This window comes from Psychrobacillus sp. FSL K6-1415 (genome assembly GCF_038003185.1).
In the GTDB taxonomy this organism is placed as follows: domain Bacteria; phylum Bacillota; class Bacilli; order Bacillales_A; family Planococcaceae; genus Psychrobacillus; species Psychrobacillus psychrodurans.
This window is the reverse complement of the sequence record NZ_JBBOOQ010000001.1, coordinates 3113719-3229061: the sequence shown is the minus strand read 5'-3', so window position 1 is coordinate 3229061 and position 115343 is coordinate 3113719. Positions and strand designations below refer to the sequence as shown.

Genomic DNA, 115343 nt, shown 5'->3' with positions numbered 1-115343 from the left:
CCAGATATGGAGCCAGTACGATCATCGCCATCGAGTTCGATATACGGGGATTGTTTTAGTGTGCCAAAAGCATTTCCTAAAGCCTGTATACACCCTTTTTCACCATTATTTAATTCATATAAACAGCCTAAATCTAGATCCACTCCTTTAGATTTACCACCTAGTAAGTTGGAAAAGAACCCAGTAGATTTTGAGTTGACCTGTTGATTCCATTGGAGATTTACTAAGATTTCACCAATATTATTATTGTTGCTCTTAGTGAGATTAATAGATTGTCCTTTTTTCTTAAGTTCTATTTTGTTCAAGTTCACCATTAATATATCACTCCTCTTTTATTCAACTATATGCCTTTTAAGGTTAAGCTAATATAGCAGATTCTTTAGATGGTAAGATTACAGGTTGTTCAATATGAGTTGCTCTCACTCCAAACTTAGGATTAAGAGCCTCCACATGCCCATTTAGTAATAACTTTATAGCATAATAGGGAATATTAATATCTGCAAGGCAGCTAATATGCATTCCTCCACTCATACGGGGATTGATCTCAAGTAGTTTGGGTATTCCACCTTTATATTTGACTTGAATGTTATATACATAAGGAAATTTATATTGTGCAGCCATTTTCTCAGCAATTTCTATTAATTCTCTATTATATTCAATCTCACGGATTCGTCCATTTCCTTTTTTTCGAGGTATAGCAACAAGCAAAGTGCCATCTGCATCAGCTAAACAATCAATACTATACTCATGGCCATCTAAATATTCTATTACCATTAGATCCGAAAAATGCTCCTGCGTTTTTAAAATTTTATAAGCTGTATCATAAGAAATCTTTTGGGTAGAAGTTGTATTGTATATGAATGGAATGGTATCAGCGATATCATCTATAATACGGAAACCACTTGCTCCTTCCCCGACTACTGGCTTAATACATAGTTTCGTATCATCCTTACCCAAATCGGCATAAGCCTGTTGGAAACCTGCAGCATTATTTACTATTCTATAGGAAGGAATAGTCACGATAAAATTCCCTACTTTTTCCTGGTCCTGTAAAGACCGATACATCGCTGCTTTATCGTCTATCATGGCCATTAAATCACCATCTGGGCAAACTAACACTTTCACACCAATTTTATTGAACTTGTCTAAGTGTTTAGAAATGAGTACATTCTCTTTTCGCGGTACAAAAATATGTATCTGATTTTGTAGACAATAGTCAATACAAAACTGAAGATAGTCTTCGCCCGCAATATCTGGTTCAGTACTAAATACATCACAGTAATTAAAATACACAGTATCCGGATTAGGATGTGTACCGTAAATAACAAATTCCTGTTGATCCGGATTATGGCGAATCAGCTCCATATAATGTGACACAGTGGAAAACCATCTATTGAACCAAATATTGAGTACCATTATTATTCTCCTTTACTTTTTAGGAACATAACCAATTAAACTAGTATCAAATTCTCCACCATGTATTTGCATGAACATGGTAGCCATAGAGTGAAGTAATTTCTTACTTTCCTCAAACTCTAATGAAGGACGTAGAAATACGACTTGTAGAGCCTCTGTAGTATTTTCAGTCACAGCAGTTCGAACAGAATCCACAAATGGGCTACCAAAAGGTCCTATGTCATCTTGAAGAGTAAGTATATTGTGTAATTTATTTTCTCTACCATTTAAACCGTTATATACTGTTTCTTTATTGCCAATTGTAAGTGTTACATCACCTTCAATTTTTGCCACATCATAGATTCCCATTGGAATTTCATATTGCAAAGAGAAAAAGTTATTTACATCCACAGCGGAATGCATCGGTGTGATATAATTTTGTTTTGCAATCCTTCTGTACATAGCTTCCATTGAAGGTCTATAACGATTTGGATCAGCACCAAACTTTTTCCAAAGTGCTCTCCATTCTTTTATCCCATCGAAATCAGTTACGACTTTGTCATCTAGTTCAAAGAAAAGTTGCTCCTGAAATAATTGAAGACGTCCTTTAAGCATTTGAGGCGAAGAAGTAACTATAATTTTGGTATAATGAATAATGCCTATTTTAAAGGTAGGTTCTATTTCAACTATTGAATCATCCAGTTTTACTATCATATCAACCATCCTTACACTTATTTTCTTTAGTGTAGCATAAGAAAGGAGAACATTTGTGAATATCATTCAGTTTCAACAAAACCTCATAGATTACGCTGCATCCATTGGAATTGATAAAATTGGATTTACTTCTGTTTCTCCATTTCATGAATTAAAAAATAGATTGATCAGGCAGCAGGAATTAGGGTATGCTTCCGGATTTGAAGAATCTAATATTGAGAAAAGAGTGCATCCTAAGATGTTGCTTGAAGAATCAAGTAGTATCATATCTATAGCAATTGCGTACCCCTCCAAAATGAAGGATGCTCCACAAAGTGTGAAGGGGGCAAGACGAGGAATCTTTGCCCGTGCGTCATGGGGTATAGATTATCATACCGTTTTACGAGAAAAATTAGCACTTTTAGAATTATATATTTTAACTCATATTCCAGATGCAAAACTCCGTTCAATGGTTGATACGGGAGAACTTTCTGATCGGGCTGTAGCGGAAAGAGCAGGTATTGGATGGAGTGCGAAAAACTGCTCTATTATAACTCCTGAGTTTGGTTCCTATGTTTATCTCGGGGAAATGATTACGTCAATTCCTTTTGCTCCGAGTGAACAGATGGAGGAACAATGTGGTGATTGTCGGTTATGCTTAGATGTTTGTCCGACTGGAGCATTAATACAAGGCGGACAACTTAATGCACAGCGCTGTATTGCTTTTATCACTCAAACGAAAACAATGGTTCCAGACGAATTTCGTACGAAAATAGGAAATCGGATATACGGCTGTGATACTTGCCAAACAGTTTGTCCAAAAAACAAAGGGAAAGCTAATCTCCACCAAGAATCGTTTAAACCAGATCCTGAATTAGTAAAGCCTTTACTTTTACCTTTACTTAAAATGACGAATCGAACGTTCAAAGAAACGTACGGTCATATGTCTGGTGCGTGGAGAGGGAAGAATCCGATCCAGCGAAATGCTATAATCGCATTAGCTCATTTTAAAGAGCAAGAAGCTGTTCCAACACTTATAGATTTAATGCAAAATGATGCTAGACCAGTAATTAGAGGTACAGCTGCATGGGCTATAGGTAAAATAAATTCAAAAGAAGGCTTACTTGCCCTCAAAAAAGCTGAACAGCATGAACAAGTTGAAGAAGTTTTAAAAGAGATTCGAAAAGGATTAGAGTACTATACAATTGAGAACTAGGAAGTGGAGTAATTGAGTATTAATGTTGTTTTATATCAACCAGAAATACCAGCTAATACTGGGAATATAGCTAGAACTTGTGCGGGAACAGGTGTTAAATTACATTTAATCCGACCTTTAGGCTTTTCTACAGATGATAAAATGCTAAAAAGAGCCGGACTAGATTATTGGGAACATGTAGACATTACCTATTATGATGGACTAGATGAATTTTTTGCTGCACATCCATCTGGAGAGTATTATTTAATCACTAAATTTGGTGCTAAGCCACACACTACTTTTGACTTTAGTGATTCGGAAAAAGATCACTTTTTTATTTTTGGACGTGAGACAAAAGGTTTGCCACGTGAGTTTATCGACGCACACCCGGATCGTGCTTTACGTATTCCTATGAATGATAATATTCGTTCGCTAAATTTATCGAACACAGCTGCGATACTAATCTACGAGGCATTACGTCAACAGAATTATCCAAATTTACACTAGAAAAGCTCAAGTGCTTATGTTATGGAAGTCAGTCTAAGATCTCGACATCGTGTCGCGACGACTGACTGAACCACATCCTGTGGGCCTCCGACAAGCGTTGGAAGAATGACGGTAAAAGCGTTCTGTGCCTTTATCCGACATTCTGAAACGACTCGAGGGGCGAGGCACTGTAGCTAGACAGATAAAAAAACGGACGATGTCATAAAAGACTCGTCCGTTTTAAATAGATTATTTTTCAGATGCACCTGGTTTGTCGTCGTATCCAGCTTTGAAAATTGCAGCAAGGAACGAAATACAAACACCAAGAATAAGGATTAATTTCATATGGAGTGCCTCCTCTTTAGTATTCTGCACCTAGTATACCCTAAATTGTTTGAAAAAGAAATAATGCGAAAAAATGAAATTTGACAAAAATCGTTCATTTGAATGTTGCAACCTTTCGAATATTCTACTAACATTAAGAAAAGGAGTGATTTTTGGAATGAATGAATTCAAAAATGGTCCAGAGAACGGTTCAATGGCAACTAACATGGAAGAAGTAAAGCAATTAGGAAAACAGATGGATAGAATGAGGGACAATAAAGAGCTAGAAGAAGATAATCGTGTATCTGATCCTGCTCAATCTGAAGTCACTTCTTCCATGAAGAAAAGAGAAAACGACTGATTTATATCAGTCGTTTTCCTCATAAGAAAGGATGAAAAAATTGACTTTAAATATACATTCAACGAAACAATTAGCAAACGGAATTGAGATGCCAAGACTTGGTTTAGGTGTTTATAAAATGACAGAACCAGATATTGCTATTCAAGCAATTACAGCTGCATTGGATTATGGTTATCGTCATATTGATACTGCAAGTTTGTACGCCAACGAAAAAGAAGTAGGAGATGCCATCCGAGCATCAAATGTTCCGCGCAAAGACATATTCATTACAACAAAAGTATGGAACACAGATCAAGGTTACGATCAAACACTCAGAGCATTCGAAAAATCTTTAGAGTTATTAGGAATGGACTACGTAGATTTATATTTAACGCATTGGCCAGTAAAAGAAACTTTTGTAGATACATATCGAGCGATAGAACGTCTATATGATGAAAAGCTAATACGTGCTACTGGAGTAGCGAATCATCATGCACATCATTTAGAGGCAATTGCTGCAAAAGCAAACATTAAACCAATGGTCAACCAAATTGAATGTCATCCGCGACTTACTCAGTTTGATCTACGTGAGTATTGTGAAGAGCAGGGAATAGCGATAACTTCGTGGTCACCACTAGCAAGAGGTCGAATACTAGAAGAGCCAACATTGAAACGGATTAGTACAAAATACAGTAAATCGACTGCTCAAACAATTATTAGATGGCATCTGCAACATGATTTAATCGTTATTCCTAAATCAGAAAATCCATCTAGAATCGCTGAGAATATGGATGTATATGACTTTGAGTTATCCTTCGAGGATATGAAAAATATTGATGCGCTGAATTTAAATGAGCGGACTGGTAAAGATCCAGATAATTTTAGTTTCTAATCCTGTTTTAGTGAACGCTCTCCATGTACGAGACAGAACCTCCTTGAATTAGTAAACTACAGCTCACATATATAGCCTTTGTCCCAATGTATACTCCAAGCAGATTCGACTTTCTCGCTATTCCCACTACTCACAGCAACTAATAAATCAATAATCAACTAGCACGGTAGTTTTTCTTCCCTTTAGAAGGTAAACTATCGTGTTTTTTTATTATTGGAAAATATTACTCTTTAATGAAACCTATTACATATTTTGACGTATTAGTAATATAGTTTAATAAATATTAGATGAGGTCCCTTGATGAATATATTTTTTGAAAAGACTAATAAGAAAAAAAGTAGTACACCATTCATAATACTAAAACTGTTATTGCTAGGCTTGATGATTGCAATGTTAGTAATGGCCATTATAAACGGTATTGATATTTTCTATGTGAAGTTAGTGTTCGTGTTTGTAGGAATTAATTCCATCTTAGAAGGAATAGAAAGTTATCTACAGAAAGAAAGTAAGAAAATTATAGGAAGAGAAATAGTATTAGGGGTTTTGTATATCCTATTCGCAATTATTCTGCATTGATGAACGGCAATTGGTTAGGAATCATTTCTAACAATGATGAAATAAAGCATTAGAAGGTGATAAATATGAAACAGTGGAAAATGTTAAAGTCTGAATATGTTCATAAAAGCCCTTATGGAAATATTAGAAAAGATACATGTGAACTCCCCAATGGGATTGTGATCAATGATTATTTTGTAAATGAATATTCCGATTGGGTGAATGCAGTTGTGCTTTCAAAAGAAAACCAAATGGTGCTTGTCGAACAATATAGACATGCTGGAAATGATAATTACTTTGAAATTCCAGCAGGAAAAAAAGAAAACAATGAGACGGACGAGGAAGGCATTATTAGAGAAATTAAAGAAGACACTGGCTATGTTTCACATCTGAAACCTATTTTGCTAGGTGAATTTATGATAAATCCCGCCACACAAAATAACAAAATTAAAACCTTTCTTTTACAAGATGCAGTTAAACAATATGAACAAGATTTAGATGAAACCGAACAGATAAATATAAAGCTGATTGATTTTGAGTTATTAGGATCTCTAATAAAAACGAATGAGATTAAAACGCAGTTGTTCACTGCTAGTGCTTATTTTATGGCCAAAAACTTTTTGTCCGAAAGCTGATAAGAGTTTGATTTTCAAGTGAAATAACTTTAAGGAGTGATTATTATTTCTAGTTCAACGATATTGATTTTTTGTGTAATTACTGGTGTATGTATCTTTGTCAATATTGTTCTTTGGGTTGTTTATAAGAATGAACCTAAGACTGATAAGGGATTTGCATTTCCTTATTTTCAGTTGAGCTATAGAAGAAGAATGCTTCGCACGCTATGGTCACTTCCAATTTACATCGTATGTTTCTTTATTATATCCCGATATCCATTATGGCCCACTAATATAGTCATTGTATTCTTCAGCATTTGTATTATCGGAGAAGTTATCCAATTTTACTATAACTTCAATAAATGGAACAAATATGAGAGGCATGCATCAAGAGAAGAATTATGATGGATGAACAGGATCGTTTTGAAGTCAGTTTTCGCAATCCCATTGTTCGTATGTGGTTTTATATTGTACTTCCAACAGGGATTATTTCAGCTGTTTTATTTTTAGTTTTACCTAGGGAAACGCATGATGTTATTAGAATTGGGGGTTACATTATATTATGTGGCTTTTTTATTTGGACTTTTATATATAAAAGAAAGGGTAGAAATAACAAGGGGGGTAAATAGAATGATTATGCCTACGCATATTGTAGCTGTTGGGGGAATTGTTGAAAATGAGCAAGGAGAAATTCTTTTAGTAAAAACGCAGCATGGAGGATGGGTCTATCCTGGTGGACAAGTGGAAGTTGGAGAAAATCTAATAGATGCGTTAGTTCGAGAAGTAAAAGAAGAAAGTGGAATTGATATTGAAGTAGGTCACTTAATAGGAACCTATTCAAATACTGGAATCTATAAATGGTATGACGAAGTTACAGATGTGCCTACTAAAGTAATGTTCGATTTTGTAGGTAAGCCTATTGGTGGAGTGTTAAGTACCTCCGAGGAAACTTCTGAGAGTTGTTGGGTTCAGAAGGAGAGAGTACTAGAATTCATAACTGCCCCTGCTGTTAGAGCACGATACGAGGCATATGAAAGCTTTAGTGGCAAGATAAAATATTTGGAGTATGTAACAAATCCTAAGTTTGAAGTGAAGTTGGATAAAAACATTTAAGTAGCTTTGTAAAAAATAATAATTTTTACAAAGTTTGATTAAAGTCATCTCCCCCTTTTAGATTTCCTAGAAGTGAGATGATTTTTTTATTACACAGTAATACAATAGAAAAGACTAAAGGAGAATACCTAGTGTTATTTATATCCATTGAAAAAGCAACCATAGCGGATGCAGAAAAACTTACAGAAATTATGAAAAGAACTTTTGATGAAGAAGTGAAAAAGTGGCTACCAAATCAAGATGATGTAATTGATTATAATATTCAGCCACCTGGATATTCTTCTATTGAAATGACTAAGTATATGATTAGGGAATTGGAGTATTTTAAAGTCTTAAAAGATAAAGAAATTATCGGTGGAGTTATAATAACTATTTCTGGTAGAAGTTTTGGGAGAATTGATCGTATTTATATTGACCCGAACTTACAAGGCAAAGGAATTGGTTCAAGAGTAATAAATTTGGTAGAGGAAAAGTATTATAATATAAGAAATTGGGATCTTGAAACATCAAGTAAGCAAATTAACAATCACTACTTTTATGAAAAAATGGGTTATAGAACAAACTTTGAGTCTGAAGAAGAATATGGTTATCTAAAGACGATAGAGATTTCATCAGAAAGTGAAAACTTAGTTGAAAATAAAAATATTTCGAGTATTCAATACGTGAATTGCGATATGACAAATACGGAGTGTTATGGAGTAAATTTAGAAGGAAGCTCATATAGTAACAGTAATCTAATGAACAGTCATATTAGCAATTGTAATCTTAGTCACTCAAAGTTCCAAAATATTAATCTTAGAAATTCCCTGTATGCCGATTTAAATTTATCCAACAGTGAAATGATATTTGTCACTTTAGGCGGGGTTAATTTCATTGATACAAATCTGGGGGATGAAAATAAGGCAATCTCATTTGAAAGATGTGACCTTGAAGGCAGTAAACTTAGTAACTGTAATCTTAGAAATGTAGAAATACAAAAGTGTGACTTGACTGGTATGAAGATAGATAATATTCCAGTAGAAAAGCTTATTGAAGCTTACTCTAAATTGAATAAAAAATAAACAATAGTATTGTTTTTAGGATTTATGAGTTTCTATTCTTAATGAAGAAGATGGAAACTGGAATTAAGAATATACTTGAAAAAAGCAGATGAGATGTGAAATCCCTCATCTGCTTTATCGTTTGTGCAACATTTTCCGTTATTCTATGCCTATTATCTTTTATCTTCAACAACTAGCACTTCGCCTGTTATTGGATGGTTAAATTGAACTTTAAATGCATGTAGCTCATACATTTTAGTAGGTGTTTTTTTAGCGCCATATAGTTCGTCTCCTACAATTGGATGTCCTAAGTGAGCTAAGTGGACACGGATTTGGTGCGTCCGTCCAGTTTCTAAAATTGCATGTATTTTCGTGAACTGTTCATGCTTTCCTGCAACTTCATAATGAGTGATCGCATTTTGCCCAGATGGTGATACTCTTTTTCGAGTTGGATGGTGACGGTCGTTTCCAATAGCTGCTCGAATAGTACCATGCTGATTTTTTACTTGGCCTTCTACTATTGCTTCATAGGTGCGGACGATTGTTTTATTTTCCAACATTCGATCAAGCATACCTTTGACAAGTGGATTTTTTGCAATGACGATTAATCCCTTAGTGCCTTCATCGATGCGATGTACATGTTCCCCGTAATGATGACCTTTACTGTGTAAATAATTTGTTACAGTGTTCATAAAGGTATGATTTTGACCTTCTTCGTTTGGATGCGTGGATACACCACGTGGTTTAGAGGCAATTAGTAAATACTCATCCTCATACGCCACATACAAAGGGATTTGATCGGAAAGAAGATAGTTAGAGGATTCTCCTTCCCATTTAATGACAAGTACATCCCCTTTTTTGTTCGGAAGTTTCCATTGAAGAAGTTCTTCGTTCTTATTGCTCACGGCCTTTTGCATACGTAGTTCATGTATTAACTTTTTACCTAGCTTCCACTTTTCTTGGAAAAGACTGTCGATCGTTAAACCATCCTCTTGGATAGTATAAGTGAATGTATGAATCATTAATTTTCCCGCTCCTTTAAAAAAAGGGCCTGTCTACTCGACATGACCCTTTTGGTTATTTTAAAACGACTTCATCAAAGAACTCTTGAATCTGTTCATTAGAAATGGCACCTTCTACTCTTACAACCTCTTTGCCATCTTCAAAATAAATCATTGTTGGTGTTGCTTGGATAAGGTAGTCATTCCATCCTTTTTCATATTCAAGTACATTATATTTGACGATTTCAATGTCATTTTTTTCAGCAAGTGGAGATAGACGTGGTGTCATTTCTTGGCAATGTACACATTCTGGGCTGAAGAAATAAGCCGTAACAGGTTCCCCAGTAGCAATCTTTTTCTCCAAGTCTTCTGGTAAAATAATGTTCTGATAGTTTGGGTCATCGATAAGATCGATGGTAGATTGCTTTAAGTTGTCGGTATCGTATGGGTTATTAGCTAACGCATCCTTGTTTTTCTGAGAGTTTAAAACAAAGATTAATACAAAGATTGCAATAATAATACCACCAAAAATAAGTAGTTTCTTCAAGTTATTTTTCCTCCTTGATGTTTCTCCATACAATAACACTTGTAATTGCGATTAAAATAAATGCAACTAGAGCTAAAAATGGAATTGTTATAAAGCCTGCATAGTTTATATATTCCCCTGTACAAGCAACTCTCCCACAAGCTGGTGCCGATTCTTGCATGAAAGTCAGTTTTTGAATGCTATAATGATAGGCAGAAATACATCCACCGATCACAGAGAATACAAGTGAGGTTACTGCGATTTTCGGATTCTTTTGAATGTATGCAACTCCCAATATTAGCACAAGTGGATACATGAGTATACGTTGGTACCAACATAGATCACAGGGTTCGTACCCTCTTATCTCTGAAAAATAGAGGGAACCTAACGTTGCAGTTAAAGCAACGGTCCACATAAATAATAGTAGATTTTCTATTTTTTTTGTCATATGAACTCCTTTAAATTACTTTGAACTCAAATTAAAGTATAAGGCTTCTTTAATTACATGTAAAATATTTTATCTGAAGTGAAAAGAGCTATATAATGAAAGTTACTTAATAAAAGAGGAGCCGATAAAATGACAGAGGAATTTGATTTATCTCAGTTTGAACAAAGCATGATTATAAGACAAATGTCTTTTTCTGATATAGAGTCAATTTTAGAAATTCAGCGTTTATGTTTTCCGGGTATGGATCCATGGAAAGTTGCCCATTTACGTAGTCACTTAACTATTTTCCCAGAAGGGCAGTTAGTTGCTGAGCTAGACGGAAAAGTAATTGGTTCTTGTTCAAGTCTTATTATTAATTTTGATGAGTATGATGACCGCCATTCCTGGTCGGATGTGACAGATGCAGGATATATTACAAACCATAATCCCGAAGGATATAACTTATACGGGATCGAGGTAATGGTACACCCAGAATATAGAAGAATGAAGGTTGGTCAACGTTTATATGAGGGTAGAAAAGATATTGCAAGACAATTCAATTTAAAATCAATAATTATTGGAGGGCGTATTCCAAACTATCATAAATTTGCGGATGAAATGTCACCAAGGGAATACGTGACGTCTGTTTCTCGCCATAAAATATATGATCCAGTTTTAACATTCCAATTAATGAATGGCTTTACATTGATGCGTATTAATCCTAATTATCTACCAGATGACAGAGCATCTGCCAAATATGCGACACTGATGGAGTGGAATAATGTTGATTATATCCCACTTTCGAAACGTCATTTCAAAACGAGCTATCCTGTAAGAATTTGTGCTGTGCAGTATATGATGCGTAAAATTAATTCATTTGAAGAGTTTGCTAACCAATGTGAATATTTTGTTGATGTGGCGTCCGATGCTCAATCTGATTTTGTTGTGTTTCCGGAAATCTTTACTACACAGCTAATGTCTTTCTTGAATGAACCATCACCAAGTCAGGCGGTTCGTAAATTGACGGAGTACACTCCGCAATATATGGAGTTGTTTTCAGATTTATCGATCCGTTACAATATTAATATTATTGCCGGCTCTCACTTTGTGGAAGAAGAAAATGAGGAAATATATAATATCGCTTATTTATTCCACCGAGATGGTGCAATTGATAAGCAATATAAAATCCATATTACACCGAACGAACGCAAATGGTGGGGAATTAGTGCAGGTGACTCCGTTCAAGTATTTGATACGGATTGTGGTAAAATTGCGATTCAAATTTGTTATGATATAGAGTTTCCAGAGCTTGCACGTATAGCAACAGATATGGGTGCGAATATTATTTTCTCACCATTTTGTACAGAGGATCGTCAAGGTTACCTGCGTGTTCGTTATTGTGCACAAGCACGGGCAATTGAAAATCAAATCTATACAGTTATTTCAGGGACAGTTGGAAACTTACCGCAAACAGAAAATATGGATATTCAATATGCACAATCTGCTATTTTCGCACCATCTGACTTTGAATTTGCCCGAGATGGCATCGTAGGGGAAACTGAGCCGAATGTAGAAATGGTTTTAATAGGAGATGTAGATTTAGAAATCTTACGACGTCAACGTCAAGACGGGACGGTCAAACAATTAAAAGATAGACGTCATGATATATATAGTGTCAATTATAAAAAATGATAGAGAGGGGTTAACAAGCGAATGCGATATAGACAACTATTTGACCAATGGAATAACTTCTCAGAGCTAGAGTCAAATTGGAAGGAGGATCTTCAACTCCTAACAAAAGATGAAAGAAAAATGGAAGATGCATTCTACCGCGACTTAGAGTTCGGAACTGGCGGGATGCGAGGGGAGATCGGTGCTGGTACGAATCGTATAAATACGTATACTGTTCGTAAAGCGACCACTGGACTTGCTTCTTATATTAAAGGGGCTGGAGCAGAAGCGATGGAGCGTGGAGTAGTTATTGCATATGATAGTCGTAGGTACTCTCCCGAATTTGCGCTGGAAGCAGCTAATACACTAGCATCTAATGGTATAAAAGCTTATCTATTCAATGAACCTAGAACTACACCCCAGCTTTCATTTTCAGTAAGACATTTACATGCATTCATGGGAATAGTCATTACTGCAAGTCATAATCCTCCTGAATATAATGGGTACAAGGTTTATGGCGAGGATGGAGCACAGTTAAATCTAGAAGACGCCGAAGTAGTTATCCAACACGTAAATGATGCGGGAGATGCAATCCATATCGATCAACGAAATCCAGATAAAAAATTAGTAATTCAGTTAGATGAGATAATGGATCAAGCATATATGGATGCGTTAAAAACAGTTCAGGAAAATGGAGAATTCGCATCATCTTCTGACTTGAAAGTAGTATTCACTCCTTTACATGGAGCATCTGGAAAAACGGTTAAGAGAATATTAAGTGAGGTTGGCTACGAGCATATCTCCTATGTAGAGGAACAAATGGAGCCAAATGGAGATTTCCCAACAGTGGAATCTCCAAATCCAGAAGAGCAAAGTGCTTTTGAATACGCTATTCAATATGGAGAGAAAAATGGTGCTGATATTCTAATAGCAGTCGATCCAGATGGTGATCGCGTAGGTATTGCTGTCAAAACTGCTTCTAAATATGAGCTTTTAACGGGCAATCAAACAGGGGCAATATTAATCGAATATCTCTTGTCACAGCGTAAAGCAAAAGGGAATATACCTGCTAATGGGCGGGTATTTAAAACCATTGTTACTTCTGATTTAGGACGGGTAATAGCCGAATATTACGGCGTTAGTACAGAAGATGTATTAACTGGTTTCAAATTTATCGGTGAAAAGATTAAGAAATATGAAGAGACCAAAGAGTTTGAGTTTTTATTTGGATATGAAGAAAGTTATGGTTATTTGATAAAAAACTTTGCACGTGACAAAGATGCAGTACAAAGTGTGCTTGCGATAATAGAAGCTGCTTCCTATTATAAAAAACAAGGTAAGACTCTACTCGACGTATTATCTCAGTTATATGAAAGACATGGTTTCTATTTGGAAGGACTCAGATCTGTTACGAAAAAAGGAGTAAGTGGAGCGAATTCAATTCAAAACTTACTTGAGCAGGTTCGTGTAAACAGAATTACGGAGGTTGCCGGAATTACTGTTCTTTCCCAAGAGGATTACTTGCACTTAGTTAGAACATTCACAGATGGCCGAGAAACAGAGGAAATATTCCTGCCAAAATCAAACGTTATTAAGTACTTCCTAGCAGACGGCTCATGGGTTTGTGTGAGACCAAGCGGAACAGAGCCAAAAGTTAAATATTATTTCGGAGTGCTTAGTGGGTCAGAAGCAGAAAGTTCCAAAAAACTAAAAGCTTTACAAGATGATTTTTCATTGAAGATGAATCGTTATTTAGAAGAATAATAGAGAAACAGGAAAAGTGAACTTGCTTTTCCTGTTTTTTTTCAAAAGAAAATATATATAAATGTAGAGTGAGCACTGGGTTCATGGGGCTTAAAGAACGAATAATCCTGTGATTTCCGTTTCATGTTTGTAAACTCTGTTGAATTGGTCATTCTAAATCCAACGCTAGATGAAGACAGTAAAAATTCTATGTACTAGAGTCCATTTCAACACTACTTATTTTCAAATAAATTATGAATTAGTAAATAATATTGTATTCAATTATCCGTTTACTTCAAGTGGACATTGTTAATTGGAGCGCAGGGCGGCGACTCCAGTGGGAAAGCGTTAGGTGAAGACCCCGCAGCGGAGCGAGGAGGCTGAGGCAACGCCCACGGAAAGCGTCCGCCCGGAGCGGAAATAGATGGCATTTCTAGATTTCTGTTCTTAAACGTACCGATGCTTTACTTTCCTGTTTTTTTCGGTCAAAAGTATGATATCGAGACCCTACAGTGAATTGTGGATTAGTGATAATATGGAATTAGATGAATTACATACTTGGAGGAGTTTACATGCTATCAAATGAACTCTCGAACATTGAACTACTAAAAGAAATAGCAGAATTATTAAATGAAGAAACTGAAATGGAAAAAATGCTACAAGGTGCCTTGCATAAACTATTAGAAGGTACATTATTTGAAACGGGTTGGATATTTTTTATTGATGAAAAAGGTAAGCAACAACTAATTGCACATGAAAATTTGCCGAATGCATTAAAGCAAAATGACTGTAGACATTTACAGAAAGGTGGATGTTGGTGTGTTTCAAGATTTCAAAATGGGGAGCTAAAAAAGGCATCAAATATTATAGAGTGTAAAAGAATTGTCAACGCAAGAAAAATGAGTAATGAAGATAGTGGCGGTATTACGCATCATGCAACAGTTCCGTTACAATCAGGGCAAGAAAGCTTCGGGCTATTAAATGTAGCGACACCGAATACTATACGGTTCTCAGAGGGAGAACTTGCGTTACTAGAATCTGTAGCCTTTCAAATCGGGTCAGCTATAAAGCGAATCTTCCTTACTAAACAGGAGCAGCAGGTAGCTCTTGTACAGGAGCGTAATAGACTTGCACGAGATTTACATGACTCGGTTAACCAATTGTTATTCTCTGTAACTCTGACTGCTCGCGGAGGAGTAGAAATGACGGAACAGCAGGAAATAAAAGATACCTTTAAAGAAATACAGTATTTAACGCAGGAAGCACTTACAGAGATGCGTGCACTCATATGGCAACTACGTCCAAAAGGATTGGAATCAGGTATTATCGAAGGTCTTAAAGGATACGGAGATATTTTAGGACTTTCATTGACAGTGAAGGTAAAGGGAGTTATTAATCTCCCTGCAATTATTGAAGAAACACTATTTCGAATTGCTCAGGAAGCACTTAATAATGTTCGTAAGCATTCTGGTGTACTTCAAGCAGAACTATATTTAACGGTTACTCCTACGGATGTTTTATTAGTTGTAAAAGATGAAGGGTGTGGTTTCCATATGAAAGAGCCTAAAAAACTACATTCAATCGGTTTACAAAGCATGAAAGATAGAGCAAATTTTGTTGATGGAACGGTGGATTGGGTAACGGAGTGGGAAAAAGGAACAGAAATATTAGTGCGGTTACCTTATTAGGGGGGAATAGTTATGATACGTGTACTAATTGCAGATGACCATCACGTTGTAAGAAGAGGATTAATGTTTTTTCTAAAAACGCAGAAGGATATGGATATTGTAGGCGAGGCTACAAACGGGAAAGAAGCTGTGCAGCTAACAGCAAATTTGAAGCCCGATGTCATATTGATGGATCTAGTCATGCCAGTAATGGACGGAATAGAAGCAACGAAACGCATTAAGGCTACAGACCCAGAGATTCAAATACTAATGCTTACTAGTTTCTCAGATAGAGATCATGTGATACCTGCCTTAAAAGCTGGAGCAGCGGGATATCAGCTAAAGGATATAGAACCAGATGACCTTGCCGATGCAATTCGAAAGCTAATGCGAGGTGAAAATACATTACACCCGGAGGCAACAACGCAGTTAGAAAAGGAGTGGGAGCCAGTTGTACCTAATCCTCACGAGGAGCATCCGTTAACTCCTAGGGAGCAGGATGTATTATCTGAATTGACAAAAGGAAAAAGTAATAGAGAAATAGCATCCTCATTGTTTGTAACCGAAAAAACAGTTAAAACGCATATTTCCAATATATTCGCCAAACTGCATGTTCAGGATCGTACACAAGCCGCCCTTTATGCAGTAAAACATGGTTTAACAGAACCAAGCGGACAGTAAAAAACACGGAGAATCGCAATGAGCATGCGATCCACCGTGTTTTTTTGTTAGTTCGATTCGTTGCGCATACAAACAGAGATACGCACGGAAATAAAACTCACAAATCTTCTTAACCATCACCAAGCGTGTCCATATTTGGTTCAATATGCACTAGGATAACGGAAAATGGCTTTACCTTCATTATACGTTGTTCTATTTCCTCTGTAATACGATGGCTATTCACAACATTTAAATTTGGATCTACTGTTACAGTGAGATCGACAAACATCAAATTTCCATGCATTCTCGCTTTAAAATCCGTTAGTTCATCAACACCCTCGACGAGTCTTACTATTGTAGACAAAGATTCGGCTTCCTCTACATTAAAGCCATCAGATAATGTGTAGGCTGCGTCATGAAAAATGGTATAGGCCGTATAGATAATGATTACCCCGACTAGTAGGGCAGTTATTCCATCTAAAATTGGAAACCCTAAAATAGATCCGACTATACCAATGGTTGCACCGATACTAACTAATGCATCTGATCGATTGTCATAGGCTGCAGCTTTTAAAGCAGCACTGTTTATACGATTTCCTAGCTGTAAATTATATCTATAGACAACATACATAATAATAGCACTAACTAATCCAACAATAGCGGTTAGAAGTGAAGGAGTTTCTTCAATAGGGTTAGCAAGATGTTGAATTGCTTGAATAAGTACTTGGATTCCGATAAAAGCCATGATGAACGCAGCTACAAGCGAAGCAATAGTTTCAGCACGTAAATGTCCATATTGATGATGACTATCGGGTGGTTTTTGAGAAATACGCAGTCCGATTAATATAGCGACAGAGGCAATAATATCTGTAAAATTATTTAGGCCATCTGCTTTTAAGGCCTCTGAAGATCCGATGATACCAATGGTTAGCTTAAGTGTACTCAACAGTAGATAAATACTAATACTTATCCAGGCACCTTTTTCCCCTTCACGTAAGTTTGTATATAGCTCCACAAAGTTTCCTCTTTTCAACAATTATAGACATAGGAAAACGACCCTCAAATGAGAGTCGTTTTATTATGAGCTATAATGATTTTGTTATTCAACTATAGGTTCTAGTTCTTCAACTGGAGGAGCAGATTTAATAATCTCTAAGTATTGAATGTGGTGCCCGTCAACCTCTTTGATCATGAAATCATAGCCTTGTTCTTGAATTTTTTCACCTTTAATTGTTTCGTAGCTTTTCGTCATAAACCAACCACCGATAGTATCAATATCCTCTTCATCGATATCGATACCTAGTAGGTCATTAACATTTTCGATTAACATCTTGGCATCAACAATATAATGATTTTCTTCTAACTTTTGAACTTCTGGAAGTTCATCAGTATCAAATTCATCACGAATATCGCCAACGATTTCCTCGATAATATCTTCTATAGTCACAAGTCCAGAAGTACCACCATATTCATCCATTAAGATTGCCATATGAATTCGTTCACGTTGTATCTTAAGTAATAAATCAGCAATTGGCATATTCTCAATAACTCGGATAATTGGTTGCATATAATCGCTTACGGGTGTTGTTGCATTTGTAGGATCTTTTATATATGCCGTTAATAGATTTTTCATATTAACAAGTCCAATAATATGATCTTTGTCCCCATCAGTTATTGGATATCTTGTATATTGTTCTACACCGATTAGCTGAAATACCTCATCTAACGTAAAATCTTTATCAATAGAAGTTATTTCCGTGCGTGGAACCATAATTTCTTTTGCAATGCGATCATCAAATTCGAAAATTTTATTTACGTATTTGTATTCGGCTTGATTGATCTCTCCGCCTTTAAAGCTATCAGAAAGTATCATACGAAGCTCTTCTTCGGAATGAGCAACCTCAGATTCTGAAACAGCATCTAAACCAAATACTTTAGTTGCTAGAAAACGTGCGGAACCATTCATACCGTGAATAACTGGATACATAAGTTTATCAAAAATGATAAGCGGTTTTGCTACTGCTAATGTAATTTGTTCAGACCTTTGAATGGCAAAAGTCTTTGGTGTTAACTCTCCTACAACTACATGAATATACGTTACAAGAGAGAATGCAATAATAAATGAAAGTAAAGAGGCAACACTCTCTGGGAGCTCAAAATAATTAAATGCCGGATGTAGAATCCGTTCAATTGTCGGTTCTCCAAGCCACCCTAACCCTAAGGCTGTTATGGTGATTCCAAGCTGACAGGCAGATAGATATTCATCCAGATTGGAAACTACTTTTTTGGCATTTATCGCCTTAGTGTTCCCTTCAGCAATAAGCTGATCAATTCTTGTAGTTCTTACTTTTACAATTGCAAACTCACTCGCAACGAAAAATGCAGTGAATGCGATTAAGACAGCAAACGCTGTCAATCGTATGGCTATGTCCAAATAATTACTTTGTCCCTAACCCAAATGAGGGGTAAGACAAAGTGTACACCTCCTGTTTTCTAAAAAATAGTTTATACGTTTAATAATAAAATATAAAAAAAGAAATTACAAATCTTTCTACTTTATATTGAGATATTCTGTTAACAAAATTTACAAAAACTTAATATATATCATCTCATATATATTAGATAATAGAGATTAATATATTGAGGAGGTTCAGATGAAAAACAGATATTTAGAAATACTTAAGGCGTCAACAAAACTTGGTTTAACATCATTCGGAGGACCAGCTGCTCATATAGGATATTTTCGGGACGAGTACGTCGATAAAAGAAAATGGTTAGATGACAAATTGTATGCGGATATCGTTGCTTTGTGCCAGTTTTTACCGGGACCAGCCTCCTCTCAAGTAGGAATCTCTATTGGATTGATAAGAGGCGGATTACTGGGAGGCATTATTTCATGGATTGGATTTACTATGCCATCAGTAATACTATTAATGTTATTTGCTGCATTCATTTCAAGTTCAGGATCATTTGATAGTGGATGGATCCAAGGGTTAAAAATAGTGGCGGTTGCTGTTGTTGCACATGCCTTAATGGGTATGCAAAAATCATTAGCTCCAGATAATATAAGGATTACGATTGCAATAGGATGCGCAATACTCACGTTACTTTTTCCTACTGCAGTTGGACAAATAGCAATTATTCTTATTGCGGGCATTTTTGGTTATTTCTATTTCAAAAATGCTTCAATCGATTCCGCTCCTGAGATGAAGCTAAGCTTTGGGAAAAAGACTGGACTAATTAGTTGGATATTGTTTTTTGTATTGCTTACTTTACTGCCTTTATTAAAGCCATTTGTACAATCTGTATACTATACAATTTTTGATACTTATTACCGAGTTGGATCTATTGTATTTGGTGGTGGTCATGTTGTATTACCGATGCTACAAAGGGAAGTAGATGTGTCTGCGGATATGTTCCTTACTGGATATGGAGCAGCGCAAGCTGTACCTGGACCATTATTCACAATCGCTGGTTTTTTAGGACAAATAACTGCTGGTACAGGTGGAGCATTGATCGCAGTTTTTGCGATGTTCCTGCCATCATTTTTATTAGTCATTGGCACATTGCCATTTTGGTCAATTATTCGTTCTAAAAAAGGGATTCAAGCCGCTTTAAAGGGAGTTAATGCAGCTGTTGTAGGTATTCTTCTTGCAGCACTTTATGATCCGGTATTCACGAGCGCTGTGAATAGTCCTATTGATTTTGTTATTGTTTTAATTACTTTTACACTTTTAGTTGTGTTTAAATTAGCACCATACAAAGTGGTTCTCATAAGTGTTGTGTTAGGTGCAATTGTTCATTCATTATAAAAATTCGAAAAGTATTGACAATTAAATTTTCGGTATGCTACTGTTAATATACACAAAAAAATGGAAATGGAGGTATGACAAAATGATTCGTTTAAAAAATAGCGTTGTTGACTTAATAATTTTTTCATACCTACCATTAGACCGGAAATGATTTAATAGCAGACTTTTACGTATTGTATTGTCTATTATTAAGCGCATTACCTCTATATGGGTAATGCGCTTTTTTATGTCTTTTTACTTCCAATTTTTGGTGAAAAAATATGAAAAGGAGTGTTGAATATGAATATTCAACGGACAAAGCAAATTTTATTAAAGGAATCTCTTGAAGGTGGATAGCTATTAAGTAATGTGTAGAAAGAAGAAAAGAGGGGTTATACAATGTTTTCTGTTTTATTTAAATTGAAATGGTTTTTTAAAGATCATTGGAAGCGTTATACAGTAGCAGTTAGTTTGTTAATAATTGCTAGTGCATTTGAGGTTTTGCCACCTTGGTTAGTTGGTGAGGCGATCGATGCAATTACTATGGGAGAAATGACAAAAGAATCCTTAATGCAATATGTACTCTATTTTGTTGGAATAATTATTATAGGTTATGGACTTAACTTTGTTTGGCAATATCAATTATTTGGTGGTTCGATCACAATTGAGCGTATATTACGTTCAAAGTTAAATTTAAAATTTTTGAATATGACTCCTACTTTTTATGAAAAAAATCGTACGGGTGATTTAATGGCCCGTGCAACAAATGATTTGAATGCAGTAGCAACCACTGCAGGATTTGGGATTATGACATTAATTGATTCGACCATGTATATGGCTGCACTTATTCTTGCAATGGGCTTTCTAATTTCATGGAAACTTACTATTTTTGCAATATTACCAATACCTATTTTAGCTTTTATAATGCAATACCTTGGTAAGATTATTCACGAAAAATATATGGTTGCACAGGATGCGTTTGGGGATTTAAATGACCGTGTATTAGAATCGGTTGCTGGGGTTCGAGTAATTCGTGCTTATGTCCAAGAAAGAGCAGATGAACAGAACTTTGCTAATATGAGTGAAGAAGTTTATGAGAAAAATATGATTGTAGAACGAATTGATGCACTCTTTGGACCAATTACTAAAGTGGGAACTGGTATTAGTTATGTAGTTGCCCTAGGATATGGTGCTTATCTAGTATCAAAAGGTGAAATGACTGTTGGGAATTTAATCACTTTTAACGTGTACTTAGGAATGGCAATTTGGCCGATGTTTGCAATTGGTGAGTTAATCAATGTAATGCAACGTGGAAATGCATCGCTGGATCGTGTGCAAGAAACATTAAACTACGATCAAGACGTAAAAGACCCTATTTCACCAGTTCAGTTAAATAGTGTGGAATCAATTGGGTTTACGGATGTTGGATTCCAATACCCGTTGTCCCAGGTAAAAAACCTTCAAAACATTCGAGTGAAGCTACAGAAAGGTCAAACACTCGGGATTGTAGGCAAAACTGGTTCCGGTAAAACTACTTTTATGAAGCAGTTATTAAAGGAATATCCAATTGGAGCGGGGCAGCTAACAATAGGAGAAACTGCTATTTCAGCGCAAACGAAAGATCAGGTTCTCGAATGGATAGGATATGTTCCACAGGATCATGTTTTGTTTTCTAGAACGATTCGTCAAAACATTCTTTTTGGTAAAGAGGATGCGACGGAAGATGAGTTAGAAGAAGCGATTCGTCTAGCACATTTCCAAAAGGATCTAATGAATTTACCGATGGGCTTAGAAACGTTAGTGGGAGAAAAAGGTGTATCCTTATCTGGTGGACAAAAACAACGTGTATCCATTGCTCGTGCCCTTATTAAAAATCCAGAAATTTTACTGTTAGATGATTCTCTATCAGCAGTAGATGCAAAGACGGAAGCTAAAATTATCGAAAATATACAAAATGAACGTAGTGGAAAGACAACAATTATTACGACGCATCGATTATCGGGAATCCAACATGCTGACCATATAATCGTTTTGGATGAAGGTCTTATTGTGGAAGAAGGATCTCATGAAGAACTTCTGACACAAAATGGTTGGTACAAAGAGCAATACGATCGTCAACAGCTAGAGGGGGTGTCGTCATGAGTACAGGAAAACGACTCTACCATTATGCGTTATTTTACAAAAAGCCAATTATTCTCGGTATACTCTTTTTAACTATTGCGGTCTTTGCTGATTTAACAGGTCCATTTATAGCTAAGAAAATTATCGATGATCATATTACTGAAGGAGCTATTAATCTTCAGCCTATATTAATGTTACTGGCAGTCTATTTTGGTTTAGCAATTGTAACAGCGGTTTTTAGATATTTTATGTTTATCAATTTACAGATTGGTGCAAATCGAGTTGTTCAGAAGCTCCGAAATGATGTTTTCGGGCATATTCAAACGTTGCCAATACAGTATTTTGACAACTTGCCTGCTGGAAAAGTTGTAGCACGTGTAACAAACGATACAGAAGCAATTCGTAATTTATATGTGCAAGTATTATCTCAATTTGCGACTAGTATTATTTCTATTGCAGGGGTTTATGTTGCTCTGTTCATCTTAAATGTACAAATGGCTTTAATGGCACTATTCGTAGTTCCAATTGTGTATATTTGGATGATCGCTTATCGAAAGTATGCATCTAAATATAATCATGTAGTTCGTACAAAGATTGCCGATTTAAATGCTATGTTGAATGAATCTATTCAAGGGATGTCTATTATCCAAGCATTTAAACGAGAGAAGCAAATGGAACGTGAATTTGAGGAGATGAATGAAGAACATTATAGATATCAGAAAAAGTTACTTACTTTAGACTCAGCAACTTCATTTAACTTAGTAAGTGTACTCCGTACGATTATGTTTGTTATGTTCATCTGGTATTTCGGAAGCTTATCTATGGAGCCGAATGCAATCATTTCAGCTGGTATGCTTTATGCATTCGTAGATTATACGACTCGATTATTTAATCCGATTACAGGGATTGTTAACCAATTCGCTCAGTTAGAAAGATCATTGGTTGCTGGAACACGTGTGTTCCAATTACTTGATGAAACAGGGGAAGAAGTAAAAGATGAACGTATGAAACGATATGAAGGAAATGTGGAGTTTCAAAATGTTTCTTTTGCATATAAAGCAGATGAATATGTCTTGAAAAATTTGAACTTTGTTGCGAATAAAGGCGAAACTGTAGCGCTTGTTGGTCATACAGGATCAGGTAAAAGTTCTATTATGAACTTGTTGTTCCGCTTCTATGATCCTTCAAAAGGGAGAATTTTAATAGATGGTACAGATATAACAACATTACCAAGACAAACAATTCGAGATCATATGGGTATAGTTTTACAGGACCCTTATTTGTTTTCAGGAACGATAGAGTCAAATGTCAGCTTAAGTGATCCGCGTATTACTCGAGAGACGGTTGAGGCCGCTTTAGAGGCTGTCGGAGGAGAACGGGTTTTGAAAAATCTAGAAAAAGGCTTGGATGAACCCGTTATAGAAAAGGGGAGCACGTTATCTTCTGGTCAACGTCAGCTCGTTTCCTTCGCTAGAGCCCTTGCATTTGATCCGGCTATTTTAATTTTGGATGAAGCGACATCTAATATTGATACGGAAACGGAAGAAATTATTCAACATGCAATGGATGTATTGAAAAAAGGAAGAACTACTTTTATCATCGCTCATCGACTTTCTACTATTAAGAATGCTGATCGCATTTTAGTACTAGACCGTGGAGAAATTGTTGAAAGTGGATCTCACGACGAGTTAATACAGCTACAAGGTCGCTATGAACAAATGTATAAATTACAAGCAGGAATATCTCAGCATGTATAACACATGCGGGGATATTCCCTTTTTTGTTTAATTGGTTATCCACCAGAGAAACCAAGCCATGCGCCCAAGCGAACTGTTTATAAGTCCGGGCCAACAATTATATATTGAAATTTTCTAACGATAATCGTATATTTAGTGTATCGAAATAAAAAAGAAGAGGTAAAATATGATGGATTGGTTTGCAGGTTGGAAAAAAAGCATCACATCATTCAATAGAAACATCAAAATGTTCATGCTTGCAAATTTACTCATTCAAGTAGGAATGGGTGTATTTTTAGTTATGTACAATTTATATATAAAGGAACTTGGGTTTCCCGAAACATTGAACGGTAAAATTATCTCTATGACATCTCTTGCTTCGGCAATAATGTTAATCCCTGCTGGATATCTAAGTGACCGACTAGGTAGAAAAGGAATTATTATTACAGGTGCTATAGTTGCTGCTGGTACCTTATTCTACAGAAGTTTAGTTACGGGGGAACAATCACTAATTTATGCTGCATTTTTTACTGGTTTGTTTATGGCATTAGTGCAAGTGTCTGGTGTTCCTTTTCTCGCTGAAAACTCGAAAGCCAGTGAACGAATGCATCTTTTTAGTATTCATTTTTCATTAATGACCATAGCAAGTGTTGTTGGTAGTCTCGGTGGGGGAGTGTTAGCAGATGCACTTCATATAATTGGTAATATTTCTACTGTAGATTCTATTATGTACGTACTAATTATTGGAGCAATTATTTTTACGATTGGAATAGTTCCATTATTTCAGTTGAAACCAATACAAATAGAGATAGATTCGGATGAACATACAGAAGAATCCGGTGGAAATACTCCAAGTGGTTTTAGAAAAAATCTAAAGATTATTGTGTTATTTGGAGTTGCGAATCTATTAATTGGAACAGGTTCCGGTCTTGTTATCCCTTACTTGAACTTGTACTTTTCTAACCGATTCGATGCATCGAACACATATATTGGACTAATCTTGTCGTTAGGGTCTGCGATGGCTGCAGTTGCGATGCTACTTGGGCCAGCCCTTGTAAAGAAGGTTGGGAAAGTAAAGGCATTAGTGATTTTCCAGCTACTCTCGATACCATTTTTGTTTATCACGGGTTATACCAATTCTTTAATCATTGCTTCTATTGCCTTTTTAATGCGCCAGGCCCTCATGAATGCTGGTAATCCTATTCAAAGTGCAATTGCAATGGACTTAGTACAGGACAATTATAAGGGGCTTGCCAATTCAGTAAATCAAATGGTTTTTAATGTGGGATGGGCAAGTACTGGGGCTATATCAACGGGACTTGTCATGACATTTGGCTTTTACTGGGGATATGCTTATACATTTACGATTACAGGGATTCTTTATATTATTGCATCTACCTATTTTTATATTTTATTTGGGCGAAAAAGTACCCTGGGTAAGAAACAAACATGAAAAAAGAAACATTCACGTTTGTTCTGATAAACGTGAATGTTTCTTACACGAGGACACCTCAGTCATACACATGAAAAAGCATTAGTTCATGTATCATTTTTTTCACTGTTTCTTCATCTGCTGGTGTTTCACCGAGCCATTTAATCGTTCCATCCGGTTCATATTCTGCGGCGTATCTTTGTTGTTTATAAAAAAAAGATACAGACCAACCTGGAAGTTGTTTGTTTTCATAGAGTGGTTTAAAGCTAAAGTGTTGTAGCAAGGATATCAACCTTTCATGTGAGTGAATTTGTTCGCATACACTAATATAAATGATTAGTGAAGGAGCATCGAATTGTTTAATGAACAGTTAAGGCAGGCCATACTTAATGAATATCAAGATTATCATTTTTATCGTTCTATGTATAAATTGACTGATGATCCGTATTTTCAAGGTTTTATCGAACATATTTATGAGGATGAAAAAAGTCATTACGAAATGTTCCAACAACTCTATTATATGCTGACCGGTACATTTGTACAAAACTTTCCGGAACCTGTTTTATGTACAGATTTGAATGATTGCTTAAAAAATGCGATTAAAGATGAATTAGAAGCAGCGGAGCTTTATAAGGAGATGGTCTTGCAAATACCAATTCAACAAGCCTATGCACCCTTATTTGTTGCGATGCATGACGAGACCGAACATGCAATACGTCTGACTACCTTGCTGCATTTATTGTAAATTCTTTTAGTGTTTGCCTATCCTCTGCTATAATAATCTAGAAGCTAGAGGAAAAAGGTGAAATTGATGGATTTTTTATGGACAATCACATTCATGGCGATAGTTGGAGCAGCTATTGGATCAGTAACTAATCACTTTGCTATTAAGATGTTATTCAGACCGCATGAGGCAAAATATATAGGCTCGTGGCGCATCCCATTCACACCTGGTCTGATCCCTAAAAGACGTGATGAGCTTGCAAAACAACTGGGTAATACTGTTATCCAGCATTTATTAACGCCTGATATCTTTAAAAAAAAATATTTTAACGAAGAAATGAAAAATAAAGCAGCTCATTTCTTAACGGAGCAACTGAACGATAAAATCTTTCAATCGGACAAAACGATAAATGATTGGTTGAAACTTGCTGGACTAGAAAGCGTGCCTACTATTGTAAAGAGTAAAATAGAAGAACAGGTGGACGTGCAATTTAGTCAATTAAAAACTAGATTTGAAAAAGAAACAATACGTCAGCTTGCACCAATTGATTGGCAGCAAAAAGCGGATACTAAAGTTGGGGAAATCGTTTCGTACATTCTACTTAAAGGTGAAGGTTTCTTTGAATCGGATGAAGGTAAGCAAACAGTAAAAAATCTTATTGATGATTTTCTGTCTACAAAAGGGACATTAGGTAATATGATTCAAATGTTCATGGGTGAATCTTCATCACTTGCTGGAAAAGTTCAACCGGAAATATTAAAATTCCTAAGAGCGCCAGGAACGAAAAATATGCTAGAAAAAATAGTAAGAAGTGAATGGGAGAAATTAAAGGATCGCCCACTTAATGAAATGATGGAAGGCTTTGACTTTGAGCCTATTGTTAAAAATGTTAAAGTATATTTGACAGAGCAGTTGGCAATCGAAGAAAGATTGAATTATAGTTTCATTCATTACTTCCCAGGAGTAACTGGATGGACCGAGTCATATCTTATTCCGAAAGTGACGACATTTGCATTCCAGGAAGCAGAAACAAAGCTAGAAGAAGTCTTGCGTAAAATGAAATTAGAAGATATGGTAAAAGAGCAAGTAGATACTTTCCCAGTATCTCGACTAGAAGAAATTGTTCTTGGTATTTCAAAGAGAGAGTTCAAAATGATTACCATTTTAGGTGGTGTTCTTGGTGGACTTATCGGTATTATTCAAGGACTAATTGTATTCTTTACTACTTAAACTAAAGGAGCTTACTAACATGATTAACATTTATGATGACATTAACAAATTAGAAAAAACTCTACGCCAAACAGATGAATTTTCCAATGTACAGACTGCAGTAGAATCTGTAAAAGCGGATGAAGAGGCTCTAGCTTTATTCCAAAGTTTCCGTAAGGTTCAATTGTCATTACAAGAGAAGCAAATGAATGGAGAAGAAATTTCCGGAGAAGAGATTGAGTATGCACAAAAAACAGCTCAGCTCGCGCAAGGAAACGAAAAAATATTCCACATGCTTCAAGCAGAAATGGCTCTAAGTCAACTAATTGAAGAAGTAAATCGTGTTTTGATCAAGCCTGTTCAAGAACTTTATGAAGGCATCTAAGAAATAAACGAAAGAACTTTTCCTATTACAGGAGAGGTTCTTTTTTGTTTTTTAATAAAGTATATTCAAAAGTACGTGTACACTAAGTTGTTGATAATTAATGATACCGCTATTATTTTCACTTCAGTCGGATACTTTCCGCGGGCGTTGCCTCAGCCTTCTCGCTACGCTGCGGGGCTTCGTCTAACGCTAATCACGCTGGAGTCGCCGACTTCCGCTACAATCAATCAATTAATATCCTGCCTTTGTGATGAACACCTGAATGCAAGATTAGCTAAAGATACTTTTCATTGCAGTCGACCTACTAATTAGAAAAAGACCTTTAGTAGCTCAATTCTACACATTTAGGCTTTGAATTAGTAAATTACTATGGTAATTTTATCCTTTCCTCAAGTAAATCGCTATCTAGCAGAAGTAACTGGGGAAGAAGCACAAGTTAACTACAGAGTAAAGCAAGTAAAAATAGTAGAAGAGCAAGTAACCGCCATGCCAACGCAAGTAAATAGTTTTTGCTTTTTCAGCAGGACTTAAAAGTTTAATGGCGAATTTAATAGAAGAATGAATGACTATTCACTTACAAAGGGGAATGTATATGTATAATACTTTATTGTTAGAAAAAGAAGGCCGTATTGCGACTTTAACAATGAATCGTCCAGAAGCAATGAATTCGATGAATGGAGTGATGATGAGAGAGTTGGCAGAAAGCCTAGAATCTCTTCAATCAGACACATCTGTTCAAGTACTAGTTATTAAAGGAGAGGGGCGCGCATTTTCTGCAGGTGGAGACATTAAAGCGATGCTAGATAAAGAGAATCCTTTTGATATTGATGAAGCGATGACTTACCTCACTCGGATTGCTAAAACTTTATATATGTTACCACAGATTACTATTGCATCTGTACACGGGGCAGCAGCGGGATTAGGATTTAGTATGGTATTAGGCTGCGATATTATCATTGCGGAAGAAAACAGCAAGCTTGCTATGAACTTTATCGGAATTGGGCTAGTTCCGGATGGGGGTGGTCATTTCTTTCTAAAAGAAAGAGTGGGTATCCCAAAAGCAAAACAGCTTATGTGGAGCGGAAAGCTTTTCACTGGAATAGAAGCACAAAAAATCGGACTTGTGGATGAAGTTGCTTCAGATGGTTTAGGATCTGCAACTGCAGCTTCCTATGCACAAAAGCTAATTCAGTCACCAATTGCTGCCATGATTGCATCAAAAGAAATTTTACACGCAACAAAATTAAAAGAACTACAATCCGTTCTAGAAAGAGAAGCTGTTGCACAATCAGCAATGCGAAAAACGGAAGATCATCAAGAAGGTATTCAGGCTTTTGTTGAAAAGCGAAAGCCAGAGTTTAAAGGTAAATAAGTAAACAAAAGTGAGAAGGTCATTAAATTGATCTTCTTTTTTTGTTAAATTTGAAATTTATCTGAACTTTGTGTCGTCTGAAGGTGTAGTTATAGGTTATGAAGGAAAAAGGATTGAATTGGAAGTCTGCTATACCCTCTACTCTAATTATTAAAAACTGAGTGTAAAAAACGTTTTTTAAATATTCTTAATATATAATTTACTATGTTATAATTTTCTTAGTAATACAAGGAGGTTTACGTCCAATGGTAAAAAATAAGATGAGGAAATCTTAAATTATTTTATTAATTTTAGAATAAGCATGTAGATTTTCTCTTTCATAGAATTATATCTAGAATAGAGGAGAAAGAACATGTTAAATAAATTCAGTGATACTATTTATTATTTACCTAATAAAGATGATAATGAAAGACCAACATTAGGGCTTGTATGTGGTGACCAATATAGTTTAATAATAGATTCGGGTAATTCTACCCAACATGCTAAAGACTTTTTACGAGAAATCGAAAAGCTAAATGTACCACCAATTAAATATATGGTCATTACCCATGCACATTGGGATCATATCTTGGGCATGAATGAATTTGATGCAATTGTTATAACTAATAGCCTAACAAGCGAGAAGATAAAAGAATGGAATAGTTATTCTTATGACGATATTTCACTTCAAAACAATGTGAATAATAACCAAATTAGTACTATGTGTATGAAAATCATACAAACTGACATGCCGAACAGAGACAACTGTATGTTAAAATCTCCTGAGATAGTCTTTGAAAATACACTAACTATTGATTTGGGTAATAAAGTTTGTATAATTGAAAAAATCAACAGTACTCATACAGATGACTCCACCATTATTTATATTCCTAATGAAAAGTTTATCTTTTTAGGTGATTGTGCATATGGTACAACTACAAATTCTCTATTTCATTACAAGCAATCTATGTTATTAAGTATGATTAAAGACATTCAAAAATATGATGCTGAAATGTTCCTCCTTGGTCACGAATCTATTTGCGATTTAAAGGAAATGAACATCTACTGGGAAGAGTTATCAGCATCTAGTGAAGCTGTTAAATCGCCTTCTCTAGAAAATGCTTTAGAATTCTTTAGGGTAGAAAACAATAGGGAGCCAAATGAGAATGAATTGTTTTTCATAAAAGCATTTGTGAATGATCATGTGATTCAAAAATAATAATTCTATAGAACTTATAGAACCATAAAATGAAAACAAAAGCCACCTCATTTAAATCCAATGAGGTGGCTTTTTTTAGATGTTTGAAAATATGAATATGATGATCATTTTTATACATGAAATAATACTAGTTTTCCAGAGCTATTTACAAGGCGATGTGTTTTATTGGCAAATCCTTTTTCTTCAATAATTGCTTCCCCTTTTTGTTTTGCTTCATCATCATTTTCGTACTCCCAAGTTTCTTCTATAATTAGTTCACCTGTTGGTTCAAACGCAGTAAATTTGTATGGTTTCATGACCAAAACACCCCTTTATTATTCTACTATATATTATACACAAAAGATTATGAAAATAAAATGTAAAGTAAGCTTGACAATATAAAATGGAGTAAAGTATACTTTACGTAAAGTTAACTTTACAGAGAAGGAGGATGAAATTGAAAAACTACGTTCGAGATAAACGGATGTCATTTGGAATGACACAGGATGAACTCTCAGAGAAACTTGATGTGTCTAGACAAACAATCATATCTTTAGAAAAAGGAAAATATAATCCTTCTATTAATTTGGCATTTAAGCTATCTAAACTTTTCAAATGTACGATCGAGGATATATTTATTTATGAGGAGGATGAAAAGGATGTATGAAGAATTTGATTTGTTTACATTTTTGATTGGTTTGCCACTAGGAATTATTATTACGGGTATTGTTTTTATGATCAATCGGAAAATTGGAAAGAAAAAGAGATGGTTTGATGAACGATACAATAGAATTCATGGAAGAGCGCGGTCCTATTCGTGGATAGCGACGACTATTGCAATCCTAGTTGTGTGGATGATTGTTATAGTAATGGAAGGTCCTGGATTGACCTTTTTCCTACTAACAGGCCTATGGGTAGTTCATATGGTTTCCTATTCAATTGGAGCAATTATTGCTAATCAAGAAAACTAAATAAGGAGGAATATAAAATGCAAAATACGAAAGTTGCACTAATTGTTTCATTATGCGCTTTAATTGTAATTCCAGGATTGTTTTTGATTGTTTCGTTGATTACAGGCCAATGGAAGTTTTTACTATTTAGTGTTCCTCCTGCTCTGTTTGCCGGATTAACTGGACTAAACTTAACTATACGGCAAATAAAAATAGAACGTAAAAGTGTATAATGATAAAGTAGGGGACTGTATACATTTAGTTGTATACAGTCTTTTCTTTATGATAAAATAGGAACAAATATTCTATTTTTGAATGGAGGGTACTTGATGGCAAGAATACGATTTCTACATGTGGCAGATTTACATTTGGATAGCCCTTTTAAAGGTATTTCCTCTATCGCTAAGAACAGATGGAAAGATATACGAGAAAGTACTTTCCAAGCATTTCAAAACATCATTAAATATGCGATTGAAAGTAAGCCAGATTTTGTTTTAATAGTCGGTGATATTTATGATGGAGAAAACCGTAGTCTTCGTGCGCAGCATTTATTTCAAAAAGGAATGGAAGCATTGGAAGCAGATAATATTCCAGTGTTTATCTGCTATGGAAACCATGATCATTTAAGTGGTAATTGGGCTCGTTTTCAATTGCCGTCAAATGTATATGTATTCGATGAGAAAGTTGAAACCAGAACTCTACAGTTAACTGATGGATTAGTACATATCACAGGGTTTAGCTATAAAGAGCGTCATATTCAGGAACCTATGCATAGCTTCTATCCTGTTGCAAAACCAGGTGAGATTCATATAGGGATGCTCCATGGTAGTGTAGAAGGTAATAATGAGCATGATGTATATGCGCCGTTTAGAAAAAATGATTTGCTAGAGAAAGGCTATCATTATTGGGCGCTAGGTCATATCCATAAGCGCCAACTTATCCATTCAGAACCACCAATTGTTTATCCTGGAAATACCCAAAGCAGGCATCGAAATGAAAAAGGAGTGAAAGGATTTTACGATGTGTCAATGCTAAACAATCAGGCAGATCTTCAATTTATTCCTTCATCTGCTTTCATTTATGAAGAGCTTTCTATTGATTGTAGCGACATGATCCACGCTAATGAATTGATCGAATTTATTCAAAATGAGTTGATAAGGTATAGTCAAATACATGGCTCTGCGATTATAGAGCTTACTTTAAATGGGATAACAGAGGATACGATTGAACTACTACAGTCAACTAATATTGCCGACTGGCTATCATTGATACAAGAGAGCCTAGAACTTGCTAACATCTTTTTAATAGTAAAGGATTTACACATAACTTCTCCAATTGAGCAGAGCACGGAATCAGCAATGCTGCTATCTGCTCTTAGTAATTGGGATACATCTGAATGGAAGCTAGCTTTAAAAGAACTTTATCAGCATACAAAAGGAAGCCGTTATCTACAGCCAATCGATCATAACTTTATCGAGGAAGTTCTAAAAGAAGCCGATTTAATAGTTTCCAAGGCTATTACAAGGGGGAATAACAATTGAAACTTGTAAAACTTCATATATATGGCTTTGGAAAACATGAGAATGTAGAAGTTGATCTGAACAATGGCATAAACGTGTTTTTTGGTGAGAATGAAGCAGGAAAGACTACCATCCAACAATTCATCTTGCATATATTTTTTGGATTTCCACAAAGGAATGCACAGTTACTTCGATATGAGCCGAAAAGTAATGCGTCCTATGGAGGTAAAATTCAAATCATAGATGATCACGGACAACCTGTAACTATTGAGAGAGTAAAGGGCAAAGCGAGTGGAGACGTTACTGTATATTATTCAGATGGTAGTCGGGGAGGAGAAAAGGAACTAGGTAGTATTCTGCACTCGTATTCCCGCACAGATTTTGAAGCTATATTCTCTTTTTCCTTACTCCAGCTACAAGGCTTTGAGAAGATGACAGAAGAAGAGTTAACGAGAACGTTGTTATCATCTGGAACGACAGGAATCGATACCTTAACTATCGTCGAGAATCAGTTTTTAAAAGATATGGGCGAGCTATTTAAGCCATCAGGTAGAAAGCCTCATATCAATCAGAAAATTGAAGAGCTTCGTGAATTAGAAACAACCTACAAGCATCAGTTAGAGGAAGTAGAAAAATATGAACCTTCTATTAAACGTCTTAACGAACTTGATACAATTATTGAGGAACTAAATCAACAAGAGTTAGAGATTTCTAAGCAGTTACAAAGATATTTGGAATGGAAACAACTGAAACCATTGAAAGAAAAAGAAACCAAATTAAACCGCGAGCTAGAATTAGTAAAGCATCAGTTTTTTCCCTCAGACGGCATCCGTAGATTTGAGTTAATAAAAGATAAATTGACTCAAAACCATATAGATATGGAGCAGTTGAAAAAAGAGTTGGATACTTTAACAATCCAGGAGGCTAACTTATCCACTCAGCAATTAGAGGAATTACTGTCCTTTCTAAATCGAGAAGCAGAATGGCATCAGCTTCGTTCCAAAAGAATACAAATAGAAGAAGAACAAAGTAAAACATTACAAAACCAAATGCAACAGCTAGCTTTGGTAGGAGTTGACTGGGAAAAAAGCTTATCACATATAGTACAAGCAGATGTTTCAATCCAACAAGAGGACAAACTAGTTACGATTCTTCAAACAGAAAAAAACTTGGAGCTCGAGCTACAGCAGGAAAAACGATTATTACAAATGAAGGAACAGGATCTTCTACAACAACAGCAAAGAGCAACAGAGTCAAAAAGAGTAAATAAAACTTCTTCGAACAAAACAGCTAATAGAATAATGTTAGGCATTATTGCTGCCATTTTCTTAATCGGGATAGTTATAGGGGTTACACAATCGAATTGGATGGTTGCTCTTACTGCAATTATTATTAGTGGAATTGTATATGTAGGCTTCAGCTTGATGATGAATTCGTTAAAACAACCAAATGATGTACAAACGTATGCCGAGTTATTAAAAAAGGAGCAGGAATCTTTACAGCAAGCCATTTCTACGTTAAAGCAAAAGGTTAATGAAATAGAACACAAGAAGCTGGATGTAACACAAAAAGTATCCGTTTTTTTAACTAGTTATCATATTAATGAACAATTATCACCAAGTCTATTGCCTGAACTTTTTAAGCGTCTACGGATGATTCAGGAGCAACAAATGCAACTAGACCAAATGGAAACAAAGCTCTATGAAGTACGTTTACAATTACAGGACCTGTACGAACAAGCACAGAGAAAAATCCATACTAAACTAGTTGAAGATATGCTATTTCACCAATTAAGAGAATCCTATTTAGAAGAAAAGAAAAAATCAGAAGACCAGGACTATAAAGAGAAAAAGATAACAGAACTCGAAAAGAGGCAGCAGGAGTTATTTTTCCAACAGCAATCATTTACCGAACAAATCCACACTTTGTATAATGAGGCTAATGCAGAAACCGAAAGCGATTATTATATGGCATATTCTATTTATGAACAAAAAGTAGAGCTAGAAAAGGAATTACATCATATTCACTTGCAGTTAGCTGGAAAACAAATAAATCTAGATGAATTTGAAAATGGATTTGAGGACGAGTGTAAGGGGAGATTACTTCATCTTCAGCAAAAAAGAAATGTCTACAATGATGAAAAAGCTACTTTATCCTATCAAACGAAGAAATTATTAGAAGATGAAGAGCAGAGTGAACAATTACAATTAATAGAACAGAAAAAAGCAGAACTACATGAACTTGTGAAAAAATGGGCTGCTCAAAAAGTAGTCGTTGAATCGATTAAACAAATGATGAGGCAGTTAAAAGAAGAGCGACTCCCAGAAGTATTAGAAAATGCACAGTATTATTTTCAACTGCTTACAAACAAATCGTATGAACAATTGATCCTATCACCAGAAGAAAGCTTTGAAGTCGTTAAAACTTCTGGACAGCGATTTAAAATTGCAGAGCTAAGCCAAGCGACAAAAGAGCAAGCGTATATATCCTTACGTGTTGCACTAGCAGTCTCTTTACAAAGTAAAGCACCCTTTCCAATAATAATGGATGATCCATTTGTACATTTCGATCGTGTCAGACTTCAACAAGTGGTACAATTAATGGCAGAGTTACAAAAAGAACACCAACTATTGTATTTTACATGTCATGACAATATGCAGTTTGTATGGGAAGATGCATTAGTCATACAAGTAGCGACATTATTACCCAGAAAGGTAGGGATTGTGAAATGAAAGGCATTACACAATTACGAGTAGGCGATCCAGTTGATCATTACTTACTTATCAAACAATCAACAAAAGGTGTAACAACCGTTGGGAAACCGTTTATGTCACTAATATTACAAGATAAGAGCGGAGATATTGAAGCAAAACTTTGGGATACGAACGACGAGCATGAAAAACTTTATGGTGCTAGTCAAATTGTTCGTGTTGGCGGGGAAATACAGGATTACCGTGGAAAGTTCCAATTGCGTGTAAAAAGTATTCGACCGGTAAAATCAGAAGAGCCCATTGCGATAAATGATTTAGTACCATCCTCTGAAAAACCAAAAGAAGAATTGATGGAGGAGCTTTTACAATACTTCTTTGAGATGAAAAATCCATTGATTCAACGTATTACAAGACATCTTATGAAAAAACATCAGACAGAGTTTATGACATTTCCAGCAGCGACAAAAAACCATCATGATTATGCTTCTGGACTAATCGATCATGTAGTATCTATGTTAAAGCTAGGTAAAGCATTGTGTGATCTATATCCAACGTTAAATAAAGACCTTCTATACGCTGGAATCATCTTACATGATATTGGTAAGGTCATAGAGCTCTCCGGCCCTGTAGCAACGACGTACACAATTGAAGGGAATTTACTTGGACATATTACGATTATGGTCAACGAAATTTCTAAAGCAGCAGAAGAGTTAGAAATAGAAGGAGAAGAAGTAATGTTGTTACAACATATGGTTCTCTCTCACCACGGTAAAGAAGAGTGGGGAAGTCCAAAACGTCCTGCACTTCGAGAAGCTGAAATGCTGCATTATATAGATAATATTGATGCAAAGATGAATATGCTTAATCGTGCATTAGATAAAACAAACCCTGGTGAATTCTCTGAGCGTTTATTTCCACTTGAAAACCGTTCCTTTTATAAGCCTACATTTGAATAAGAGTAAAAAGCGTAAAGGTATAACTGCCTTTGCGCTTTTCCTTTTTGTATGAAACTCAGGAAATAAAAAAAGTTGGTCATGACCGAAGTCACGACCAACTATTATGCTTGTCTTAATTATTTTTCATCTTCAGTTGCATCTGTTTTAGCTTCCGCATCTTTTGCAGGTGCTTCTGTGTCAGCTGCTGCTAAAAACTCATCTAATGCTGTTTTTAAATCTTTGTCTTTAATATCGATTTTAGCATCTTTCATCATTTTAGCTACTTTTGGCAACAGTGTAGTTTGGTCTGCTTTTTCTAGCTTTAATTCTTTTTCAATTTGTGCTTTTTTATCTTCATATGATTCTTCGATTGTACGTTTATCAGTTACTTCAATGATATGGTAACCAAAGCTGGATTTAATAGGTTCACTGATGACGTTTTTCTCTAAAGCAAATGCTCCCTTTAAGAAATCCTCATCCATTGGAGATGCTTTTGTAATCCAACCAAGATCTCCACCAGTCGTTTGAGCTGGCTCTTCAATGGAGTATTCCTTTGCAACTTCTGCAAAGTCTTTACCTGAGTCAATTTCAGCTTTAACTTTTTTAGCTGTTTCTTCGTCTTTCACTACAACGTGACGAACGTTAATTTCATCTTTGGTATTTTCATATTGAGCTTTAATTTCGTCTTCTTCTACTTTAACATCTTCTATTAAAGCTTTTTCTTGCAATAGGTTTAGTTCTAAGTATTTTTTGTATGAGTCTTCTGTATAGCCCTGTTGAGCGATCATCGCTTCAAAGTTTTCACCTAACTGTTTTTTATCAGCTTCTAATTGAGTGTTTACTTCATCTTTAGTAACTTCGTACTTATCTGCAAGTACTTTTTCAATCATTAGCAATTGGAACGCTTGATCACCGATAGATGATTTCATTTCCTCATACAAGTCATTCTGTGTAATATCTCCAACTTTTGATGTTGCAATTACTTCACTTTTGTCCGCTGAATCCTCGCTACAAGCTCCTAAAGCAAGAACAGATGCTGCAAGTGTTAATGTTAATACAGTTTTTTTCATGAAATTTTCTCTCCTAACTTCTTTGTGTTGCCAGTTGTTACTATAACATAAACGATATAAAAACAAAAATAGTTCCCGTTCATTTGCCTACCGATTATTAAAATTACCGCATAGGATACATGGAAAAGGAGGTGTTTTAAATGAGCGGACAATATAACGGTGGCGGATATAGCGGTGGATCTGGTTTTGCTTTGATCGTTGTTTTATTCATTTTATTGATCATTGTAGGTGCAGCGTTTATCTACTAATTTGACAAGTGAAACTAAGATCGCCTAAAAATCGATCTTGGTTTCGCTTAATTGGTAGTGTGAAAAAAAGAAATGACCCTAAATCATGCATATGATTTGGGTCCACTTTTTTTCTCTTAAACTGTATAAACTAGCTCAACATAAAAGGAAACAAGAAGAATCGTGATCAAAATATTGATCGTGCGAAAAATCTTCGGATGTTTCTCTTCCGGAATTTCTTTTGACATTACTAAAGCATATGTCATTCGGTTAATTTGTAGCAAATAAAATGCTGAGAATAGAACTAACGTGAATATAATCATGTCTAGACTCCCTTCATATACTAACTAAGCATAACAAACAATGAGGGGGATATACAAGTGTTACATATTGTTAATAGTTTGGTTCCGCTATTAAAATTTCGTACCCAGCATCTGTTTCTTCGATTAAAGCGCGCTTTGGTGATTTACTTAAATTTTTCGCATAAATTAGATCAATTAAGCAAATTCCACAATGATAAGCAAATAAAATAGTGAAATAGTGTGCAAAAATGGGAATTGTTAAAGCTCCGATAATAAGTAAGACATTAACAAATATAAATGGCGCCATTAAAATAAAAAGAAATCTACTCTTACAAATTGGTTCTATAATCCGTAAATGTAAAGTAGGGAAATATCTAAATTGTTTAATAACGATGAATTTTATTTTATCCCGATGACGAAACATTGGGATAAAGTGAAATAATTTATGAATTGGATAGAGTCCTAAAAATGCTATCACAAATATCCAAAAGTAATCATCTGATTTATGAGTGTTATTAATAATTCCTAATAAGGCATATGCAAATGAAAAAACTATTATAACTACTAAAGAGGATAGTATAAACAATCTCTCCAAACCATATTGTTTTCTCACATTAATTGTTTTCCAGCAGTGCAAGGTATGCAACTCCTATATATATAAATTTGATTTAGATACATAAGATAATCCTTTTTATACTAAAAAGCAACCTCTTTATTTGTAAATATTTATTAAACGCTTTCAAACCATAGATTATTCGCTTTTGGAACTGAATGTATCCTCGATATTTTTTAAAGATCTTTCGAAGATATCCATGAAATCATCCCCGTAAATATTGCGAATAACTGCAGTTACATCCATGAAATCAGGAAATTTCCCATATAGTTCTTTTATAGGCAGGGATCCTTCCAACACAGCATGCTGTGTCACATGGTAATTTTCGTACATCTCTTCTAAAAGTATTTTTCCTTTTTTTGTAACGTCTACATACGTATTACGTTTATCTGTATCTCTTTTAGAAAAAGAAAGTAGACCGCGTTCTTCCAATTTTTTTGAAAAGTTAAAAGCAGTCGAGACATGCATTACTCCAAACTTTGCTATATCTGAAATAGTTGCACCTTGTAGGTGATATGATATCCATAAAATATGATGCTCATTAATATTTAAGTCATAAGGTTTTATCCATGTTTGCCAATCTTTTTCTACTGCTTTCCAAAGTGCTTTAGATAGTTGAGCTATTCGCTGACTATACAGCATTGCTTCTTTCATCGTATAAAATTGATCTGCCATGTAAACCCTGCTTTCTGTATTTAATTCTTTCAAACATTATAGCAAGAAAGTATGTTAGTGAATACCAGTTTAAATAATATTATTATATTTATAATAAAAAGTACTATTAGTCACATTGAAAGTAGTTTAAAATTTCGCTATCAAGAAAAAAGAGGACATACCACTATTTGAAATTTTGAAGTATATCCTCTTTTATAAATTTCGCTTTCCATAAACCTAATGATCTATTTGTATTGGAGAATAGAATATATACAAAAAAAAGGGATGCTAGTTGGTTGTGACGGACGTCACAACCAACCAGCATCCCTAAAAATTTACTCGTTAATCGTATTAACAATAAGCCTGTCCAAAGCCCATAAAAAACGATAGAAACAGGTTTAGACCATCAGACCGCTTGCGAATTTCGTATTAAACAGTTGCTTCTTGTTTCTTTGGTAACTTTTTTTCTAGTTCTGCCATTGCTTCTTGAATAGATGAAATTTCTGCTTGAAGCTGCGTTTGTAAAGGTGCAGTTTCATTTTTCCATTGAGCAATACTAGATTTAAGGTCTTCAATTGTACTTGGAATTACTTCTTTTGAAGAATTCGTAAGGTTGTTTATCGAATTTTTCACACTTGCTAGTTGAAGCTTTATGTCTGAGAGCTTGTCCCGAAAATCGTTGGAGGAAGCCTTAAAGGAAGATCGAACTTCCATACCTGATTTTGGAGTGGTCATAAGTACAGTAGAAGCCCCAACTAGTAGACCAGTTGCAAGACCGTAAAATAATGGTGCTAGTTTCATAAAATTCACTCCTTTGCTTATATGTATTATTCCTTACCTTGTAATAATTAAAACATATTATTTTAGACAAAAAAAGCTTTCCTTCGAAAAGGAAAGCAGATAGTTTTTTATTTAAGCAGTAAGCGCAGTGTCAAAATTAGTCCGTTTAATCAAACTTCCAATAATCGGATAGATGATAAAGAATGCTATCGCATTGATAGCAATAGCCGGAAGTACTACAATAACGAATAATTCTTGGAAAATAGCACCTGCACCAAAAACAAAAATGGCAGTTGATAGGAAAACCGTACCAGATATTAGTGTTCCAATTCCTGTAAGGATTACTCCGACTGCTACCTTATTGGCTAATTTGTTTAATATTAATACAAGTCCTAGAAAAACAAATGCAGTTACAGCTTTATCTATGATATTTGGAACGAAACCTCCTGGAAAAGTAGAAAACAGTCCTGAAATAACTCCTGTTGTAATACCAAGCAAGAAAGTACTTTTTACATTAGGGAATAATAGTATCCCTATAAACATCATCGTAAGCATAAAATCTGGTTTCATCCCACCATTAATTCCTGGGATAATAATGTAAAGAACTGCTCCAACACCTACTAAAAGGGCCATTAAAACTAAATTCTTCGTATTCATTTTCTCATCTCTCCTCAGCTATTCTAAGCTCTGTTTTTTGTTTTCTTCTAACGTATCCTCATGATCGTTAGCAAGAAACTTATTTATGATTGTACGTTCTCTGGATCATAAAAGCAAGAACTACTTCTTCAATTTTTCATACAATTCTGCTGCTAAATTTTGAATGATCTCAGGGGTAAATGTTTTCTCTTTCGTAATCCAAGTTGGACGGAAGCCATCGGTTTGATCGTAGCGTGGGATAAAGTGTAAATGGAAATGGAATACGCTTTGCCCTGCAGGGGCACCGTTGTTGTTTAATAGGTTCATGCCTACTGGCCCGAAGCTTTCTTTAAGTACGCTCGCAATTTTTGGGACAACCTTGAATAAGTTGCTGGCTTCTTCTTCGGATAAATCATAGATATTTTCTTTGTGATTTTTAGGAATAATTAGCGTGTGACCCTTTGTTAGCGGCATTATATCCATAAAAGCATAAACATGGTCGTCTTCATAGATTTTTGCACTTGGGATAGAACCATCGATTATTTTACAAAAAATACATTCACTCATCATATACCCTCCAAATTCATCGTTATGAAAAGTTTAACATATAATAGGACAGGCTGTTGGATCATAGAAGATTTTTTGAAATTATTTTGGTAAACTTATAAATAAGAAGTGAGGTGCTAGAAATGACTGTATTAGAGGTCAAAGATGTAACAGGGGGCTATACTAGAAAGCCTGTTTTACATGATTTAAACTTTTCGATTGAAAAGGGAGAACTAGTAGGATTAATCGGGTTGAATGGTGCAGGTAAAAGTACGACCATCAAACATATTATCGGTACAATGAACGCGTTGAAGGGTGAGATACTTCTAAATGGTAAAACATTAAAAGAGGATCCAGCACAATACCGTACATCCTTTTCCTATATTCCCGAAACACCAGTCCTATATGATGAGTTGACCTTAAAGGAACATCTGGAACTAACAGCTATGGCATACAATTTAGATGAATCTGTTTTTGAAGCGAGAAAAGAGGCTCTTTTAAAAGAATTTCGTATGGAAAAAAGGTTGAATTGGTTTCCAGCTCACTTTTCTAAAGGAATGAGACAAAAGGTGATGATAATGTGTGCGTTCCTTGTGAATCCAGCGTTATTCATTATCGATGAACCATTTGTAGGGCTCGATCCTTTAGGTATCCAATCATTACTGGATCAAATGAAGTCAAGAAAAGATGAGGGAGCATCGGTATTAATGTCCACTCATATATTAACTACTGCGGAAAGATACTGCGATCGTATTCTTCTATTGCATAACGGGAAAATTCGTGCACAAGGGACAATGGATGATCTACGGGCGGCATTTCAAATGCCTGATGCGACACTGGATGATCTTTATATCGAAATGACGAAGGAACAGCAAAATGAACAATTTGCGTGAAGTATGGAGTAAACGTTTTTTATTTTATATAAATGAACTGCAAAAATACTTGAAGTATATTATTTCTGGGCATATTGCAATTGTTATTGTATTCGTAATAGGTGCTGCAGGGTATACGTATAGTGAATGGTTAAATACAGCTCCAAAGGATTTTCCCGCCTTTTTAGTTGTTTCCTTCATAGTCAGTATTTTAATAGCGTTAAGTACGCCAGTTACGTTGATGAAAAAAGCGGATAGTGTTTACTTTCTTCCATTAGAAATTAAACTAGGCGAATATTTGAAACATGCTCTAACTTGGACTTTCTTTTCTTCTATTGTTGTTCCGTTAGCAGCGTTAGTAGTTTCGATACCATTATTAACAAGAGTAGCGGGTTCCACATCAGGCGAAATTTTGTACTTCTTCGGTGCAATCCTTATATGGAAGTATTGGAGTATACAAACTGAGTTCCAATATCGGTGGGCATCCAATGGAAAAAATGTTTGGGTAGATTATTTCATGCGAATGTTTTTACTCTTTGCAGGATTGTATTTCTTGCTAAGCGGTAGTTATCTATTTTTACTTGCAGTCGTTATTATTCAAGTGCTGTATTTAATAGCTTGGAAGAGGAAAAAAGCAGAAGTGCCATTTCCTTTTGATCATTTCATTGAAGTGGAGCAGGCACGTATGATGCGTTTTTATCGTTTCGCAAATTATTTTACGGATGTTCCGCATATCCAAGGTATGACGAAACGAAGAAAATGGCTTGATATTCTATACAAACTTGCACCTTATGAACAAAAAAATACACAATTTTATTTGGTTTTGCGTACGTTTATCCGTACGAATGATTATTTTTATCTGTGGATTCGTCTTACAGCGCTAGCTATTGTTGGAGCAATTTTCATACCTTTTCCAATAGTTGCGATTATTTTTACTAGTGCACTTTCATTTGCTACAGTAATACAGCTACGTCAGTCTTTATCATCAGGGTACGAGTTCCGTATGGATCTGTTGTTCCCTATCAATGAAGGAGCTCGGACAAAAGCAATTAACCGCTTAATCCGAATTATCCAATTGATTCAGGCTATCCTTGTACTGGTCGTAATCTTAGTACAAGCTGGGGTTATAATGGATTTAATTCTTATTCCGATCATGATGATAATTGTTTCTGAATTGACTTTACGGGTTAGTAAAATATAAGCAATACGTGTTTTGGACTGACTTGCATACTGGAAGACAATAGAGAGGTGGATCGTGACTTTGAATCACGAACCGCCTCTTGTTCTGCTTCTATCAAAATAACCACTATTTTACTTTGAGAATAGTTGGCGAACTCACTGCTAGCTTGACGGATGAGGCAAATAGTAATATGGATCAAGTGAGTGATATTGTTGCCTTGCCGCATATAGATGATAGCGGAGTACAGAAGGGAGTCATTAGTTCTAAGAGAAAAAGTGATGATACTTTAACTCAACTTTTGACAAGTAAGCCAATTCAATATGAAGTGGTCAACAAAGTAGAAGAGGAATTCGATGATAGTGGTTTCCGCGAGCTCGATGGGTACTTTGAAGGTACAAACTTGCATTTGTTGATTATCTAAAACCGAATACAATTGTCAAAAAAGCAGTTATTTATGCTTGACTAAAATGAACCATGCTTTAACAGAGCTTTCTTTTACTGCGATTACTTCCAGTGTGAGCATGGCTAGTGCCGCAAAAAATTTAGAAGGATTTACTTATACCTTTGTCGAATGAAGGAAATTAGTGAGGAACAGGCAAGTAAGGTTATGTTCATGAAGAATGGAAGGATGATTGTATGAAAGTTATAAAATTGATAATGGTACTCGTGACTGTGATGTTGCTTACGGGATGCAGTAAGAAAGAAGACTTTACTGTCATTTCGCAATCTGATGTAGTTGGTAATAGTGATGTGTCTATTAAGGAAGTAAAATACGAAACTGATAAGATGTACACAAATTTTCCAGGTTTTAACGAAGCAGACTTAGAAAATGGCATGTATATGTTTAATACAAGTGATGGTGTCACGTATATATTATTTCATTCAGATGGGGTCCATTACTCTGATATATCGTTTAGTATCGAAGATAAGATTTTGCAAATAAAATACCAATCCGAAGTTGAAGAGGGCTTTGGTACGAATGTTATGTTTTTAGTAAAAAAGAAGGATGAAAATGCTTATGATACGATTGATTTACAAAACAATGGAGGGTCTGACCATTTTAATATGTCCTATTCATAATTGTTGGGTGCTAGGCACTCAAATCAGACACTCAAATAATTCATCTAGTTAAGACTACAACTAACAGTTCATAAAAAGTTTTATGGGAAGATAATATAAATTGTTTATTCGTGAATATTAAGATACTTATGAATAGGTTGGGTTCGATGTAGAACGCTATCATTTCTGAACACAGCTTACTTTGATAACGTGTTAAATAAAAAGGCTATGTTAAACGAAAGGGTTAATTTATCGTAAAATTCTATACCCTACATTTGGTTTAATGATTTTCACCTAAACTGGATATTTATGTTAAAATTAGGGTGGGTTTATGAAGAGATTAGCTGAAGGAGCGGTAAATCAGCATTCGTTAAAAAGGAGGGATTTTTTGAAAGATATAGAGTTGGAATATAAGGTAGTTGGTAGTGGGAAGTCTATTCTTATCCTAGAAACAGGGATAGGTGGTTCTTTTTATAATTGGTATCCTTTTATTCAAGAAATCCAAGAAGACTTTACGATTGTTATGTACCATAGGGCTGGATATGGAAATAGTCCAGTTTCAAAAGAACTTCGAACAACTAAAAATATTGCTGAAGAACTTTATGAACTTATAGATAGAATAGGTATCACTGAAAAATTTGTTCTAATTGGTCATTCTTTTGGAGGCTTATGTGTACAGCAGTTCTCAAAAATGTACTCTCACAAAATAAAGGGAGTGATCCTTATAGATTCTACATCATATAATTTTAACAAGTTATACAATCTTGATATACCTGTAATGAATTCCTTAATTTCAATAGATAAGATGGTAGAAAATAATATGGAGAACTCTAACAAATCAAAAGAGGAACTGAATATTAAATTCAAGAATATGATTGTTGAGTACGAAAATACTTTACCTTATAGCGAAGCAAAAGATTATGAGGAATTGATAACAAATCCCCTCTTCTTCAAGACAATTGCCAAAGAATTTGAAAACTGGGGAATTAGTAGCGAAAATATATTAGAACTGGGTGATTTTCCTAACATTCCACTAATAGTAATCACAAGAGATAAAGCAGTATCAGTAAAGGCTTTTGTTGAACATGACATACCTGTGGAAGAAGCAATTTTATATGAAGATACTTGGCGTGAGTTGCAGATAGAATTATCTCATTCGTCTAAGAAAGGCGAGTTAGTTATTGCTGAAGGAAGTGATCATGACATTCACATAGACAGACCTGATATTATAATTCAGTGTTTAAAAAGATTTTTATAACAATGAACTTCGTTCACTTTATTTTGTTGTTAACTTTTTAATAAAGCACTTCGTTAGTTAAATAAAGACCACAACAAAATTTTATTTTATATATTCAAATATTCTAATGTCTACCTCATCTATACATCCAACCTGTTCCTTTAAATTTTCACTCCAAGCAACCTTATCGTACCTAATAATGAGAATCTTCACAATTATAATTATAATGTTTCTATCAAAGTAATCTTCTCGCTAGGTTATGAAGAGAGAAGAAAAGTATTTTCCCTATGTTCCATAAAAAATCCTTATTCAATTAAACTGTTGCGTTAGTTCAATAAGAAAAAAAGGCTTTACTCCTTCTTGAAGTAAAGCACACCGTTAGTTTAAGAAGAAAAATTTTTGATTCGATTCAATAATCAATAGAATTTGCTATTTCAACTAAGTTTTCGGGAGTAACTTTATCTAAAACTTGCTTATTGATGCTTAGCATATACTGCCAATTTTCACTTTCAAAAACAAGCACGTTAAAGCCTGAAATAGTCATATAAGTGGCTTTATTCCCATTATTTAATTCAAAGGTTTTTAACACAGACTTCTCTCGTTTAGGAATACCGTACTTAATAGGTCGAACATCAATTTTATAATGATTTTCAGATGATAAATCACTGATAAATTCTACTTCAAATGAGTCATTGGTGTCGCCCTCTAAATCATTAAATCTCCCGAAATGATGAGTGAAGCTTATCGGGGGAACTCTAAGTGGCAGCTTTAGTCTTTGTTTAAAATGTTGTTCAAAATCCTTAGATGCTTCTTCCACAGTCTTATATCCGATTTCAGGATATATTACTTCATAAGGATTGGGCTTATTGTTTGCAGTTGCAAAGACGGTCAATAAAAATAACAAACAAAATGAAAGTAGGAATAGGGAAATAGTTCTGGTCATTTTTCTTCACCTCAATGTATCATTAGGTGTATTGTTTCCAGATTAATGAAAATTATTTAATTGACATTTCTTATTGAAGTAAAGGACCTGTTACCTATCACACAAACTGGGGCTGTGGGTAAAAATTACACTGACCATTTTTTAAGCATGGCATTTGGCTTCTTTGACAATGAACTATTTAATGATTATGCTGAAGCGGTCGCACTTGGTGTATCGTAAGATGATTATCTTGGAGATTTCTTTGACCATACAGATTTAGATTACCTCCATGGAGGTTGTATCTTTATTCCTGTTTTTGGCTTTAGGAAATTTCTTATCAAGTGATATTCCTTATGAATCACCGCTTTATATTTTTTGTACTATCATAGTTATTTTGCTTTCAATTTTAATCTCCACTCTATTTTATATAGCAGACTTATTAAAGGAAAAAAGTTATACTGTTACATAGAATTTTTTTATTGATGTACAGAGCAATTAGTGTAAAAGTCGAAAGTACCAGGTTCGTATTGAAATCCGAATTGTTTGGAAACCTGACATTTACACGCAAGAGAGGGAGCTTTAATTAGCTTCCTCTTCTTGTGTGGATTGATAAGTGGAGATATACGGTGCGCTTGTGAATAGATTTTGCTTATCCGCAACCATACTAAAGTCTAGGTTGACTGATTTTTCCCATACTTCGTAGCTGCTTGGTCCAGACCATTCCGACAAAATGATATATGTATCGGATTTGATAGGTTTAAGAACTCTAAGAGCGATAAACCCAGGGTCATTTTGAGCGGTTGGACTTAAATTTGTATATTTATATTCAAATATGGATTTCCCTTCGTCTGAAAGGGGTATATTGTGAAGGACGAAGTAACCTTTATGAGAGAACTGACCAGCAGACTCTAGAATTTCGTATTTTCTTGGCACTTGAAAAATGGTCTTGCTAGATGTTTCGTGGATAAGGACGGAGTTACCAGTCCCATGTAATAAGAAGAGCTCTTCTTTCTGGTATTTCTTTTTTATGGATTGCATAAACTCCGGTGTACCGGATGTCATATATAAATTCATTTGGATACCTCCCCTTTTCTTTTTACTATATCATTCCCATAATAGCTCTTTAAGAAACATATTACCTACCTAACTACACTGAAACAGGACAATTTTATGACAAATACACTATATGGCTATACTTTAGAAATAAGAACGTCTATAGTTGAAACGTATAGAAAATAGTACGTTTATATAATGAGAGGCAGGTTCCTTTAATGACTAAATTTAACGATACACTCCTTCGCGCAGCACGAGGAGAGCAAGTAGATCACACGCCAGTTTGGTTTATGAGGCAAGCTGGAAGATCACAACCTGAATATAGAAAAATAAAAGAAAAATACTCTTTAGAACAAATTACGCATGAACCTGAATTATGTGCTTATGTTACACGTTTACCAGTAGAAAATTATAACGTTGATGCAGCAATTCTGTATAAAGATATAGTAACACCGCTTGTTGGAATAGGCGTTGATGTAAAGATTAAAAATGGAGTTGGGCCAGTAATTTCAAATCCGATTCGTACAGTTCAAGATGTAGCAAATCTAGGTGATTTATCACCCGAAGATGATGTGCCATTTGTTTTGGATACGATAAAATTATTGACGACAGAGCAGCTGAATGTTCCATTAATCGGATTTGCAGGGGCACCATTCACTCTTGCTAGCTATATGATTGAGGGGGGACCTTCTAAAAGCTACAACAAAACGAAAGCATTCATGGTTTCTGAACCACAGGCTTGGTTTGCACTGATGGACAAGCTTGCTGATATGATTATCGTATACATCAAAGCGCAGGTTAAAGCTGGTGCGAAGGCTATTCAAATATTTGATTCGTGGGTTGGAGCGTTAAATGTAGCGGATTACCGTATTTTCATCAAACCAGTAATGACACGTATTTTCACGGAGCTTCGTGAAACAGGCGTTCCGCTTATTACATTCGGTGTTGGAGCTAGCCACTTAGCAATGGAATGGCATGATCTTCCTGTTGATGTGGTTGGGATTGACTGGCGTTTATCAATAGAAGAAGCTCGTGCAAAAGGATTAACGAAGCCGTTGATGGGGAACTTAGATCCATCCTATCTTATTGGTGATTGGGCAGAGATTGAGAAGCGTGCGAAAATTATCGTTGAGCAGGGTGTGGCACAGCCGGGGCATATCTTTAACCTTGGTCATGGTGTGTTCCCAGAGGTAGATCCCGATACACTAAAACGTTTAACTTCATTTGTACATGACTATAGTAAAGAACTAATAGCAGCAAAATCAAACTAAATTTTTATGAGGTGAATATGATGAAAAAAACAATGGGATTATTAGTTATGGCTTACGGAACCCCATATTCAGAAGCGGATATTGAACGATATTATACACATATCAGACATGGTCGTAAACCAAGTGATGAGCAGCTAGCCGATTTAACTGGTCGTTACGAAGCAATAGGTGGGATTTCACCGCTTGCTAAAATTACTGAAAGCCAAGCAAGAGGATTATGCGACCGTTTAAATGAATTACAAGATGAAATTGAATTCAAGTTATATATAGGTTTAAAGCATATCGAACCTTTCTTAGAAGATGCAGTTGCAGAAATGCATAAAGATGGTATTACAGAAGCGGTATCTATGGTATTAGCACCACACTTCTCTACTTTCTCTATTAAATCATATAATGGTCGTATTAAAGAAGAAGCAGAAAAGCTTGGTAACCTAAAAATAACTTCTATCGAAAGCTGGTACGATGAACCGAAATTCATTCAATACTGGAGTGATAAAGTAAGTGCAGCATTCGCAGAAATGACAGAGGAGCAACGCGAAAAAGCATGCTTAATCGTGTCTGCACACTCACTTCCAGAAAAGATTAAAGAGCTAGGTGATCCATATCCAGACCAATTGCAAGAAACAGCTGACTTAATTGCTGGGGCAGCAGGTGTGAAAAACTACGCAGTGGGCTGGCAAAGTGCTGGACAAACTCCAGAGCCTTGGATTGGTCCAGACGTACAAGATTTAACTCGTGAATTACACGAAGAAAAAGGATATACAACATTTGTTTATACTCCAGTAGGATTCGTAGCAGAGCATTTAGAGGTTCTTTACGATAATGACTATGAATGTAAAGTAGTATGTGATGATATCGGAGCGACATATGTACGTCCTGAAATGCCAAATGCGCAGGCACAATTCATCGACGCTATGGCTGATGTTGTTTTGAAACACTTAAAATAATATAATAAAGTCAATTTCATATTGAAGTAATTAGTAGTAAAATCCGAGCACAGTTGATTTCCGCTTCAGGCGGACGTTTCCGTGGATACGGCTTCAATCTCCTCGTCACTGCGTTCCTGCGGGGCTTTCAGCTCGTACTGCTCCCACTGGAGTCGCCGCCTTGCGCTTCAATCAACGAGATCCACCTTAAATAAACGGGTAATATTAAAAAAAATTGTACTTTATGATGAAATAAGTAATCATTAAATAAATTGACTCAATACTAGTTAGGTTAAATGTCTTAAACATCTTTCGGTGTTTAGGACATTTTTTTAATAATCTTGTGGCAAATGCTGTCAGTCGTACCCCTGGAACTGTAAGAAAAAGATTAAGAAGCTTTTTTTTCTGATAACTAGCGAAAAAACACTTTCATATTCGTAAAGAAAGTTTAGGAAGGACAATTTTGGGATCTCTAGCACTACTCTATAGAATAGATGTTATCTAATTTTATGTCTGATACTCTGTTACTAATTCTAACTATAGAGTACTACTCTTACAATGATTGAAGAGAAAGGTGGCGACTCCAGCGGGAAATGCGTTAGGTGAAGACCCGCAGCGAAGCGAGGAGGCTGAGGCAACGCCCGCGGAAAGCGTCCACCTGAAAACGGAAATCAGCACGCACTTACGTTTGTCTAGTGAAGCTATATTCGCTTTGTCAAACTCTAACTCAGTTTGGTGAAACTCAAAAAATTGAAATCTATTTCAAACTTTTTTCACATGTTCTAGTTATAATGGAAGAAATGGGGGTGGATAGGTGAAGAAGTTATATATACTTTTGTTACTTTGCATTATTGGAGGTTGTTCAGAGGCAAGCTTTCCAGCCATCCCCTCAGATACTGATTTTGTCGCTAGCTTGAATACTCTAGGTGGAAGCATTGATTTTATATCCAAAGAGGCTGAAATACTGGAAACTTGGGAGCTAGAGGAGGCTTATACTGGTTTTACATTAGTGACAGATGATTTACTTCTAGTTTATGGATATGGCGTTGAGAAAGCAGCGCTAATTGAATTGTCTACAGGTAAACAGATTGCTTCGATTACTGTAGGTGAGGGTACTACCTACGCGTATGTATATGAAGAAAAAATTTATATAGCAAATGGCCAGAGTAATACAGTTTCTCTCTACAATACCAAAGGAAAAAAACTACAGACTAGTTTCACTGGTAATTATCCAATGGCGATGATTTCTGATGGAAGTAATATTTTTGTTGTTAACTTTAAAGATGAGTTTCTATCTGTACTGACTATGGATTTGGAGCAAGTGGATGAATGGATGATTCCGACCTCTTCTCATGGCCTTTTTTTACAGGACAATGAGCTTTGGCTAGGTGGTCATGGTGCAGGAAGTAGTCCCAATCGCACCATTAAGAGGATTAACATAAAAACCGGTGAGCTTATTGGCGAAATTGAAGCTCCATTAATGCCTATCAATATGGCAAGAGCACCAAATAGGCACATTTTCAGTGTAAGTCATGGAAGTAGCATGGTATATGAAATATCAGAAACCGGTGAAGTTCTAAACTCCATGAAAGTTGGAGCAAACCCGTTTTGGATAAGTTCATTTGGAGATAATATGGTGCTTGCTGGCTATGATGATCATCAATTATATTTTATCCAATCTAATGAAATTATAAAGGAAATACAGGTCGGGAAAGGCCCATTCCAATTAATAGTAAGGGAGGTTAAATGATGCCGACAATATTAGTCGTAGATGATGAACGGGAAATGCGTAAGCTAGTTGAACTTCATCTACATGAAGCTGGTCATCATGTACTCCATGCAGATAATGGCGAAGTCGCAATAGAAATAGTGCAAACCTCTCAAGTGGATCTAATACTCCTAGATGTGATGATGCCGGGCATGAGTGGCTTTGAAGTTTGTAAGGAGATACGTATATTTTCCTCCGTACCGATTATCTTTCTAACAGCATTAGATGCTAAAACAGACTTAGTCAAAGGGTTGAAGCTTGGAGGGGATGATTATGTCATTAAACCTTTCACTGCTATCGAATTAATGGCTCGTATAAATGCTATATTTCGTAGGGCAGGTATTTATACTAAAACTGATCAATATAAAGCAGGTATTATTGAACATGATCTAATAGGTAGACAAATTTCAGTTAATCATGCAAAAATTCAACTAACATTAAAGGAATACGAACTCCTCTATATTTTTATGAAGCATGAAGGAAAAGTTTTTTCTAGGGAGCAGCTATTAGAACGAATTTGGGGACTAGATTATGAAGGCGGAACTCGTACTGTTGATACACATATTAAGACACTGCGGCTAAAGCTAGGAGAACAAGCAGCTAAATATATTGAGACTGTGTGGGGTATTGGATATCGCTTTGAGGTTTTGGAATGAAAAAGTTATCCGTAAAAATTTGGATGCTACTTCTTTTATTCATAGCAATCACGATAGTGTTCTTAGTAATATTCACTAATTTTCTATATGAGGAGCTTTATGTCGAGGATAAGGAAACTTCGATGGTGGAGATTGCAGAAAACTTGCAAAAAACGTATAAGGGTGGAGCGGTTACAAATGAGTTCATCAAACAGACAGAAGACTTCAATCGTTTTTCTGACGTAGAGGTTTTTACAGTTCGGAATCCTCGGGAACTTAGCGCTTGCTTGCCATTTGATGTAGACTATGAGACCTTAATTGGACATGAGGAACGTGCCCAGCTGATTGAAGGCGAGGCGGTTATTAAGCGAGGCTATGAGAAGAGGTTTAATAGAGAAGTTGTATCCGTTATTTATCCATTAGTTGATGAAAATAGGCTAGAAGGAATTATTTATGTATATGTACCATTAACGAAAATGACCGAAATGGCTTCGAAGGATGTAATTTTTTTATTGATAACAGTATCTTTTCTTCTACTTATAATGGCATGGGCCAGTTTGAAGACATTGCAAAAAGTGCTTGTTCCGTTAGATAAGCTTAAATTAGCAGCCAATGAAATGACAGCAGGAAAATACGAGACGCGAGTTGACATAAAATCCTCTGATGAAATTGGAGAACTCGCCAAAACCTTTAACCTAATGGCAACGTCTATTCAAGAAGAGGACGAGAAAAAAAGAGATTTCTTATCTATTGTCTCTCATGAGCTACGGACTCCTATTAGTTATATAAAAGGGTATGGGGAAGCATTTGAACAGGAGCTCGTTCCAGAGGAAAAGAATAAAGAGATTTACACACTTATTGTGCAAGAGGCAATACGAATGCAGAAACTGACAAATGATTTACTTACTTTAGCACGTTCTGAACAGCATCAAGAAATGGACATAACACCATTAGTATTATCAGAGGTTGTACGCGAGGTATTGCAACTCGTAAAAACATTGGCAGACAAGAAGCAAATCTCTTTTACTGTTACAATAGATGAGGAAACAATTCTAAGAGCAGATGAGCAAATGACTAAACAAATATTGATCAATATTTTAGAAAATGCTATTCATTATTCCCCTGTTTCATCCACCATCGAGATAGGAAATGAAATGACAATGAGCGAAACAACAATTTTTATAAAAGATCAAGGCTGTGGAATTGCACAAGAGCATTTGGCGCATATTACCGAAAGATTTTATCGTGTGAATAAGGCCAGAAGTCGTATAGATGGGGGAACTGGACTTGGCTTATCCATTGCCTCTCAACTTATCGAAATGCAAAAAGGAAAGCTAGTATTCACAAGTCAAGTAGAAAAAGGAACAACTGTTTATATAACATTACCAACTTGGGGGGATTCATTTTTATGAAGAAAACATTAGCAGTTCTTGTATTTGCAACTATGACACTGGTGGGTTGTGGAGATAAAGAAGCAACTGAAGGGGCATCATCAAGTCATAATGAAGGTACATTAGAAGAAGTAGTAGTAGACATTCAAACGGCTAAAACACTATCTGTAGAAGATGTTGTATTATCTGCAAAAGTAAGCCAATCGGATGAAGCAGTAGATGATGCTACTGTTGAATTTGAGGTATGGGAATCAGGTTTGCGTGAGGAAGGTCATATGGTAGAGGGAAATTTAACCGAGGATGGCGTGTATGAAGCGAATTACTCATTTGATCATGATGGAGTCTATTATATGTTTGCCCATACAAATGCAAGGGGACTTCATGTTATGCCGAAGCAGGAACTGATTGTTGGAGAACCGGATATGAGTAAAGTAATTCCGGATGAAAGTGATGATTCAATGAGTCATATGAATCATGAATAAAAGGCTTGCCAAAGAAATAAGATGAGTGTATTATAATGACTAGATGACCGAAATGGTTTTCTAGTCATTTTTTTTATAGGAGTTGAATAAGAATGGATCGTAGGCAGGAAATATTAGAGGCTGCGACAAAATCTTTTTCTCTTTTTGGCTATAAAGCTACTACGATGGAGCAAATAGCTAAAATAGCGAATGTTGGTAAAGGGACAATCTACACTTTTTTTGAAAATAAAGAAGTCCTTTTTCAAGAAATTGTCCTTCGTATTATTACAGAGATGAAACAAGAAGCGACAAAAGTGATTAAAGAAGATGCTTCTTTCCAAGAAAATGCGTATGCAGCCTTGATGAAAATGCTAGAATTCCGGGATACTCATCAATTGTTTGCTAAAATTATTGCGGAAGAACAGGAATGGAGAACGCCAGCGGTAAAGCAGGTGAAGGCGCAAATAGAGCAAGCCATTGTTTCTTTTATCAAACAGAAGATTGATAAGTATATGGATCTAGGAGAAGTTCGCCAGGTAAATAGTGAACTAGTTGCATATTTACTCTTAAAAGGGTATTTGGCGTTTGTTAACGACTGGAATTTAACTCACGAAAAACCTTTAACAGAACAGGAAATTACAGACTTTTTTCAAGACACTATTTTCCAGAGTCTCATTATTTGAGACTAATTTTTTGGAATGAAATGACTGATTGAACGAATTGGTCATACAGTATTAGGAGGAGTATTAATGATTAAATCAGAATGGAAAAGTATATTTACAAATAGGAAGCTACTCATTCCTATAATTGCAGTTTTGTTTATACCTGTAATGTATGCAGGAATGTTCCTATGGGCATTTTGGGATCCCTATGCAAATTTAAGTGATCTACCGGTAGCAGTAGTAAATGCCGATGAGGGTGCTGAGTATAACGATACTAGTTTAACTTTAGGGGATGACCTATCAGAGAAGTTAAAAGAAAGTGGACAGTTCAAGTTTGTTTCAGTTTCAAAGGAAGAAGCAGATAAAGGATTAGTAAATGAGGATTATTATTTATTAATTGAAATTCCAGAAAACTTTTCTCAACATGCAACAACATTATTAGACGAAGAACCTCAAAAAATGGTCATTACGTATAAAGCTAATGAAGGATATAACTTCTTATCCTCTCAAATAGGGGAAACCGCAATGGACCGAATTCGTGCGGAAGTAAATAAGCAAGTTTCAGCAACTTATGCGGAACAATTATTTGATTCTATTACGAAATTAGGTGACGGATTTGCTGAGGCATCGGATGGAGCAGGCGCATTAAAAGATGGAGCAGTAGAAATAAATACTGGCGCATCTGATTTAAAAGGCTACTTAGAACAGTTGGCAAGTAGTACAGTCGAACTTCGAGATGGCACTAGTACAGTTGTGGATGGTATTCAGAAAGCCGCAACTGGTTCAACCGATCTAAATAGTGGTTTATCCACACTTACAGATGGAACAAAACAATTAGCAGACGGTGTCAATCAAACTGCTACAGGTGCAGAACAATTGAACAGTGGGATTCAAACGTATACAAGTGGAGTAGCTAAACTTAATGAAAGCTATCAATTGCTAAGTGAAAAAGAAAAAGAATTAATAAACTCCTTAGCTACATTACAATCAAGTAGTGTAACTATAAATAATAGTGCAAATCAGTTATCCGAAGGTTCTACTCAGGTAACTGCTGGAATTCAAGCATTATCACAACAATTAAATCAATTATCAGCGTCATTACCAGCTGAACAGGCAGCACAACTAACAGAAACGATGAAACAGCTAGAAACTGGTAGTTCTTCAGTATCATCAGGTTTAGAAAAGCTGGCTAATGGTACAGCAGCCCTATCAAAAGGAACTACTCAAGTAAGTAGTGGAGCAGGACAGATTAGTGAGGGCTATAAACAAGCACAGCAGGGAATATCGCAATTGAATAATTCTTCAGGTGCATTAAAAGAAGGTTCAGCAAGCTTAGCAACAGGAACTAGTACTCTAGCTTCTAAGATGAACGAATTAGCAACAGGTGTGCAACAAGCATATGTAGGCTCCAACAATTTAGTAGCTGGTCTAAACGAATTAGCGGCTGGCTCAAGTCAGTTAAAAACAGGTACAGGAACATTAGCAGATAAATCTGGAGAGTTAGCAGATGGTTCATCTAAACTAACAGAAGGAACGGAACAATTAGCAGAAGGAACGGAAACTTTACAATCCAGCTTAATGGATGCTAGTGAGCAATCAAAAGAGGTTTCAGCAAATGATTCAACCTATGACATGGTAGCGTCACCAGTTGACGTGGAAGTTGAAGGAGTGAACGAAGTACCGAACTATGGTACAGGATTTACACCCTACTTCTTATCACTTGGATTATTTGTAGGTGCATTACTTATATCTATTGTATTTCCATTTGTCCAGTCGGCGATTAAGCCTACAGGCGGTGCATCTTGGTTTATGAGTAAGGTATCGGTATTAGGGATAGTTGGGATTATTCAATCTCTAGTAGTTGTAGCTATTGCTTTGTTTGCCTTGAAATTAGAGACACAAAGTGTAGGATTATTTATATTATCAACAATCATTACAAGTTTTACTTATCTAGCAATAGTCCAATTACTTGTAACGGTACTTGGTGATCCAGGTCGCTTTGTTGCAATTGTTATATTAATACTTCAATTGACAACTAGTGCTGGTACGTTCCCATTGGAACTAATACCACAGCCATTGCAAATCTTTAATAAGTTCTTACCGATGACTTATTCAGTGCAAAGCTTTAAAGCTTCCATTTCGACTGGAGACATAAGCAACTTCTGGTCAACTAACGGCGTGTTATTAGGATTTATGTTTGTGTGTCTTGCTCTAACTTTGGGGTATTTCATGCTAGTGTTCAAAAAACGTCACTCTAAAGAAACAGTTGAAGCATAATAATTTGAAGACGCTGGGACAGAACCCAAAAACAGCATTTTTCTCTGTGAGAAAAATGCTGTTTTTTTTGCTGTGCACAAAATTGATTTCCATTCCTGGGACGCTTTCCACGGGCGTGGCCTGAGCCTGTAGTCTCAGGCGTCACGCTATTCCCGTAGGAGTCGCCCTCCATTCCAGAATGGTGTGGAAACCCATTTTGATGGGATTGGGGCTTAGCAGATGTTCTGGGAATGATTGTTTAATATGCGGCATGTCCTAGCATAATGCGACCATTATTAGATGGTCTATTTTTATATCCAAAACATTAAGGTGATCTCAGATAAGAATTGTGAAATGTTACACTTACACGCTGCATTTTAGTTTAAGAAGGAAAAACTAATTATTTTCTAGAACAGCGGTAGTTTTGTTAAAGAAGCTTAATTTTATAGTATCAACTATTAATACCTAGTGATAAAATTAATTAATAGTCTTAATAATATTGATATGGGGGATTAAATGATGTTAGATACTCAAAAAATTAAGGAAATAATTAGGCATCGATATCCATTTCTATTAGTTGATAAGATTTTGGAATTAGAAGAAGGAAAAAGAGCGGTTGGTATAAAAAATGTGACAGCAAAAGAGGAATATTTTAACGGGCATTTTCCCAACTACCCTGTTATGCCAGGTGTATTAATTGTTGAGGCATTAGCTCAAGTAAGTGCAGTTGTGATGTTAACTAAAGAAGGAAACCAAGGTCGATTAGGGTTATTAGTAGGAATAGATAAATGTCGTTTTAAACAGCAAGTAAAACCAGGAGACCAACTTCGTCTTGAGATTGAAATCACTCGATTAAAAGGACCTATTGGAAAAGGCACAGGTATAGCTACGGTTGACGGGACATTAGTTTGCGAAACAGAAATAACATTTGCATTTGGTGATTAAAATCTCGTGCAATATATGGGTAAATTCGTTTTTCTTATTGAATTTACGGTGCAAGTTAGTTGAATAAGGATATTTCCTATTTTAAGCGAATAATAATTTCAAACATCTTAACACGAATACATGTATTGAAAATAACAGGAGCATGGGAGGTATCAGATATGAAAATCAATAGAATAGATCATGTGAGTATAAACGTAAATAATCTTGCAGAGGCTAAAGCTTTTTTTCTTGAGTTAGGACTTGAAGTGCATGCGGAATGGGAATTAGATGGTAAGCAGTTGGATAAAATTGTTGGGCTTAATGATGTTAAAACGGCATGTGTAGGAATGGGGATGCCAGGTGGTCAAACATGGATAGAGCTAGTCAAATTTTGTACGCACTCAGACGAAAAAGACCTTGAGCTACCCTCTGCAAATACACTGGGTATCCGACATATTTGCTTTGCTGTTGAAGATATTGATGCTGTTGTTGCAAAATTGAAAAAGAGGGGTACGGAAATCTTTAGTGAGGTACAGCAATATAAAGAAACTTATAAGTTATGTTACGTTCGTGGTCCAGAGGGGATTATTTTAGAGTTGGCGGAGAAACTAGGATAAATATTCAATGGACTTATAACAATTTATATTTCAAACTTAAAGATCTCTTATTAAATTATCGGATGCTTTACTTCAAGAAGGAGTAAAGCATTTTTCTCTTATTGAACTAATGCGGCAGTTTAGCGGAAGATGAGTAATCCTACAAAACGGTGCACAGAATGTCGGATGAATACATACAATTCCTGCTATTCTATTGATGAAAGGAGGTCGTATAATGGATTCGCTTAAAAACATGAACGATGCAATGAAGTATATTGAGGAAAACCTAACTAATGAAATAGACTTCAAGATGGTGGCTATGCTGGCTCATTGTTCCGAATATCATTTCAAAAGAATGTTTTCTTTCCTTGCAGGAATTACATTGTCAGAATATATTCGCCGTAGACGACTAAGTTTAGCAGCATTTGAGCTAAATATCAGTAACATAAAAATTATAGATATTGCGATTAAATACGGATACAATTCACCGGACTCTTTTACTAGAGCTTTTCAACATTTACACGGTGTAACACCATCTGAAGCAAGAAACAATGGAAAGCAGTTAAAGGCCTATCCACTAATGACCTTTCAATTATCAATTAGAGGAGGAAGAGAAATGAATTATAGGATTGAGCAAAAAGAAGCATTCAACATAGTCGGTATCATGAAAAGAGTTCCTATTATCTTTGAAGGAGAAAACCAGGGAATTACAGAAATGTGGAAGTCTTTGACCATGGAAAAAATAGATCAACTAAAAAAACTCTCTAATGTTGAACCTTTAGGGATGATTCAAGCATCTACAAATTTTTCTGAAGGCCGCATGGAAGAAAAAGGGGAGCTTGATCAGTATATAGGAGTTGCAACTACACAAGAATTCCCCGAACAACTTTCAAAACTAGAAGTTCCTGCTTTAACATGGGTGATATTTGAATCAACAGGACCTTTTCCTAGTACGCTACAAGAAACTTGGGGAAGGATTTATTCCGAGTGGTTTCCGTCTTCCAGTTATCAAGTAACAGTAGGACCTGAGATATTGTCGATTAAAACTAAAGATCTAACTTCACCGTCTGTGAAGAGCGAAATTTGGATTCCAGTTTTGAAAAAATAAATTTAATTAAAGATAAATGAGCTGTTTTGGCAGCTCTTTTATTAATAGATGGGATGATTGTGAAAGTATACACTTAAACTAATGCGGAAGGTTAGTGTAACTCTAAAACAAGCGGTGCAGGTTAGTGAAGAAAATTATAATAACTAAAAAAGGAGATATTGAATGAAGAAAAAGATTAACATAGGTTCATTTATCTTATCAATAATTTGTATTTTATTATTTCTCCTTGTTTCATTTTCAGGTCTGATTGATTATTCCGTTATGGGTACACACCCTTTAACTCTGGTTTTATATATTACATTGCTAACTTTAATTTTAGGAGTATTAGGTTTTTCAGGTATTCATGATTGGAAGGGAATGGCGAGGAGTGTGACTACATTAATTATTACATCAGGGTTATCAGCGTTTTTGACTTTCGTTATTTTTTTTGGAAGTTTATAGATAACTAGGTGCTTTACTTCATGAAGGAGTAAGGCTTTTTTTATTGAACTAAACGGTAGGTTAGTTCAATAACAAATTATATGTTTATTGTATTGAGAATAAAGTACCTTTAACTTGACAATAAAATTACCTAAATTATAATGGATATTACAGACTCCTGAAGTCTTTAATTTTGAGAGAGGATGAAACATATTGCAATCAAATTGAGGAGGGATTTTTTTATGGAAAAGAATTTATTTAAACATCAAGTATGGAAGTATGCTTGGGATAATAATCCAAACAATTCTTTAAGAATTATGCAAAGACTAGGTCAAGGTAATTTTAAACAGAAGAGTTCAAAAAATGGGCGATATCATATGAAATAGATTAATAAATGTAAATAACATTTTTTTTACTTTAATTATAGATATAAAAGATCTTTTATGGTTGTTATAAAAATAGGGAGGTAATAAAATGAATGTATTTGATTGTATCGTTATTGGTGGAGGTCCATCTGGGTTAAGTGCTAGTTTAACTTTAGGTAGGGCTAGGAGAAAAATTGCATTATTTGACGATGGAACGAATAGGAATAGAGTCACACATGAGTCACATGGATTTATTACTCGAGATAGGATAAAGCCGCAAGAGTTCAAAGAAATAGGCTTAAAAGAATTGGAAAGGTATCCATCCATATCATATTTTAAAGCAACAATTACTGAAATAATTAAGGATATAGATAATGATAGATTTATTGTCAAAACACATGATGGTCAGGAATGTGTTACAGAAAAGATTATGTTGGCTACAGGTATTCAAGAGGTATTTTCTTTTCAAAGTGTAAGAGATTATTATGGGAAAAGCCTTTTTAGTTGTCCTTATTGTGATGGTTGGGAGCTAAGGGATAAGCCATTAATTGTAATGGCAGAAAAAGAAGAGCATGCACTGCATATGGCTAAATTAATTTATAACTGGTCGCAGGATTTAGTTGTCTTAACAAATGGAGTTCAACTATCTAAAGATGGAGTTACAGAGTTACAAAAACGCAATATCAAAATTAAATCAGAGCCGATTAAAAACTTAATAGGTAATAATGGTTATCTACAAAAAATTGAATTTGTAACAGGAGAAACGATCTTTAGATCAGGTGGGTTTGTTGTTCCATCTTTTTATCGTCCGAATAAATTTGCTGAGATACTAGAGTGTGAAATTCAAGAAAATGGTACAGTTGTAACAGATGGTGTTGGTAGAACTACACAAAAGAACATTTATATTGCGGGAGAAACTGAAAAATCGGGACCATCCTCATTAATTATTTCTGCTGCCGACGGCAATAAAGCTGCCGTTTCCGTTAATACCGATTTAACTATGGAACGTTTTTGATAAAGTAATAATCTCCTCCCTTTAGTCAAACCGAGTGATTTTTAAAAAATGACATCAAAATACAATGAGTTGGAGATGCACTTTCCAGCTCATTTAAATGTGCATTTTGAATCAACCTTATCTTTAACGTAGACCTTTTATTATTAAAATTAGAGCAATAGAATCTTAAGTATTGCATATTTCATCAATTTATATTATATTAATTGATGTATCAATTATTGACGTGTCAATTAATATAATAAAAAGGAGTAACTACAATATGCTTAAATATCAAAAAACAAATGATTTCAATGAAATTGTATACGGTCGTCGTTCCATTAAGGTATATGACCCCTCGGTTAAAATCAGCCGTGAAGAAATGACCGAAATTATAGCTCAAGCTTCAAAAGCTCCATCTTCTATTAATTTTCAGCCTTGGAGATTTGTAGTCATTGACAGCGAAGAAGGAAAAGCAAAGCTTGCAACACTTGCTAAATTCAACAAGGATAAAGTATTAAGTTCATCTGCGGTGATCGCTGTCTTCGGTGACCGAAATAATTTTGATTATGCCGAAGAGATATTTAGCAAAGCGGTTCAACTTGGATATATGCCTCAAGAAGTTAAAGAAGCACAATTAAATTATTTTAAACCGTTTTATGAAAATATGTCCGATGAGCAAATGAAAGATATAGTTATGCTGGATGCAGGTCTTGTTTCCATGCAACTTATGCTAGTAGCTCGTTCATTCGGGTATGATACGAATCCTATCGGTGGATATGAGAAAGACAAGATTGCTGAAGCATATGGTCTGGACAAAGAACGTTATATACCGATTATGTTAATTTCCATTGGTAAAGCCATTAATGAAGGTTATCAATCATATCGTCTGCCTGTCGATACAACTACGATCTGGAAATAAGATAGAACCTTTTGAATATAAATTGGTGGATAAGTTACCATTTCGAGTTGTACTTTAAAAAATTTTGTATTATATTTTATTGACAGGTCAATAATTGAGGATTCAATAAAGTAGTAGACACTCGTATATGTTGGCCACATAAAACTATTTAGGAGGTCAAATGATGCGTTGTTCACTATCTAATCATGAACAAATCTTACATCTGCTTAAAGGGCTTAATAATCAGATTAGCCCTAAATTTGAACGGTGCACAGGCATTAGCTCTTCACGCTATGAATTGCTACACCAGCTGTATGAAACAGATGAAATCAATCAGTCCACGTTGCAAAAAGCTGTTAATATAGATAGTGCTGCTATCACTCGCCATCTAAAACAACTTGAGGCAAACGGAATGGTCGCTAGACGAAGAAATCCTAACGATAATAGAGTGATATTTGTTCGTCTTACAGAGGAAGGGCGCAAACAAATTGTTGGTTACAAAAAAGAAAAGGTTAATTTCGTAAACCAAATGCTTCATGATTTTAACCAAGAAGAATTGGAAACCCTATCTGACATGCTTAATCGTATGCAAAATAACATAAGTGAATACTAGAATTTTTAACTTCAATTGAATAGGATCTTATCAATTGTAAGTCTTAAGTATAAATAATCTAACATAAAGGATGATAACTATGATTATAATTCATGCACATCTCCAGGTAAAAATGGATCAAGAACAAGCATTCTTGGAAGAAGCCAAAACACTTCTTGCAGCAACAAGAGCTGAAAAAGGTAATATTAGCTACGATTTGATGAAATCTACTGACCAAGATTATCATTATACAATGATTGAACTTTGGGAAGATGTAGAGGCTACTAAAGTCCATAATACGAGTGAACATTTCACAGCTTTCATTCAAAAAGCTCCGTCTTTTATGGCCACACCGATGGACCTAAAAGTATTTGACGGAGAACTTGTACAAGCCTAAATTTTATATTAAATACCAAACACCTCAAGGATTAAATCCTTGGGGTGTTTGTTTTTGTTCATATTTTATATGATAAAAAATCCCACTAGACAGGGGAGAATCTAGTGGGCAGTTCTTTCAATTATTAAAGTGTCGTGCATTTATCACAGTGGTTCCCGTAGCATTCATGTTGTTCTTCTATTGTTTCACCACATGTTGCACATTTCTTAGCGGGCAGGTTACGGAAAAATTCAATTACGTTTTCTAACATAGTTGTTCCACCTCCATCTGTTATATAACTGTTTTAATTGTTTTTATTGTAGTATAACACAGTTCGATTTGTCAACATATTAACTGAACTTTTGATAAAATAATTATAAAGGAGAGATGAACATGTATTTTATTGATAATAAAGGAATTACAGATCCACGTATTAACTTAGCAATTGAGGAGTACGCATTAAACACAATGGACGTTGAAAAGGATTCTTTTCTTCTGTTTTACATAAATCAGCCTTCTATTATTATTGGGAGAAACCAAAATACAATTGAAGAAATAAATACTGATTTTGTAGAGAAAAATGGCATTATCCCAGTACGTAGACTTTCTGGAGGGGGTGCTGTGTACCATGATTTAGGAAACCTGAATTATAGCTTTTTAACAAAGGATGACGGAGAGAGCTTTCGTAACTTTAAAAAGTTCACACAGCCTGTTATAGATGCACTTGCAAAAATGGGTGTAAATGCAGAGTTGTCTGGAAGAAACGATATTTTGGCTGAAGGGAAAAAAATCTCTGGGAATGCTCAATACTCTACTCGTGGACGTATGTTCAGCCATGGAACATTGATGTTCGATACAGAAATAGATGCTGTTGTATCTGCCTTAAAGGTAAGCAAAGAAAAAATTGAATCTAAAGGTATTAAATCAATTCGTAGTCGTGTTACGAATATAATCGAGCTACTAGAAAATCCAATGACAGTCGAAGAATTCCGTTTAGAACTTCTCGCTTCCATTTTTGAAGGGGAAGAAAATATACAATATTGGGAGCTAACAGAGCAGGACTGGGAGAATATCCATAAGCTTTCAGAAGAGCGTTATCAACAATGGGATTGGAACTACGGTAAATCACCTAAATTCAATATGAAGCATTCGCACCGCTTCCCAGTTGGAGGCGTAGATGTTCGTTTAGATGTAAATAAAGGAATGATTGAAGAAGTGAAAATCTTCGGAGATTTCTTCGGTGTAGGTGATATGGCTGAAGTAGAACAGCTTCTAACTGGAAAACCGTACAGCAAAGAAGGAATCGAAGCTGCATTAACAAACATAGACGTCCCTAAATACTTCGGTGGTATTACAAAAGAAGAGCTTGTTCAATTAATTTATTAATAAATGGAAGAGAGTCTGACGTATGTTGGGCTCTTTTTTGATATGATAAAGTAAGAACTGTTTTTGTGGAGGAGGATTATTGTGACAACGCATCGTGTGTTAGTTGTAGAGGATGATCGAAAGATAGCATCTCTACTTGCAGATACTTTAAGGAAATATCATTACGAGGTGCATACTATAGAGGATTTTGAACAAATAGTGGAGGAGTTTACTGCGTTTGATCCTCATATTGTGTTGCTGGATGTAAATTTACCATCGTATGATGGATATTATTGGTGTCGCCAATTGCGCCAATTAACTACTTGCCCGATTATATTCGTTTCTGCTAGATCTGGTGAAATGGATCAAATATTTGCGCTAGAAAATGGTGGAGATGATTTTATCACGAAGCCTTTTCATTATGAAATCGTCCTAGCTAAAATAAGAAGTCATTTGAGAAGAACGTATGGTGAATATGCCGCGAAGCAGGAAGAAAGAGTTATCAAGGTTGGTAGGTTACAGCTTTATATGGAACGAATGGAGTTACATACCGTACATGGTGAAATTCCACTTCAAAAGAAAGAGTGTACGATATTAGAATTATTGCTAAAAAGCCATCCGAAGCTGGTGACTAGGGAGCAACTATTAGAGGAACTTTGGGATGACCAGTCATTCGTTGATGAGAATACATTAAATGTAAATATGACAAGAGTTCGAAAAAAGTTAAGTGACTATAATGTTTTGTCTACAATTGAAACTGTTAGAGGAGCAGGATATAGATTAATCCTGAGCTCGGAGGAGTCATAATATGATTCGATTGTTTATAAAGGAGCATTTAGTTTTTTTAGTTTTTCAGGTTTTATTAGTATTATTTGTAATGCTGCTATATTGGCTGGATGGTTTCCGAAATGTAGATACTGCGGTGTATTCCATTGTTATTACTAGTATATTGACCATGACCTTTTTAGGGACATTATTTGTAAAAAAGTATGCATTCTATAAAAAGATTCTATCTGTGCCTACTAAGATTGAGGTTGTATTGCAACGAGAGGCGCAGTCCCCGGAGATAAAACAAATCGAGAAGTATTTGCAGCATATTTATCGTTTGTATCAAAAGGAAGTACAACTTCTATATGCTAGGCAAAATAGACATTTACAATTTATGAACAGCTGGGTACATCAGATGAAAACACCTATTTCGGTTATAGAGCTGATGACTCAAGGGAATGATCAAGTAGATGCAGCTGGTGTTTCTGAAGAAATGGATCGACTGAAGCGTGGTCTGGATGCAGTTCTGATGAATGCTCGGTTAGATACATTTGAAGAAGATATGCAAATTGAACAAATTGATATAAAACAGCTTGTTATGGAAGTGGTATCTAGTAACAAGCGATTATTTATAGGAAGTCATGTATTTCCGGTTATATCTATTGAAGAAGATTGTACGGTTACTTCAGATTCGAAGTGGTTACGGTTTGTAATAGCTCAATTTTTAACAAATGCGATTAAATATACTTTTGAGGAAAACAAAAAGGTATACTTTGAAACTACCTTTGAACATAATCAGGTCATTTTATCCGTAAGAGATGAAGGAATTGGCATACCTGTCTCAGATATGAAAAGAGTGACAAGAGCTTTTTTCACTGGAGAAAATGGCAGGAAAACTGGTGAATCTACTGGAATGGGATTATATTTGGCACAGGAAATTTGTCATAGATTAGGACATGAGATGAAAATAATATCAACAGTGGGAGAAGGAACGACAGTATCGATTGTATTTGAACAACAAGAAACTTCAGAACGAGGTGAGCTCGATGTCGATATTAACACTGGAAGAAATAACGAAGGTATATGAGGGGAAAGTCGCGCATTTAGCGATAAATCAACTAAGCTTCGAGGTAGAAAAGGGAGAATTCCTTGCAGTTATGGGCCCATCAGGTAGTGGGAAAACAACTCTACTCAATTTGATATCAACAGTCGATAGCCCAACTTCAGGAGATATGACGATTAATGGTTTAGATCCTATGAAATTGAAAAGCAATGATTTGTCATTATTCCGGAGAAGACAGCTTGGCTTTGTTTTTCAGGACTTTAATCTACTTTCAGCATTAACTGTGGAAGAGAATATGGTATTGCCATTAACATTAGATGAACAGCCGATAAACGTGATGAAACAAAAAGTAAATAGTATAGCGGAACAGCTTGATATTACCTCTATTTTAGAAAAAAGACCATTTGAAATTTCCGGGGGACAAGCGCAAAGAACAGCAATTGGACGCGCTTTAATACATGAACCTTCTATTATACTGGCAGATGAGCCAACCGGAAACCTGGATTCAAAAGCTGCAAAAGATGTGTTAGAACTGTTATCTAATGTCAATAAAAGAAGTAATACGACCATTATTATGGTGACACATGATCCAATTGCTGCAAGCTACTGTGATCGTGTTTTGTTTATAAAGGATGGCGAGTATTTTAATGAAATATATAAAGATGACCGAAGACAAACGTTCTTTCAACGTATTTTAAATGTCTTATCTTTACTGGGTGGAAATGTAAATGACCTTTCGACAATTCGCTTATAATAATGTCATTCGAAATGCACGTGTATATGCTGCATTCTTATTGGCGAGTATTTTTTCAGTTTTAGTGTTTTTTGTCTATTCAATGTTAATGTTTCATCCCAATATTGAAGATCAATTTTTACAGAATATCGCTTTTGGCGGAATGTTCATTGCACAGGTTATTTTAATAATATTCACTTTGTCTTTTTTATTTTATTCGATGAGTGCTTTTCTAGAGGCTCGTTCACAGGAATTTGGAGTCCTATTAAATTTAGGGATGGACAAGCGTCAGCTTAATCGGATGATTTTCTTAGAAACGATGATATTAGGGTTTATATCAACAACTGTAGGTATCTTTTTTGGATTTGCTTTTTCTAAGTTTTTCTTTATGGTTATTCGAGAGATGTTTTTACTTGATAATCTACCGTTATATTTGTCATGGAAGCCTTTTACATTGACTATTCTTGTATTTTTATCATTGTATATCATTATTTCCTTTGGTAGCTCAGTATTTATACGTAAAAAGAATATAATTCAGCTTCTAAAGGGATATGGTAAACAAAATGAACAAGAGGCTTATAGTAAGGGAAGGGCAGTATTTGGATTATTGCTGCTTTTCACTGCTTATAGTTTAGTTTTATTATCTCTTTTTCAAATTAAAGTATATATGAGCTTTATCATTATTTTCCTGGCATTGGTTGGCACTTATCTGTTCTATACAGATAGTGTTTTGTATTTGTTAGGAATTATTCGAAAGCGTAAGAATTTGTACTGGCATTCATTTCGATTGATAGCATTTGCAGAAGGTTCTATTAAAATAAGAGAAAATGCTCGAATGTTTTTCATAGTTACGGTTGTTTCGACAATAGCTTTTCTTTCAGTAGGTGTTGTAACTTCGTTTACTTCTTTTACAGCGCAATATAGGGAAATGAATCCAGTCAGTATTTTCTATTCAAGTAATTGGGATAATCCTTTTGAGGAAGAGCATGTGATGAAACTATCTCAGGAGCTTCAAAGGGAGGGGTTGTCTTATGACTTAGTTAAGCTCTCTGTAAAAAAACAAACTTCTTCTAATTTGCGTAGCCAAGTAAATCTTATAAAAGAATCGGAAGTAAATAGTTTAGCGGTTGCATTGAAAATTCCTTTGATCGACCTGCAAAATGGGGAAGCATTGATCATACCGAATAGACGTGAAGACTACGAAGGCTTAAGGATTGAAGACGAGCAAACGGTGCTAGAGGAAAGCAGTGTACCTATTCAGATTAAAGGAATCTATGATCGCTTGATATTCCCATCCATTGCCCTTAAAAATAGATCGTTAATCATTAGTGATGAGGATTACGAACTTATTACTGAGCCTTTATATGGATATGGCTTAAGGGAGTCAAACATAACATTTTATGCTTTTCATGTTTCCGAGTGGCTTCGCACGAAGGATGTCGGCACTGACTTAGACAGAATTATGACTCAAACCATGGGAACTTCAGATATAAATCCCAATGCTTACTATTTCTTTAATCCTGGCTTAAATTATTCTATCATCCGTGCTACATTCTCTTTATTGTTATTTACAGGTTTGCTTGTAGCAGCAGTATTACTGCTTGCAGCTGGGAGTTTTGTGTACTTTAAGCTTTATACAGATTTAGAGCGCGATAAAAAACAATATGATGTACTTCGTAGAATGGGCGTTACGGATCGAGAGTTAGTGAAAATAGTAAATCGCCAGTTAATTCCTCAGTTTTTCCTGCCTTGGGGATTGGCTATGGTGCATAGTACGTTTTCGTTTATGTTTTTACAAGCATTTTGGGTCGACTTAGCAGCAGTTTCCATAGCAATGGAAATGTTACTTGTATTAATAGCATTCACTATTATTCAAGTTTCTTATTTCTTTTTGATTCGTTGGAGATACATTTCCCATATACAATAGTGAAAAGAAGGTTACAGGAGTAGCCTTCTTTTTTGGGTATAAGAACTTTTTAATACGGCAAATGAACTAGTAGTAATTTTCTTCAGCAATTCTTAAAGTATGAAATTAAAGTATTTAGAAATAGAATATTAAATCTGATTAGCGCAAGTAATGTTCATATTCTAGTTTTTCTTGAATTGTCAAAACTTTTCTTATATAATGAATACGGGGATAATGAATGGTGATTCATTCAAAAAAGATGGGAGACGAGAGTATGAGTTTAGTTTCACGTGTTCAACAGATTGCTAGTGAGCATCCGGAGAAGGTTGCCTATCATTTTATGGGGAAAGATACTACATACGCAGAATTCGATCAGTCAGTTGAGCTATTTGCAGGGGCATTAAAGTCAATTGGTGTGGATAAAGGCGATAATATTGGTTTTTTACTAGGGAACTCACCACATTTTTTAATTTCTTTATATGCTACTATGCGAATTGGTGCGACGGCAGTTCCGATTAATCCAATTTATTCGCCAGATGAAATCAGTTACATTGTAAAAAACAGTGATGCTAAGGTAATTATTGCTCTGGATGCATTATTGCCTTTAGTAGAGAAAGCCGCTGGAGTTTTCACTTCGGTTGAAAATTACATTATTTGTGAAACGCAGCCGGCTACTGTTCAAAAACTAGCTGATTTACCAGAAGAATTGAAGACAAAAGTGAAACCGTTTTCAATGATGATTTCTTCATCTATACTGGGTACTTCTGCAGTGGATACAGACCCAGATGATATTGCTGTAATCTTATATACTTCTGGAACTACCGGTCATCCAAAGGGTGCAATGTTAACATACAATAATATTTACTCTAATGCTCGTGATGTTGCAGAATACTTGAAGATTAATACAGAAGATCGTGTAATAACAACTTTACCTGTATTTCATGTGTTTGCACTAACAGTAGTTGTGAATGCGCCATTACTAATGGGGGCAACCCTTCTATTAATTCCAAGATTTACCCCACAAGAAGTGTTTAGTGTTGCAAAAGAGCATCAAGCAACAGTATTTGCAGGTGTTCCAACCATGTATAATTTCTTGTATCAATTCCCGGAAGCCAATGTAGAAGATTTTTCAAGTATTCGCTTAGCAATTTCAGGTGGATCTTCATTACCAGTTGCACTGTTACATAACTTTGAAAACAAGTTCAATGTTCGTGTATCAGAAGGATATGGTTTGTCGGAGGCATCACCGGTAACATGCTTTAACCCAATAGACCGTGATCGTAAGCCAGGTTCAATCGGAACAAATATCGTAAATGTGGAAAATAAAATCGTCAATGAACTTGGAGAAGAAGTTCCAATAGGTGAGGTAGGAGAACTGATCGTTCGCGGACCTAACGTCATGAAGGGTTACTACAAGATGCCGGAAGAAACAGAAAGTGCAATCCGCGATGGCTGGTTATATACTGGAGATCTTGCAAGACAAGACGAGGAAGGCTATTTCTTTATCGTTGACCGAAAAAAGGATATGATTATCGTTGGTGGCTATAATGTATATCCACGTGAAGTAGAGGAAGTGCTATTTACACATCCTAGTATAGTTGAGGCAGCAGTTGTCGGAATTCCTGATCTAAACTTTGGAGAGGAAGTGCTTGCATTTGTTGTCAAAAAAGATCCTACGTTGACAGAACAACAGTTACAAGACTATTGTTCAGAAAAACTAGCAAAATATAAAGTGCCTAAGAGGATTGAATTCTTAGAGGAACTTCCTAAGAATACAACGGGTAAAATCCTACGACGCTCTTTAAAAGCACAAACAGTTTAAAAGATAAATTTATCGCTCCTCATGTAATCTTGAGGAGCTTTTTTTATAGACTTTCATAGAAACTAGAAGGAAAAAGATTTCGAATGTCGAAATAAATAGAGAGAGTAGATTTAAATAGAGGGGGATTTTTAAATGATTAAAAGAAAACTAGAAGCAACCGATTTATTTGCAATACAATCGATAACAAATCCTGTGATTTCACCAAACGGAAAGGAGGCAGTTTTCATTCGTACGGAAATGCACAAAGAGGATAATAAATACTATGCTTATTTATATCACGTAGATATCGAAACGGATGAAATAACACAATGGACCCATTCGAAAGAAAAAGTGTCATCCCCTAAATGGTCAGCAGATGGGAAACAACTAGCATTTCTATCAAATCGTGATAAGAAAAATCAGATTTACATTATGTCAGCTAGAGGTGGAGAAGCAAAACGGCTTACAAAATTTAAAGACGGTGTTTCTAGTTTTATTTGGTCTCCTTGTAGTAAAAAGATTTGGTTCTCTGCTTCCTTTAAAGACGGGGAAAGTTGGACGGACGATGCTGAAAAGGAAGATAAGAAACTACCGGAAGCTTATATTGTTGAAAAAATGAAGTATCATAGTGATGGAGTAGGTTTGTTACCTAAAGATACAAACCGACAAATTGGATCTATCGTTATAGCATCTGGAGAAGTTAAAGCCTTTACAGATGGTACATTTAATCATAGTCTTCAGGCAATTTCTCACGATGGGAAAAAACTAGTAATCGGTGTGAATCGTGATGAAAATCAAGATTTTTCATTCCGTGAGACTATATTATTAATCGACGTTGAAACGAAAAAAGAAACGGTAATTATTGAAGAAAGCGGATATTTTGGAGGAGCAACATTCTCAGCAGATGATCAATATATTGCCTTTGGAGGAATGCTACACACATTTAAAAATGCAACACATGCAGAGGTGTATGTATATGAAGTGAGAACTGGCAAACTTCAAATACTTACTGAAGGTATTGATGCTCCAGTAGGGGATTATGCAGGAGCAGATATCCAACAAGGAGCAAGTGCACCTGATGTTGTTTGGACAGAGCAGAATCACCTCTATTTCCAACTATCCACAATGGGGGATGTACGTTTGTATTTCGCGTCTCTTGAAGGGGAGATTTACCCAGCAACACCGGAAAACGAGCATGTATATGGATACGATATTGCGGGTAATGGAACCTTTGCTCTTGCGACAATAAGTAATGCAATATTTCCCAGGGAATTATTTAAACTAAATTTGGCGACTGGTGAAAGAATTGCTCTCACTAAATTTAACGAAGAGTTGTTAAATGAAGTAGAGCTTGTCGAACCAGAAGCCATTGTGTATAAAGGCCTTAATGATTGGGATGTCCACGGTTGGTTAATGAAACCGACAGGCTACCAGGACGGAAATAAGTATCCACTTATTGTAGAAGTTCATGGTGGACCTCATACGATGTATGCGAATACATTTTTCCATGAGCTACAACTATTAGCGGCGCAAGGATATGGAGTTTTATATGTAAATCCACGTGGAAGTCATTCATATAGTCAACAATTTGTTGACGCTGTTCGCGGAGATTACGGTGGTGGTGACTATGAAGATATCATGGCTGGAGTAGATTATGTGTTGAAGGAAAATGATTGGATTGACAAAGACCGCTTAGGAGTAACAGGTGGGAGCTACGGTGGGTTTATGACAAACTGGATTGTAGGGCATACAAATCGCTTTAAAGCAGCGGTTACGCAACGTTCGATTTCAAATTGGATCAGTTTTTATGGAGTTTCTGATATTGGATACTACTTCACACCATGGCAAATTGGTACCGATATGACGGATATTGATAAACTATGGGATGCGTCTCCACTCAAATACGCAGCTTACGTAGAAACACCTTTATTGATATTGCATAGCGAAAATGACTATCGTTGTCCTATCGAACAAGGGCAACAGCTATATATTACGTTAAAAGCTATGGGGAAAGAGACAAGTTTCGTGCGTTTCCCGCAATCCGATCATAATTTATCTCGAGTAGGACTGCCTAATTTAAGACAAACACGACTTGATCAAATCACGAGCTGGTTTGCCAAATATATTGGTTAACAGAAAAAAGACCCCGTCATTTCGATAAGGAAATGACGGGGTTTTGTTGGATTGGATGATTCCGCCAAATAATTGGTCGAATCCAATATAAATTACTTTTTATGAAATCCTTTTTTATAATAGACAATCACTAATCCGATTATCCATATGGGACCTACTATTAGGGCGATACGTGTATCGGGGAAGTAAGCCATGAGACCAAGTACCAATACTAAAAAAGCTAGTGCTAAATAGGATCCTACTGGATAGAACAAAGCCTTATAGGAAAGCCTTGATACTTCTCCTTTTGTAAGTGTTTTACGGAATTTTAATTGAGATAATAATATAATTCCCCATGTCCAAACGGCTCCGAATGTCGAAATACTCGTTACCCAGATGAATACTTTTTCAGGAACTAAGTAATTTAATACAACCCCAACTAACAATAAAACCGCTGAAAATATAATAGCTTTTGAAGGTACTCCCGATCTGCTGATTTTAGAAAATGAATTAGGAGCTTGTTTCTGCTGAGCCAAATTAAATAACATACGCCCAGTGCTAAAAATACCACTATTACAACTAGATAGTGCAGCTGTAAGGACTACAAAGTTAATAATACCTGCTGCTGGACCGATACCAATTTTCTCGAACATTAAAACGAAAGGACTTCCGTTAGCTCCAATCTCGTTCCATGGGTAAATAGACATTATTACAAACAGTGCCCCAACATAGAACAGTAAAATACGCCAAAACACCGTATCGATTGCTCGTGGTATCACTGTTTTAGGATTTTTTGCTTCTCCAGCAGTTACACCGATCATCTCCACACCTAAATACGCAAACATGACCATCTGTAGGGACATGAATATTCCAGTAACGCCATTTGGAGCAAATCCACCGTTCAACCATAAATTGCTTATGCCAACTGCTATTCCATCATTACCGAGACCAAAAAGAATAACCCCCAACCCTACAAAAATCATTGCTAAGATGGCAATAATTTTAATAAGCGCAAACCAAAACTCAAACTCCCCATAAGCTTTAACGGCTATTAAGTTAATAAGTGTCATAATAACTAATGCGCCTAATGCCCATATCCATGGAGCAGTGTCTGGATACCACATTTGCATATATACTCCTACAGCTGTAATCTCTGCCATACAGGTAACTACCCATAAAAACCAATAATTCCATCCTGTTATGTATCCAGCAAGAGGACCTAAATAATCCTTTGCATACCGACTAAATGAACCCGAAACAGGATTATGAACAGCCATTTCTCCAAGCGCTCGCATGATGATGAAAATAGCCATTCCCCCGACGATATAGGAAATCAGAATAGCTGGTCCTGCAAGTTGTATTGCCGTTGCTGAACCTAAAAATAGCCCAACTCCGATTGCTGCTCCTAATGACATCAAGGTGATATGTCGTTGTTCTAAACCTCGTTGTAATTGATTTCCACCCAAGCTATGTCACTCCTCGTTATTTAATACTGTAAGATAAAACTTTATCACAATAATGTGCATATTGGGAACAGTCTATCATACTGATATTGTGGTAAAATTATGTATACAAAGCATGATAGAATGGAGTTAAATGATGAAAGATGTAACGATTCGTCCTATTATCGAAGGAGAGCTTTTTAGACTATGGGAATTAAGTGCAAAGGAAGAAGCACCTGAGTGGAAAAAATGGGATGCACCTTATTATCCGCATATTCCTACAACATTAGAGAATTTCTTAGAAAAGAAAGATCAATTGATCCAGCAAGATGATATGTGGGGTATTTATGTAAATGGAGAATTAGTCGGTTCACTCTGTTACTACTGGGAGCACGAGGAATCCCTCTGGTTAGAAATGGGGATTGTCATTTATGAAGCCAATTTTTGGAGTGGTGGAATAGGCACAGAGGCACTTCGAATGTGGATTAATCATTTATTTAAAGAATTACCACTTGTTCGTGTTGGTTATACAACTTGGTCTGGTAATGAACGCATGATTAAAGTCGGTGAAAAGTTGGGTATGTCTATGGAAGCAAGACTACGAAAATGTCGTTTCTATAACGGAGTATATTATGACTCTATTCGAATGGGTTTATTAAGAGAAGAATGGGAAGAACGTGTATGACACCATTAGTTGAAATAAAGCAGCTGATGAAAAAGCATTGGGATGCTCAGAAAAAAAGTGAATTATTTTCTGATGTAACTACTACTATCGAACAACCAGAACGTATTGCCTTACTCGGTAAATCTGGGCAAGGTAAGAGTACGCTCCTACGCATTCTAGCAAAATTAGAATCTGTTGATAGTGGAACGATTTACTTCAATGGTCAATTAATGAGTGAAGTAGATAGTAGAATATGGCGAATGAACATATGCTATGTTGCCCAACAAGCTACAATGCTTCCAGGGACCATATTGGATAATTTAATGATCAGCAGTAAAATACATAATCGAACTTTTGAAGAAAGTTACGCAAGACAGTTAATAAAAGCAGTAGGGTTAGATCATTTAGACTGGGAGAAGCATGCAGGAGATTTATCTGGTGGGGAAAAACAGCGTATTGCTTTAGTTCGCTCGTTGCTATTACGACCGAAAATATTACTTCTTGATGAAATTACGGCTTCTCTTGACCAACAGAGTAAGGAATTAGTAGAACAGCTACTATTCAAACTCCATCAAAAAGAGAAGATAGGATTTATTTGGGTGACACATGATACGGAGCAAGCCAAAAATGTTAGTGAACGTATTTGGTATATGGAAGATGGGACACTTGCAAGTGATGTAAAGACGTCTGTGTTTTTAGACGACCAAGCGAGCTCTTCAACACAGGTGAAACTATGAGCCTGCTAGCATTAAGTTTTACTTTACTGTTTGTCATTATTACGATGCTAGTATCGGTTTGGCAAAAGCTTGACTTAGAGAAGGACATTGCAATCGGAACTGTTAGAGCGGCAATACAGTTACTTGCTGTTGGGTATGTTTTGCAGTTTGTATTCCAGTCAGAAAATATTCTATTCATTATCATAATCATTTGCGTCATGATTGTTGTCGCAGCATTTAATGCAGCAAAACGGGCAAAAGGAATGGAAGGAGTGATATGGAGAATTATTCTCTCTATTGCTACGATGGAAATCCTAATGATGGGACTATTACTAAGCTTGCAAATCATAGACGCAACACCACAGTACATCATCCCGCTAAGTGGAATGACTATTGGTAATGCAATGGTTGCGTGTGGATTGTTTCTAACACAACTAAAGCGAGAAACGGAAAGCTCTAAAGGGGAAATTGAAACCTTACTTTCACTCGGTGCAACTAGTCGCCAGGCTGTGCAAGATGTGTTAAAACGCTCCGTCAAATTCAGTATGATTCCGACAATTGATGCGATGAAAACAGTGGGACTTGTCCAATTGCCGGGAATGATGACAGGAATGATTATTGCTGGAGCAGACCCAGTCGAAGCAGTTCGTTATCAAATATTGATTATTTTTGTATTTACTAGTTCCTCAGCCATTACAAGTATGATGCTAAGTGTACTTTGTTATAAAAAATTATTTACAAGAGATCTACAATTGAAGGATTGGAGATAAAAAATAATGAAGCCAATACTAATTGAAGAAGCACCAACTAAAGTAATTGTTAAATATGATTCTATCCCTTTTGAATTACCATTAAATATAAGAGAACAACATCAACAGTTTTGGAATGAGCAAGTAAAGATAAATCCTCATTTTCGTAATGGAGAAGTTTTTACTACTACCGAAATTTTTAAATCTCCTAAGGAATTACAGATCACGGTAGTAAAAACAGACTATAAACACTACTTATATACGATTCGTCACGAAAATACTGATTTTCCGTGTAAAGTAATTTTTACTTGTGCGGCTGTTATAACAAATGACCATTACATTGCATTCGGAAAAATGAACCAACAAACTTCAACACCAGGTCGCTTACAATTTACTGGCGGTGGTTTAGACGAGTCGGATTTAGATGGTTCGTTATTTAATTTGGAGAAAAGTATCGAAAAAGAATTGATTGAAGAAATGGGCATATCAATTAATGAGTCTTATACAAAATCTTTTAGACCAAAATTTATAAAGCGCGGAGGGAAAAATGATTTTTGGGCTATCATATTTGAATTAAAGGTTGATTTAACTGCGGATGAATTACAAGTATTATTAGATAAACATAATAAGAGTATATTAGAAAAAGGTGACTTGCCAGAATTTAACGAGTTTCTGTTAGTTTCATTAGATAAAGAGAGTGTTCATTCCTTTTTACAAAATGATCTTTCTTTAAAAGAGGAATACTTAGAGCCAATTTTGAAGAAATATATTAGTAATTAACTTTTATAAATTGGTGGTAAAGTGAGAGTAAGTAGATTGTATGTAAGAATGAGCAGGAATAGAAAGCGTTTCAAAAAAGCGAAACGAATTCTCGTTTTGCTTTTTGGTTGTTACACTGTTTTGCTTTTTGGTTGTTACACTGTTTTAATTTTTGTGAGCATTGAAATAGCTGTGCCAATAAGCGCACCTATTGTAATACAAATAAATACAAAGAAGAAACTCATTGATGCCCAACCGTCTAACTTAAAAAAGCTTACGACAGCGATTATAAATGATATTCCTATAAGAAGAACACTAGGTATCCAATAATTGTGGTAACTCTTTTTTCGAAGTATTGAAGATAATATGGTAACTATGATGATTTTAACTATAGTTATATAAACAAAGTTTTGCGAATTATATGAAAATTCATTCATTAATGCGGAGTGTTTAGCAATATATATACTAATTAAACTCTTTTTTGTGACTTGATACTTAAGAGGAAATATACCACAATCAAAAAAATCTAATGTAAAATAATCTACTACGACTTGGTGTGCTTTGAAGGATGGAGGGAAATGGAAATAAATGAGTACTAACCAAAAGGCTCTTGAACTATTTGAACAAAATGAATATGAAAAGGCATTAGAACTTTTTCGACAAGCAGTAGAGGAATCAAGAAATATCCAATCATTAAATAATTTAGCTTGGATGTACAGTTACGAAGAAGAAGATGATCAAAAAGCACTTGAATTATTGAAAGAAGTAATAGAAATGAAGCCTGCTTCTTATTTTCCATACAATTTATTAGGGGAAATTAACCTTAGACAAAAACATTGGAAACTCGCATCGGATGCACTTTCAGAGGCAATTTCGATTCAACCATCCAATGAAGCTTATCAGAATTTAGCAGTTGCAAAATATTATTTAAAAGAATTAGAGGAAGCATCTGATTATTTCTTGCGTGTGGCAGGAAATTCGGATGTTGTTATGTTCAATCATATTAAATGTCTAATCGAGCTTGATAAGAAAACGGAAGCAAAAGAAAAACTAGATACTTTTAGTGAAGATGCAGATGACTTTATAGGAGAGGTGGAAGTTGCCGATTTGTATCTTGAGTTAGGCTGTTTTAAAGAAGCAATTCAGTGGTTTGAAAAGGGGTGGGAAGAATACTGGAAGACCCCTAATTGGGTAAGCCGGTTTGTCTACGCTCTATTTAAAACTAATAATAATCTCCGCATCAATGAGGTAATTCAAGAGTCTATTTTACATAAAGCTGAAGAAATCCAATCTGCTCATGAAGAAGAGTGTGATGATAATTGGACAGAAAGCGATAAGGAAACACATATGAAAGAATTACTAGAAGAAAAGAATGAATATGAGAATATGGTTAACCGAATGTCATCTGGATATATTCCCTTAATAGAATTTGATCCTGCAACTACTGGGGCATGTTATTTGTTTGGATGCAAGAGACATAACCACCCTGATTATCAACAATAGGTTAAATAAATCGTTATAGACACAAGTGATGCTTATCACTGCTGATAAAAAATACTTGTATTAAACTAAACACTATAAAAGTATGTCGGGTAAGGCCAGATTTTGCTCGACTAAGTAAGGGGTAGTGTTAAGATGAAAAAATCGCATTTACCAATTGTTTATTCATGTTCTGGGTGTTCCTCTGCAGCACAAACAGCTAACTTAATCGCTATAAAAATGGATCGCGAGAATATTGCAGAAATGTCTTGTATTGCAGGTGTTGGGGGAGATGTTAAGCCGTTAGTTCGGACTGCAAAATCAGGAAGAGAAATAATTGCTATAGATGGCTGTCCACTAGCCTGTTGCAAGCATTCTCTTGCAAGACATGATGTTCAACCGACTCATCATTTTTTACTAAACAACTTTGATGTTCCTAAAAAAATAGGTGCAGACCCAGACCCTAATCTATTTGAAAGTGCATACGCGAAAATATTAGAGCTTAGTCATTAATTTTCACTGCATCATAAGAAGACTAAGAAAAGAAGTAACTATTCAGGAAACAAAGGATAGATACTTCTTTTAATGTTGGGTAAGATCAGGAAGAAATGTATTAATATGAATATTCTATATATATTTAAGCCTATTTATAATATTATAATAAATGAGTCAATTTCATAATTAGTAGGTTTAATTAAGAACAAAAATTATTACTTTATTATTCGATTTAAAAGTTGAACCTACTGACTGATGCGGAAAGAGTAGCCTGTTTCTCTACGGTTTAGCTAGCATCGAGACACGAAAGTGCGTTGGAGATTCCAATGTTGTTCGGATTTCACTTTTTAATATTTATTTCAAATTGACTCAAATAGAGATGGAAATGGGGAGTATAAATGGTTTGGAAAGCAGATATTGAGTTTGTTAGTAAAGATGGTTTTTATATAAGTACAGACAAAAAATACTTGGATATTGATATTATCTATAATTTTTTAAGTCAAGAATCCTATTGGCTAAAAGGAACATCAAAAGAACTAGTAGAAGCATCAATTGACAACTCTATTCTATGCTATGGTGTTTATGATGGCGATCCAACTAAGGGTTCTCCAAAACAAATTGGTTTTGCTCGTGTTGTATCAGATCTTGTGCGATATTCTTGGTTAGGAGATGTCTTTATACTTCCTGAGTATAGGGGGAATGGTCTAAGCAAATGGTTAATGACTATTATTACGGAAAACCCGAAATTGAAAGGCACTAGTTTTCATTTGGCGACAAGAGATGCTCATACACTTTACGAACAATTTGGTTTCAAGTCTGTGGAGAAAAGTGAAGTAAGTATGTCAAGGCCACTTGATTGGGATTCTATTAATGCAATTTACAATAAGGAAATGGTTTAAATCTCTTATGTACAACATGCAAAATCCATTTCTTTCGCAATTGCTGTTTCATCGAGCATGGCATTTGCAACTCCTGTAACATCTCAACCAATGCGTTAGTAATGACCGCAGGAGGGTATAAATTCTTTGATTTTATCAAGGCGGGGATTCCCTTACAAATAGTTATAATCATCATCATGATGATTGCATTTCCAATTTTTTTCCCATTGTAATTCGAAAGGAGTTTCTCTTTAAGAGAGGCTCTTTTTGTTTGGAAATATTCTTCTCCAATCAAGTTGGAGTAATATCCATACCATGATTATTTCTAAACTGCCTTGGGGTTAAACCAGTATATTTTTTAAAAGTTTTTATAAAATAACTTTGATCGTTAAAATTTAGCCAAGTACTTATTTCTGAAATTGAATACTTCGTTAACTCTAATAGTCTTTTCGCTTCATCTATTCGTTGTCGTTGAATATATTCACTTACTGGTATACCAACTTCTTTCTTGAAAAGAGATGATAAATAATTAGGACTTAGACTACATATTTTGGCAAGTTGATCAAGTGTAATGTCCCCATACAGATGCTTATAAATATAGTCTTGGCATGTAGTTATTGTTGCAGAATACTTTTCTACATTCAATTGTCGTACTCGCTTTGTATAATCTATTATAGCTTCTTCCATTAAGTTCAATATCGTCTTTAGGCTTCTTAATTCCTCGATTTGTTGAATATAAAAATCACTTAAGGTAAATGCTGTTTCCTCATTTAAGCCGCCTTCAATAGCAGCCCTGCAGACAAGTGCAACTCCAGTTATCATTAAATTTTTTTCACTTCTCAAGCGATTTCGTTTCGATAATAAACCCAATTCTGCCTCACCAACAATAGAGTAATCAAAGGTATCTTTTAATTTATCTATACGTCCATTTCTAACATAATCAAGCAAAACTCGTTCATATGAAAGATTTGAATGAAAAATGAAATTTCTTCTCCCTTTGGAAAGCTCAAGTTCCAGTTCCTCGGATTCAATTATGATTACGTTTAAAGATTTATTATTTTGAAGAACAATCGTTTCATCTAACATTTTGCGGTAAGCTAAATAATAAACCAAGAGGCTAGCCGTTAGAAGTTTTTTCTTATCAATAATTGGTACGGCTTGATAGTAGTCAATGAGCTTCCCTTTGTTTGTATTTCCTTTGAAAATATCCAAGACTTTGCTGATTTCTTCATCTTCTATTTCTGATTCCAACGTAGGGCCAACAATAATTGACCCTAAAAAAAGATTATTTTCTTTAAGATTGATAAAGAAACAGTTCAGATTTGAATTCGAGAAGAAAATGGGGAAATCATGTGGATCCTCCTCATAACTATATAACCTAATCTGCTCTTTGAATTGCTCATAGTATGGATTGTTACGCAGTTCATTTTTTGAAAGTTCATATTCAAACTCACCAAATTGATTGACATAATAAACAGGGATTTGATGGATGTCATAAATGAGCTGACAAATATATTGTAAATCTTCTTTGAATATTTTCATCTATCTTATATTCTCCTCTCACTTTTTTTACCGTGTGTTTTAATAATATTAAAAAAGTACCATTATACGTAAAATACTACAATATATAATTCTTTACACGCAATAATATAGAGGATGTAAGATATTATAACTAAAGGGGAGCTAAACATGGAATTAACAAACAAGATTGCAGTAGTTACCGGTGCTGGAAGTGGAATTGGAAGAGCAAGCAGTTTGAAGCTTGCTCAAAACGGCGCAACTGTTGTATTAGTAGATTACAATAAGGAAACAGGGGAAGAAACATTAAAATTAATCAAAGAACAGGGCGGAGAGGGAATTTTCTTTCAAGCTGATGTATCTAAAAGTGAAGATGTGCAAAACTATGTAAATAAAGCGTTAGAAGTATATGGACAAATAGATATATTTTTCAATAATGCAGGTGTAATCCAAAGGTTCGCGCCTTTCACTACAGTGGAAGAATCTGAATTTGATCGTATTATGGATATCAATGTAAAAGGGGTCTTTCTAGGACTGAAATACGTGTTAAAAGTTATGGAAGAGCAAGGAAGTGGATCGATTATTAACACGGCTTCTACAGCTGGAATTCGCCCAGAGCATAGTGTAGCTGTATATTCTGCAAGCAAACATGCGGTTATAGGATTAACAAAGGGTGCTGCGTTAGAATATGCAAATAAAGGAATTCGGATTAATGCACTTTGTCCAGGTGGAGTTCAAACAGCTTTAACCGCTAGTGTTGCTGATCAGTTTGCAGAGGGTGGTTACATTCCAGAAGAGATTTCAACTATGAGAATCGGGCGATATGCTGAACCGAATGAACTGGCTGAAATGGTAGCTTTTTTAGCATCAGACAAAGCAAGTTATATGACTGGTTCGGTTGTTCTTGTAGATGGCGGTTTAACATTATAGTCTAGAATTTAAGTGTTTCTCTTTTAGCAATAAGAAATTAGAGACCTATTTCACCTATCAGGAAAAGGGTGAATTTTATTTAGTAAAGTTTCTGCTGGGTACAATATTCATCAAACTGACTACACATGCTGGAAGTTTGTTATTCAAATAATGTAAGGAGTTGCTGCGGCAATTCCTTTTTTTTATTCTTAAGAAAAACACATTTTGTATATAATATTCTTTCTTAATTAACATTTAATACTTTCTTAAGACTTTGTTTTCAGGGAGTTAAGTATTAAAGGATACAATATAATTACGTCGACGAATAATAAGTGTAAATTGATAACAGTAGAAATGCTGGATAATTTGGAGGAATTAAGATGAAAAAGCTATTAATATTACTTATTGCAAGTATAGGCCTACTTGGAGCCTGTCAATCAAAAACAAACGAGAATGAAAATGCTAAAAAAGAGGGAGAAACGCAAAGTAATGAAATTAAAACTGCAGAAGAGGAGAACAAGTCAGAAAATAAGGTAACAAATGGGCAAGAAATGGCTAGTATTCTTAGTGACACAAATTGGCAAGGAACAAAGGTTTATGATAAAAATAATAATGACTTAACAAAAGAAAACACAAACTTCATCGGTCTTGCTAAATATGATTTGAAAACAGGAAGATATGAATTTTTTGATGCTATGACAAGTGAAAGTCGTGGTGATAAAGGAACTTTCTTTATCACTAATGATGGGACGAAGAGAATATTAATATCAGAGTCGATGAATTACCAGGCTGTTGTTGATATAACAGAGTTAAATGAAGATGTTTTTACTTATAAAAGAATGGGCAAAGATGCTAACGGCAGTGACGTAGAGGTATTCGTTGAACATGTTCCTTATAAAGAGAAAGAACTTTCTTTTACTGATTCTGACAAGCAGTTGAACACTACTACTGGAGATATTGTTAAAGACGTTGATGGAGATAAAGTTTTAGGTAGTACACTTTGGAACGGAACAAAGGTATTAGATGAAGAGGGCAATGATGTAACAGAATATAATTTAATTTATATAAGTCTGGCAAAATTCGATGACAAAACAAATAAATATGAATTTTTTAACATTGAAACAGGAAAAAGTCGTGGTGATTATGGCTACTTCGATATTGTACACGAAAATAAAGTTAGAGCTCATGTTTCAGTTGGAGATAATAAGTATGGTGCCACTCTTGAAATTACCGAACTAAATAATAATAAGTTTACGTATAAAAGAATTGGTAAAGACAAAGATGGCAAGGATATAACCGTATTCGTTGAGCATGAATCTTATAAAGGTGACCTTAAACCAACATTTACTATATAGTTAAAGTGGAACGGTGATTTCCGTTCCCTTTTTAGGTTGGCACAGGAAGTTGCCACAAAACTTGAATAATTTTTCCTATCAATACGACTATTTTTACTCTTAGGAGGGATTGCATGTCAATCCGTATGAGAATGTTATTATCCTATACAGCCATGTTAGTTGTAACAATGGGGCTTTTTATAATTAGTGGATTGTTGATGATTTTAGCGATTACAGGGGATATAGGTAGTGTAAAACATTTATTTGCAAATCATTACACGCATAAGCCGATAACAGCACAAGAAGAAAATGTGTTTTTGGACTTAAAATATCTAGCGAAAAAACAACCAAATCAATTATTAAATGAAGGTCCTTTAAAGTTATATGATGAGATGTTAAAAGATGTACCAGCTGGTCTTATTATCCGTAAAGGTGATGAAATGATTTATAAGACAGATACGCTAATCTCGATAACAAGTGCAAATGACCTTCCTTCCTTTGAGCCTTCCAATATAAATGTTAGAGATACGATCAGTTTTGGAAAATATTATTTTTCTTATGTTAAATTTGACTTTTATTATCAAGATAAAGAAGAAGGTAGCATATTTGTCATAAAAAAAGTTAGCCCATATGCAGCATTATCAAAGAATCTATTTCCTATATTAGCTGGTGTTTTACTCCTTTTATTAATTGTAACTAATGGAATACTTAATTACTTGGTTACTAGAAGTATCGCAAAACCTTTAGATTCATTGAAATTTGCGACAGAAGAAATAAGTGAAGGAAATTTAAACTTTAAAATGACTGCAATTACAAAGGATGAAATTGGACAGCTTAGTATGGCTTTTGAAGAAATGCGTCAAAAATTAAAAGAATCAGTAGACATACAGTTGAAATACGAAGAAAACCGTAAGGAACTTATTTCAAATATTTCTCATGATTTGAGAACTCCAATTACGGCCATAAAAGGATATGTAGAGGGAATTAAAGATGGGGTTGCTGATACTCCCGAAAAAATGGACAAATATCTTTCAACGATTTACAGAAGAGCGTCTGATATGGATTCCCTAATTGATGATTTATTTCTTTTTTCAAAGCTTGATCTTAGAAAGATCCAATTTAACTTTGAAGAAATTAATATTGTTCGTTATATCGAGCACTTCATTGAAGAACTAAGCTGGGATCTTGAAGAACAAGGTATTCAAGTACAATTGAATGTTCATTTGGATAATTTTCAAGAGTTGGTGATAGCTGATAGGGAAAAGTTAAGGCGTGTATTAGCCAATATTATTCAAAATTCCATAAAACATATGAAAAATGAAGAAAGGCTTTTACGAATTTCTGTAGCCCATAAAGGTGAAAATATGGAGATTATAATTAGTGATAACGGCAATGGGATTGAACCTACAGCTCTTCCGTATATTTTTGATCGATTTTATCGCGAGGATAGTGCGCGAAATGTTACAACAGGTGGAAGTGGTCTTGGTTTAGCCATTGCAAAACAAATTATTTGTGAGCACGGTGGAGAAATTTGGGCAACGAGTGAATTAGGTAAAGGAACGGACATTTACTTCACACTTAAATATGTCAAAAAAAGAGGTGAACGGATTGAAAAAAATTTTAATTATTGAGGATGACCCTAGCATTGGAGAATTACAAAGAGATTATCTTGTCATTAATGATTATGAGGTTAACCTAGTTGACTCAGGAAAGGTAGGTCTCGAACAAGCGCTTACGGTTGAATATGATTTGATAATTATTGATCTTATGTTACCCCATGTAGATGGTTTTGAAATTTGTAGACAAGTACGGGAAGTAAAGGATATACCGATTTTAATCGTTTCAGCTAAAAAAGAAGATATCGATAAAATTAGAGGTCTCGGTCTTGGGGCAGATGATTATGTGATTAAACCGTTCAGTCCAAGTGAGCTTGTTGCTAGAGTAAAGGCACACTTAGCGCGCTATGACCGTTTAAGTGGTAATAAGCAACAAGATAAACAAGAAATATGTATCAGAGGATTAAGAATTGATGAGACATCACGTAGAGTTTATGTAAATAATAGTGAAGTCAATTTAACCGGTAAAGAATTTGATCTACTAGCATTTCTTGCGAAACGTCCAAATCGTGTTTTTAGTAAGGAAGAACTTTTTGAGTTAATATGGGGACTTGAATTAACGGGAGATACTACGACTGTAACTGTCCATATCCGAAAAATACGAGGAAAAATTGAAATTGACCCTGCAAATCCTCAGTTTATTGAAACTGTATGGGGTGCAGGTTATCGATTTTCTGTGTAAATATGAAAAATACCTTATAGGAAGAGGAGAAAAAGGTGATTTTGAAAAAAGTATTACTTCTATTCATAATTCTATTCTTTTTAATAGGGTGTCAAAACACGAAAGAATCGAATGAAATTGACAATTCTCCAGAGGTAGATGGGGACAAAGTGAATGAACAATTTTTTCAAGCAGCAGAACATGGAAATGTCTCTAAGATTAAGAGTCTATTGGAGTCAGGGATAGATATAAATATTATAGACAATAAGGGTAGAACTGCAGTCATGACTGCAACTTATGCGGACGATCCAGAAACAGTAAAGGTCTTAATCGATTATGGTGCAGATCTAGACATTCAAGATGATATGGAAAACAATCCTTTTTTATATGCGGGAGCAGAGGGCTTCATAGAAATTTTAAGGATGACAATTGACGCGGGTGCTAATCCAAACCTTTTAAATAGATACGGTGGTACAGCACTTATTCCTGCTTCAGAACATGGCTATGTGGAAGTAGTAAGGGAACTTCTAGAGAACACCGATATCGATGTGAATCTTGTTAATAATTTAGGTTGGACTGCCATGATGGAAGCGATTGTTCTAAGCGAAGGTGGTAAGATACACCAGGAAACAATAGAGTTATTAATTGAACATGGTGCAGATGTGAACATATCCGACTCAAAAGGAGTCACTCCACTTCAACATGCGAAAGATAGAGGTTTTGAAGAAATTGAACAAATTCTCCTGCATGCTGGGGCGGAGTGATGAAGTTTTGGTAGCTATTTATATTAAATAGGTCTTTAACTGTTGTAAATATGGTTTTTGTAGACGCAGTCTGCTCTGGTGAAGTTGTTGTAATTTTGGGGTACTGTTATTACAAATACTTAATGGATAGGAGAAGAATATGGAAAACTATTGGATAAAAAACGTTCGACTAGAAAAAGGTTATAAATATGAAAATGGTGTAATTTCAAGCACTTTAACAGAGATCTGTCATATTCGAATGGAAGATGGCAAGATTAAGAATATTGTTCCTTTCGACACGAATATGAATGACGATCTAATAAAATATGATGCAAACCAAATGCTAATGCTACCAACTTTTAAGGAAATGCACATACATATCGATAAAACTTATTACGGTGGTCCATGGAAGGCAATACAACCAGCTACAAGTATTTTTGATAAATTCGATGAGGAAAAAGAACTACTGCCAAAACTTTTACCAACTGCCCAGTACAGAGCAGAAAAAATATTGGAAACTTTAATTAATTTTGGTTCGACACATGTACGTACTCACTGTAACATAGACCCGGTTATTGGATTGTCAAATCTAGAAGCAACAATGCAAGCACTAGAGAATTTTTCAGGAAAGCTTTCCCATGAAATTGTGGCTTTTCCCCAACATGGACTTTTACGCTCTAATTCTGTTGCCCAAGTTAGACAAGCATTAAAGCAAGGAGCAACAATAGTTGGTGGTGTTGATCCAGGGAGTGTTGATGATAATATCGAAAAATCATTACAAACAATCATGGATATTGCAGTAGAAGCAAATGCAGGTATAGATATCCACCTCCATGACAGGGACACGTTAGGAATGTTAGCTATGAACCGTCTTGCAGATCTCACAGAAGAGGCGAAATGGCATGGAAAAGTAACCGTAAGTCATGCCTTTGGTTTTGCTGGAGAGTCGAGTGAAGGTTCTGCAGAACTTGCTGAACGATTTGCTAAGCTAGGTATATCAATTACCTCATCAGTACCTATAGGTAATCTTATTATGCCAATTCCAATGCTTCGAGAAAAAGGTGTGAAAGTTGAACTAGGAACAGATAGCCTCACAGATCACTGGTCTCCATTTGGCAATGGGGATAATTTAGAGAAGGCTGGACGTTTAGCTGAACTTTACCACCATGTTGACGAATTATCTCTATCTCAATCGTTAGGCTATATCACGGGAGGTATAACTCCTTTAGATAAGGAAGGAAATCAAGTTTGGCCACAAGTCGGCGATAAGGCAAGCGTTGTATTTGTTGATGCCAGCTGTTCAGCAGAAGCTGTCGCTAGAAGGACGAAAAAACGAGTTGTTCTTTTCAATGGGAATATTGTTTCAGGATCATTTTAAAAAAACTCGTTAACCAAATTAGAACAAGTGGTTCATGTTAAAGAAATCTTCTCTATTGGTCTTATGTGCAATCCATAGATTTTTAATCACTTAACTCCCACTGTGTGCTCATTGGAAATAACCCATCAAAATGACTCGCAGTTGGACAGGAACTCTTTGCTATAAATTGTGTTCATCATCTAGATACGTGCAATTCCTAATTTTATCCTAGTGTAATAAGAAAAGAGTTTCTCTATATATTAGAGAGGCTTTTTTTTATTTGACAATTTGCTGGAATATGATATAACTAATAATATTAAGCCTAATACAAAGTATGCAGGTAGGAATAATATGTTTCAAAAAGGGGTTCTAAAAATGGGAAGAGAATTTGTCAATATTTTTGATGGTTGGGCAGACTCTTACGATGCATCCGTTTCTGGTAAAGATCCTGAGTATCGAGATGTATTTAATGGCTATGAAACTATTTTAAATGAGGTAGCTCAACGTGTGTCTGGCACTATTATTGAATTTGGAACAGGTACTGGAAATTTAACTGCGAAGCTAATGGAAGCAGGCTTTTCGGTTATTGGTATCGAACCTAATATTAAAATGCTTGAAGTAACCGCTAAACGTTTTCCCTCTATTCAAGTAATTGATGGGGATTTACTTGAATTTAAAGTAGTAAATGAACATATAGATGCAATTGTAAGTACGTATGTGTTCCATCATTTAACAGATGAAGAAAAGGGTTTAGCGCTAAAAAAATATGCGAATCTGCTACCGAAAAATGGAAAGGTTGTTTTTGCAGATACTGTTTTTCTTACAGAGGCAGCTAAACAAGCACAGATTTCTAAAGAAAGAAACCGTGGCTTTTTAAATGTAGTAGAAGACCTAGAAAGAGAATACTATACGACTATACCTATATTAGAAGAATTATTTACTGAAGCAGGGTTTCAAGTAGAATTTGTGAAAATGAATGATTATGTTTGGTTAATGGACGCAACAAAAAAATAAGGAGTGATACTCATGAAAAAAATGAATGTAGAAAGCTTTAACTTAGATCACACAAAAGTAGCAGCACCATTTGTACGCCTTGCAGGAACTAAAGTAGGAAACAATGGGGATGAAATCCTTAAATACGATATTCGTTTTAAACAACCAAATAAAGAGCATATGGAAATGCCAGGCCTCCACTCTTTAGAGCATTTAATGGCTGAGAATATCCGCAACCACACAGATCAAGTAGTGGATATTAGCCCTATGGGTTGCCAAACTGGTTTTTATTTGTCTGTCATCAATCATGACAATTTTGATGAAATCCTTGAAATTTTAGAAAAAACATTACAGGATGTTTTAAATGCAACAGAGGTTCCAGCTTGCAATGAAGTCCAATGTGGTTGGGCTGCAAGTCACAGCTTAGATGGTGCGAAAGAAATAGCTTCTGAAATGCTAGCTAAAAAAGATGAATGGCGTCAAATTTATATAGAGGAAGCATAATGAACATATTTAGTAGTGTGCAAGATTTAATAGGCAACACCCCCGTAGTGGAAATAAAACATATACCAATTCCTAATAATTGCCGAATTTTCGCCAAGTTAGAATATCTTAATCCTGGAGGCAGTGTAAAGGATCGATTAGGCTTGTCTTTGATTGAAGATGGAGAAAAGTCAGGAAAACTTTTGCCAGGTGGGACAATAATTGAACCAACTGCAGGTAATACTGGGATTGGAGTTGCTTTGGCTGCTATTGGCAAAGGATATAAGGTTATTTTTGTTGTTCCACAGAAATTTAGTGTGGAAAAGCAAACACTGATGCGTGCATTGGGGGCTGAGATTGTAAATACAGATACAGCGTTAGGCATGCAGGGTGCTATAAAAAAAGCGGCAGAACTAGTAGCAGAAACACCAAATGCTTTCTCTCCTTCTCAATTCTCTAATCCTGCAAATCCAGCTACTTATACGAAGACATTAGGACCGGAATTATGGCGTGATTTAAATGGTGAAATTGACGTCTTTGTTGCTGGTGCTGGATCTGGTGGAACTTTTATGGGTACTTCAACATATCTAAAAAAGCAAAAAGAATCGATTAAAACTGTTATTGTTGAGCCGGTTGGATCTATATTAAATGGTGGAGAATCAGGTTCTCACGAGACAGAAGGAATTGGAATGGAGTTTCTACCGGAATTCATGGATACTTCGTATTTTAATGCAATCCATACCGTAAGCGACGAGGAAGCATTTCAACAATTAAGGGCACTATCAAAAAGTGAAGGTTTACTAGTCGGAAGCTCTTCTGGAGCTGCTTTTCATGCTGCAATGAAGGAAGCAAAGATCGCGAAAGAAGGAAGTCATATTGTGACGATTTTTCCAGATTCGAGCGAACGGTATTTAAGTCAGAAGGTTTATGAACTATTCAAGGAGGAATAATGATGCGCGCTAAAACGAAATTAATACATGCAGGAATTGTAGGAGACGAAACAACTGGAGCAGTATCGACACCGATTTATCAAGTGAGTACGTATAAACAAGAGGCAGTAGGTAAATTCAACGGTTATGAATATTCACGTACTGGAAATCCTACTCGTCATGCATTAGAAGTATTGATCAGCGAGCTAGAAGGTGGAGTTGCAGGGTTTGCTTTCGCATCGGGAATGGCAGCGACTAGTTCTGTTATGATGCTTTTTGGCAAAGGTGACCATGTGATATTAACAGATGATGTATATGGCGGGACTTTCCGTGTTATTTCTAAAGTATTGAATCGCTTTGGCATTGAAGCGACATTTGTGGATACTGGAGATATTTCGAATGTAGAAGCAGCGATTAAAGAAAATACAAAAGCGATATTCTTGGAAACACCTACAAACCCACTATTAAAAGTCACTGATATTGAGGAAATTGCGAAGCTTGGGAAAGAAAAAGGACTATTAACAATAGTAGACAATACTTTCATGACGCCATATTTCCAACAACCGATTGCACTCGGCGCTGACATTGTCGTACATAGTGCGACCAAATATTTGGGAGGTCATAGTGATGTTGTAGCTGGTCTTGTTGTTGTAAACTCTGACCAGTTAGCTACAGATTTGCATTTTGTGCAAAACTCTGTAGGAGCAGTACTTGGGCCACAGGATTCTTGGCTACTAATGCGTGGTATTAAAACACTGGGGATACGTATGGAAGAGCATAATGTAAATGCACAACGAATTGCAGAATTTTTGAATAATCATGAAGCTGTTTCTAATGTATTTTATCCGGGAATAGCGACTCATCCTGGACATGAGTTGATGAAAAAACAGACAACAGGATTCGGGGGAATGATTTCCTTTGACGTTGGAAGTGCTGAGAAAGCAGATGAGCTTTTAGCGAAGCTCCGATTCTTTACACTTGCAGAGAGCTTAGGTGCAGTGGAGAGTTTAATCTCAGTTCCTGCTCGAATGACCCATGCATCTATCCCAAGTGAGCGTCGTGCAGAGCTGGGCATAACAGATGGGCTTGTCCGAATTTCAGTGGGGATTGAAGATGTAGAAGATTTATTGGACGATTTAACGCAAGCACTAGCATAATTTAAAATGGGAGGCTGGGACAGAACCCCAAAACAGCATTTTTCTCTGTGAGAAAAATGCTGTTTTTTGCTGTGCACAAAATTGATTTCCATTCCAGGGACGCTTTCCACGGGCGTGGCCTGAGCCTGTAGTCTCAGGCGTCACGCTATTCCCGTAGGAGTCGCCCCTCCATTCCAATCAATTTTATTAAATATCCATTATTTAGTAAAGTTTTCTCCTTATCCAATAAAATTTCTACTTCTGTCCTAGCCTCTTTTTAAAAAATATGTATACAATGTCTTTCCAGTAGGGCTTTCAGCTCGTACTGTTCCCGCGGGAGTCGCCACATTACACTTCAATCAACTAAATGAGTAGTACTCCACAATAAGATGGACCAGCATCTCCACCATATTTCTACTAAACTTGTAACTCCACTGAGATGTAAGCGACCTTCTCAATCCACAATCTTGCCTTTCCATCATATTTACAACAGAGATTATTATAGTTCATTTTGATTCATTTATAAGACCTTCTTTCTACAAAACTACAGTTTGTGTTGGCAATGAGGGCATACTTAAGACAGTTGTCTATATTTCTGTGACTAAAAAAAAATAGAAACATATGCTATAAGACGAAAAAGGAGAGGGTTCATGTCGGTCAAAGAAACGAGAAACATGCTGATTACATTTGCGGAAAGATGCGAAGATCAAGATGGGAGAGGCGTAGAGACATTACAACGAGAGATTATATGCGATCCAGTTATGAAGTTTTTTCCGGAGGTAAATTCTGAGGTCATCCAATATGAACTTTTAAAAAATGGTTTATTTGAACCAACTGAATGGAAATCTTTAAAGAAAATCTTGAGAGAATTAGATTCCAAAAGTATTTGGGATATCGTTAAACAAGAATATAAATATTTGCGAGAATTATGGGATGGTCCAAAGGTTTCTATTTATATTTTCCCGATTAGAAAAGAGGGTACTAAACGGCGCAAGGACTCCCCACGTAAAAACGGCATTGCCTATAAAAGAGTACTTTTTCTTTTCGTATCTTCTGATCTTACCAAAGAAGAGATTAAGGCATTAGTAGCACATGAGTATAATCATGTATGCAGATTACAATTTTTAGATTCTCTTCCTGCAGCCATTACCTTAGATGATTCAATAATTATTGAAGGACTTGGCGAATTTGCGGTAAAGCAATTGTATGGTAAAACGTGGATAGCACCTTGGACGAATATGTATCGTTTAGAAGAGGTAAGTGAAATATGGCAAAGACATTTTGTTCCTGCCTTACAGATAAAAGGGGTTAAAAATCATCAACTCTACTTATTTGGAAACCCTAACACACCGTTTTCTAAATGGATTGGATATCATATTGGCTATCAAATTGTGTATTCATACAACAAAAATTGCGGCCCTTTTATTATGACAGAATTGCTCCGTAAATCCTCCGATGAAATCATAGCAGGCTCTGACTTTGCAATATGAGTTAAGTTATATATTTTCCCATATAAAAAAGCGTCATCTCTATATTTGGGTAGATGACGCTTCGTTTTTACTTTAGGCTTTACATATGTCATCCTGCCCATTATCTAAAATGATAATAGTTCAGAGGTTTCTCCTATGCTCAATTCAATAGTTTCGATAAATTTTTCGACTGTCGTTGTTAAGTAAGTATTCGACCTCCTAATAAATACGGTTTTAATTTCACTATATTTGGTCGGTAAAAAATGACATTGGATAAGTCCACGGGCTTCTAAGTGAGAAACTGCTGATTTAGGGATTAAGGTAATTCCCAAACCTGCGACGACACTGCTTAAAATTGTTTCTAACGTTCCGAACTCCATTACCTTACTAGGAACTATATTTTCATCTTTATACCAAGCTTCTAATCTTGCTCTATATCCACAACCTTTGTTAAAGCATAAAAATGGTTCGTTTTTCAGCAGTTCAAAGGAAGTTGTGTCTTTATTGGATATTAAAACTAGCTCCTCTTGAAAAACATCATGAGAGACAAGTTCTGGGTGAGGAATAGTTTCAGTGACAAATGCCCCGTCTAATCGATGATTTAATACTTCCTCTTGTAGCTTCTCTGTTACACCTGAGAAAAGAGACAGGTCTACTTCCTTATACTTTTTAGTAAAGGAAGATAAAATGATCGGTAGTTTAATAACAGTTTCGACTGTCCCAATTTCTAATTTACCAGACGGCTGTTCTTTATTTTGTACTACTTTTTTCATTTCCTTAGTTAGTGATAAGATTTGCTCGCAATATACTAATAACTTCTTTCCTTCAGGAGTTAAGCTCATGCCTCTATTATGACGATTAAATAATGGTGTGTTTAGTTCTGCTTCAAGTTTTTTTATACGTGCCGTAATATTTGACTGAACATAACTAAGTTCTTTCGCAACTTCTGTGACGGTTCCTTTTTGAGCAACAAGTTGAAATATTTCTAAGTCTCTAAGCTCCATCTTGTAACCCCTCCTTTGTATATCATATGGTATCACTAAAAGTGATATATAACATCAAAAATAATCATTTTACATGATAGACACTTTTGACGTTTAATAGGTAAGGGAATACGAGAAGGAGATTACTTATTTATGAAAAACAATATTTTTTTAGGAGCTTTTCTATGTTTTATCGCAAGTGTATCGTGGGGAGCAATGTTTCCAGTTGCACATAATGCTTTTACATATATTGATCCGTTTTACTTTACCATTTTCCGATATGGAGCAGTGGCGATTATTTTGGTCTTGTTTTTATTATGGAAGGAAGGACCAAAGGCATTTCGCATGGAGGGGAAAGGAATGCTATTATGGTTTTTCGGCACAATGGCATTTACCGTCTATAATTTACTAATTTTCTGGGGTGAGGATATACTTGGAGAACCAGGTGTAATGGTTGCATCTATTATGGAATCATTGATGCCTATGATCTCAATTATAATCGTTTGGTTATTTTATAGACGTCGTCCTTATTCATTTACATTATTATGTGTTGTTGTTTCTTTCGTTGGAGCGATACTTGTTATCACGAAAGGGAATATAGGAGCGTTTCTTTCTGCAACTAACAATATTATTCCATCCTTATTTATATTAATCGCAGTAGTAGGGTGGGTTGTGTATACGATGGGAGGAGACAAATTTAGAGGTTGGTCTGTCCTTCGTTACTCGACATTAAGCTGTTTGCTAGGTACGCTTTCAGCAGTAATCATTGTAGGAATAGCGACAATGATAGGTTACGTCTCTATACCGACAGTTGATACGGTTCAAGCAGTTACTCCTCATCTACTATTCATGATTATCTTTCCAGGAGTTATTGCCTTAGTAGGTTGGAATGTTGGAGTTAGTATTCTATCACCTTTAAATGCTTTGCTGTTTATTAATTTTGTTCCTGTAACGACGCTTGTTATTTCGAGTATTCAAGGAAACCACATATCTGCCTTTGAAATTATAGGAGTAGGATTTATCATACTGTCCCTTCTTGCTAATAATATTTTTGTACGGTTAATTCAAAAGAAAGAAACATTGCAAAATGTAAAACAAAGTTTACAAGAAAGTATTTCCTAAATATAAAGCGTCTTTTTCTACAACAAAAATATTGTAGAAGAAGGCGCTTTTTTTTGAATTCTTGCGATATACTAGTTTTAGTGAAAAAAGGTTGGTGGAAATAATGTTTAAATACATCGGAGAAATATTGCTAGTTCTTACAGCGATAATTTGGGGTAGTGGGTTTGTAGCAAGTGCAGTGGCTTTGGAACACTATACTCCTTACCAGATTTTAGCTGGTAGGTTTTTAGTCGGAGCAGTTATATTAAGCCTTATATTCTTCAAGAAGCTGAATAAATTAAAGAAAAGTACGCTAATTAAAGGAGCATTATTAGGTATATTTTTATACATAGCTTTTGCTCTTCAAACAGTGGGTTTACAATTCACAACACCATCAAAAAATGCTTTTCTAACAGCTGTGAATGTGGTAATCGTACCCTTTATAGGATTTCTATTATATAAAAGAAAAATAGATATGTACGAACTTTCAGGTGCTCTTCTGGCTATTGTTGGTATTGCTATACTTTCTTTAAAATTGTCTTCTGACGTGAATGTAGGAGATTTATTGACTTTAGGCTGTGCGGTAGGTTTTGCTTTTCATATTTTTTACACAGCTAAATTTGTTAAGACAGAGGATCCTGTTGTGCTAACTATTGTACAAATGCTTACTGCCGCAGTAATTGGTTGTATCGTCGTGATATTTAGAGGAGAGACGAGCTTTTCTATGGAATCTGAGGGTATGATGAATCTGTTATACTTAGGAATTTTCTCCACAACCATTGCTTTTCTAATGCAAACAGTTGCTCAAAAATACATAACAGAAACAAAGGCAGCAATTATTTTAGCTACTGAATCTTTTTGGGGTATGCTCTTTTCCGTTATCATCCTGAGCGAGATTATGACGAGCAGAATGATTATCGGTGCCTTGATTATTCTATTAGCTATTCTTATTTCAGAAACAAAAATGGAATTTATGAAAAAGGATAAAATAAAAACTGTCCCTTAACATTGTATTTTACAATATCTATAAGTACTGATGAGTCAATATTATAATTACGCGTTTCAATAAATGATAAATATCTGTGTGATATCACAATTTTTTATTCATTATAACCGAACTCGTTGCTTTCAGCAGTAATCAGGATTTTTCGGATTTTGATTTCTCTTCATGTATGAATCGTTACTTCTGGTAAAAGATAAGAGCGAATCTTAGTTGTTTACGATATGTTATCCCATATCGTCGCTATCATTCATACAACTAATGAAGGAGGAGTTAATCAGTGGGATTTATACATCGGCTTGCTTTAGCCCTCGTTATAATTGGTGCTATTAACTGGGGATTGATCGGCTTTTTTGAATTCGATTTAGTTGCATCTATTTTCGGTGGGCAGACTGCACTATTTTCTAAAGTGATCTATGCATTGGTTGGCATTAGCGGCTTAATCTGCATTCCACTTTTATTTAGAACGTCCGAAGAAGAAGAGTTTGGGACGAGCAGACAAAGTTCTCGAAATCTTCAATATGGAACTGAATTTGGGGAGGAACCTGAATTTAAGGACATAAATGAAGACACATCGAAAGAGAACGAGCTGAATAAGTAGCTAAAAAAGGATAGATAACTGCTGTAAATTTTTGCAGATTATCTGTCCTTTTTTATATATAAGAAAATATGTAAAAATGTTCCGTGAACACTGGTGGTTCCTGTGAACACCGAGTTCAAGGCACTTTCAAGAATGAATAATCTTGATGATTTTCGTTTCAGGTGGACGCTTTCCGCGGGGTGAGCGATGAGCTATCACCGTCGCTTACGCGTCGATGTGAAATCTCATCTGTCTCACTAATCCCGCCGGAGTCGCCACCTTGCACTACAATCAATCAGTGTGTAGTACTTCACTAGAAGATTCAGCATAGCTTATCGCTTAGATGATAAGATTGGTCAAATTTTAGAGGGAGAAAGTAGGTAGATTGTCTTTTACACTAGTGGAAGTATTTGCCCCATTAGTCATGACCAGCTGCTCTAAAAAACATTGGGTAATCAGACTGGGCAACTTTTTTCCTGGTTTTTCTTAAGAGATAGGAAAGTATATAAAAATTTCCTGTGAACACTGAGTTCAAGATACTTTCAAGAATGAATAGTCCTGCTGATTTTCGTTTCAGGTGGACGCTTTCCGCGGGGGGAGCGATGAGCTATCACCGTCGCTTACGCGTCGATGTGAAATCTCATCTGTCTCACTAATCCCGCCGGAGTCGCCACCTTGCACTACAATCAATCAGTGTGTAGTACTTTACTAGAAGATTCAGCATAGCTTATCGCTTAGATGATAAGATTGGTCAAATTTTAGGGAGGGATCAAATTATTTTGTAATCGCTTTTGCATTTGAAATGCGATAATCCAATGGACTGGCGACTTTTTGTCTGGTTTTTCTTCAAGGAATTTTTATTGATATATCTGTTAATTCTGATATTAAGGAATATGAGTGTGGTATAATAGAGGAAATAGATTGATAAACTCATGGGTGGTTGGCACCTGCTTTGTTCTTTCTGTCAAAGAGTTATAGACAGAGAGGGGGTGCTGCTTTTGACTGTTTTCGAATCGCTTGTAATAATGATTAGTTTTTCTTCGCTACTTGTAGCTCTTATTACACTTAGCTTTTCAATGACACGAAAAAAGTAATCCACCTATGAGTTAGCGCTCGGTTGGATTACTTTTGTCTGGCGTGCCATCCCCCTTGCAGGGAATCATTCTATTTGGCCGCTAAGATGGTTGCACATCTTAGCGGTTTTTATATTGTATCTGTTTTATGCATTTAGTATACCAACTTTTACACAGAGTAGCAAAGAAATCAAAAAATATAACCCTATCATTAGTACTTATAATGGATAAATTTATTTCCCTTTAAAAACAGGTTTTCTTTTTTCTACGAAGGCTTGGAGTGCTTCTACACGATCTTCTGTAGGAATAGTTATTTCATATGCTTTTCTTTCGATATTTAAACCAGTTTGTAGGTCTACATTCATCCCATGCTTTACAGCAAACTTAGCTTGTTGTAAGGCAATAGGTCCATTTGCAAGCATCAGTGCAGCAAATGCTTCGGTTTCTTCCTGCAGTGTTCCTCTCGTTGTTACCTTTGTTACCAACCCATAGGAGAGTGCTTCTTCTGATTTTAGCCTTTTAGCAGTTAAAATTAGTTCTAATGCTTTTGATTCCCCGATAAGTCTTGGTAGACGTTGTGTCCCACCAGCTCCTGGTATTATTGCCAAACTTGTTTCAGTTAAACCAAGCTGAATATCATCAGAGGCAATTCTAAAATCACAGGCAAGTGCTAATTCTGTTCCGCCCCCAAATGCATAGCCGTTTAGCATAGCTATTGTTGGTTGTGGAAGGTTTTCAATTGCAGTAAATACTTCTCCAATTTTGTATATATTACGTTTCACTTGTTGATCAGTTAATGTTTTTCGTTCCTTTAAGTCTGCACCTACACTAAATGACTTTTCTCCTGCCCCTGTGAAAATAACTACACGGATGTCTGGATTAATGCGAATAGATTCTGCAATATCTCCAAGTTCACGAAGCATCTCATAGTTAAATGCATTTAATGAGTCTGGTCTGTTTAAAGTGACATATGCTAAATTACCCTGTTGATTATAACGGATGTATTCCATGAATATTTCTCCCCTTTCGACTTTCTCTCCCCATTATCAAACATATCATGTTCCAAGTTTTCTGTCATCCATAGGAAATAAATAGAAAATATATCGATTTTCATGGAAAGATTTGTTATAATAGAAATACTGAATATTTATGGATTTGAGGAGTTTGTATGGATATTTTTGTGGCGAGACAACCTATCTTTACAAAAAAAGAGCATATTTTTGCTTTTGAATTATTGTATCGTGATAGTAGTACGAATGCTTTTCCTGTTATAGATGGCGATTTAGCAACTTTAGAGGTATTAACCCATTCATTTTTAACGATAGGTATAAATAATCTTGCGGGAGAAAAGTTGTGTTTTATTAATTTTACGGAAAATTTATTAGATAATACATTATTTGATAAACTTCCACCTAAACGTATAGTTGTGGAAGTTTTAGAGGATATTCCAATTACCCCTTCTTTAATTCAAAAGCTTAAATACATAAAAAAGTTAGGTTTTTTACTTGCTTTAGATGACTTTATTTTACATAAAAATATAAACTTATATGATGAGTTATTTAGTTTAGTTAATTTTATCAAAGTTGATTTTATTTTGAGTAAGCCTTCTGAGAGAAAAGTTATTGAAGAAATTGTGAAGAAAAATTATCCTCATATTGTACTTTTAGCTGAAAAAGTAGAGACGCGTGAAGAATTTTATGATGCCAAAGAGGCAGGATACGGATTGTTCCAAGGCTACTTCTTTGCCAAACCTGAAATTATTAAAGGGACTGATATTCCTGCTAATATGGCACAGTATTTCCGCATTATTAGTTTGCTTCGTAACAAAGTTTCCTCTATTGAGCAAATAGCAGATGAAATCGAGCGTGATGTGTCCATTTCCTTTAAAGTTTTAAAAATCATTAACTCACCAGCCGCTAGAAAAAAATCTAAAATTCGTTCCATTAAACAAGCGGTAGTGATGTTGGGATTAGAAGAATTAAATCATTGGATATATGTATTAATGTTAAGAGAGTCGAAAGCAAATTCTAATGGAGATGGAATGGCTCTTATTGAAGCATCCTTATTCCGGGCCAAGTTTTGTGAGTTACTGGCTAAAAGACAGTTTTTACAAAATTCCTCTGAATATTTCCTAGTAGGTATGTTTTCTTTAATCGACACATTACTACACCGGAAGATGAGTCATTTACTTCAAGAACTTCCGCTTACGGATGAGGTAGTAGAAACACTATCTGGGAAACCTACCGATATGACTCCTTATCTAGAGCTTTCCGTAGCTTGTGATGAAGTAAGATGGGATGACATAATTGCAGGTGCAGAGGCTATCGATATTGATCACGCTACATTAAACAAATATTATTTAGAAGCCCGTAGTTGGGCTATGGATATAATAGGTTAAGAACAACTGCCATTTTATAGATGGCAGTTGTTCTTTTTTTAGTGATTGTATTTTGTAGTTAAGATGGAAGATTTCCTGAAAATAGCCTCATTCCTATCCACTATTATTATTTTTTTGTAATTGTTTCATTTATATACCAATGACTCAATTGTTGCTTTTTTCGATAAAAGTAGTAAAATAAAAAATAGAACACACGTTCCTAATGAGGAGGAGTAGTTATGCCATTAATACCGGAAGAGGCAATTCCATATTTTGAAAACATGATCTATCTTCCAATGGTCCTGACTATCTTAGAAAAAGATCGAACTATTTTTGAAAAGGCTCCATTTAAATTGAAGCGTCCATACATCATTTTAGTGGAAGAAGCAGGAAAGCAAGTGCAGAAAGAACTAAAACAGACGCATATGTATATGAAGCGTCACAGTATGAAAGTTCTTCGAGGAGAAGGAGATGATATGTTCACAGAGTATGTATTTTTTCATGGAGGTTATGAAGAACATCGTCGTTACCTAAACGTTCGTCTCCGCAACAGAGTCGAAGAACTACTATCTATATATTTGGCTGTAGTAGAAAAACTTCGTTAGTACTGTGAGTCTTTTTGAAATTGTGGAATTTTAGTAATATAACCAGTATTTATCAGATGGCTCATCCGTTTTAGCAAATGCATATTTAGTATATTAGCAAATCCAACCTGTCTACTTATTGTCTGTGGAGATGAAGGTACAGTTATTTTTTGGCCATTTGTTAAAACGACTATACAACCATCTTTAGAAGGATAAAATGATTCTATTGCTCTAAAAGAGAACCAAACATTTAAATCCGATTTAGGAGAGAGTATTGGTATGAATATACACGGATTTCCAAAGTCATGAGCTATGAGAATCGGTAGCTTTAAATAGTTTCCAATCGCATCTCTCGATAATTGAGCAGTGTGTTGGAACGAAGAACCGTAAAAAGAGCAAGAGTGGCGAACGATATCAAAAGGCTTTTTACCTATTATATTTGATTCACCTGAAAAATTAGTTACTTTTGTAAATATCGTATTATTCACTACAATAGGTTGAAGTACAGCGGTTTCAAATGAAATAAAAAAAGATTTTTCTTCTACTTTTTTCGACATAAAAATCCACCCCTTTGTATTATATACCTCAATTATAGTTAATTTTGGAAGTAAATCAAGCATATATAACAAATTTTTAAAATATTCCTTATTTACTATCTAGTTGTAATTTTCTCAAAATGATTGCAAGTAGTTCGTTGCTTTTATATAATAGAAAAAAGACATCGGGGTGATGGAGATGGACAAACAATATTCATATGCAGATTTCTTAAAAGCAATGGGTCAAACGGGGAATGAAAGCTCTGCCGAAAAATTGTTAAACGAAATATATCTTGATATGTTTTTGAACATTATCCACCGGGAACAAAGTAGTAATCGTCTCTTTGCATTAATAGACGAAGCGCTAGATCGAAAAGATATGGCCGCATTTTTAGAGTATACAACAGCACTTCATCAACTAAACAGTCCAAGATAACAAAGTATTGCGAAAAAAACCACTTTCATTAGGAAGTGGTTTTTTTATATCACAAAATTCTATTTCTTTTGACAAAAAACTACGATAAGCTAGAGAAGTAAAGGTTTTCCACTATATGAGATAACAAGGGAGGAACAATAAATGAAACGTTATACGCTACTAGCATTATTCTTACTATTGCTTCTACCAACTATTGTCCAAGCAGAAGATAAGTGGAATATTAAAACGCTCGATAGCTATCAAGTATTATCAGATACCTCCAATGAATCTTCTATATTATTAGAAGGAACAACAGCGGAAGTATACGAAACGACAGGCTTAGTGGCTGGGTATTATCAAATTGATTTTAATGGAGTTCCAGGATTTATCTATAGTAATCAAGCGAGTGTTTTATTTGAACAGGAACAAATGAGTTTTAAGGTAGTCGATGAGCAAATCCCATACTATGTTATGAAAAAAGGGAAGCTTGTGCAAAAGGGCATACTATTAAAAGACGCAGTTTTAACTCGTACAAAAACTTCCTCAGTCTATCATTTAGTAGAAGTAGGTAAAGATGTCTTTTATATTCCTCTGGAGGGTACAATTCCTACTTTGAGTCCTTCTAATGATACTATAAAAAAAGCGACATATCCGATGAAACTATATAATCGTGTGGAGGTACCTGTTTACAATACACAGTCTATCCAAATTGGGACACTAGCAGCCAATCAATCTGTGGATTTAATAGGAGTAGAGAAGAGTAAAGGAATTATCTATTTTCTAGGACAAGAGGCAAAGATAAATATGAATGATTTTGTCCACATGGATTTATTGCAACCGAAAAAAGTACTGAAGTATGAAGAAATGACATATCTACTTAATGTAATTGCAGCGTTATATCCTGAATTTACGAAGCTAGAGCAAATAGGTAAATCAGTAGAAGGTACTCCTCTGTATGCGATGAAAATTGGAAACGGAAAAAAGGAAGTACTGCTGGATGGTTCCTTACATGCTCGTGAGCATATGACGACAAATGTGGTAGCAGAAATGATTGATACATATAGTATTCATTACGAAAATAAATCTGTTTATGGTGGATATAATGTTCGTCAGACTTTAGATCAAACTGCTATTTGGTTTATCCCTATGATGAACCCTGATGGTGTGAAACTTGTTCAATCAGGACCAACATCTATGAAGAATGGCGCACTTGCTACAAAGATTAATGGAAACTCTAATTTTAATAGATGGAAATCGAATATACGCGGGGTAGATTTAAACGATAACTTTGCCTCTGGTTGGGATAAGATCAAAGGAGGACATAAGCAACCAGCATATATGGCGTATAAAGGACCGAGTGCTTTTAGTGAACCGGAGTCAAAGGCGTTTCGGGATTTCGTCAAGAAACATAAGTTTAAAACGTATATTTCTTATCACTCTTCGGGACAAATAATGTACTGGTTTAACTATCAAAAGACAGCAGAATCTAAGCGCGATCAAGCGCTGGCAAAAACATTATCGAAACTTACCGGTTATAAAGTAATGCCGCCTCAATATCTGCCAGGCTCTGGAGCATCTGCTGATTGGTTTATCCAGGAAACGAAAATGCCTGGTATTACATTAGAAATTTCTCCATATATTGGAGAGCAACCTGTACCTCTATCGAAGTGGGATGCGATTTGGAGACAAAACCATAAGGTAGGATTATATTTAGCACAAGAAGCATCGAAAAGATAATAATAATGAAGTCGAAAGTCACTGGTATCAGTGGCTTTTTATTATGTTTAAAAAACATATGTTCGTTTTAGTAGGAATCAAAAAAAGAGTATGTTAAACTGAAATTATTCAAAAAAATGGGAGGCTTATGTATGGAACAAACTTTTGACTTGCAAGCTCCGTATGAGCCAGCGGGAGATCAAATAGAAGCAATTAAAGAGCTAGTAGAAGGGGTTAATGAAGGGAAAAGATATCAAACCTTACTAGGTGCGACAGGCACAGGTAAAACATATACTATTTCAAATGTTATTCAACAGATAAACAAACCGACATTAGTGATGGCACATAACAAAACACTAGCGGGTCAATTATATAATGAGTTTAAAGAGTTTTTTCCGAACAATGCGGTCGAGTACTTCGTTAGTTACTATGATTATTTTCAACCAGAAGCATATGTTCCATCAACCGATACATTTATAGAAAAAGATTCTAGTATTAACGAGGAGATAGATAAGCTCCGACATTCTGCTACTTCTTCTTTATTTGAAAGAAAAGATGTCATTATTATCGCATCAGTATCCTGTATTTACGGTTTAGGTAATCCTGAGGAATATAAAGAGATGGTCTTATCATTAAGAACCGGAATGGAAATAGATCGTAATCAGCTATTACGTAAACTCGTCGATATTCAATATGAACGAAACGATTTGAACTTCGTACGCGGAAAATTCCGTGTTCGTGGAGATGTAGTAGAAATTTTTCCGGCTTCACGTGATGAAAAGTGTCTTCGTGTGGAGTTCTTTGGAGATGAGATTGATCGTATTCGTGAAGTTAATGCGCTTACTGGAGAAATTTTAGGAGAACGTGACCACGTAGCTATATTCCCTGCGTCCCACTTCGTTACCCGTGAAGAAAAGATGAAGCTGGCCATAGCAAATATTGAAAAAGAACTAGAAGAACAGCTTGCGTATTTGAGAAGCGAGGATAAGCTTTTAGAGGCTCAGCGATTGGAGCAACGAACTAGGTATGATTTAGAAATGATGGAGGAAATGGGCTTTTGTTCAGGCATAGAAAACTACTCTAGACATTTAACATTAAGAGAAGCTGGAGCGGTTCCTTACACATTACTTGATTATTTTCCAGAAGACTTTTTACTCGTAGTAGATGAAAGTCACGTTTCATTACCTCAGGTAAGAGGAATGTATAATGGTGACCAAGCGAGAAAATCTGTGCTAGTAAATTACGGATTCCGATTGCCATCTGCTCTAGATAATCGCCCCCTTACATTTACTGAATATGAAAAACATATTAACCAAGCTATATTTGTTTCAGCAACTCCTGGCCCTTATGAGCTAGAGCATACACCGGAAATGGTGGAACAAATTATCCGTCCTACAGGACTATTGGACCCAGTCATAACGGTGAAGCCTATTGAAGGGCAAATAGATGATTTAATCAATGAAATACATGAAAGATCGGCTAAAAATGAGCGTGTTTTAATTACGACGTTAACGAAAAAAATGTCGGAGGATTTAACGGACTACTTAAAGGAAATCGGTATAAAGGTACAGTATTTACATTCAGAAGTAAAAACACTAGAGCGTACTGAAATTATTCGGGAACTTCGTTTAGGTACCTACGATGTACTAATAGGGATTAACTTGTTGCGAGAAGGAATAGATATACCAGAGGTGTCTCTAGTAGCAATATTAGATGCCGATAAAGAAGGGTTTTTACGTTCTGAACGTTCATTAATTCAGACTATTGGTCGTGCTGCTCGTAATTCTAATGGAGAAGTTATTATGTATGCAGATAAAATGACAGACTCTATGCGAAAAGCAATTGATGAAACGAAACGTCGCCGAACAATTCAACTGGAATATAACGAAAAACATGGCATCACACCAAAAACAATTCAAAAGAAAATAGGCGATGTTATCCGTGCATCACAGGTTGCAGAAGAGGAAGAAACATATGCACAACGCTTAATAAGCGGAAAACCATTAACGAAAGAAGAAAAGGCAACACTTCTAGAAAATCTAGAAAAAGAAATGAAAGATGCAGCTAAAGCACTTAATTTTGAACGAGCTGCAGAATTACGCGATGCAATTTTGGAACTGAAGCTGGAAGGGTGATAGAAGTTGAAAAATCAAGAAATCGTGATTCAAGGTGCACGTGCAAATAATTTAAAAAATGTAAGCTTGAAAATACCAAGAGATAAGCTAGTAGTCATGACTGGACTTTCTGGCTCTGGTAAATCCTCCTTAGCTTTCGATACAATTTACGCGGAGGGACAACGTCGATATGTAGAGTCATTATCAGCCTATGCACGACAATTTTTGGGGCAAATGGAAAAGCCAGATGTCGACGTCATTGAGGGACTATCACCAGCTATTTCTATCGATCAAAAAACGACGAGTAAAAATCCACGCTCTACAGTAGCTACTGTGACCGAAATTTATGATTATATGCGACTATTGTATGCGCGAGTTGGAAAACCAATATGTCCAAATCATGGTATTGAAATTTCATCTCAAACGATTGAACAAATGGTTGATCGCTTAAGTGAATATCCAGAAAAAACCAAGATGCAAGTGCTGGCACCAATTGTTTCAGGACGTAAAGGGACTCATGTAAAGCTTTTGGAAGAGATGAAAAAAGAAGGTTTCGTTCGTGTACGTATTAATGGAGAGTTAATCGATTTAGACGATGATATCAACCTAGATAAAAATAAAAAACATAATATTGAAGTTGTCATCGACAGAATTATTATGAAAGAAGGAGTTGCTGCAAGGCTTAGTGATTCTCTAGAGTCAGCTCTAAGAATTGCAGATGGCAAAGTTTTAATAGATGTTATGGAACACGAAGAAATTCTATTTAGTGAGCATCACGCCTGTCCGATATGTGGATTTTCTATCGGAGAATTAGAGCCACGAATGTTTTCTTTTAATAGTCCATTTGGTGCTTGTACTGATTGTGATGGACTTGGTACAAGGTTAGAGGTGGATCCAGATTTAGTTGTTCCAGACAAAAGCGTCACTCTAGCAGACGGAGCCATTGTTGCATGGCAGCCAACGAGCTCTCAGTATTATCCGAAACTCTTAGAGGCAGTATGTAAGCATTACAAAATAAAAATGAATGTTCCAGTTGAAAAATTGCCGATTGATCAATGGAACAAAATTATGTATGGGTCAGACAATGATAAATTCCGTTTTCGATATGAAAATGAGTTTGGACAAGTTCGAGATAGCATGATTTCATTTGAAGGCGTTCTTGCGAATATAGAGCGGAGATATAAAGATACGTCGTCCGATTATATTCGTGAGCAAATGGAAAAATATATGGAGCAGCATGACTGTCCTACATGTAATGGCTATCGCCTAAAAGAAGAAACACTTGCAGTTAAGATAAATTCCCTACATATTGGGGAAATTACTAAATACTCCATTGAAGAAGCAAATAAGTTTTTCAATGAGCTGAGCTTATCTGAAAAAGATACGCAAATTGCTCGTCTTGTGCTGAGAGAGATTAACGAACGTTTAGGTTTTCTGGATAATGTTGGACTAGATTATTTAACATTAAACCGTGCGTCAGGAACGTTATCAGGTGGGGAAGCACAACGTATTCGTCTGGCAACTCAAATTGGCTCAAGACTGACAGGGGTATTATATATTTTGGATGAACCATCTATAGGGTTACATCAACGAGATAATGATCGATTGATCGAAACATTAAAAAATATGCGAGATATTGGGAACACCTTAATAGTTGTAGAGCATGATGAAGATACAATGATGGCGGCAGACTATTTAATAGACGTGGGACCAGGTGCAGGAGTGCATGGCGGAGAAATAATCGCTGCAGGAACTCCTGAACAAGTGATGAAAAATAAAAAGTCTTTAACCGGACAATATTTAAGTGGTCAAAAGTTTATTCCACTTCCAGTGGATAGAAGAAAACCAGATGGTCGCTTTATCAAAATAAAAGGCGCTTCAGAAAACAACTTGAAAAATGTGAGTGTAGATATTCCATTAGGTGTATTTACAGCTGTTACAGGAGTTTCAGGATCAGGGAAAAGTACATTAGTAAATGAAATATTATATAAATCATTAGCCCAGAAGTTAAACCGCTCAAGAGTGAAACCCGGCGTCAATAAAGGTGTCGAAGGTATGGAAATGCTAGAAAAAGTTATTGAGATTGACCAGTCTCCAATCGGTCGTACCCCAAGATCTAACCCAGCTACCTATACAGGAGTTTTTGATGATATTCGTGACCTTTTTGCAACGACAAATGAAGCAAAAGTAAGAGGATACAAAAAAGGTAGATTCAGTTTCAATGTAAAAGGCGGACGTTGTGAGGCCTGTCGCGGAGATGGGATTCTCAAAATTGAAATGCACTTCCTACCTGATGTCTATGTGCCATGTGAAGTCTGCCATGGAAAAAGATATAATCGTGAGACTTTGGAAGTGCAATACAAGGGCAAGAATATTGCGGATGTCCTAAAAATGACTGCAGAGGACGGCTATGCCTTTTTCGAAAACCATCCGAAAATCAGTCGGAAGATAAAAACAATTGTAGATGTGGGACTTGGATATATGGAATTAGGGCAACCAGCAACGACTCTTTCTGGTGGTGAGGCGCAACGAGTGAAGCTAGCATCTGAATTACACAAGCGTTCTAACGGCAAGTCTTTTTATATTTTGGATGAACCTACTACAGGTCTTCATGTAGACGATATCGCAAGATTGCTAATAGTACTTCAACGTTTAGTAGATAACGGAGATAGCGTATTAGTGATTGAGCATAATCTGGATGTCATTAAAACAGCAGATTACATGATTGATCTAGGACCAGAAGGTGGAGATAAAGGAGGAACAATCGTTGCAGTAGGTACACCAGAGAAAATTATTGCATCGAAAGATTCATATACAGGGAAGTACTTGAAAACCATTTTAGAAAGAGATAGACAACGGATGGATCAAGTAGTAACTAAAGCGACTAAAAAGAAAAAAAGTCCCGTATCGACTACATGATGAAACTTTTTGATTTTTCAATCGTATATAGTAATGTAAGTAAAATGATTTATAGTATAAATTCATGAGGAGGCCTTTCACTATGCAAGAAGAACGAAAACGTATTTTAGATATGGTTGAAAATGGCACGATTACTGCACAAGAAGCTTTGGCATTACTAGAAGAGCTAGGAAAACAAACTACACCTGCAACACCGTTTGTACCTGAGGAAAAAGAATATAAAAAGTCACAAAACAATAATACCGATTTCGTGGAAGATTTGAAGCGCGACTTTAGCGTAATGGGTGAGCGATTCATGCAGTTTATGCAAGGCACAGTCGACAAAATGAAAGATTTTGAAATGCCATTCGGAGATCCAGTTACTTTTGAAGAACAATTCGTCAAAGAGGATGTAAATTTTACAGATATCTCTATTAATATTGCGAATGGTAAAGTTGAAGTTCACTCTACGGAAGAAGAGCATGTACGTGCTTCTGTTAAAGTGAAAACTTTTAGAAATTCAACAGAAGAAGAAGCAAAGGCACGTTTCCATGAAGAATTTATCTTCTCAACAGAAGGAAACAAATTACGCGTATATAGTGATATGAAAACAACTTCTGTCCAAGTAACGTTATATGTTCCAAAGAAAGAGTATAATTATATTTCTGCACGATTATTTAATGGTGAGTTCATCGCTAAAAATTTAGAGGCAAACTCATTCAAAGTGAAAACAACAAATGGTAAAGTGGAATTAGATGAATTGAAGTTTGAAAGAGCTGATATCGAAACGGTTAATGGATCGGTTCAAGTTCAGCAGGTTGAAGGAGAAACGATTGAAGTAGAAACGATGAATGGTCGTATTTACGTAGATGGTAAGCTCAAAGAAATAGAAGGTTCATCGGTAAGTGGACATGTTATTTTAACAACAAAAGATAAAGCAGCCCGCAAAATAGAAGGAACAGCAGTAGCCGGAACGGTCGAACTGTATATTCCAAAAGATGTTTCGATAAAAGGAGAAGCTACTTCTCAAATTGGTAAAATAGATGTTCAATTGGCTGATGTCACTCATCTGAACCAATCAGAGCAACTGTTAAACAAAAAAGTAGGATTCACAAAAGTAGTGGATTCAGAAGCTGTGCCTTTACGAGTATACGGTGATGCAAAAACAGGATCTGTTGTTGTTCGATATACAGTAGAAGGCGAATAAATAAAGTATTACTTCCATCATTTAGGATTTCTTCATCCCAATGCTGGATAGTTAAACCAATAAAAAGTGGAGTGGGATATTATTCCCCTCCACTTTTTTATTTTGAAAAATAAGCATAGATAAATAAACCGGCCTCCACGCTTTGCCTAACTCTGTTCCCGCAGGAGGCGCTGACTTTCACTACATGTGCACATTTCGAGTGTAAATCAACAAAGAATTTTGGAATAATTATCCGTTTCGCAAGTAAAAGGTAGAGTACCGCAAGTAAATATAGACAAAGAGCAAGTAAAGCGTCGTCGACTGCAAGTAAGTAACAAGTGATAGCAAGTAAACAATAGATGAGAGCAAGTAAAGATAAAATAAAGTCATCTTATTCTTAAAAATAAAGATCATGTACATACAAAATCATTACACCAGGCTCTCTGAATAATATAGATTGCATGTTAAATGTAAGAATGCTATCCAAAACCAACAGAAAACGATAGGAACAGATTTTTCATTAAAAACCGGATTTTGGTTTTATAATATGCTTTTTCAAGTTTTTCCCTTGATTAACGCTTTTGCTGGATCCAACATAGAATTGCAAAAGCGATGGCTTTCGCACAGCGCTTTCTATATTCTATAGATTGTAATAAAGTTGATTCATTTTTATTCGTCATGAATCCACATTCCACTAACACTGCAGGCATTCGAGTATCTCGAACAACTGCAAAATCTGCCTTTTTTACTCCTCGGTTTGATCTTCCTGTAATAGAGCATACAGAGGTTTGGATTAACGAAGCAAGAATAATTGATTGCTCGGAAGGCTTCGTATAGGTAAAGGTTTCTATTCCACTAACGCTATTCCATGTGGTGCCATACGCGTTGGCATGGATAGAAATAAACGCGTCAACTCCCATTTTGTTAGCTAAATTGGTTCTCTCTTTAAGTGGAACATCTCTCTCCCTGTTATGACTATTCATAACTATCAGTCCAAAAGCAGTGAGTTCATTTTTTACAAACTGAGCAACCACCTCATTAAATTCAAACTCTTTCATTTTCCCATCTGGTGTTTGTTTTCCGATTGTGTCAGGTCCATGGCCTGCATCTAGCATAATTTTCATCGAAAAAACCTCCTTTCTTCTTTTAAATAGAGAAGGAAAAGTTAAATGGATACAATTTAAGTTGTTAATCATGATAAAATAGATATTAGGTTTAAATTGTAGGACGAAGGGAGTTTAGGGGTATGTCTCATGTGACGACAAAGGATATTAAAGAACATTTGAATCTCACACTGATAAGTGGGAAAGAAGGCATCGGGCGTCATATTTCCGTAAGCGATATTTCTAGACCGGGAATTGAAATTGCAGGATATTTTACACATTATCCTTCAAATCGTATACAGCTTTTAGGGAAGACAGAGATTTCTTTTTTTGCTTTACTACAGCCAAAAGAAAAAAGTGAACGTATGAGAAAACTTTGTGCTCAGGATACACCGGTAATTATTGTTTCTCATGGAATGGAAGTGCCTCAGGAGTTAATCGATGCATCCAATGAAAGTTCAGTTCCTGTATTAACGACTAGTTTGCCTACAACAAGATTCTCAAGTATGCTTACAAACTTTTTAGAAAGTAGGTTAGCACCTTCTACTGCTGTACATGGTGTACTTGTAGATATTTATGGGGTTGGTGTGCTAATCACTGGAAAAAGTGGAGTCGGAAAAAGCGAAACGGCATTAGAGTTAGTGAAAAGGGGGCATCGTTTAGTAGCGGATGATTGCGTGGAAATTAGGCAAGAGGGAGAGGATACGTTAGTTGGGAGTGCCCCACAGCTAATTGAGCATCTCTTAGAAATTCGCGGATTAGGCATTATTGATATAATGACATTATTCGGGGCCAGTGCAATTCGAAGCTATAAACGTATTACGCTTGTCATCGAATTAGAAATTTGGGATGAGAAAAAGACATATGACCGTCTAGGTCTCGAAGAAGAGAAAATGGAAATTATTAATACTGCAATTACAAAGCTAACTGTTCCAGTTCGTCCGGGTAGAAATATAGCAGTAATTATTGAAGTAGCAGCAATGAATCATCGATTAAAAAAGATGGGGGTAAATGCTGCAGAAGATTTCGCCAAGCGTTTAAATGATGTTATAGAACAAAATGCAGAAGTAGATTATTAATAAATGTCTGAAGGGAGTTACATATGAGTTTATTACAAATAATTGATCCGGTAGCTTTTTCTCTAGGGCCGTTAGAGGTACGTTGGTATGGAGTAATAATTGCACTGGGTATAGTATTAGCATTTTTCGTGGCACAAAAAGAAATGGTAAAGAGAGGTTTCCATCCAGATTATTTAACAGATTTACTCATTTGGGCAGTTCCAATCGCTATTATTAGTGCACGTATTTACTATGTTATTTTTAAATGGGATTTTTATAGTCAAAATCCAGGGAAGATTATTGAAATTTGGAATGGCGGAATTGCGATTCACGGGGCATTGATTGGATCATTTATCACGGCCTATATTTTCACCAAAAAACGTGGCTCATCTTTTTGGAAGGTTGCCGATATAGTAGCACCAAGTATTTTAATCGGACAGACTATAGGACGTTGGGGAAATTTCATCAATCAAGAAGCTCATGGCGGAGAAGTAACGAGAACTTTTTTAGAAAATTTAATGCTTCCAAACTGGATTATCGAGCAAATGTATATAGATGGGAAGTATTATCACCCGACATTTTTATATGAATCCATCTGGAACTTTGTAGGCGTTGTTATTCTAATATTACTTCGTAAAGTGAATTTGCGTCGAGGAGAAATGGTGTTATTTTACGCAGCATGGTACTCTATCGGGCGATTTTTCATCGAAGGGATGCGTACTGACAGTCTCTATTTAATAGGAGAATTACGAACTGCACAAGTCGTTTCTATTGTGACTATTGTAGTTGCTATTATTGTCTTTGTATATAGAAGAGTGAAGGTAAAACCCGTTATTCATTATCAAGATAAGTAAGAAAGCTGGGATAAGATGGGGACGTTGAAAAATGGACTGTTTGCTGGTCTTAAAACGACATGGACACTAAGCAAAGTAATTTTCCCAATTACATTAATCGTTGTGATTTTGCAATATACTCCTGTTCTACCTTGGATTATTGATATCATCTCCCCATTTATGGGGCTATTAGGACTTCGGGGAGAGGCTGCAATTCCTTTAGTGCTAGGTAATGCATTAAATTTATATGCAGGGATAGCAGGGATACTATCTCTGGAATTGACAGTTAAGGAAGTTTTCATACTAGCGACGATGTTATCCTTTTCTCATAATATTTTCATTGAAACTGGAGTCGCCCTTCGAGTTGGAGTGAAATTATGGGTTGTATTGGTTGTTCGCTTTGGTTTGGCAATTCTGTCTGCAGTTATTATTAACCTCGTGTGGCAAGGTGGAGGAGAGGTAGCGAAATATGGTGCGCTACAAGTAAGTCAGCAAGTTCCCGATGGATGGGGAGAAATTATTTTGTTTGGCTTACAAAAGGCGACGTTCGGCGTTATACAATTAGCGGTAATTGTCATACCGTTGATGGTAATTATTCAGTTTTTAAAAGACCGGAATTATTTACAAAAGTTTTCAGAAAAACTAGCTCCTTTTACGAAAATTATTGGTGTAAAACCAAACGCTTCCCTAACGCTTGTAGCTGGGCTGGTGATTGGACTTGCATATGGAGCAGGTGTAATGATTCAAGCTGTTCAAGAGGATGGAGTAAGTAAAAAGGATGCGACATTAGCATTTATTTTCTTAGTGGCATGTCACGCCGTGGTCGAGGATACTTTAATCTTCGTTCCGTTAGGAATCCCAATCTGGCCATTATTATTAATACGATTGCTAACTGCTTTCATATTAACGATAGTAGTTGCTTATGTTTGGAGGAAAGCGGAGCAAAGTAAACATAAGGAAGTGGTAATCCCGTGAAAAACTATAAAGCACTACTTTTTGATTTAGATGGAACATTATTAGATACGAACGAACTAATTATTGAATCTTTTTTACATGTTTTAGGCGAAACATTTCCGGGGAAATATAGTCGGGAGACTGTCCTACCGTTTTTAGGACCACCATTATTTGAAACATTTGATGCGATAGACCCAACTTTAACGGAGACTTTAACTGCTTCCTATCGTAAATGGAATCTGGAACGCCATGACCAAATGGTAGCTCCATTTGAAGGAGTCGTAGAAACATTACGACAACTAAAAAAGGATGGCTATAAACTGGCAATTGTTTCTACTAAAAGACGGGAAATGATTGATAGAGGTCTAAAATTAATGGAATGTGAAACATTATTTGATACAATTGTTGGCTTTGACGATGTTACATATACAAAGCCTAATCCTGAGCCAATTCAAATAGCATTACAAAGAATTGGAGCTAATAAGGAAGAGGCGCTTATGATTGGCGACAATTTTCATGATATCGTAGGTGGGCAAAGAGCTGGAGTTGATACAGCTGCTGTAGCTTGGTCCATCAAAGGAGAAGCATTCTTGTCTACTTATAATCCTACTTATATGCTACATCAAATGAGTGACTTACTTGATATAGCAAAAGGGCAGCGTGTATGAGGAGAACAGAACGATATCCTGTAAAAGGGGCAAACTCGCTTTGGCATGTGTATGATACTGTTCCATTTTGGAAAGTTATGAGGAACTTTATCTTTATTCAAGCCGCTAGATATTCACCTTTTTTAAGCTGGAAAAATTTTTTCTATCGTGTTTTTCTGAAAATGGAAGTTGGCAAAGAAACGTCTTTTGCCTTAATGGTAATGGTAGATGTAATGTTCCCAGAGCGTATTAAAGTAGGTGACAATTCCATTATTGGGTACAATACGACGATTCTTGCACATGAATATTTGATCGATGAGTATCGTATTGGAGATGTCATTATCGGTAATCGAGTACTGATAGGGGCAAATACGACAATTTTACCAGGTATTACGATTGGGAATGATGCCATTGTTTCTGCAGCAACACTTGTCAATGCAGACGTTCCAGAAGGATGCTTTGTTGGAGGAAATCCAATGCGTATTATTTATACGAAGGAACAAATGCTAGAACGAAATAAAAAATAATGAAAAGCTATTCTACTTAGTGTTGAACTAAGAAGGATAGCTTTTTTTGATGAAATAAAATCGTCAACTAGAAAAGTAATTAATAGTGGGGGTGAACTTGCGATTTGAGACATCGACCTTGCGATTCGGAGTGACTATCTTGCGATTCAGATAATCTCGGTAGAGAACTTGCGATTATCACGGTTCATATTGCGATTAGCAGAGTTGAACTTGCGATTTGAGGCATCGAACTTGCGGTTTGGAGAGACTATCTTGCGATTCGGAGCAACCATCTTGCGATTCAGAAAATCTCCAAGGTGTTAAAGGACATGTTGACGAAAAGGTGAAAATAGTATAAAATTCAATTAATTCATCTTATTAGTTCTCTAGTGTGTTAAAGTA

120 protein-coding genes (1 of these 120 running past the window's edge) are annotated in these 115343 nt (G+C 35.7%); 94 read left to right on the top strand and 26 right to left on the bottom strand.

Features of this window, described 5'->3' with window-relative positions; genetic code table 11:
• The 3 genes in view from MKY60_RS15575 to MKY60_RS15565 are tightly spaced (at most 43 nt apart) and all read right to left on the bottom strand, a layout consistent with a single transcriptional unit that may run on beyond the window.
• On the bottom strand, positions 1 to 314 hold the start of the coding sequence (locus MKY60_RS15575; RefSeq protein WP_340930490.1) for a TerD family protein. Its footprint begins 316 nt before the window's first position; the window shows 314 of its 630 coding nt (coding positions 1-314); it begins with the start codon at positions 312 to 314; the stop codon falls past the left edge of the window.
• A 43-nt stretch (positions 315 to 357) separates the two neighbouring features.
• The gene (locus tag MKY60_RS15570; RefSeq protein WP_340930489.1) at positions 358 to 1416 is read right to left on the bottom strand and encodes an ATP-grasp domain-containing protein; all 1059 of its coding nucleotides are present in this window, start codon (positions 1414 to 1416) and stop codon (positions 358 to 360) included.
• Positions 1417 to 1428: 12 nt separating this feature from the next.
• Complete coding sequence (locus tag MKY60_RS15565; protein WP_340930487.1) at positions 1429 to 2109, bottom strand: B3/B4 domain-containing protein; 681 nt, start codon at positions 2107 to 2109, stop codon at positions 1429 to 1431.
• 55 nt (positions 2110 to 2164) lie between these two features.
• Here MKY60_RS15565 and queG point away from each other — a divergent pair, with 55 nt between their 5' ends.
• The 9 genes from queG (at position 2165) to MKY60_RS15520 (ending at position 8668) form a co-directional block, all read left to right on the top strand.
• Positions 2165 to 3304 carry a tRNA epoxyqueuosine(34) reductase QueG gene (gene queG / locus MKY60_RS15560; protein WP_093496446.1) on the top strand — a complete coding sequence of 380 codons (1140 nt, stop codon included), beginning with the start codon at positions 2165 to 2167 and terminating at the stop codon, positions 3302 to 3304.
• Positions 3305 to 3316: 12 nt separating this feature from the next.
• Positions 3317 to 3790: a tRNA (uridine(34)/cytosine(34)/5-carboxymethylaminomethyluridine(34)-2'-O)-methyltransferase TrmL gene (gene trmL, locus MKY60_RS15555; RefSeq protein ID WP_090570269.1), complete on the top strand. Its 474-nt coding sequence runs from the start codon at positions 3317 to 3319 to the stop codon at positions 3788 to 3790.
• A 481-nt stretch (positions 3791 to 4271) separates the two neighbouring features.
• Positions 4272 to 4454, top strand: coding sequence for a hypothetical protein (locus MKY60_RS15550; protein ID WP_090570266.1), 183 nt, complete (start codon positions 4272 to 4274; stop codon positions 4452 to 4454).
• A 31-nt stretch (positions 4455 to 4485) separates the two neighbouring features.
• Positions 4486 to 5325: an aldo/keto reductase gene (locus tag MKY60_RS15545; RefSeq protein ID WP_093496447.1), complete on the top strand. Its 840-nt coding sequence runs from the start codon at positions 4486 to 4488 to the stop codon at positions 5323 to 5325.
• A 300-nt stretch (positions 5326 to 5625) separates the two neighbouring features.
• Complete coding sequence (locus tag MKY60_RS15540) at positions 5626 to 5901, top strand: hypothetical protein (protein WP_090570260.1); 276 nt, start codon at positions 5626 to 5628, stop codon at positions 5899 to 5901.
• Positions 5902 to 5966: 65 nt separating this feature from the next.
• Complete coding sequence (locus MKY60_RS15535) at positions 5967 to 6515, top strand: NUDIX hydrolase (protein WP_340930484.1); 549 nt, start codon at positions 5967 to 5969, stop codon at positions 6513 to 6515.
• Between the two features lie 380 nt (positions 6516 to 6895).
• Positions 6896 to 7123: a hypothetical protein gene (locus MKY60_RS15530; RefSeq protein ID WP_340930483.1), complete on the top strand. Its 228-nt coding sequence runs from the start codon at positions 6896 to 6898 to the stop codon at positions 7121 to 7123.
• 1 nt (position 7124) lies between these two features.
• On the top strand, positions 7125 to 7607 hold the full coding sequence (locus MKY60_RS15525; protein WP_340930482.1) for an NUDIX hydrolase: 483 nt from the start codon (positions 7125 to 7127) through the stop codon (positions 7605 to 7607).
• 131 nt (positions 7608 to 7738) lie between these two features.
• Complete coding sequence (locus tag MKY60_RS15520) at positions 7739 to 8668, top strand: GNAT family N-acetyltransferase (RefSeq protein ID WP_340930480.1); 930 nt, start codon at positions 7739 to 7741, stop codon at positions 8666 to 8668.
• Between the two features lie 152 nt (positions 8669 to 8820).
• On the opposite strand, the gene MKY60_RS15515 is transcribed toward MKY60_RS15520, so the two are convergent.
• The 3 genes from MKY60_RS15515 to MKY60_RS15505 are packed head-to-tail and all read right to left on the bottom strand — an operon-like array spanning position 8821 to position 10622.
• On the bottom strand, positions 8821 to 9669 hold the full coding sequence (locus tag MKY60_RS15515; RefSeq protein WP_241598938.1) for an RluA family pseudouridine synthase: 849 nt from the start codon (positions 9667 to 9669) through the stop codon (positions 8821 to 8823).
• A gap of 55 nt (positions 9670 to 9724) precedes the next feature.
• Entirely contained in the window at positions 9725 to 10195 is a 471-nt protein-coding gene (locus MKY60_RS15510) for a thioredoxin family protein (RefSeq protein ID WP_340930479.1), read from the bottom strand.
• Between the two features lies 1 nt (position 10196).
• The gene (locus tag MKY60_RS15505; RefSeq protein WP_340930478.1) at positions 10197 to 10622 is read right to left on the bottom strand and encodes a disulfide oxidoreductase; all 426 of its coding nucleotides are present in this window, start codon (positions 10620 to 10622) and stop codon (positions 10197 to 10199) included.
• Between the two features lie 129 nt (positions 10623 to 10751).
• Here MKY60_RS15505 and MKY60_RS15500 point away from each other — a divergent pair, with 129 nt between their 5' ends.
• From MKY60_RS15500 to MKY60_RS15485, 4 genes are all read left to right on the top strand, one after another.
• A complete protein-coding gene (locus tag MKY60_RS15500; RefSeq protein WP_090570238.1) occupies positions 10752 to 12293 on the top strand; it encodes a carbon-nitrogen hydrolase family protein in 1542 nt (513 codons plus the stop codon).
• Between the two features lie 21 nt (positions 12294 to 12314).
• Positions 12315 to 14036 (top strand): phospho-sugar mutase, encoded by a 1722-nt coding sequence (locus MKY60_RS15495; RefSeq protein WP_340930477.1) that lies wholly within the window; start codon positions 12315 to 12317, stop codon positions 14034 to 14036.
• 551 nt (positions 14037 to 14587) lie between these two features.
• On the top strand, positions 14588 to 15703 hold the full coding sequence (locus MKY60_RS15490) for a GAF domain-containing sensor histidine kinase (protein ID WP_090570232.1): 1116 nt from the start codon (positions 14588 to 14590) through the stop codon (positions 15701 to 15703).
• Positions 15704 to 15715: 12 nt separating this feature from the next.
• Positions 15716 to 16363 carry a response regulator gene (locus MKY60_RS15485; protein WP_090570229.1) on the top strand — a complete coding sequence of 216 codons (648 nt, stop codon included), beginning with the start codon at positions 15716 to 15718 and terminating at the stop codon, positions 16361 to 16363.
• Between the two features lie 109 nt (positions 16364 to 16472).
• On the opposite strand, the gene MKY60_RS15480 is transcribed toward MKY60_RS15485, so the two are convergent.
• Together MKY60_RS15480 and MKY60_RS15475 are read right to left on the bottom strand one after the other, a co-directional pair.
• Positions 16473 to 17357 (bottom strand): cation diffusion facilitator family transporter, encoded by an 885-nt coding sequence (locus tag MKY60_RS15480; protein WP_241598948.1) that lies wholly within the window; start codon positions 17355 to 17357, stop codon positions 16473 to 16475.
• Positions 17358 to 17441: 84 nt separating this feature from the next.
• Complete coding sequence (locus tag MKY60_RS15475) at positions 17442 to 18776, bottom strand: hemolysin family protein (protein WP_241598949.1); 1335 nt, start codon at positions 18774 to 18776, stop codon at positions 17442 to 17444.
• Between the two features lie 220 nt (positions 18777 to 18996).
• On the opposite strand from MKY60_RS15475, the gene chrA reads away from it, so the two are divergent.
• From chrA to MKY60_RS15455, 4 genes are all read left to right on the top strand, one after another.
• Positions 18997 to 20154 carry a chromate efflux transporter gene (gene chrA, locus MKY60_RS15470; protein WP_241598950.1) on the top strand — a complete coding sequence of 386 codons (1158 nt, stop codon included), beginning with the start codon at positions 18997 to 18999 and terminating at the stop codon, positions 20152 to 20154.
• Positions 20155 to 20532: 378 nt separating this feature from the next.
• Positions 20533 to 22275, top strand: a complete 1743-nt coding sequence (locus MKY60_RS15465) for an ABC transporter ATP-binding protein (protein ID WP_241598951.1) — start codon at positions 20533 to 20535, stop codon at positions 22273 to 22275.
• Complete coding sequence (locus tag MKY60_RS15460; protein ID WP_093496455.1) at positions 22272 to 24011, top strand: ABC transporter ATP-binding protein; 1740 nt, start codon at positions 22272 to 22274, stop codon at positions 24009 to 24011. Before MKY60_RS15465 ends, MKY60_RS15460 begins: the two co-directional genes overlap by 4 nt.
• Before the next feature lie 166 nt (positions 24012 to 24177).
• Complete coding sequence (locus MKY60_RS15455; RefSeq protein WP_241598952.1) at positions 24178 to 25443, top strand: MFS transporter; 1266 nt, start codon at positions 24178 to 24180, stop codon at positions 25441 to 25443.
• Positions 25444 to 25501: 58 nt separating this feature from the next.
• Here the strand turns inward: MKY60_RS15455 and MKY60_RS15450 are convergent, their stop codons facing one another.
• Positions 25502 to 25705, bottom strand: a complete 204-nt coding sequence (locus MKY60_RS15450; protein ID WP_090570212.1) for a YheE family protein — start codon at positions 25703 to 25705, stop codon at positions 25502 to 25504.
• A 72-nt stretch (positions 25706 to 25777) separates the two neighbouring features.
• On the opposite strand from MKY60_RS15450, the gene MKY60_RS15445 reads away from it, so the two are divergent.
• The 5 genes from MKY60_RS15445 (at position 25778) to MKY60_RS15425 (ending at position 30310) form a co-directional block, all read left to right on the top strand.
• Positions 25778 to 26167 carry a ferritin-like domain-containing protein gene (locus MKY60_RS15445; RefSeq protein WP_090570209.1) on the top strand — a complete coding sequence of 130 codons (390 nt, stop codon included), beginning with the start codon at positions 25778 to 25780 and terminating at the stop codon, positions 26165 to 26167.
• Positions 26168 to 26230: 63 nt separating this feature from the next.
• Complete coding sequence (locus MKY60_RS15440) at positions 26231 to 27376, top strand: DUF445 domain-containing protein (protein WP_093496463.1); 1146 nt, start codon at positions 26231 to 26233, stop codon at positions 27374 to 27376.
• Between the two features lie 19 nt (positions 27377 to 27395).
• Positions 27396 to 27740 (top strand): YlbF family regulator, encoded by a 345-nt coding sequence (locus MKY60_RS15435; RefSeq protein WP_090570206.1) that lies wholly within the window; start codon positions 27396 to 27398, stop codon positions 27738 to 27740.
• 592 nt (positions 27741 to 28332) lie between these two features.
• The gene (locus tag MKY60_RS15430; protein WP_418939837.1) at positions 28333 to 29112 is read left to right on the top strand and encodes an enoyl-CoA hydratase; all 780 of its coding nucleotides are present in this window, start codon (positions 28333 to 28335) and stop codon (positions 29110 to 29112) included.
• A gap of 352 nt (positions 29113 to 29464) precedes the next feature.
• Positions 29465 to 30310: an MBL fold metallo-hydrolase gene (locus MKY60_RS15425; protein WP_093496459.1), complete on the top strand. Its 846-nt coding sequence runs from the start codon at positions 29465 to 29467 to the stop codon at positions 30308 to 30310.
• Between the two features lie 110 nt (positions 30311 to 30420).
• Here MKY60_RS15425 and MKY60_RS15420 read toward each other — a convergent pair whose 3' ends face one another.
• Positions 30421 to 30606, bottom strand: a complete 186-nt coding sequence (locus MKY60_RS15420; protein WP_340880317.1) for a YhzD family protein — start codon at positions 30604 to 30606, stop codon at positions 30421 to 30423.
• 134 nt (positions 30607 to 30740) lie between these two features.
• Here MKY60_RS15420 and MKY60_RS15415 point away from each other — a divergent pair, with 134 nt between their 5' ends.
• The 6 genes from MKY60_RS15415 (at position 30741) to yhaM (ending at position 36426) form a co-directional block, all read left to right on the top strand.
• Positions 30741 to 30956 (top strand): helix-turn-helix transcriptional regulator, encoded by a 216-nt coding sequence (locus MKY60_RS15415; protein ID WP_418939845.1) that lies wholly within the window; start codon positions 30741 to 30743, stop codon positions 30954 to 30956.
• On the top strand, positions 30949 to 31260 hold the full coding sequence (locus tag MKY60_RS15410) for a hypothetical protein (RefSeq protein WP_340880316.1): 312 nt from the start codon (positions 30949 to 30951) through the stop codon (positions 31258 to 31260). Before MKY60_RS15415 ends, MKY60_RS15410 begins: the two co-directional genes overlap by 8 nt.
• 17 nt (positions 31261 to 31277) lie before the next feature.
• Positions 31278 to 31472, top strand: coding sequence for a hypothetical protein (locus tag MKY60_RS15405; RefSeq protein WP_090570176.1), 195 nt, complete (start codon positions 31278 to 31280; stop codon positions 31470 to 31472).
• Positions 31473 to 31568: 96 nt separating this feature from the next.
• Complete coding sequence (locus tag MKY60_RS15400; protein ID WP_340880315.1) at positions 31569 to 32780, top strand: metallophosphoesterase family protein; 1212 nt, start codon at positions 31569 to 31571, stop codon at positions 32778 to 32780.
• Positions 32777 to 35491: an ATP-binding protein gene (locus tag MKY60_RS15395; protein ID WP_340880314.1), complete on the top strand. Its 2715-nt coding sequence runs from the start codon at positions 32777 to 32779 to the stop codon at positions 35489 to 35491. Before MKY60_RS15400 ends, MKY60_RS15395 begins: the two co-directional genes overlap by 4 nt.
• Positions 35488 to 36426 carry a 3'-5' exoribonuclease YhaM gene (yhaM, locus tag MKY60_RS15390; RefSeq protein ID WP_090570168.1) on the top strand — a complete coding sequence of 313 codons (939 nt, stop codon included), beginning with the start codon at positions 35488 to 35490 and terminating at the stop codon, positions 36424 to 36426. The genes MKY60_RS15395 and yhaM overlap by 4 nt, the downstream gene beginning before the upstream one ends.
• 116 nt (positions 36427 to 36542) lie before the next feature.
• On the opposite strand, the gene MKY60_RS15385 is transcribed toward yhaM, so the two are convergent.
• Complete coding sequence (locus MKY60_RS15385) at positions 36543 to 37475, bottom strand: peptidylprolyl isomerase (protein ID WP_093496581.1); 933 nt, start codon at positions 37473 to 37475, stop codon at positions 36543 to 36545.
• Between the two features lie 140 nt (positions 37476 to 37615).
• Between MKY60_RS15385 and MKY60_RS15380 the strand changes: the two genes are divergently transcribed.
• A complete protein-coding gene (locus MKY60_RS15380; RefSeq protein ID WP_093496580.1) occupies positions 37616 to 37723 on the top strand; it encodes a YjcZ family sporulation protein in 108 nt (35 codons plus the stop codon).
• Positions 37724 to 37839: 116 nt separating this feature from the next.
• Here the strand turns inward: MKY60_RS15380 and MKY60_RS15375 are convergent, their stop codons facing one another.
• The 6 genes from MKY60_RS15375 to MKY60_RS15350 form a co-directional block, all read right to left on the bottom strand.
• Positions 37840 to 38025, bottom strand: coding sequence for a hypothetical protein (locus MKY60_RS15375; RefSeq protein ID WP_093496579.1), 186 nt, complete (start codon positions 38023 to 38025; stop codon positions 37840 to 37842).
• Positions 38026 to 38095: 70 nt separating this feature from the next.
• The gene (locus tag MKY60_RS15370; RefSeq protein WP_241598958.1) at positions 38096 to 38641 is read right to left on the bottom strand and encodes a DUF3267 domain-containing protein; all 546 of its coding nucleotides are present in this window, start codon (positions 38639 to 38641) and stop codon (positions 38096 to 38098) included.
• A 114-nt stretch (positions 38642 to 38755) separates the two neighbouring features.
• On the bottom strand, positions 38756 to 39292 hold the full coding sequence (locus tag MKY60_RS15365; protein ID WP_090570154.1) for an HTH-type transcriptional regulator Hpr: 537 nt from the start codon (positions 39290 to 39292) through the stop codon (positions 38756 to 38758).
• 408 nt (positions 39293 to 39700) lie between these two features.
• Positions 39701 to 40072 carry a YtxH domain-containing protein gene (locus tag MKY60_RS15360; protein ID WP_090570151.1) on the bottom strand — a complete coding sequence of 124 codons (372 nt, stop codon included), beginning with the start codon at positions 40070 to 40072 and terminating at the stop codon, positions 39701 to 39703.
• A gap of 111 nt (positions 40073 to 40183) precedes the next feature.
• The gene (locus MKY60_RS15355; protein WP_090570147.1) at positions 40184 to 40708 is read right to left on the bottom strand and encodes a tryptophan transporter; all 525 of its coding nucleotides are present in this window, start codon (positions 40706 to 40708) and stop codon (positions 40184 to 40186) included.
• 120 nt (positions 40709 to 40828) lie between these two features.
• Positions 40829 to 41254 (bottom strand): HIT family protein, encoded by a 426-nt coding sequence (locus MKY60_RS15350; RefSeq protein ID WP_093496576.1) that lies wholly within the window; start codon positions 41252 to 41254, stop codon positions 40829 to 40831.
• 122 nt (positions 41255 to 41376) lie between these two features.
• Here MKY60_RS15350 and MKY60_RS15345 point away from each other — a divergent pair, with 122 nt between their 5' ends.
• From MKY60_RS15345 to MKY60_RS15325, 5 genes are all read left to right on the top strand, one after another.
• Positions 41377 to 42126 (top strand): ABC transporter ATP-binding protein, encoded by a 750-nt coding sequence (locus MKY60_RS15345; RefSeq protein WP_093496575.1) that lies wholly within the window; start codon positions 41377 to 41379, stop codon positions 42124 to 42126.
• Positions 42110 to 43306 (top strand): ABC transporter permease, encoded by a 1197-nt coding sequence (locus MKY60_RS15340; protein WP_340880313.1) that lies wholly within the window; start codon positions 42110 to 42112, stop codon positions 43304 to 43306. Before MKY60_RS15345 ends, MKY60_RS15340 begins: the two co-directional genes overlap by 17 nt.
• A gap of 79 nt (positions 43307 to 43385) precedes the next feature.
• On the top strand, positions 43386 to 43706 hold the full coding sequence (locus MKY60_RS15335; protein WP_340880312.1) for a T7SS effector LXG polymorphic toxin: 321 nt from the start codon (positions 43386 to 43388) through the stop codon (positions 43704 to 43706).
• A 215-nt stretch (positions 43707 to 43921) separates the two neighbouring features.
• Positions 43922 to 44365, top strand: a complete 444-nt coding sequence (locus tag MKY60_RS15330) for a hypothetical protein (protein ID WP_340880311.1) — start codon at positions 43922 to 43924, stop codon at positions 44363 to 44365.
• A 367-nt stretch (positions 44366 to 44732) separates the two neighbouring features.
• Complete coding sequence (locus MKY60_RS15325; RefSeq protein WP_340930471.1) at positions 44733 to 45602, top strand: alpha/beta fold hydrolase; 870 nt, start codon at positions 44733 to 44735, stop codon at positions 45600 to 45602.
• A 388-nt stretch (positions 45603 to 45990) separates the two neighbouring features.
• Here the strand turns inward: MKY60_RS15325 and MKY60_RS15320 are convergent, their stop codons facing one another.
• A complete protein-coding gene (locus MKY60_RS15320; RefSeq protein ID WP_340930469.1) occupies positions 45991 to 46524 on the bottom strand; it encodes a hypothetical protein in 534 nt (177 codons plus the stop codon).
• Positions 46525 to 46584: 60 nt separating this feature from the next.
• Between MKY60_RS15320 and MKY60_RS15315 the strand changes: the two genes are divergently transcribed.
• On the top strand, positions 46585 to 46743 hold the full coding sequence (locus MKY60_RS15315) for a hypothetical protein (RefSeq protein WP_340880308.1): 159 nt from the start codon (positions 46585 to 46587) through the stop codon (positions 46741 to 46743).
• A gap of 339 nt (positions 46744 to 47082) precedes the next feature.
• Here the strand turns inward: MKY60_RS15315 and MKY60_RS15310 are convergent, their stop codons facing one another.
• Complete coding sequence (locus MKY60_RS15310) at positions 47083 to 47577, bottom strand: antibiotic biosynthesis monooxygenase family protein (protein ID WP_093496573.1); 495 nt, start codon at positions 47575 to 47577, stop codon at positions 47083 to 47085.
• A gap of 197 nt (positions 47578 to 47774) precedes the next feature.
• Between MKY60_RS15310 and hemE the strand changes: the two genes are divergently transcribed.
• From hemE to MKY60_RS15225, 17 genes are all read left to right on the top strand, one after another.
• The gene (gene hemE / locus MKY60_RS15305) at positions 47775 to 48827 is read left to right on the top strand and encodes a uroporphyrinogen decarboxylase (protein WP_090570133.1); all 1053 of its coding nucleotides are present in this window, start codon (positions 47775 to 47777) and stop codon (positions 48825 to 48827) included.
• 17 nt (positions 48828 to 48844) lie between these two features.
• Positions 48845 to 49774, top strand: coding sequence for a ferrochelatase (gene hemH / locus MKY60_RS15300; protein ID WP_093496572.1), 930 nt, complete (start codon positions 48845 to 48847; stop codon positions 49772 to 49774).
• A 793-nt stretch (positions 49775 to 50567) separates the two neighbouring features.
• Positions 50568 to 51503, top strand: a complete 936-nt coding sequence (locus MKY60_RS15295) for a YncE family protein (RefSeq protein ID WP_340880307.1) — start codon at positions 50568 to 50570, stop codon at positions 51501 to 51503.
• The gene (locus MKY60_RS15290) at positions 51503 to 52177 is read left to right on the top strand and encodes a response regulator transcription factor (RefSeq protein ID WP_340880306.1); all 675 of its coding nucleotides are present in this window, start codon (positions 51503 to 51505) and stop codon (positions 52175 to 52177) included. The genes MKY60_RS15295 and MKY60_RS15290 overlap by 1 nt, the downstream gene beginning before the upstream one ends.
• Entirely contained in the window at positions 52174 to 53568 is a 1395-nt protein-coding gene (locus MKY60_RS15285) for a sensor histidine kinase (protein ID WP_340930467.1), read from the top strand. Before MKY60_RS15290 ends, MKY60_RS15285 begins: the two co-directional genes overlap by 4 nt.
• Positions 53565 to 54029 (top strand): FixH family protein, encoded by a 465-nt coding sequence (locus MKY60_RS15280; protein WP_093496569.1) that lies wholly within the window; start codon positions 53565 to 53567, stop codon positions 54027 to 54029. The genes MKY60_RS15285 and MKY60_RS15280 overlap by 4 nt, the downstream gene beginning before the upstream one ends.
• A 92-nt stretch (positions 54030 to 54121) precedes the next feature.
• Positions 54122 to 54691 carry a TetR/AcrR family transcriptional regulator gene (locus MKY60_RS15275; RefSeq protein WP_241598970.1) on the top strand — a complete coding sequence of 190 codons (570 nt, stop codon included), beginning with the start codon at positions 54122 to 54124 and terminating at the stop codon, positions 54689 to 54691.
• 66 nt (positions 54692 to 54757) lie between these two features.
• Entirely contained in the window at positions 54758 to 56947 is a 2190-nt protein-coding gene (locus tag MKY60_RS15270; protein WP_340880304.1) for a YhgE/Pip domain-containing protein, read from the top strand.
• 498 nt (positions 56948 to 57445) lie between these two features.
• Positions 57446 to 57871 (top strand): 3-hydroxyacyl-ACP dehydratase FabZ, encoded by a 426-nt coding sequence (fabZ, locus tag MKY60_RS15265; RefSeq protein WP_340931107.1) that lies wholly within the window; start codon positions 57446 to 57448, stop codon positions 57869 to 57871.
• Between the two features lie 158 nt (positions 57872 to 58029).
• Positions 58030 to 58467 (top strand): VOC family protein, encoded by a 438-nt coding sequence (locus tag MKY60_RS15260; RefSeq protein ID WP_340930464.1) that lies wholly within the window; start codon positions 58030 to 58032, stop codon positions 58465 to 58467.
• A 214-nt stretch (positions 58468 to 58681) separates the two neighbouring features.
• A complete protein-coding gene (locus MKY60_RS15255; protein WP_340880301.1) occupies positions 58682 to 59554 on the top strand; it encodes an AraC family transcriptional regulator in 873 nt (290 codons plus the stop codon).
• A gap of 162 nt (positions 59555 to 59716) precedes the next feature.
• Complete coding sequence (locus tag MKY60_RS15250; protein ID WP_340880300.1) at positions 59717 to 59995, top strand: hypothetical protein; 279 nt, start codon at positions 59717 to 59719, stop codon at positions 59993 to 59995.
• Between the two features lie 221 nt (positions 59996 to 60216).
• On the top strand, positions 60217 to 60360 hold the full coding sequence (locus tag MKY60_RS15245; protein WP_340880299.1) for a hypothetical protein: 144 nt from the start codon (positions 60217 to 60219) through the stop codon (positions 60358 to 60360).
• 88 nt (positions 60361 to 60448) lie between these two features.
• Positions 60449 to 61354, top strand: a complete 906-nt coding sequence (locus tag MKY60_RS15240; RefSeq protein WP_340930462.1) for an NAD(P)/FAD-dependent oxidoreductase — start codon at positions 60449 to 60451, stop codon at positions 61352 to 61354.
• 259 nt (positions 61355 to 61613) lie between these two features.
• Positions 61614 to 62252 carry a nitroreductase family protein gene (locus MKY60_RS15235; RefSeq protein WP_090566594.1) on the top strand — a complete coding sequence of 213 codons (639 nt, stop codon included), beginning with the start codon at positions 61614 to 61616 and terminating at the stop codon, positions 62250 to 62252.
• Positions 62253 to 62415: 163 nt separating this feature from the next.
• Complete coding sequence (locus MKY60_RS15230; RefSeq protein ID WP_093496559.1) at positions 62416 to 62844, top strand: MarR family winged helix-turn-helix transcriptional regulator; 429 nt, start codon at positions 62416 to 62418, stop codon at positions 62842 to 62844.
• A 79-nt stretch (positions 62845 to 62923) separates the two neighbouring features.
• Positions 62924 to 63220 (top strand): putative quinol monooxygenase, encoded by a 297-nt coding sequence (locus MKY60_RS15225; RefSeq protein ID WP_340930461.1) that lies wholly within the window; start codon positions 62924 to 62926, stop codon positions 63218 to 63220.
• Positions 63221 to 63344: 124 nt separating this feature from the next.
• On the opposite strand, the gene yhfH is transcribed toward MKY60_RS15225, so the two are convergent.
• A complete protein-coding gene (yhfH, locus tag MKY60_RS15220) occupies positions 63345 to 63470 on the bottom strand; it encodes a protein YhfH (RefSeq protein ID WP_093496558.1) in 126 nt (41 codons plus the stop codon).
• 122 nt (positions 63471 to 63592) lie between these two features.
• On the opposite strand from yhfH, the gene MKY60_RS15215 reads away from it, so the two are divergent.
• From MKY60_RS15215 to MKY60_RS15185, 7 genes are all read left to right on the top strand, one after another.
• Complete coding sequence (locus MKY60_RS15215; RefSeq protein ID WP_090566605.1) at positions 63593 to 64585, top strand: lipoate--protein ligase; 993 nt, start codon at positions 63593 to 63595, stop codon at positions 64583 to 64585.
• Between the two features lie 81 nt (positions 64586 to 64666).
• Positions 64667 to 65371 (top strand): response regulator transcription factor, encoded by a 705-nt coding sequence (locus MKY60_RS15210; protein WP_093496556.1) that lies wholly within the window; start codon positions 64667 to 64669, stop codon positions 65369 to 65371.
• Position 65372: 1 nt separating this feature from the next.
• Entirely contained in the window at positions 65373 to 66419 is a 1047-nt protein-coding gene (locus MKY60_RS15205) for a sensor histidine kinase (RefSeq protein ID WP_093496555.1), read from the top strand.
• Positions 66379 to 67149 (top strand): ABC transporter ATP-binding protein, encoded by a 771-nt coding sequence (locus MKY60_RS15200; RefSeq protein WP_090566614.1) that lies wholly within the window; start codon positions 66379 to 66381, stop codon positions 67147 to 67149. Before MKY60_RS15205 ends, MKY60_RS15200 begins: the two co-directional genes overlap by 41 nt.
• On the top strand, positions 67124 to 69055 hold the full coding sequence (locus MKY60_RS15195; protein WP_093496554.1) for an FtsX-like permease family protein: 1932 nt from the start codon (positions 67124 to 67126) through the stop codon (positions 69053 to 69055). The genes MKY60_RS15200 and MKY60_RS15195 overlap by 26 nt, the downstream gene beginning before the upstream one ends.
• Positions 69056 to 69308: 253 nt before the next feature.
• Positions 69309 to 70856: a fatty acid--CoA ligase family protein gene (locus tag MKY60_RS15190; protein ID WP_093496553.1), complete on the top strand. Its 1548-nt coding sequence runs from the start codon at positions 69309 to 69311 to the stop codon at positions 70854 to 70856.
• Positions 70857 to 70988: 132 nt separating this feature from the next.
• Positions 70989 to 72968, top strand: coding sequence for a S9 family peptidase (locus MKY60_RS15185; RefSeq protein ID WP_340930457.1), 1980 nt, complete (start codon positions 70989 to 70991; stop codon positions 72966 to 72968).
• Positions 72969 to 73060: 92 nt separating this feature from the next.
• Here the strand turns inward: MKY60_RS15185 and MKY60_RS15180 are convergent, their stop codons facing one another.
• Positions 73061 to 74413, bottom strand: a complete 1353-nt coding sequence (locus tag MKY60_RS15180; protein WP_340930455.1) for an amino acid permease — start codon at positions 74411 to 74413, stop codon at positions 73061 to 73063.
• Between the two features lie 130 nt (positions 74414 to 74543).
• On the opposite strand from MKY60_RS15180, the gene MKY60_RS15175 reads away from it, so the two are divergent.
• The 8 genes from MKY60_RS15175 to MKY60_RS15140 all read left to right on the top strand — a co-directional run bounded on the left by MKY60_RS15175 (position 74544) and on the right by MKY60_RS15140 (position 80150).
• Positions 74544 to 75074 (top strand): GNAT family N-acetyltransferase, encoded by a 531-nt coding sequence (locus MKY60_RS15175; protein ID WP_340930453.1) that lies wholly within the window; start codon positions 74544 to 74546, stop codon positions 75072 to 75074.
• Positions 75071 to 75790 carry an ABC transporter ATP-binding protein gene (locus MKY60_RS15170; protein WP_340930451.1) on the top strand — a complete coding sequence of 240 codons (720 nt, stop codon included), beginning with the start codon at positions 75071 to 75073 and terminating at the stop codon, positions 75788 to 75790. Before MKY60_RS15175 ends, MKY60_RS15170 begins: the two co-directional genes overlap by 4 nt.
• Entirely contained in the window at positions 75787 to 76539 is a 753-nt protein-coding gene (locus MKY60_RS15165; RefSeq protein ID WP_241598990.1) for an ABC transporter permease, read from the top strand. The genes MKY60_RS15170 and MKY60_RS15165 overlap by 4 nt, the downstream gene beginning before the upstream one ends.
• Before the next feature lie 6 nt (positions 76540 to 76545).
• Positions 76546 to 77298: a hypothetical protein gene (locus MKY60_RS15160; protein ID WP_241598991.1), complete on the top strand. Its 753-nt coding sequence runs from the start codon at positions 76546 to 76548 to the stop codon at positions 77296 to 77298.
• A gap of 36 nt (positions 77299 to 77334) precedes the next feature.
• Positions 77335 to 77607: a hypothetical protein gene (locus tag MKY60_RS15155; RefSeq protein WP_340930449.1), complete on the top strand. Its 273-nt coding sequence runs from the start codon at positions 77335 to 77337 to the stop codon at positions 77605 to 77607.
• 258 nt (positions 77608 to 77865) lie between these two features.
• Entirely contained in the window at positions 77866 to 78780 is a 915-nt protein-coding gene (locus MKY60_RS15150; protein WP_340930447.1) for a tetratricopeptide repeat protein, read from the top strand.
• 132 nt (positions 78781 to 78912) lie between these two features.
• On the top strand, positions 78913 to 79269 hold the full coding sequence (locus MKY60_RS15145; RefSeq protein WP_340930446.1) for a putative zinc-binding protein: 357 nt from the start codon (positions 78913 to 78915) through the stop codon (positions 79267 to 79269).
• Between the two features lie 380 nt (positions 79270 to 79649).
• Entirely contained in the window at positions 79650 to 80150 is a 501-nt protein-coding gene (locus tag MKY60_RS15140; protein WP_241598994.1) for a GNAT family N-acetyltransferase, read from the top strand.
• A gap of 270 nt (positions 80151 to 80420) precedes the next feature.
• On the opposite strand, the gene MKY60_RS15135 is transcribed toward MKY60_RS15140, so the two are convergent.
• A complete protein-coding gene (locus MKY60_RS15135; protein ID WP_340930445.1) occupies positions 80421 to 81671 on the bottom strand; it encodes a helix-turn-helix domain-containing protein in 1251 nt (416 codons plus the stop codon).
• Positions 81672 to 81818: 147 nt separating this feature from the next.
• Between MKY60_RS15135 and MKY60_RS15130 the strand changes: the two genes are divergently transcribed.
• The 11 genes from MKY60_RS15130 to MKY60_RS15080 all read left to right on the top strand — a co-directional run bounded on the left by MKY60_RS15130 (position 81819) and on the right by MKY60_RS15080 (position 93298).
• Positions 81819 to 82577: an SDR family NAD(P)-dependent oxidoreductase gene (locus MKY60_RS15130; protein WP_340930442.1), complete on the top strand. Its 759-nt coding sequence runs from the start codon at positions 81819 to 81821 to the stop codon at positions 82575 to 82577.
• 359 nt (positions 82578 to 82936) lie between these two features.
• Positions 82937 to 83911 (top strand): DUF4822 domain-containing protein, encoded by a 975-nt coding sequence (locus tag MKY60_RS15125; RefSeq protein WP_340930441.1) that lies wholly within the window; start codon positions 82937 to 82939, stop codon positions 83909 to 83911.
• 113 nt (positions 83912 to 84024) lie between these two features.
• Positions 84025 to 85521 (top strand): sensor histidine kinase, encoded by a 1497-nt coding sequence (locus tag MKY60_RS15120; protein ID WP_340880282.1) that lies wholly within the window; start codon positions 84025 to 84027, stop codon positions 85519 to 85521.
• Positions 85499 to 86188, top strand: coding sequence for a response regulator transcription factor (locus tag MKY60_RS15115; RefSeq protein WP_241598999.1), 690 nt, complete (start codon positions 85499 to 85501; stop codon positions 86186 to 86188). Before MKY60_RS15120 ends, MKY60_RS15115 begins: the two co-directional genes overlap by 23 nt.
• Positions 86189 to 86226: 38 nt before the next feature.
• The gene (locus tag MKY60_RS15110; protein WP_445678010.1) at positions 86227 to 86931 is read left to right on the top strand and encodes an ankyrin repeat domain-containing protein; all 705 of its coding nucleotides are present in this window, start codon (positions 86227 to 86229) and stop codon (positions 86929 to 86931) included.
• Between the two features lie 139 nt (positions 86932 to 87070).
• Positions 87071 to 88288 carry an amidohydrolase family protein gene (locus MKY60_RS15105; RefSeq protein WP_340930439.1) on the top strand — a complete coding sequence of 406 codons (1218 nt, stop codon included), beginning with the start codon at positions 87071 to 87073 and terminating at the stop codon, positions 88286 to 88288.
• Positions 88289 to 88642: 354 nt separating this feature from the next.
• Positions 88643 to 89281, top strand: a complete 639-nt coding sequence (locus tag MKY60_RS15100; RefSeq protein ID WP_093495034.1) for a class I SAM-dependent DNA methyltransferase — start codon at positions 88643 to 88645, stop codon at positions 89279 to 89281.
• Between the two features lie 12 nt (positions 89282 to 89293).
• Positions 89294 to 89764, top strand: a complete 471-nt coding sequence (locus tag MKY60_RS15095) for an S-ribosylhomocysteine lyase (protein WP_241599005.1) — start codon at positions 89294 to 89296, stop codon at positions 89762 to 89764.
• The gene (locus MKY60_RS15090; RefSeq protein WP_340930438.1) at positions 89764 to 90693 is read left to right on the top strand and encodes a PLP-dependent cysteine synthase family protein; all 930 of its coding nucleotides are present in this window, start codon (positions 89764 to 89766) and stop codon (positions 90691 to 90693) included. The genes MKY60_RS15095 and MKY60_RS15090 overlap by 1 nt, the downstream gene beginning before the upstream one ends.
• A gap of 2 nt (positions 90694 to 90695) precedes the next feature.
• Positions 90696 to 91829 carry a bifunctional cystathionine gamma-lyase/homocysteine desulfhydrase gene (locus MKY60_RS15085; RefSeq protein WP_340931105.1) on the top strand — a complete coding sequence of 378 codons (1134 nt, stop codon included), beginning with the start codon at positions 90696 to 90698 and terminating at the stop codon, positions 91827 to 91829.
• Positions 91830 to 92458: 629 nt separating this feature from the next.
• Positions 92459 to 93298, top strand: a complete 840-nt coding sequence (locus MKY60_RS15080) for a DUF2268 domain-containing protein (protein ID WP_340930436.1) — start codon at positions 92459 to 92461, stop codon at positions 93296 to 93298.
• Between the two features lie 104 nt (positions 93299 to 93402).
• Here MKY60_RS15080 and MKY60_RS15075 read toward each other — a convergent pair whose 3' ends face one another.
• A complete protein-coding gene (locus MKY60_RS15075) occupies positions 93403 to 94281 on the bottom strand; it encodes a LysR family transcriptional regulator (RefSeq protein WP_340930434.1) in 879 nt (292 codons plus the stop codon).
• A gap of 132 nt (positions 94282 to 94413) precedes the next feature.
• Here MKY60_RS15075 and MKY60_RS15070 point away from each other — a divergent pair, with 132 nt between their 5' ends.
• From MKY60_RS15070 to MKY60_RS21200, 4 genes are all read left to right on the top strand, one after another.
• The gene (locus tag MKY60_RS15070) at positions 94414 to 95382 is read left to right on the top strand and encodes a DMT family transporter (protein ID WP_340930432.1); all 969 of its coding nucleotides are present in this window, start codon (positions 94414 to 94416) and stop codon (positions 95380 to 95382) included.
• A gap of 103 nt (positions 95383 to 95485) precedes the next feature.
• Positions 95486 to 96367 (top strand): DMT family transporter, encoded by an 882-nt coding sequence (locus MKY60_RS15065; protein WP_241599016.1) that lies wholly within the window; start codon positions 95486 to 95488, stop codon positions 96365 to 96367.
• 274 nt (positions 96368 to 96641) lie between these two features.
• Complete coding sequence (locus MKY60_RS15060; protein WP_090566692.1) at positions 96642 to 96962, top strand: DUF378 domain-containing protein; 321 nt, start codon at positions 96642 to 96644, stop codon at positions 96960 to 96962.
• Between the two features lie 911 nt (positions 96963 to 97873).
• Positions 97874 to 98035, top strand: coding sequence for a putative holin-like toxin (locus MKY60_RS21200; RefSeq protein WP_416235946.1), 162 nt, complete (start codon positions 97874 to 97876; stop codon positions 98033 to 98035).
• A gap of 212 nt (positions 98036 to 98247) precedes the next feature.
• Here MKY60_RS21200 and MKY60_RS15055 read toward each other — a convergent pair whose 3' ends face one another.
• Positions 98248 to 99024, bottom strand: a complete 777-nt coding sequence (locus tag MKY60_RS15055) for an enoyl-CoA hydratase-related protein (protein ID WP_090566695.1) — start codon at positions 99022 to 99024, stop codon at positions 98248 to 98250.
• Positions 99025 to 99182: 158 nt separating this feature from the next.
• Between MKY60_RS15055 and MKY60_RS15050 the strand changes: the two genes are divergently transcribed.
• Entirely contained in the window at positions 99183 to 100412 is a 1230-nt protein-coding gene (locus tag MKY60_RS15050) for an EAL and HDOD domain-containing protein (protein WP_340930427.1), read from the top strand.
• Between the two features lie 218 nt (positions 100413 to 100630).
• The gene (locus MKY60_RS15045; protein WP_090566701.1) at positions 100631 to 100996 is read left to right on the top strand and encodes a hypothetical protein; all 366 of its coding nucleotides are present in this window, start codon (positions 100631 to 100633) and stop codon (positions 100994 to 100996) included.
• Here the strand turns inward: MKY60_RS15045 and MKY60_RS15040 are convergent.
• Entirely contained in the window at positions 100993 to 101532 is a 540-nt protein-coding gene (locus MKY60_RS15040; protein ID WP_241599022.1) for a competence protein ComK, read from the bottom strand. The genes MKY60_RS15045 and MKY60_RS15040 overlap by 4 nt on opposite strands.
• Before the next feature lie 178 nt (positions 101533 to 101710).
• Between MKY60_RS15040 and MKY60_RS15035 the strand changes: the two genes are divergently transcribed.
• The 5 genes from MKY60_RS15035 (at position 101711) to MKY60_RS15015 (ending at position 109861) form a co-directional block, all read left to right on the top strand.
• Positions 101711 to 101947 (top strand): IDEAL domain-containing protein, encoded by a 237-nt coding sequence (locus MKY60_RS15035; protein ID WP_093495022.1) that lies wholly within the window; start codon positions 101711 to 101713, stop codon positions 101945 to 101947.
• 141 nt (positions 101948 to 102088) lie between these two features.
• Entirely contained in the window at positions 102089 to 103663 is a 1575-nt protein-coding gene (locus MKY60_RS15030; RefSeq protein WP_340930425.1) for a M14 family zinc carboxypeptidase, read from the top strand.
• A 131-nt stretch (positions 103664 to 103794) separates the two neighbouring features.
• Positions 103795 to 105777 carry an excinuclease ABC subunit UvrB gene (uvrB, locus tag MKY60_RS15025; RefSeq protein WP_090566712.1) on the top strand — a complete coding sequence of 661 codons (1983 nt, stop codon included), beginning with the start codon at positions 103795 to 103797 and terminating at the stop codon, positions 105775 to 105777.
• Positions 105778 to 105783: 6 nt separating this feature from the next.
• Positions 105784 to 108675, top strand: coding sequence for an excinuclease ABC subunit UvrA (uvrA, locus tag MKY60_RS15020; protein ID WP_340930423.1), 2892 nt, complete (start codon positions 105784 to 105786; stop codon positions 108673 to 108675).
• Between the two features lie 82 nt (positions 108676 to 108757).
• A complete protein-coding gene (locus tag MKY60_RS15015; RefSeq protein WP_340880275.1) occupies positions 108758 to 109861 on the top strand; it encodes a DUF4097 family beta strand repeat-containing protein in 1104 nt (367 codons plus the stop codon).
• 551 nt (positions 109862 to 110412) lie between these two features.
• On the opposite strand, the gene MKY60_RS15010 is transcribed toward MKY60_RS15015, so the two are convergent.
• On the bottom strand, positions 110413 to 110964 hold the full coding sequence (locus MKY60_RS15010; protein ID WP_340880274.1) for an N-acetylmuramoyl-L-alanine amidase: 552 nt from the start codon (positions 110962 to 110964) through the stop codon (positions 110413 to 110415).
• A 122-nt stretch (positions 110965 to 111086) separates the two neighbouring features.
• On the opposite strand from MKY60_RS15010, the gene hprK reads away from it, so the two are divergent.
• The 5 genes from hprK to MKY60_RS14985 are packed head-to-tail and all read left to right on the top strand — an operon-like array spanning position 111087 to position 114962.
• Positions 111087 to 112022, top strand: a complete 936-nt coding sequence (gene hprK, locus MKY60_RS15005; RefSeq protein ID WP_093495018.1) for an HPr(Ser) kinase/phosphatase — start codon at positions 111087 to 111089, stop codon at positions 112020 to 112022.
• Positions 112023 to 112045: 23 nt separating this feature from the next.
• Entirely contained in the window at positions 112046 to 112855 is an 810-nt protein-coding gene (lgt, locus tag MKY60_RS15000; protein WP_093495017.1) for a prolipoprotein diacylglyceryl transferase, read from the top strand.
• A 15-nt stretch (positions 112856 to 112870) separates the two neighbouring features.
• Positions 112871 to 113809 carry a nucleoside recognition domain-containing protein gene (locus MKY60_RS14995; protein WP_093495016.1) on the top strand — a complete coding sequence of 313 codons (939 nt, stop codon included), beginning with the start codon at positions 112871 to 112873 and terminating at the stop codon, positions 113807 to 113809.
• Positions 113806 to 114456 (top strand): pyrophosphatase PpaX, encoded by a 651-nt coding sequence (gene ppaX / locus MKY60_RS14990; protein WP_340930421.1) that lies wholly within the window; start codon positions 113806 to 113808, stop codon positions 114454 to 114456. The genes MKY60_RS14995 and ppaX overlap by 4 nt, the downstream gene beginning before the upstream one ends.
• The gene (locus MKY60_RS14985) at positions 114453 to 114962 is read left to right on the top strand and encodes an acyltransferase (RefSeq protein ID WP_093495014.1); all 510 of its coding nucleotides are present in this window, start codon (positions 114453 to 114455) and stop codon (positions 114960 to 114962) included. Before ppaX ends, MKY60_RS14985 begins: the two co-directional genes overlap by 4 nt.
• Positions 114963 to 115343: the final 381 nt, after the last annotated feature.

Coding starts and splice junctions, on each gene's coding strand:
- MKY60_RS15570 (WP_340930489.1), bottom strand. CDS start 1,416: ATGGTACTCAATATTTGGTTCAATAGATGGTTTTCCACTGTGTCACAT.
- MKY60_RS15565 (WP_340930487.1), bottom strand. CDS start 2,109: ATGATAGTAAAACTGGATGATTCAATAGTTGAAATAGAACCTACCTTT.
- MKY60_RS15550 (WP_090570266.1), top strand. CDS start 4,272: ATGAATGAATTCAAAAATGGTCCAGAGAACGGTTCAATGGCAACTAAC.
- MKY60_RS15545 (WP_093496447.1), top strand. CDS start 4,486: ATGAAAAAATTGACTTTAAATATACATTCAACGAAACAATTAGCAAAC.
- MKY60_RS15540 (WP_090570260.1), top strand. CDS start 5,626: ATGAATATATTTTTTGAAAAGACTAATAAGAAAAAAAGTAGTACACCA.
- MKY60_RS15535 (WP_340930484.1), top strand. CDS start 5,967: ATGAAACAGTGGAAAATGTTAAAGTCTGAATATGTTCATAAAAGCCCT.
- MKY60_RS15530 (WP_340930483.1), top strand. CDS start 6,896: ATGATGGATGAACAGGATCGTTTTGAAGTCAGTTTTCGCAATCCCATT.
- MKY60_RS15525 (WP_340930482.1), top strand. CDS start 7,125: ATGATTATGCCTACGCATATTGTAGCTGTTGGGGGAATTGTTGAAAAT.
- MKY60_RS15515 (WP_241598938.1), bottom strand. CDS start 9,669: ATGATTCATACATTCACTTATACTATCCAAGAGGATGGTTTAACGATC.
- MKY60_RS15505 (WP_340930478.1), bottom strand. CDS start 10,622: ATGACAAAAAAAATAGAAAATCTACTATTATTTATGTGGACCGTTGCT.
- MKY60_RS15500 (WP_090570238.1), top strand. CDS start 10,752: ATGACAGAGGAATTTGATTTATCTCAGTTTGAACAAAGCATGATTATA.
- MKY60_RS15495 (WP_340930477.1), top strand. CDS start 12,315: ATGCGATATAGACAACTATTTGACCAATGGAATAACTTCTCAGAGCTA.
- MKY60_RS15490 (WP_090570232.1), top strand. CDS start 14,588: ATGCTATCAAATGAACTCTCGAACATTGAACTACTAAAAGAAATAGCA.
- MKY60_RS15485 (WP_090570229.1), top strand. CDS start 15,716: ATGATACGTGTACTAATTGCAGATGACCATCACGTTGTAAGAAGAGGA.
- chrA (WP_241598950.1), top strand. CDS start 18,997: ATGAAAAACAGATATTTAGAAATACTTAAGGCGTCAACAAAACTTGGT.
- MKY60_RS15465 (WP_241598951.1), top strand. CDS start 20,533: ATGTTTTCTGTTTTATTTAAATTGAAATGGTTTTTTAAAGATCATTGG.
- MKY60_RS15460 (WP_093496455.1), top strand. CDS start 22,272: ATGAGTACAGGAAAACGACTCTACCATTATGCGTTATTTTACAAAAAG.
- MKY60_RS15455 (WP_241598952.1), top strand. CDS start 24,178: ATGATGGATTGGTTTGCAGGTTGGAAAAAAAGCATCACATCATTCAAT.
- MKY60_RS15435 (WP_090570206.1), top strand. CDS start 27,396: ATGATTAACATTTATGATGACATTAACAAATTAGAAAAAACTCTACGC.
- MKY60_RS15430 (WP_418939837.1), top strand. CDS start 28,333: ATGTATAATACTTTATTGTTAGAAAAAGAAGGCCGTATTGCGACTTTA.
- MKY60_RS15425 (WP_093496459.1), top strand. CDS start 29,465: ATGTTAAATAAATTCAGTGATACTATTTATTATTTACCTAATAAAGAT.
- MKY60_RS15420 (WP_340880317.1), bottom strand. CDS start 30,606: ATGAAACCATACAAATTTACTGCGTTTGAACCAACAGGTGAACTAATT.
- MKY60_RS15415 (WP_418939845.1), top strand. CDS start 30,741: ATGAAATTGAAAAACTACGTTCGAGATAAACGGATGTCATTTGGAATG.
- MKY60_RS15410 (WP_340880316.1), top strand. CDS start 30,949: ATGTATGAAGAATTTGATTTGTTTACATTTTTGATTGGTTTGCCACTA.
- MKY60_RS15405 (WP_090570176.1), top strand. CDS start 31,278: ATGCAAAATACGAAAGTTGCACTAATTGTTTCATTATGCGCTTTAATT.
- MKY60_RS15400 (WP_340880315.1), top strand. CDS start 31,569: ATGGCAAGAATACGATTTCTACATGTGGCAGATTTACATTTGGATAGC.
- yhaM (WP_090570168.1), top strand. CDS start 35,488: ATGAAAGGCATTACACAATTACGAGTAGGCGATCCAGTTGATCATTAC.
- MKY60_RS15385 (WP_093496581.1), bottom strand. CDS start 37,475: ATGAAAAAAACTGTATTAACATTAACACTTGCAGCATCTGTTCTTGCT.
- MKY60_RS15380 (WP_093496580.1), top strand. CDS start 37,616: ATGAGCGGACAATATAACGGTGGCGGATATAGCGGTGGATCTGGTTTT.
- MKY60_RS15375 (WP_093496579.1), bottom strand. CDS start 38,025: ATGATTATATTCACGTTAGTTCTATTCTCAGCATTTTATTTGCTACAA.
- MKY60_RS15365 (WP_090570154.1), bottom strand. CDS start 39,292: ATGGCAGATCAATTTTATACGATGAAAGAAGCAATGCTGTATAGTCAG.
- MKY60_RS15360 (WP_090570151.1), bottom strand. CDS start 40,072: ATGAAACTAGCACCATTATTTTACGGTCTTGCAACTGGTCTACTAGTT.
- MKY60_RS15355 (WP_090570147.1), bottom strand. CDS start 40,708: ATGAATACGAAGAATTTAGTTTTAATGGCCCTTTTAGTAGGTGTTGGA.
- MKY60_RS15350 (WP_093496576.1), bottom strand. CDS start 41,254: ATGAGTGAATGTATTTTTTGTAAAATAATCGATGGTTCTATCCCAAGT.
- MKY60_RS15345 (WP_093496575.1), top strand. CDS start 41,377: ATGACTGTATTAGAGGTCAAAGATGTAACAGGGGGCTATACTAGAAAG.
- MKY60_RS15340 (WP_340880313.1), top strand. CDS start 42,110: ATGAACAATTTGCGTGAAGTATGGAGTAAACGTTTTTTATTTTATATA.
- MKY60_RS15330 (WP_340880311.1), top strand. CDS start 43,922: ATGAAAGTTATAAAATTGATAATGGTACTCGTGACTGTGATGTTGCTT.
- MKY60_RS15320 (WP_340930469.1), bottom strand. CDS start 46,524: ATGACCAGAACTATTTCCCTATTCCTACTTTCATTTTGTTTGTTATTT.
- MKY60_RS15310 (WP_093496573.1), bottom strand. CDS start 47,577: ATGAATTTATATATGACATCCGGTACACCGGAGTTTATGCAATCCATA.
- hemE (WP_090570133.1), top strand. CDS start 47,775: ATGACTAAATTTAACGATACACTCCTTCGCGCAGCACGAGGAGAGCAA.
- hemH (WP_093496572.1), top strand. CDS start 48,845: ATGATGAAAAAAACAATGGGATTATTAGTTATGGCTTACGGAACCCCA.
- MKY60_RS15290 (WP_340880306.1), top strand. CDS start 51,503: ATGCCGACAATATTAGTCGTAGATGATGAACGGGAAATGCGTAAGCTA.
- MKY60_RS15285 (WP_340930467.1), top strand. CDS start 52,174: ATGAAAAAGTTATCCGTAAAAATTTGGATGCTACTTCTTTTATTCATA.
- MKY60_RS15280 (WP_093496569.1), top strand. CDS start 53,565: ATGAAGAAAACATTAGCAGTTCTTGTATTTGCAACTATGACACTGGTG.
- MKY60_RS15275 (WP_241598970.1), top strand. CDS start 54,122: ATGGATCGTAGGCAGGAAATATTAGAGGCTGCGACAAAATCTTTTTCT.
- MKY60_RS15270 (WP_340880304.1), top strand. CDS start 54,758: ATGATTAAATCAGAATGGAAAAGTATATTTACAAATAGGAAGCTACTC.
- fabZ (WP_340931107.1), top strand. CDS start 57,446: ATGTTAGATACTCAAAAAATTAAGGAAATAATTAGGCATCGATATCCA.
- MKY60_RS15260 (WP_340930464.1), top strand. CDS start 58,030: ATGAAAATCAATAGAATAGATCATGTGAGTATAAACGTAAATAATCTT.
- MKY60_RS15255 (WP_340880301.1), top strand. CDS start 58,682: ATGGATTCGCTTAAAAACATGAACGATGCAATGAAGTATATTGAGGAA.
- MKY60_RS15250 (WP_340880300.1), top strand. CDS start 59,717: ATGAAGAAAAAGATTAACATAGGTTCATTTATCTTATCAATAATTTGT.
- MKY60_RS15245 (WP_340880299.1), top strand. CDS start 60,217: ATGGAAAAGAATTTATTTAAACATCAAGTATGGAAGTATGCTTGGGAT.
- MKY60_RS15240 (WP_340930462.1), top strand. CDS start 60,449: ATGAATGTATTTGATTGTATCGTTATTGGTGGAGGTCCATCTGGGTTA.
- MKY60_RS15235 (WP_090566594.1), top strand. CDS start 61,614: ATGCTTAAATATCAAAAAACAAATGATTTCAATGAAATTGTATACGGT.
- MKY60_RS15230 (WP_093496559.1), top strand. CDS start 62,416: ATGCGTTGTTCACTATCTAATCATGAACAAATCTTACATCTGCTTAAA.
- MKY60_RS15225 (WP_340930461.1), top strand. CDS start 62,924: ATGATTATAATTCATGCACATCTCCAGGTAAAAATGGATCAAGAACAA.
- yhfH (WP_093496558.1), bottom strand. CDS start 63,470: ATGTTAGAAAACGTAATTGAATTTTTCCGTAACCTGCCCGCTAAGAAA.
- MKY60_RS15215 (WP_090566605.1), top strand. CDS start 63,593: ATGTATTTTATTGATAATAAAGGAATTACAGATCCACGTATTAACTTA.
- MKY60_RS15205 (WP_093496555.1), top strand. CDS start 65,373: ATGATTCGATTGTTTATAAAGGAGCATTTAGTTTTTTTAGTTTTTCAG.
- MKY60_RS15200 (WP_090566614.1), top strand. CDS start 66,379: ATGTCGATATTAACACTGGAAGAAATAACGAAGGTATATGAGGGGAAA.
- MKY60_RS15195 (WP_093496554.1), top strand. CDS start 67,124: ATGACCTTTCGACAATTCGCTTATAATAATGTCATTCGAAATGCACGT.
- MKY60_RS15190 (WP_093496553.1), top strand. CDS start 69,309: ATGAGTTTAGTTTCACGTGTTCAACAGATTGCTAGTGAGCATCCGGAG.
- MKY60_RS15185 (WP_340930457.1), top strand. CDS start 70,989: ATGATTAAAAGAAAACTAGAAGCAACCGATTTATTTGCAATACAATCG.
- MKY60_RS15175 (WP_340930453.1), top strand. CDS start 74,544: ATGATGAAAGATGTAACGATTCGTCCTATTATCGAAGGAGAGCTTTTT.
- MKY60_RS15170 (WP_340930451.1), top strand. CDS start 75,071: ATGACACCATTAGTTGAAATAAAGCAGCTGATGAAAAAGCATTGGGAT.
- MKY60_RS15165 (WP_241598990.1), top strand. CDS start 75,787: ATGAGCCTGCTAGCATTAAGTTTTACTTTACTGTTTGTCATTATTACG.
- MKY60_RS15160 (WP_241598991.1), top strand. CDS start 76,546: ATGAAGCCAATACTAATTGAAGAAGCACCAACTAAAGTAATTGTTAAA.
- MKY60_RS15150 (WP_340930447.1), top strand. CDS start 77,866: ATGAGTACTAACCAAAAGGCTCTTGAACTATTTGAACAAAATGAATAT.
- MKY60_RS15145 (WP_340930446.1), top strand. CDS start 78,913: ATGAAAAAATCGCATTTACCAATTGTTTATTCATGTTCTGGGTGTTCC.
- MKY60_RS15140 (WP_241598994.1), top strand. CDS start 79,650: ATGGTTTGGAAAGCAGATATTGAGTTTGTTAGTAAAGATGGTTTTTAT.
- MKY60_RS15135 (WP_340930445.1), bottom strand. CDS start 81,671: ATGAAAATATTCAAAGAAGATTTACAATATATTTGTCAGCTCATTTAT.
- MKY60_RS15130 (WP_340930442.1), top strand. CDS start 81,819: ATGGAATTAACAAACAAGATTGCAGTAGTTACCGGTGCTGGAAGTGGA.
- MKY60_RS15125 (WP_340930441.1), top strand. CDS start 82,937: ATGAAAAAGCTATTAATATTACTTATTGCAAGTATAGGCCTACTTGGA.
- MKY60_RS15120 (WP_340880282.1), top strand. CDS start 84,025: ATGTCAATCCGTATGAGAATGTTATTATCCTATACAGCCATGTTAGTT.
- MKY60_RS15105 (WP_340930439.1), top strand. CDS start 87,071: ATGGAAAACTATTGGATAAAAAACGTTCGACTAGAAAAAGGTTATAAA.
- MKY60_RS15100 (WP_093495034.1), top strand. CDS start 88,643: ATGGGAAGAGAATTTGTCAATATTTTTGATGGTTGGGCAGACTCTTAC.
- MKY60_RS15095 (WP_241599005.1), top strand. CDS start 89,294: ATGAAAAAAATGAATGTAGAAAGCTTTAACTTAGATCACACAAAAGTA.
- MKY60_RS15090 (WP_340930438.1), top strand. CDS start 89,764: ATGAACATATTTAGTAGTGTGCAAGATTTAATAGGCAACACCCCCGTA.
- MKY60_RS15085 (WP_340931105.1), top strand. CDS start 90,696: ATGCGCGCTAAAACGAAATTAATACATGCAGGAATTGTAGGAGACGAA.
- MKY60_RS15080 (WP_340930436.1), top strand. CDS start 92,459: ATGTCGGTCAAAGAAACGAGAAACATGCTGATTACATTTGCGGAAAGA.
- MKY60_RS15075 (WP_340930434.1), bottom strand. CDS start 94,281: ATGGAGCTTAGAGACTTAGAAATATTTCAACTTGTTGCTCAAAAAGGA.
- MKY60_RS15070 (WP_340930432.1), top strand. CDS start 94,414: ATGAAAAACAATATTTTTTTAGGAGCTTTTCTATGTTTTATCGCAAGT.
- MKY60_RS15065 (WP_241599016.1), top strand. CDS start 95,486: ATGTTTAAATACATCGGAGAAATATTGCTAGTTCTTACAGCGATAATT.
- MKY60_RS21200 (WP_416235946.1), top strand. CDS start 97,874: ATGGGTGGTTGGCACCTGCTTTGTTCTTTCTGTCAAAGAGTTATAGAC.
- MKY60_RS15055 (WP_090566695.1), bottom strand. CDS start 99,024: ATGGAATACATCCGTTATAATCAACAGGGTAATTTAGCATATGTCACT.
- MKY60_RS15050 (WP_340930427.1), top strand. CDS start 99,183: ATGGATATTTTTGTGGCGAGACAACCTATCTTTACAAAAAAAGAGCAT.
- MKY60_RS15045 (WP_090566701.1), top strand. CDS start 100,631: ATGCCATTAATACCGGAAGAGGCAATTCCATATTTTGAAAACATGATC.
- MKY60_RS15040 (WP_241599022.1), bottom strand. CDS start 101,532: ATGTCGAAAAAAGTAGAAGAAAAATCTTTTTTTATTTCATTTGAAACC.
- MKY60_RS15035 (WP_093495022.1), top strand. CDS start 101,711: ATGGACAAACAATATTCATATGCAGATTTCTTAAAAGCAATGGGTCAA.
- MKY60_RS15030 (WP_340930425.1), top strand. CDS start 102,089: ATGAAACGTTATACGCTACTAGCATTATTCTTACTATTGCTTCTACCA.
- uvrB (WP_090566712.1), top strand. CDS start 103,795: ATGGAACAAACTTTTGACTTGCAAGCTCCGTATGAGCCAGCGGGAGAT.
- MKY60_RS15015 (WP_340880275.1), top strand. CDS start 108,758: ATGCAAGAAGAACGAAAACGTATTTTAGATATGGTTGAAAATGGCACG.
- MKY60_RS15010 (WP_340880274.1), bottom strand. CDS start 110,964: ATGAAAATTATGCTAGATGCAGGCCATGGACCTGACACAATCGGAAAA.
- hprK (WP_093495018.1), top strand. CDS start 111,087: ATGTCTCATGTGACGACAAAGGATATTAAAGAACATTTGAATCTCACA.
- lgt (WP_093495017.1), top strand. CDS start 112,046: ATGAGTTTATTACAAATAATTGATCCGGTAGCTTTTTCTCTAGGGCCG.
- MKY60_RS14995 (WP_093495016.1), top strand. CDS start 112,871: ATGGGGACGTTGAAAAATGGACTGTTTGCTGGTCTTAAAACGACATGG.
- MKY60_RS14985 (WP_093495014.1), top strand. CDS start 114,453: ATGAGGAGAACAGAACGATATCCTGTAAAAGGGGCAAACTCGCTTTGG.